The sequence below is a fragment of the Pedobacter cryoconitis genome (assembly GCF_014200595.1).
Taxonomy (GTDB): Bacteria; Bacteroidota; Bacteroidia; order Sphingobacteriales; family Sphingobacteriaceae; genus Pedobacter; species Pedobacter cryoconitis_C.
Genome location: NZ_JACHCG010000003.1, coordinates 230,686 through 346,028, shown reverse-complemented (window position 1 = coordinate 346,028; position 115,343 = coordinate 230,686). Strand labels below are relative to the sequence as shown.

Below are 115,343 nucleotides of genomic sequence, written 5' to 3'. Positions count from 1 at the left end.
GGTGGGGCACCAGTTACTGCACGCGGCATCACCTGGAATACAACTGGTGATCCAAAAGATGATGAAAGTGCAGCGTTCACGCTGGATGGCTCAGGTGTGGGAACCTTTCCAAGCCGCTTAATTGATCTTTTAAAAAACACGACTTATTATGTCAGGGCTTATGCGGTAAATATTATTGGTAAAGCTTATGGCAACCTGCTTCAGTTTACTACTCCCGCAGCTACTGCACCGGTATTGAGTTCCCCGAATATCAAAATAGCAGATATTACAGATGTTTCGGCAGTGAGTGAAGTCACCATCATTAACAATGGAGGTGAAGTCGTAACCGAACGCGGGATGAGCTGGAGCACCGATCGCGTGAACATTATTTACGGGCCATCAACCACTGTCAATACTACAGATGTGGGGACATTTATCTGTAACATCACCGACCTGAAACCCGGCACATTATATTATGTGCGTGCATATGCAAAGAACAGTGTTGGGACAAGTTTCAGCAGTGAATCCAGTTTTATCACCACTTCTTTGCCTACCTTAACCACGCTGGCTCCTTTTAACTATGATGCAGCGAGTTATCTGGATGGTGGCTTTGAAGGAATTAACGGTAGGGTAGCAACCAGTGGGGGAGACATTACCAGTAATGGTGTTGCACCGATCACCAAACGCGGTATTTGCTGGAGTACAGCCCCTGATCCTACTACGGCTTTAACCACTAAAGCAGAACAGAATATAATTGGTAATGCAAAAGGAACCTTCCGCAATTACCTGACTTCACTAATCCCGGGAACCACCTATTATGTAAAAGCCTATGCTGTCAATGCGATGGGTACTGCCTATGGCGAAGAATATATCTTTAAAACCCCTGAACTTCCACAGGTAAAAACAACTGCTGCGGCACTGATTAAAAATACGTCGGCGACCAGTGGTGGAGAGGTTACTGATGATGGCAGGATACCTGTAAATACCCGCGGTGTTTGCTGGAGTACCACAAATAACCCTGCTATAGACGATCCGCACACGAGTAACGGAGGCGGAAGCGGGACTTTCGTCAGTGAGCTCAAAGGATTAATGGGGAATACCAAATATTATATGAGGGCTTATGCGCTGAACAACGTAGGTATAAGTTATGGAAATCTGACTTCTTTTGTAACCGGGCCACCAGAAAAACCAAGCGTTGTGACTTCGCCAGTTCTGGCCACTTCAGGAGCTACTGCTACTGGCGGTGGCGATGTTACAGAAATCGGAGGCGCTGAAATTACTTCAAGAGGGGTAGTCTGGAGCACGACAGCAAATTTTACGCCTACGCTTTCCTTATCTACCAAGACTACTGAAACCGGAGGAGCAGGAAAATTCAATAGTACCATTACCGGGCTGGCACCTAACAAAACATACTATGTAAGGGCTTATGCGGTCAATAGCGTGGGTATAGTATTCGGAGAACAGGAGGTTTTTAAAACTTTCACTATTCCTTCCTTAATTACCACAGCAGCAAGCAGCGTGACCAGTATTGAGGCCGTAAGCGGCGGAGATATCTTTAGCGATGGAGGGGATAAAGTAACTAAAAGCGGGATCATCTGGAGTACAGCGCCGAACCCGACAACAGACTTGCCGACCAAAACTCAGAGTGGAACGGGTGTTGGAGCCTTTATTCATACCGCTATTAATTTAATGGGTAATACGACCTATTATATACGTGCCTATGCAATTAACAATGCGGGTACGGCCTACGGAAATGAAATCAATTTGACCACCGGTGCACCTGTAATCCCTGTGATCAAAACATTAGAAGCCACAGAGATTACCGGGACCGGTGCATTCAGCGGAGCAAAACTCATCAGTAACGGAGGCGCATTATTAACTGTTAACGGAATTGTCTGGAGTACGGTTTCAGGATTTCAGCCCGACACCGCTACCCGGCAAAAAACGATTCAAAAGAGTACAACCGACTTTGTCAGCGAACTCAAAGGCTTATCGCCCGGTACTACCTATTATGTAAATGCTTATGCCGTTAATCCGGTAGGGTTAGTTTTTGGGAACCAGGTTGTATTCAGAACTCCGAATGTACCTGCTTTAACTACACTGACCCCAATTCCAGCAACGATCACCAGTACCGATGCGACTAGTGGTGGCAGTATTCTAACGAATGGTGGCAACTATATCACCAGCAACGGTATTTGCTGGAGTACATCTAAAAATCCAACACTGGCCGATGAAAATGTAATTGCAGGTTCAGGTTCTGGAAATTTTACCGCAGCATTGAAAGATCTGATGGGGGCTACTACTTATTATGTGCGTGCTTTTGCCACTAACTTTGCAGGTACAGGTTATGGGAACCTGGATAGTCTGACTACTAAGCCGCCTGTTCCAATTACTATCATCACGACTAAAGGGACCGATATTACGGCAACAACTGCTACTTCTGGTGGTGAAATTACCAGTAACGGTGGGGCAATCGTGAGTACAAGAGGGATTATCTGGAGTACGCGTCCTGATTTTGATCCTGCTGCTGAATTAACAAACAGAACCGCAGAAACAGGTTATGATAAAGGAATATTTGCCAGTGCACTAAAGAATCTCGTTCCCGGTACCACCTACTATGTAAGCGCTTATGCAATTAGTGTCGCAGGGACTTCTTACGGAAATGTAATCAGTTTTACTACGCCGGATTATGCCGTTTTAACCACAAATTCACCAAGCCTGGTTGCCAATACTTCAGCGACCATTGGTGGAACGGTAACCAGTACCGGTGGATCTCCGGTTACTGCCAGAGGCATAGTGTGGAGTACTATCTCTAACTTCGTTCCCGATGCAACTTCTGGAAATGTGACCAGTAATGGAGCAGGATTGGGCAGTTTCGACAGTAAACTGAAAGACCTGAAAGCAGACACGAAATATTATGTGAGAGCCTATGCGATGACCATTGCAGGTATCACTTACGGGCAGCAGGTCAGTTTTACAACTTACCCGCCGGGACTGAGTTTATTAACAACGCTTACCCCTACACAAATTACAGGCAATGCGGCTTTAAGCGGTGGAAATATTACTGATGAAGGTGGCGCGACAGCAAATACCCGCGGTATAGTATGGAGTACCCAGCCAGGTTTTAATCCTGCTGCAATAACGGTGAACAAAACAGTTCAGACAGGTTCTGGTACCGGTCAGTTTACAAGTCAGGTCACTGGTTTATCTCCGGGCAATACTTATTATGTACGTGCTTATGCCTCCAACAGTGCAGGTACTGAATATGGAAATGAAATTAGCTTTACCACTCCCAAAGTGGCTATTGTAACTACAATCGAAGCTTCTTTAATTACCGGAACAAGCGCTTTAAGCGGTGGTACAATCACGGAAACTGGTGGCACACCAATTACCGCACAAGGTGTATGCTGGAGTACCAGTACAGGGCCAACTACCGGTCTGGCCACTAAAACAAATGATGGGGGTGCGGGTGTTTTTACCAGTTCCCTGAATACACTTAAGCCAGTTACCAAATACTATGTCAGAGCTTATGCAACCAACCAGATTGGTACAGCTTACGGAAATGAAATCAGTTTTACCACCGGCCCCCTTTTAGCCAGTATTATCACCAGCGATCCTGTGATCACCTCAGAAAATTCCATCAGCAGTGGTGGAACAATCACGAATGACGGAGGAAATCCTGTGACTGCCCGCGGGCTGCTGTGGAGCAGGCGGGCTAATTTTAAACCAGACACCGTCGTCAACAATAAAACAAGCAATGGAAACGGTATTGGGAATTTCATCAGTGATATAGAGCAAATGGAAAGAAGCGTGACGTATTATATCCGTGCCTATGCCACTAATAGTGCTGGAACTGCCTATGGAAATCAACTCACTGTGTCTATTTTTCCTACTTCGCCAATCCTGAATACAATTGTCGTAACCGCGATTACCGGTTCAACAGCAACCAGTGGTGGCGAAATGATCAAAGATGGCGGAGCACTGGTTACCAGAAGAGGTATAGTCTGGGGTACAACTCAAAATCCGACCATTTCTTTAACTACCAAAACCAGTGACGTTGATTACGGAGATGGAAATTTCACCAGTTACCTGACCGGTTTACAGCAAAATACCACTTACTACGTACGTGCTTATGCAGTGAATGGAATAGGTGTTGCCTATGGTCTGGAAAAATCATTTACAACCCTTACTGTTCCAACTTTAACGGCAACTACCCCGGCTACAAATATTCTGGCAACCACAGCGGTGAGTGGGGGTAAAATTACGGATGACGGCCGTACACCGATAACCAACCGCGGAATTGTATGGAGTACCTATGATAATCCAACAGTTGACCTGCCGACTAAAACCATTGACATGGTTACGCAGGGAATTGGAAGTTTTACAGCAAACCTGGCGGGTTTAAAGCCAAAGACGACTTATTACGTAAGAGCCTATGCAACCAATAGTGTTGGGATTACTTATGGAAGCCCGATTGTAATCACAACGAACGCTTTTGCCCTGCCAGCTTTAACGACCGCGCCTGTTACTGCGATCGAAGGATTCTCGGCTGCGGGTGGTGGAAATGTGACAGATGACGGAGGAATGCCAGTCGTAACCAGGGGAATTGTATGGAGCTTAACGAGTTCACCAACCATCGCCCTGCCAACCAAAATTATCAATGGAACTGCTGGTACAGGAACATTTAACAATGTATTTGCCGGTTTAATTCCGGGTACAACTTATTATATCCGTGCTTTTGCAACCAATAGTGTTGGAACAGCTTACGGGAATGAACTGACTTTTACAACCCCGGCAGTTGTGCCTGCTTTAAGTACCGTTGTTTTAACAAATACAAAAGTGAGCAGTGCAGACGGTAGCGCTAACCTGGTTTCTGATGGTGGTGCTGCAATTACTGACCTTGGGTTGATCTGGAATACTGAAGATGTGATCCCTTCAGATTTCGTCAATAGTCTGTCTGTTGGGACTACGGGAACTTCCATCACCGGAACATTAACAAACTTACTGCCTGCCACTAAATATTTTGTATGGGCTTATGGTAAAAATAGTATAGGAACAGGGTACAGTGCAAAATCAGTAGCTTTCACTACACCAGCTCTGGCTACCCTGATCACGACCAAACCCACTGCGATTACTCAGAATTCTGCGAATTCAGGAGGTACCATCAGCAGCGATGGCGGAGTACCGGTAACTGCAAAAGGGATCTGCTGGAGTATAACAGAGAATCCAACCGTGGATGGGTTGTTGAAAACTGTGAATGGGGCAGGCGCTGCGGCTTTTACCAGCAGTATGACCGGTTTAACTAAAGGAACGAAATACTATGTGAGAGCTTACGCAACCAATAGTGTTGGTACAAGCTACGGTAACCAGGAGAGCTTTACCACCTTTGATGTGCCAACGTTGAAAACCACTCCTGCTACAGCTATCCTGACAACTTCGGCAGTGAGCGGAGGAGAGGTTATAGCCGATAATGGTGCTGCGGTAACTGCAAGAGGTGTGATCTGGGATACTAAAACAGATCCATTGGTTAGTTTAACGACCAGGACCTTAAACGGTACTGGAACCGGAATCTTCGTTAGTAACCTGACTCCTTTAGCCATAGGGACTAAATATTATATCAGAGCTTATGCAACCAATAGTATTGGTACAGGCTATGGTAATCTGTTCAGCTTTAATACCCCTCAGGTCCCTCCTGTAGTTGGTGTAGTTACGCTTTCAGAGATGACACAGACCACAGTCAAAGCAGCCGCTGAGATTACTTTTGACGGAGGGGCTGAAGTTACTGCCCGCGGACTGGTCTGGAATACAACTGGCAATCCGGCTTTGGAATCTGGAAATGTCATTGCTATCGGTGCTGGAACCGGCAGCTTCAATGAAGTCTTGAAAAACCTGGCTGAAGGGCCAACTTATTATATCACTGCTTATGCAACAAGCAGTGCCGGTACAGGATATAGCCCGAAGGTCATCAGTTTTAAAATCTGCCCGGCAGAATTTATCGTGACCCATACCGCAGGATTAAGCGGTGCACCAGTTACAAAAACGGTAACCTATCATTCGGTAAGTACAGAGATTTCTGGTGCAGCGAGATGCTGGATCACTCAAAATCTGGGTGCAGACACACAACCATCGGCATTAGCAGATGGCTCAGAGTCTTCATCAGGCTGGTATTGGCAGTTTAACCGTTTACAAGGTTACAAAATGGACGCTCAGGGTGCCCGTACACCTGCAATTGCCTGGCCGGCAGCGACCAGCGAAACGGTTGACTGGAGTTCAGACAATGATCCATGTACTCAATTGCTGTCAACTGGTTGGAGAATCCCAACCGAGACGGAATGGAACAATGCCTATAAAGGCTGGAAGAGCCCGGCTGATGTTTATAATTCGGTGCTGAAAGTGCATGCCGCAGGCTTAATTAATTACGCTTCTGGTGGTCTGGTCAATCGGGGCAGCCAGGGTAATTATTATTCAAGTACTTCCAGGGATGCAGGTAATGTGAACTTCTATTATTTTACAACCGGAGGGGGGCCGTCTGCACAACCTATTCAGAAAACCTATGGGTTTCCGCTGCGTTGTGTTCGTGACGGACTGGTCTACAGTGCGCCTTCGGTAGGTAAAGTAGTGGTGCCGGGTGCAACAATGACTACCACCTCGGCTGTAGCGCAGGCAAGTGTTGCGAATAGCGGAGGCCGGGAAGTTACAGACAGAGGTTTTGTCTGGAATACCACCGGAAATCCTACCTTCGCGGATCAGGTGATCCATACAGGCGCTGGAATAGGTGCAATGACGGCTCAACTAACGGGATTAACAGAGAATCCATCTTACTATATCAGGGCTTTTGCGACCAACAGTATCGGAACCAGTTATAGTAAAGAAACGCTGAACTTTAAAATTTGTCCGCCGTCTTTTGTCGTAACGCATACTGCGGGTGTCAACGGTTCGCCGGAAACTAAAACAGTTACTTATCATGCGGTAAGCTCTACGCTTTCCGGGGCAGCCAGATGCTGGATTACACAAGATCTGGGCGCAACTAATGAAGCTGCTTCGGCTACCGATCTTTCTGATAATGCAAATGGCTGGTACTGGCAATTTAATAAAGCACAAGGCTTTAAATCTATCAATGGTGTCCGGACTCCGAATACGGCATGGATCGGATCTATTTCGGAGAATTCGGATTGGAAACCGGCTAATGATCCTTGTGTATTGATGCTGGGCGGCGGCTGGAGAATTCCAACAGCCACAGAATATACCAACCTGGTTTCGCCAGTTAACGGACTGGCTACATTGGAAAGCGGATACAGCACTGAATTAAAACTCCATGCAGCAGGGCACCTGCTTAATAATACGTCAGCGAAAAGTGCTTTTGGCAGTCAGATCAATTACTGGACAAGTGCACAGGATGGAGATAATGCGCGCTACCCTTATATCAACGGCTCAACGGCTAACCTGTATTCTTCGGCAAAGGCTTATGCGATGCCGATCCGTTGTATTCGTGACCAGGTTGTGGTTTCACCATCACCCGCAGCTTTAATCTTAAATAAGAATAACTAATTAAATAATAAATATAGAAATGATCAAGAACCAATTTAAAAACGCAGTGCGGCCTTTATCCATTGCATTTTTATGCCTGCTTGGCGTCCATGCAAACGGACAGGATGTAAGTCTGAAAATACATTTATCAGGGGTGTCCAAAAGTAAAATCACTTTACAAGCTATCTCAGGGGCTGCGCTGAAAACTATAGCTGAAAAACCGGTCGTTAAAAACGGTGAAATAGCAGTGTTGCAAATTCCTAAAGCACAATTGCCTGCTGAATTTGTTTTGCGTTTTGACTACCAGGAAAAAGAAACCAGTAATCCTTATCCGGCAGAAAGACATATTTTCGTCAACCAGCAGAACCTGGAATTATGGGCGCGTCCTAAAGCACTGAATCATCCGGACAGCACTTATTTTCAAAATGGAGAAATAGAGAATACTTTGTTTCTCGCCTTTTCAAAAGACAATGAAAAGAAAAGAGCGCAATTAGGCTTACTGCAAAATTTCCTGATGAATTATGATCAGCCGGATTCTAAGTTTTTCACGCTGGGTACTCAGGAATATGAACAAAGAAGACTAACCTATAATGGCTGGGTAAAATCACAGATTGAACAACACAAAACTGCTTTTATCAGCAATAGTTTTGCCTTCCAGTATGTTTCTCCGATTTTATGGAAAGGAACAGAAACTGACCGTATGAACAGCGTCATTGAACACTACTTTGACGGGATGGATTTCAAGAATCCGATGGTACTGAAAACTGCGGACCTTAAAGACTGGATGGATAAATATGTAAACATTTATGGGGCGATGTCTACGACTGTTCAGCTTCGTGATTCTTTATTTACACTGGCAGGAAAAAGAGCGATTGAAAAAGTACGTACTGGTGATCCTTTGGTTTACGGCTGGATGGTTGACTATTTCTACACCGGTTTTGAAAGTTTCAATATGACCGCCGGGATTAAAATGCTGGAGCCTTACCTGAATGATCCTTTATGTTTAACAGCCAAAAGAAAAGCGATTGAACAGCGATTGAAAGGAATGGAAACATTGGTTAACGGCTCTGTTGCCCCCGATTTTAGCTGGACACTGAGTTCTGGTAAATCGGTGCAGTTTCATGCTTATAAAACTGAAGCTAAGTACAAATTAGTGTTGTTCTGGTCGGCAGAATGCCAGCACTGTAAAGACCTGCTGGATAAATTACATCCCTGGTATCAGCAAGCGGCAAACAGAGAGCTGATGGATGTATTTGCTATTAGCCTGGATGAAACAGAAACGGAGGTCCCGGCCTGGGAAAAAGCAAAAGTTAACCTGCCGGCTTTTAAACATAAAAGAGCAGCACAGGGAATCAGAAGCCCTGAAGCCATTGCTTATTTTGTGTTGTCCACGCCAACACTGGTTTTGGTAGATGCAAAAACCAATAAAATTGTTGCCCAGCCTGAAACTGTAGAACAGTTGCAGGCAGCTATGAAATAACTAATCAAAAGATCAGATGAAGAAAATAATTGTATCAATTGCCATGGGGCTGCTATTATTTGGCAACCAAACCCTGAAAGCACAGTTAAGCGTAGGTGCTGACGGTCTGTTTATCCAGAATGGGACAGTATTTAGTACGGATGGATTAACCTTAGTACCAACCAATGACTGGGGGCTGAATAACCTGAGAGTCATCCAGAGTCCTGCTGTGGTGATCTGGCCAAGATATAATAGTATTCAGCGGATGTACAGGTTTAGTAAGCCCGTCACCTTTGAAGGGGAAGTTGCGCTGAGTTTTCTGGATATAGAACTCAATGGGAACGAAGCCAAAGACCTGGTACTGGCGCACTCTAAAGTAACCAGCACTAACTATAAAGATTATACGCTGGTTAAAGAGAGTGTTTCTTCTGAGAAGGAACGGTATGTTGGACAGCTATTTACTAAACCTATTGTTTTCTCAGATCTGAACGCGGTGAGTATGATTTCTACCAGTGCTGTTTTGTATAAAGATATAGAAGCCAATAATATGATCACGCCAAACGGAGACGGTGTCAATGACGTGTGGATTGTGAAAAATATATTGCAGTATCCAAATAATGAGCTGAAGATTTTTGATCGGGAAGGGCGGGTTGTCTTTTCTAAAATCGGGTATGACAATACCTGGGATGGACAGTATAATGGTAATCCATTACCAGAAGATACGTATTACTATATCCTTTACATCGATTCAGGAAAAGCACAAAAAACCGGGTTTATTACACTAGTGAAAGAATAATATTTAATATAAAATAAGAATGATAAAATTTCTACATCAGCAATTTGTTTGTGCAGCCTTATTGACGACCGGCTTGTTGACTGGTTTGCAAAATGCTTCGGCACAAATAAGACCTCTGGGGACTCAATATTACGAAAATCAATATATCAGTAACCCAGCCTTTGCCGGGATGGACGAGGGCATGAATATCAACATCAGCTACCGGAATCAGTGGAGATCGATACCAGGTTCGCCAGTCACGATGGCTGTAAGTGGTGATTACCGGGTAGTCGATAAAGTTGGGGTAGGCTTCAATGTATACAATGATAAAGCCGGGCTGATCGGACGTACCCGCGTCATGGGGACCTATGCTTATCATTTACCGTTGAACATCGAGAACAATGCACTGCATTTTGGGATCTCTCTGGGTGCAATGAAAGAACGGCTGGATGAAAACAGCATTATTGCTACACCCGATGATCTGGCCGCGGCCAGGTATAATCAGCGCAAGAGTTATGTAGATGGTGATTTTGGCGTAGCCTATACCACCGAAAGGCTGACTTTACAGGGAGCTTTGCCAAATCTTAAAAAGTTCTTTAAAAAGGATGATGCAAATACGGTGCTCGGATCAACTTACCTGGTCGCGATGTCCTATAAAATAGGGACTACATTAGATGTGGTTTCTATAGAACCTAAAATCAGTTTCAGAGGGGCGAAGGATATTGATAACATCTGGGATATCGGTACCAACCTGAAATTGCAGAATAACCTGATTTCTTTTCTGGGGATGTATCATAGTGACAAGAGTTCAACCTTTGGCGTCGGGCTGAATTATGAGAACTTTTTTATACAAGGTTTTTACACCAGTCAGCTGGCTGGAGAGCGTCAGCGTACAGGCGGGGATTTTGAGATCAATCTAAAAATTAACCTGCTTAAAGACCAGCGGAGATAGTTATATGGCTTTAGTGGGAATGACAATAGTAAAGGTTGTTCCCACACCAGCTTCACTTTTTACGGTAATACTTCCTCCCATTTCAATCGTTTGCTTTTTGACCAGGTATAAGCCGATCCCATGGCTGTCCTGTTCGGTATGAAAAGTTTTGAACAGGCCAAAAATCTCACTTCCGTATTTGTTCAAGTCGATTCCCTTTCCGTTATCTGTAATCACCAGATGTACGGCGTTTTCCTTTTGGTGGGTCTTCAGGTAAACCTGGTTCTGACGCATCGGGTCCCGGTATTTAATCGCATTGGTAACCAGGTTTTGCAGGATACTTTGCATATATATTTTGGCAAAGGCCACTTCCCCGGCCTCACTGAAATCGGCCTCGATCACCGTTCCTGAATTTGCGATCTGCATTTTGTGATTTGTTTTGACCTCTTCCAGCAATTCCGCAAATACAATCGTTTCTCTAAGGAGTAAACCATCTTTCTGCTGTTTCAGTAAAATAATAAGGTCATCCAGTTTGTGAAATAAGCCGGTTGAAACATTCTTTAACATTTTGAATGCAGGGTCATTTGCTTTATCCTGATCCTGTTCTTCCAGAATTATGGTCAGTGCCTGGATATTATTTAGCGGCCCTCTGAGATCATGTGAAATAATATGCGTGAAATGTTCCAGTTCAGAATTTCTCGCTGAAAAGGTTTCACTTAAATTCCGCAGTTCCTGCTGATGGAGCAGGAGTCTTGAATTTTGTTGTTCCAGCGCATCGAATAAATCGGTTATTTTTGTCTGGCGTTTCTTTAATTTAAAGCTCATGATCCCAATAACCAAGATTACGATCGTGCTGAAAAATAACAGGCTGATTTTGGTCCGGGTTAGTGTTTCGGATACCTTCTGGTCTTCAGTCTGTATATTTTCATAGAAATCTCTTAACATGTTATTACAGATTTCCCTGATTTTGTTCATTTGGTTTTCACCCAGATCAGAGTTAATCTCTTCGAGCACCTCCTGGTCTTTGTGTTCGTTTTTCAACTGGATCGTTCTTTCGAGTTCTGTGCGTTTCTCTGCAATAGCTTTATTGAGCAGGATCACATCTTTGCCATTCTCCGCGTTAAAATACCTGGTGATATGATGAGTTAATCTTTTTTGATTGTCAAAAACTACTTCAATTGCCCGTGTATAGGGCATAATATACTTCTTTCTGCCGGTCAGGATATAACCCCGCTCACCGATCTCAGCATCTTTCATATTGCCCAGGATCCGGCGCGTGAGCAGCATGGCCTTCTCATTTTGCTCTCTCTTTCTCAGGCTATCCTTATTCTGACGGATCAGATGAAAAAAGAATATACCGTTAATGAGTACCGCTGTAAAAATAATCAGTATCAATAGTTGTACTGTTCGTCTGCTGTAAATGTGCTGAAGTTGATGCCGTGTATTAAGCTTCATAGGTATTTCGACTTTAGTGGTAATCAACAGAGAGCTGGTTATTTGCCGGATAATTGCTGAACTACTCCTTCCAGCTTTTCTTTTAACAATTGAGAGGAGAAAGGCTTGGTGAGGTAATCATCGAGGTAGGTATAGCTAAAGGATTGCTGTATATCTACGTCACTTGAAGCGGTTAGTGCAATGATCTTAATCTTGGACATACTCACATCCGGTAACTCTCTGATGTGTCTGGAGGCTTCGAATCCATCCATAACAGGCATGTGAATATCCATTAATACCACATCAAAGCCTCCGGTCTTGACCATATCAAGGGCTTCTTTTCCATCTTTGGAAAGTGAATAATTACAATTCCACTGATCGAGAATCTTTTTAAGCAGCATGATATTGATGATGTTATCTTCTGCAATCAGGATGTTCAGGTTGCTGATCGTAGAAATAGCCGGGGTAACCAGTTGTTCTGCTTCCGGCGAAACTACAGGTGCTGCCAGTTCATATTTAATCTCAAAAGAGAAGGCTGAACCAACATGTTCTTCGCTTTCCAGGACCAGTTTGCTTAGATGCAGCTCAATCAGCCTTTTAACAATAGCAAGTCCCAGTCCCGTGCCTCCATAACGTTTGGTAATGTTATTGTTCGCTTGTAAAAAGGGTTCAAAGATGATTTCCTGTTTGTTTTTAGGAATGCCAATGCCAGAATCTTTAATAGCAAAATGTAAAAGGATGTGCTTTGCTGTCCGGTTTTTTGTGGCCACCAGGATTTCTATCTGCCCGCCGTTATCGGTGAATTTTAACGCGTTGGAGATCAGGTTATTTAAGATCTGGGCCAGCCTGGTCTGGTCGCCAATAATATGCAGCGGAACATTTTCGAAATCTAAATTCAACCTGATGTCAATCTTCTTCTGTTCTGCTTTTGGCCGGAAGGAGGCCAGTATGTTTTGTAACAGCATACTCAGGTTAAAAGGAGATTTATTCAGGGTGATCTGATCTTCATTCATTTTACTGAAGTCCAGGGTATCATTAATCAGTGCCAGCAGGTTCTCTGCCGAAAAACGCAACACGGCGAGGTTTTCTTCCTGATCTTTTCTTGGGTTTTCTACGCTTAAAATATTAATCAGTCCGATCACTGCATGCAAAGGGGTACGCAATTCATGAGACATCGAAGAGAGAAAGTCGGCTCTTAATTTAGTGGCTTCCTGTGCTTCTTTAAGCGCCGATTGCAATTGGGTATTCAGTTCTCTTTCTTTAGAATTGCTTTTGAAAAAGGATTTAAAGAATTCATAATGCATAGTAATCAGAATGCCGAAATTGACAATCAGCGCCAGCATAAATGAACTGTTATTCAGTTGCAGCGGAGTTACGGTCATTTTCCCATTCTGACCACTTGTTAACAGCAGATGCGTGACAATAGGGATTACGCCTGCGAGTGAATAAACAATTCCCCAGTTTTTTCCGAGGATATAAAAGCTGGCAGAAATAATAATTAAAGTGATTTGTAAGCTAACCAGGTTAATCCCAAAGGTGTACATCAGTATATTAGTCCAGATCACACTGCAAAGCGATAAGAGAAAAAGGTGGCCCGCCAGCTGCCAGTTGTTTTTTTCAAACATCAGGTAAAGCCCGGAAGACATCGCACTGATTGAAATTACTAATCTTGCCGCGGTTTTATAATCTGCTCTGATCAGGGACTTGATGGTAATAATAGATAATAAAGCAATCATCAGGATTAATCCAAAGGTTAAAATTCTGATTCTGGATTGCATTAGAGGAATTTGCTTATCTCTTAATAAGGCCGCATACTTTTCTCTGAGCCTGATAATAATATTCATACACCTGATCTTAGAGTCAATATTACAAAAAAAAGAGTTCGGTTTTTAAGAACGAAGATTTTTAATAATGTTTAACTTTGCAGCAAATGTTAAACCGTCTGATCGCAATAGTTGTATTAGTCACACTGATAGGTGCCAACCTGTCAAGGTTTATTGTTTACGCTGGTTTTGAAGCTAATCAGCAATTTATTGCAGCAAATCTTTGTGAAAATAAATCGCGGCCATGGATGCATTGCAATGGACATTGTTATCTGATGAATAAATTAAGACAGACTGAGGAAAAGGAAAAAAAGCAGGAACGTGCAGAACAAAAGAACCGGTATCACGAGGTTTTGCCAGGTGAAACGTTGAAAATAGCGTTCAAATTTCCTGTTTTTAAGCTGATTTATCCTGAATGTCCTCTTCAAAACACCGTACAGCGTTCATTCGACATTTTCCACCCACCGCGAAACGTTTAATTTTATCTTATAATGCAAGTGCTGCTGTCCGGACAAGACAGTAAGCCGGGTTATGCCCTGTCCATTAGGTTTTTAACTGTGTATTTAGTTAACCCCTGGCAACTGTAAAAATGGTTGCTAAGGAAGAAGTATGCTTTTAATTTTTAAAGGGCTTAACTGACAGCTCTTTTATTCAAAACAAAAATTTACAACAACCAATCTGATTTTTTATGAAACTAATATATAAATACATTATAGTGATTTTCTCCTTACTGACTGTGCTTACCGCTTGTTCTAAAAAGGATGATGTGCAACCAGTTTCGGCTAATAAAGCGACATTAAGTTTGCAGTTTGATAATATCGTGGGTGACCGCAATCTGCAACTCAACACCGGTACTTATAAAAATGCTTCCGGAGAGCAGTTCTCTGTACAATTGCTGCAATATTTCATCAGCAATATTAAAGTGAAGACCAAAAACGGACAGGAGTTTATTGTCCCTCAGGAGGAAAGTTATTTCCTGGTGAAGGAAAGTGACGGGGCTTCACAGTTCTGTAAAGTCAAAGTTCCTGAAGGTGATTATCAGACGCTGACTTTTACGCTGGGGGTAGATAGTTTAAGAAATACAATGGATATTTCCAAGCGGACTGGTGTACTGGACCCAACCGGGGGAATGGACGACGGGATGTACTGGGGATGGAACAGTGGCTATATTTTCTTTAAAATGGAAGGCACTTCTGAACAGGCCCCGATTGACCCGACTGGTGTGCGAAAATTCAGGTTCCATATTGGCGGTTTCGGTGGTTACTCAGCACCTACTTTCAATAATATTAAAACGGTTACGGTTGATCTTTCTGCTGCCGGAATAGCCCGTGTGAGGGAGGGTAGAGAGAGTAATGTCCATTTTCTGGTGGATGTAATGAAAATGTTCAACGGTAAAACCAATATCAGCATTGCTGCTAACCCACAGGTCATGTTTAGTAATTACAGTGTGAATGTGGCCAATAATTTCAGCAGCATGTTTTACCATGACCATACAGAAAACTAAGAAAATGAAAACATTATATCTTATTCTGCTGGTTTTTAGCCTGTTTATTTATGCATGTAAAAAGGAAACAAATATCCAGGAGGCAGTCACTACCTTTCTGGGTTTTCAAAAGCCGTCCAAATTTCCTGAGCCTGTTTATAAGCTGGAAAACAATAAATTGACCGAAGCTGGTTTTTTACTGGGCAGAGCTTTGTTTTATGAGCCCCGTTTATCAAGGGATAACACAATTTCCTGTGGTTCCTGTCATATTCAGACTTCTGGGTTTACGCAGCACGGGCATGATGTAAGCCATGGAATTGATGACCGCTTAGGCAGCCGCAACTCTCCGCCGATCATGAACCTGGCCTGGAGTAAAACTTTCATGTGGGATGGCGGTATTTTCGATCTGGATTTGCAGCCCATCAGCCCGATTACCAATCCGGTAGAGATGGATGAAAAGATCGAAAATGTACTGTTGAAATTAAAGCAGATGCCAAAATATGTGACGTTGTTTAACCGGGCTTTTGGGACAGATGAAATTACCAATGCGCGGATGATGAAAGCGTTGTCTCAGTTTATGGTGATGTGTGTCAGCGCAAATTCGAAATACGATAAGGTGATGCGTAAAGAGGAGGGACAGACTTTTACGCCTGATGAACAGGCAGGGTATGTCATTTTTAAGGATAAATGCAGCAGTTGTCACAGTGAGCCTTTGTTCACCGACGGATCTTTCCGTAACAATGGTTTGGCAGCCGGCCCTAATAATGATCAGGGACGCGCTATGGCTACACTTAATCCTGAAGATGAGTATAAGTTTAAAGTACCAAGCTTGAGAAATCTGGGTTATACGGCTCCTTACATGCATGATGGCAGGTTTCTGACACTAAGCGGTGTGCTTACACATTATGCAGAGGAGGTACAGGCAACGCCGAATCTTGATCCTTTGCTGCAACAGAACGGCAAGCTGGGGCTCTCTTTAACTACAGACGATAAACTCAAATTACTTACTTTTTTAAAAACGCTGGATGATAAGGATTTCGTAACCCGGAAAGATCTGGCAGAACAATAACGATGAAAAAATATATCTTAATACTTTTTATAAGCCTTTGTGGCTTCAGTGCTTTTGCCTGTGATATTTGTGGTTGTGGTGTAGGAAGTTATTATCTGGGGCTTTTACCTGAATTCAACAAACGTTTTATTGGCTTGCGGTATCAACATAAAATTTTGAGGACCCATCTGGGGCCCGGAGGTAAAACCAGTTACCTGACTACGAATGAAACTTATCAGTCGGCAGAGCTTTGGGGAGGCTGGAACCTGGGTAGCAAATTCCGTATCCTTTATTTTGTTCCTTATAATTTCAATGAACGCAGCAGCGTGGAAACCAAAGGGCAGAAGAGTGGCCTGGGTGATATCGCCCTGATGGGTTATTACAATGTTTTCAATAACAGAAACACGGTAAATGATCAATTGCTCGTGCAGTCGTTATGGGTTGGCGCCGGGGTAAAGGTGCCCAGTGGCAAATATGAGCCCCGTGACAGAGATGTGCTGACGGAGTCCCCTAATAATTTCCAGTTAGGGACAGCCAGTACAGATTTTACGTTGAATGCAACTTACGATGTCCGGCTAATGGATTTCGGGGTAAATGTAAATACCAATTACAAAATCAATACCGCCAGCAAATATGAGTACCGTTATGGAAATAAGCTCACTACCAATGTACTGGCTTATTATAAAATCAGGGTCGCGAAAATGTTGACTGTTGCGCCCAATGCTGGTGTGCTTTATGAAACTTCAGCGAAGGATATAGAAAATAAGAGGTTTGCGGTAGATGTGTCTGGTGGTTATTCTCTGGCTATTTTAACGGGTTTGGAAGCTAACCTCAAAAGATTTTCTTTTGGTGTGAACTATCAGGCTGTTGCTTCGCAGCAGCTGGCAGCAGGAAGCGTGCGTGCAGGGAACCGGCTGATGGTGCATACTTCGGTTGCTTTTTAAGAAAGACGGTGTATTTATTGATTCATTACAGTACAGCCCCATTTTTTGGGGTTGTGCTGTTTAAAGGGGCTGGTTTTAATTCGCTTTTTTGTTGATTTTTATTAACTAATGGTGTGATTTCTTAATACAGACATATTCTGGTGCTAATATAAGGGCATTTAAATTTGCCGAAAAAATAAGTTCAAATCACATGATGAAAAATTTACTCTGCACAGTGCTCTTGCTGTTATTTTGTTGTTTTTATAAAAACGAATTAGCAGCACAAACTACTCAGGCATCTATTTCCGGAATTATAACCGATGACCTTAAAAAAACTATTCCTGGTGCATCCGTGCAAGTAAGGAATGAGTCTACAGGTTTTACCACCAGAACAACAACCAACGCTAAAGGCGAATATACTTTTAAAGAACTTCCTCTTGGCACACCTTATACGGTTACCGCTACTTATATCGGATTTGGTGAACAAAAGAAAACTGGCTACTCTCTGAATCAGGGAGATGCTTTAAGAATTGATATTTTAATGCAGGATGCTGTAAATAATCTTTCTGTAGTAGAGATCGTTGGTTCGGGAATGAAAAACAAGACTGAAACCTTAGGTGCAGCAACGACGATTTCGGCCAGGGATATTACGAGGCTTCCGGTAAACGGGCGTAATTTTGCCTCCCTGACTGATCTTTCTCCATTAAGTAAAGGCACAAACATTTCCGGTCAGCTGGGTTCATCTACAGGTTTTACCATTGATGGGATGACGGCTAAAAATCCAACTTCAGCAGGTTCAACAACCAGCAGAAGCGGTGCGCCTTATTCGATTTCGATTGAAGCAGTACGTGAATTTAAGGTCGTAACCAACCAGTATGATGTAACTCAGGGAAGAAGTGGTGGTGGAGCAATCAGCGCAGTAACCAAATCAGGAACGAATACATTAAGCGGTAGTGCATTTACTTATGGACGTGCAGACTGGTTATCCAGCCCTTATGATATCAATGGAAACAAACGTAAATCAGATTTCTCTACTTATCAATATGGTTTCTCTCTGAGCGGTCCGATTATTAAAGATAAGTTACACTTCTTTATGGTTTGGGATCATGAAAAAGATTCGCGCCCCTTACAAATTGCCAATATCCTGTCTCCGGCAGATGAAACAAGATTGAAAATCAATCAGCCTACACTGGATCGTTTTGTTGATATCTCACGCAGGTTATACGGCGTGGCAAATACGCCTCAGTTCGGTTCTTTCAATAAAAAACGCGGATCTGATGCTGCATTTGCACGTATCGACTGGCAGATCAATGAGAAAAACCTGTTAACGGTCCGTGATAATTATACGAACAGCAGAAATCCACAGGGATTAGAGGATAATACTGCTATCAATTTATACGAATCTTATGGTAATGATAAGAATGTTGATAATAGTTTCCTGGCTTCCCTGCGTACTTCGATCAGTCCAAGATTGACCAACGAATTAAAAGCACAGCATTTATATACTTACCAGTTAAGTGGTCCGGGCAATCAGCTGCCTGCTGCAAATATTCCCCGTGCAGTTGTGGAAGGCGTTGCTTCTTCAATCGGTTCAGGTACCCTGTCAACTGATATCCAGTTGGGTGGCCACCGTTTTGCCCAGGAAGGTTTTACGAATAATGTATACCAATTAGTTGATAACCTTTATTACAATACTGATAAGATCAAATATACTTTTGGAGTTGACTTCATGTACACCAACGCGCATTCAACTTATGGAAGTGAATTGAACGGACGTTTCTATTTTAGAGAAGACGCTAAGACAGGGACTTCTGCATTGGACAATTTTGAATCCAGAACTCCTTACCGTTATACCAGGGAAGTACCTTTATTAGCTGATCCGAGTGTAAAACAAGGAATTTATAATTCTGCAATTTATGGTCAGATGCAAACGAAGCTTGCTTTAGGACTGGATATGGTTGCAGGTTTACGTCTGGATTACAGCAGCTACCCTAAAGGAGAATTTAATCAGCTGGTATTTGATGAACTGGGTTTAAGAACTGATAATTCACTTTCTACGCTTCAGATTCAGCCACGTGTGCAGTTTAACTGGGATGTGAATGATAAGCATCAGGATTTTATTCGTTTTGGTGCGGGTATTTTCGCTTCAGATATTAACAATTATGCAACGATCAATAATATGGTGTTTGATGGAAATCACCTGGCTTCGATCGATGTAAGAGGGGCAAGTGTACCGAGACCGGATTTCCCTGGTTACCGCGCAAACCCTGGCAGTGCGCCTGGACAGGATCTTTTTGGCCTGCCTGGTGTGAATAAATTAATGACGATCAACGCGAATGCAAATGATGCGCAGGTCCCGGTAGTTTATAAGGCCAATGTATCTTATAGCCGCTTTATTACTGACCGTTTAAAAGTGGGTATTACTGGTTATATGACTTTAGGAAGGCACAATTATATGTATGTAGACCGCAATATGGTTGCTGATCCTTATTTCCGTTTATCAAATGAAGGTAACCGCGGTGTTTATGTACCAGCAGGAACCATTCAGAATAGTTCTCCTGACTGGCAGCAAGGCCGTATCAGTGATAAGTTAGGCCGTGTGCTGGAATTAAACAGTAAGGGTAAGGTCAATCAGTTTGCCGTAGTACTTGATGGTAGCTACCAGTACTTTAAGGATGGGGCAATTTCATTCAGTTATACCTGGAATGATGCCAGAGATAATACTTCTTACAATGGTAACGTAGCCAATAGTGCAACTTTATCTTTGCCGGTCAAAGATGATCCGCGTGATTTAAGCAAAATGACTGCTTCTGATAATCAGTTCCGCCATAAAATTGTAGTGTATGGAACTTTACCAACTTTTCATGGGATTGGTGTTGGACTTCGTTATTCTGGTATTGGTGGTACACGTTATACATTATTGTCGGGTGGTAACACAAATGGTGACTTTGTTGGAAGTAATGACCTGGCTTTCATCTTCGACAGGAACAATCCGGCAGTTGCTCAGAATGTCCGCGCTGGTTTGCAGGCCGTTTTAGATAATCCAAATGCAAGTCAGAGTGTGAAAGATTATATCCTGAAATACTCCGGACAAATGGCGGAAAGAAATGGCGGGATCAACAGTTTTTATGGCATCTTTGATTTAAGGATAACCAAGAAGTTTAAATTGTATAAAACACATACTTTAGAGTTATCTGGTGATATTTTCAACGTAGCCAACTTGTTGAACAAGAAATGGGGTGTGAACGAATCGTTGGGTACACAGGCTTTGTACTCGCTTGGTATTCCTAAAAATGGGACTACACCTGCTGTTGATGGTTTTGATAAAACAACTAATAATTTTGTTTACAGAGTGAATGGTGCTGGTGTGGTTAAGCCTTCAGGTAATCCTTATCAATGTCAGATTGGACTTCGTTACAGTTTTTAATTATCGTTATATGAAATATTTGTTTTTAATCGCTGGTTGCTTTGGTTTATCGACCGCAATTGCCCAACAAAAAATTGAAGTACAAGGCCATCGTGGCGGAAGAGGGATCATGCCTGAAAACTCTATTGCGGCCATGCTGCATGCGGTAGATCTTGGGGTAAGGACACTGGAACTGGATTGTGTGATCTCTGAGGATAACCAGGTGGTTGTTTCTCACGATCTGTACATGTCTGCCGATTTTATGCTGAAGCCTGACGGTACAGCAATTACCAAAGCAGAAGAGAAATCATTATTGTTATATAAAATGCCTTATACGCTTATTCAGCGCTATGATGGCGGAACAAAGGTCAATGTTGCTTTTCCGAAACAGCAGAAGTTGAAAACGGTGAAGCCTTTGTTGGCGATATTGATCGATAGTGTGGAGACTTATATTAAGGCTAAACATTTGAAACCGGTTGCTTATAATATTGAGATTAAAAGTTCGGCTGAAGGTGATGTTACGGAACACCCTGCGCCTGAAGTTTTTGTCAAATTGGTAATGGATGTGCTTAAAGCCAAAGGCATAACTAAAAAGGTTACTATACAATCATTTGATACCAGGCCTCTGGTCGTATTACACCAGCAATATCCAAAACAAAAGCTTTCTTATCTGATAGCGAACAAAGACAGCTTTAAAGTTAACCTGAGCAAGCTTGGCTTTACGCCTGGTACAATAAGTCCATATTACCTGATGGTAGATTCCGGATTTGTGAAAGATGCTCACACGTTAGGTATGAAGGTATTACCCTGGACTGTAAATGATGAGTTGTCTTTGAAGAAAATGGCGGAACTGAATGTGGATGGAATTATCTCAGATTATCCGGATTTAGCTGTTTCTCTGTTTGGAAGTTACCAGAAATAAATTATCCGGTAAAATAGTATCCTGAAAACGGCCATGTTGTTTCCTTGCTTAATCTCCTGAACGGGGAGTTAAGTGCTGGAAAACAACATGGCTTTTTTTGTGGTCAGGGTTTTCTAATGACGTGGAACTGGTCAGCTTCTGGGTGACTTCTATATGAATCCATCTCAATTACAGCGTGTATCCATAGTGAGTCCACGTATTTACAGGAAAAGGTGGACTCAACGTGGACTCATGGTGTACTCATACTTTAGTTAACACGAGCTGAAATAGGCCGCAAAAAGAAATTCTTTGTTCGTTTTAGTATTGAATTTCCGAAAAAAAAGGCAGCGTTAACCGCTGCTGAAATAGAGCCGGCAGGAATAAACTGGCTGTGATTTTCAGTAGATTGGAGTGTTAGCTAAAAGGCAAATAGCTAAGCTTCTCTTCTTGATTCAGAAGGGAAGCTTTTTTTATTTACCGCTTTACTTTAAGCGACACAAAGTGGGGATTTATTTTGGGTATGGGGAAAATAATTCCCTTATTGAGCATTTCTTTCCCCTTACACGCTGTATGGAGAGTTGGCTAGAAACTAGTTTATCGTGTTGCTTTAAAGTGATGCAGATTTTTGGGTCCTGATGATCTCATACAATTGGATGATTTTTTTCTGCTGATCGTTATAGCGCTCACTCAGTTCATCCAGTTGTTTTTTTACATCAGGATACTGCTCGTCTTGAGAATCTTTTTCTCCTATACGAAGCATGTCAATTATCGAAACTCCGTATATATCAGCTATTTGCTGAACTTTATAGAAGGAAACATCAGTTATTCCAGTCTCTATTTTAGAGTAGGCTGTAACAGATATGCCCAACTGATCGGCTACGATTTTCTGGCTAATGCAATGCGTATTGCGGATTGCTCTAAGCTTTTTTCCAATATTCTGAATCATATGTTATAGATTTTAACGGGGATAAGAAAATGATATTTATCAAAAAATAATTTTTGTTACATGAAATGTTGCAAAATAAAGGCCAACGGAAATACCTTATCCTACTTACGTAGTTAAGAATTATACGGATTTAGTTAAATGTGTGGTCAGAGGCTGTATTGGACGAATTAATGACTTATTTGTATCGTTTTTGTGACTAAGTGCCCGGAAAAACTAATAACTGACTAAAGAGGTAAAAGGGTTAGTGATTTTAGCCGCATTAACTTTGTTTTAATCCTTAAGATAATATAGTGAGGCTGGGGCGTAAATCTCAACGTTTTTTATATCCGGACATTTGGGCTATCTTTGAATTAATGAATCCTTTTAAATGGTTAAACAAAATGTCGCCTAAACAACTTGCCCTGCAAATGCGGATTGCACTGGCTATGTTTTGCCGTTTTCTTTTTATCCAATATCGTTTGGGTGATTCATTTCTTAAAAGCAGCAAGGACTTTATTTAGCAGGCCCCAGCCTTTTTCAAGGTATGGGGTTCAGGAACTAAACCTGATTTAAATTCAATTTTATCATTTTTTTATTCTATCAGAAATACATAACAGCGATAGCTTGTTCTGGTATAACTGCTATTGGAATAAAAGGTAACCTGAAACATGATGAATCATTCCTTGAAAATGAGTTATAAAGACTTTGAGTGGCATGCCTCAGCTGAGTATAGCAGGCTGAGGCTAATTGTCTTTTTATTTTTTATAACCTCATTATTATCCTATATGAATACTACCTCAATAAAAATAGATACCAGGCCGATCGTTTTGTCCAGGGGCATTTTTGATTTGCTGAAAAGTCACCTCAGAAGAAGAAAACTGAGTAAATACAATGAAGATAAGCTGGAACTGGAACTCCGGTATGCCAGACAGGTATTACACAGGGAGTTGCCGGAAGATGTGGTGACTGTAAATACTTGTGTAAGAGTGAAGGAGCTGGTTTCCGGAAATGAATTTACTTATCATCTTGTCGCGCCTGATCAGGCGAAAAGAAAAAACAACACTTTATCAATTTTATCACCGATTGGTGTGGCCATGTTAGGTTATCCGCAAGGTGCAGAATTACAGTGGGAAATGCCTGAAGGTGTAAAGGTTTTCAGGATAGAGGAGGTGTCAAGGAAATAATCGTATTATAAAGAATAAGCCCAAAATTCCCGGGCTTATTCTTTAAAGGAAATTAATAATTGTTTCATCTGGCTGCATACTGCTACTGCCGATATGATTGATTTGATTTTGTACTATTAATGCTGAAGATCTGTATATTCGCGCCACGATTTGAAGGATCGTTTTAGAAATATAAAAATAACATTAATTGATATAATGCTTTTCAACTCAGTACACTTCGCAATATTTCTACCGATTGTCCTTATTTTATATTGGTTCGTAACCAATAAGAATTTAAAATTTCAAAATATACTATTACTGGGGTCAAGCTACTTCTTTTACGCTTGTTGGGATTGGCGGTTTTTATTTTTACTTATTTTTTCTACATTATTAGATTATTACACTGGTATAAAGATGTCAGATGCTAAAAATCAAAAGATTAAGAAGTTTTGGTTTTGGTTAAGTGTGTCGATTAATCTTGGTTTTTTGGGCATTTTTAAATATTATAATTTTTTCGTCAGTTCTTTTGCTGAATCTATTTCTTATTTAGGATTGCATATAAACCCCTGGACACTAAAAGTAATTTTGCCAGTTGGTATCTCTTTCTATACTTTCCATGGATTGTCTTATGTGATTGATATCTACAAAGGCAGAATAAAAGCAGAAAAGAATTTTGTTGATTATTCAGTCTTCGTGAGCTTCTTTCCTTTATTAGTTGCAGGCCCAATTGAGCGTGCAACCCATTTACTGCCACAAATACAGAAAAAAAGAGACTTTGATTATACAAAAGCAGTTGATGGTTTAAGGCAAATATTGTGGGGATTATTTAAAAAAGTCGTAATCGCTGATCAGTGTGCTGAATATGCAAATATGATTTTTAACAATGCTGGACATTATTCTGGCAGCACACTTGTTTTAGGAGCTGTATTCTTTGCTTTCCAGATCTATGGAGACTTCTCTGGTTATTCTGATATTGCTTTGGGAACAGCAAGACTTTTTGGTATAGAGCTATTAAGAAATTTTGCATTCCCTTATTTTTCAAGAGATATTGCTGAGTTTTGGAGACGATGGCATATTTCGCTTTCCACATGGTTCAGAGATTATTTGTATATTCCTTTGGGTGGGAGTAAAGGAGGAATATGGATGAAAGTCAGGAATACATTTATTATTTTTCTTGTGAGTGGTTTCTGGCATGGAGCAAGCTGGAATTTTATTATTTGGGGATTTCTCAATGCGCTATATATCATGCCGTCGATAATTTTTAACACTAATAGAACGAATCTTGACATTGTAGCATCTGGAAAATACTTCCCGACATTTAAAGAAATATTTTCAATGGGGTTAACATTTGGTTTGACAGTGTTCGCCTGGATTTTCTTTCGGACAGAGAGTTTGGGGAGTGCATTTGGTTATATTTCAGGAATATTTTCGCCCTCCTTGTTTACAATACCAACGCTTATACCTAAGACTTTACTTTTGCTGCTTTCTATATTCATAATTATAGAATGGTTTGGACGTGAGCAGCAATTTGCAATTGCAAAATTTGGAATCAAATTACCTGTAATTGTTAGATGGGCCTTTTATTACGCGCTTGTAATCGCAATATTCTTATTTGCAGGTTCGGAACAACAATTCATTTATTTCCAATTCTAGGTATGAAAAGATTCATTAAACGGGTTATATTCTTTATTTTTCCTATTGTCTTATTAGGCTTTTCTTCTGATATATTGCTAAAAAGTATCCCTAATGATTATGCGTATAAAAAACGTTATTTAGATAAGAATGCAAAAAACATAGAGGTCTTGCTTTTAGGCAATTCGCATGTGTATTATGGTATAGATCCTACGTATATTAAAAAGCCTGCTTTCAATGCCGCACACATTTCCCAATCTTTAAATTATGATTTGGAAATCCTTAAAAAATACAATTCCAGCTTAATTAACTTGAAAAAAATAGTTATTCCTATTGACTATTTCTCTTTATATACAACTCTTGAAACGGGCGTAGAAAAATGGCGGACAAAGAATTATAGCTTATATTATGATATAAATCCAAGTAACGACTGGCTAAATAACTCTGAGATACTCAATATGAAATTAGGAGTCAATGTTTCCAGAATGAAAAATTATTTGTTAACAACGCATACTGAAGTTACTTGTAATCAAGTAGGATGGGGAACGAACTATAATTCTAAAAATGGTTCTAATTTAGAAGAAACGGGAAAATTAGCCGTTGCCAGACATACAGTGAGTCTAAAAGACAATCGCTGTTTTAATTCAAATATTGAGACCATAAATTCTATAATAGCATTAGCTAAAGCCAGACGCGTTGAAATAGTTTTTGTCACATGCCCTGCTTATAAAAGTTATACGGAATTATTAAATAAAGAACAATTAAATAATACTATTAATTCAATTACTAAGATAGTAGCAAAGCATCCAGGTACAAAATATTTTAATCTTTTAAACGATACCACGTTTAAAGAAGCAGACTTTTTTGACGCCGACCATTTGAATGAGCATGGAGCAAAAAAGCTTAGTTTGAAAATAGATTCCCTGATGAATTAACATAAATTTTGATTTTTACTCGTTGTTAAACTAATAATTGATTGAGTTGAATCAGGTAATTATTTATTCGATATAATCAGTGTTTATAATCGATAGTTAATTAAAAATGATAATGATTAAATCGTGTAATTTGGTCAAATTATTGTACTAAGGCGATCTTAATATTGGGCTGTATTTTTTTCAGTACTTTTAATTGAAATTCAAATATGATAAAAACATACTTGGTCATTTTATTTTTAATGGTCTCTACTTTCGCATTCTCACAAACAAATACGGATTATCTTTACAGTGTTGGCTTCAGAGGATATAGTTATGCACAAATGCCTAAAATAATGGATCAGACTAATGGAAATACTTATCTGAACACATATTTTAATAGCTTGATTTTGAAATTCAATGATAAAGAGTTTAGTTACAGATTGAATGGGAGCTATATGAGCAGAAATGAGAGTTTTTTTAATAACTGTGCCGGTTGTGAACTTGTGAATGGCAAGATGAAGGACTATTCTTTTAAAGTTGGTTTTGAGAAAAATTTTAGCTATTCTACATTTCAGCCTTACTTTGCTCTTGATTTAGGTTACCGGTCAAATAAATTCGATGGAGTTTCAAATAATATAAATCCAATACTAAATTCGGATGCGGTAAATATGCCGATACCTCCAAATCAGGTTATAGCAACAAAAGAAGGATTCACTATTACGCCGGTTCTTGGTTTAAAAATTAGTCCCATGAAACAAATTTCTATCTTTGTAGAAAGTAATCTGGAATTTTTCTATTCTTATGAACGTCAGGAGTCTGTTCCTCAGGATATTTCAAATGTGAGATCTTTGAGCAGATTTCATAAAACGGAATATTTATTTAATCCGGTATCTGTTGGTATTCAATTTCATCTTGGAAGTAAAAATTAATGAAGAGAAATATTATAGTGATAGGTGGGAATGGGCAGCTTGGGCAATGTTTGAATGAGGTTGTTTCTGAAAATGAGAGATCTTTCAATTATTTATTTCTTTCCAAAACTGATCTTAACTTTATAGATGCAGAATCTGTTAAAGAAATATTTAAACGATTTAATCCTTTGTATTGTATTAATTGTGCGGCTTATACAGCTGTTGATCTGGCAGAAGATGAACCAAACAGTGCTTTTGAATCTAATGAATTTGCAGTGAAAAGGCTTGCCGAAAACTGTCTTGCTGGTAATACAACCCTAATACACCTCTCTACAGATTTTGTTTTTGATGGAAATTCAGGTGTCCCTTTAACTGAAGTTATGCATGCTATTCCTGTAAATGTTTATGGTTTGTCCAAGTTAAAAGGAGAACAAGAGATTCAAAGGATTATGGATCAGTATTATATTATCAGGACCAGCTGGCTGTATTCCGAGAAGGCTGGTAATTTTGTTAAGACTATGCTCAAGTTGTCTCAAAGCCGTGATCAGCTCAATGTTATTTATGATCAGGTAGGCACACCTACTTATGCGATGGATTTAGCCAGAGTCATTATTCACATTATTGAAAATGAAATAAAAGCTTATGGACTTTATCATTATAGTAATGAGGGTGTTGCTTCTTGGTATGATTTTGCTAAAGCTGTTTTTGAATTTGCAGAGATAGATATGGAGGTATTGCCAGTCACTTCTTCTTCATTTATAACTAAGGCAAAACGTCCACATTATTCTGTGATGGATAAAACGAAGATTAAAGCTAAAATGGGGATTGAAATACCATACTGGCGGGATAGCTTAAATTTCTGCATACAAAATATATAGGTTATTTCAAATGTGATATATTTCTCAGTAATCAAATAATTCATTTATCTTTGACCTCTACATATAAAAAATATTAACCAAATGAAAGTTGCGCTAATAACAGGTGTTACAGGCCAGGATGGAGCCTATCTTGCAGAATTTCTCTTGAATAAGGGCTATTTTGTTCATGGTTTAAAAAGGCGGTCATCTTTGTTCAATACTGAACGGATAGACCACTTGTATAAAGACCAGCACGAACATGGGGTTAACTTTAAATTGCATTTTGGTGATCTGACTGATTCTACAAATTTAATCCGTATCATTCAGGAAATACAACCAGACGAAATATACAATCTTGCTGCAATGAGTCACGTTCAGGTGAGTTTTGAAATGCCTGAATATACTGCAAATGCTGATGGTATAGGAACTTTAAGATTATTGGAAGCTATACGTATTTTAGGTCTGGAGAAAAAGACCAGAGTTTATCAGGCTTCTACTTCTGAACTATATGGATTAGTACAGGCTGTTCCTCAAAGTGAAAACACCCCTTTCTATCCAAGGTCTCCTTATGCGGTTGCTAAAATATATGGTTATTGGATAACTGTAAATTATAGAGAAGCTTATGGAATGTTTGCTTGTAATGGCATTTTATTTAATCATGAAAGCCCGTTAAGAGGAGAGACATTTGTTACACGTAAAATTACCAGAGCAGCAAGCAAAATCGCTTTAGGATTGCAAAAATGTTTATATCTGGGTAACCTTTCTGCACAAAGAGATTGGGGGCATGCGAAAGACTATGTAGAAGCCATGTGGTTAATTCTTCAGCAAGAAAAAGCGGAAGATTTTGTTATTGCAACGGGGATAACGACAACAGTTCGCGATTTTGTGAAAATGAGTTTTGCGGAATTGGGAATTGAAATAGAATTTAGTGGGAAAGATGAAAATGAAAAAGGTGTCATTATAGATATCGATCAGGACCTTGTTTTATCTTTAGGTTTAAATGATGTTTACTTAAAACCAGGGACTACTGTTGTAAGTGTAGACCCAAAATATTTCAGACCGACTGAAGTAGATTTGTTATTGGGAGATCCTACAAAGTCTAAAACTCAGTTAGGATGGCAACCAAAGTATAATCTGTCGATGTTAGTTAAAGAGATGGTACATGCTGATTTACATTTAATGAAAAAAGACGAGTATTTGAAACAAGGTGGTTTTAAGACACTGAATCATTTCGAATAGTTATTAAAATAATACTACACAGGTTAACCTTTATGAACGTTAAAAAAATATTAACTGCACTACTTTTTTTCTCTTGTATAATAGTTTGTCAATATAGCTATGCACAAACAAGTTATTCTAATATAAAAGTGGATGAATTAACTGACATCCAGGTTCGTCAATTAATGCAACGTTCAGAAGCTGCTGGTAATAGTGATCAGCAATTGGAACAAACAGCAGCTTCACAGGGCATGAGGCCTGAAGAAGTAGCTAAGCTCAAGATTCGTATTGAGAAAATCAGAAAAGAAAAAGGTTCACCAGATGCTAAGGCTGTAAGTGGTGATGATGCTGGCAGAAGTTATGATGGTGCAGATTCCACCAGGAACGGAAGATCCGATTTTGCAGAAAAGTCAAAAGCTGAATTGAAAGATGCTCTTGAGGACTTGATTCCCAGGATCTTTGGTGCAGAGCTGTTTAAAAACAGCAACATTACATTTGAGCCTAATTTAAGAATGGCAACTCCCAAAAGCTATATTATAGGTCCGGATGATCAGCTATTGATCGATCTGACCGGAGATAATGAAGCTAATTATAAGCTCTTGGTGAGTCCGGAAGGAACAATCAGATTGCAATACGTGGGTTTGATTTCTGTTGGAGGTTTATCGGTAGAGCAAGCAATAGCTAAAATCCGTTCTGCAATGTCAGGTACTTATCCAAGTTTAAGAAACGGCAGGACGAATCTGGCAGTCAATCTTGGTAATATACGAAGTATTAAGGTCACTATTCTTGGAGAGGTAACTAAACCAGGTTCTTATACCTTGTCTTCTTTATCAACTGTATTTAACGCATTGAGTGCTTCTGGTGGACCTAACAAAAATGGTTCTTTCAGAAAAATACAGGTTATACGTAATAATAAAATTATTTCAACTATCGATGTATATGATTTTCTGTTGAAAGGATTACAAGTAGGAAACGTTCGTTTGCAAGATCAGGATGTAATTAATATTCCTGTCTATCAAACGCGTATAGAAATTGCTGGTGAGGTAAAAAGACCTGCCTTATATGAGATCTTAACACCAGAATCGCTGGAAGATGTAATCAATTTTGCTGGTGGTTTCTCAAATATGGCTTATACAGCAAAAATTAAAGTTCTGCAGAATACGAATAAGGAAAGAAGAATTATTGATGTAAGTGCGGACGATTACACTAAATATAATCCATTAAATGGTGATAAATATGTGGTAGAGCCTATTTTAGATCGGTTTGCGAATAGAGTAGAAATTGATGGTGCTGTATTTCGTCCGGGACAATATGAACTTGAAAAAGGATTAACATTAAAACAATTAATTCAAAAGGCTGATGGACTAAAAGAAGATGCTTTTCTTAACAGAGGGTACATTTCAAGATTAAATTCGGACAATAGTCTTGCACTTTTATCATTTGATGTGAGTAAAATTATTGACGGAACTGAGCCTGATATCTTCTTGAGAAGAGAAGATAGGGTAAAGATCTCTTCTATTTTTGAGTTGCGTGAAGAATACAAAGTCGATATCAAGGGAGAAGTAAGAACGCCAGGCGTTTTTGACTATGCTGATGGAATGACGCTGGAGGCTTTAATACAAATGGCCGGTGGTTTTAAGGAAGGAGCAACTCCAAGTCGTATTGAGATTGCAAGAAGGGTGAAAAATAGTGATGCACGTTCGATTTCAGCAAAAACGGCTGAAATATTAAATGTAAGCATTTCTCCGGATTTGAAATTGCAGGACTCAACTTTTGTATTACAGCCATTTGATATTGTGTCTATAAGAAGTTCTGAAGGTTATCAAGTTCAACAGCAGGTGAGGGTTGAAGGTGAAGTACTTTATCCTGGTATATATACAATCACCAGAAAAGATGAGCGTATTTCTGACCTGATCAAAAGGGCTGGTGGTTTAACAGTACTTTCTTTTGCTGAAGGTGCTTCTTTAAAAAGGCCTGGTGCAGAAAAAAAAGAAATTAAGGAAGGCTTGAGAGATGGGAACGGGAAGCTTGTGGAAGGAAAGACTTCTGGTACTTCTAATAAAAATGCAATCGATAAAGAAGATGAAGAAATGCAAAAAATGGCTAATCTGAAAAGGTTGCAGGGAACTGGGGTTAGTGATACTGCTCAACTGATTAGAGAGGTTAAGATTTTAGGAAGTGATTTAGTTGGGATTGATCTGATAAAAATAATGAAATCACCAGGTTCAAAATATGATCTGCTGATGGAGGATGGGGATGTGATTCGTGTACCTAAGCAATTGCAGACAGTTAAAGTTACTGGTGAAGTGCTTAGACCAACAAATATTGTTTATAGTCCTAATAAAAGCATGAAGCAATATATTAACGGTGCTGGAGGGTTTACTTATAATGCCAATAAGAAAAGTGCTTATATTCAATATGCGAATGGTTCTGTGGATGCTGGCAGTAAATTCTTATTTTTTAATAATTACCCTGTAGTAAAGCCAGGAGCTGAGATTTTTGTACCTAAGCGTGCACCAAGAGAGAAATTTGGCGTGGCAGGAGTTGCTGCTATTTCGGCGGCTTTATCTACTCTGATTACCGCATTGGTACTGATATTAAGATAGAATAATAGTTTATCCTCAAGCTTAGCTAAGGATTTATGAATTGAAGTGAAAATATGCTTGAAAAAGCGAGATATGGAAGAAAAGACAGTTGAAAAGAATTTAGAATCAGAGGAGGTTTCATTAAAGGGAATCTTTTTAAAGATTGTTGAATTATATCGCTATTTATTATCAAAGGCTATAATTATTCTGGTTTTTATTGTTATTGGAAGTGGACTAGGCTATTTTTATGCTTATAACAAAAAAATGATTTATACAGCTACCACGACCTTTGTTTTGGAAGATTCTGAAAAGGGTGGTGGGTTAGGTCAATATTCTGGCTTAGCCTCTATGGTAGGAGTTGATGTGGGTGGTTCTGGAGGTGGTATTTTTCAGGGTGACAATATTATGGAGCTCTATAAATCCCGGGCGATGATTGAAAAAACATTGTTAACAGAAGTTGAAATCGATAATAAGAAACAATTATTGATTAACAGGTACATTGATTTTAATAAACTTAGATTGCAATGGGCCGAAAGACCTGAGTTAAAAGCCATCTCTTTTAAGAAGAATGATAGCATTGAAGTACATGGGACTTCTGATTCCAGACGTTTACAAGATAGTATTTTAGGAACTATTGTGGCGGATATCGGTAAGAACTATTTATTCGTTACTAAACCTGATAAAAAGCTAAGTATTATTAAAGCTGATGTGATTGCTGGTGATGAATTTTTTGCAAAATCATTTGATGAGCAGATTGTGAAAAATGTAAATGATTTTTACATACAGACAAAGACTAGGAAAACGGTTTCCAGTATTGCCATCCTACAACATAAAACGGATTCTGTAAGGTCAGTAATGAATGGGGCTATTTATGCTGCTGCCGTTGTTACAGATGCTACTCCAAACTTAAATGTAACGCGCCAGGTTCAAAGGACAGCTCCTGTACAACGTTCCCAGTTTAATGCTGAAATGAATAAGATTGTACTGAGTGAGCTGATGAAAAATCTAGAAATTTCTAAAATGGGTTTGCTTAAAGAAACTCCGCTGATACAAGTAATTGATGGCCCGGTTTTACCTTTGGAAAAAAAGAAATTTGGAAAATTGAAAGGCATTGTACTTGGTGGTATGCTTTTTGGATTTCTGTCTGTTTGCTTTTTTATATTGAAAAAATTGATAGCAAATATTTTAGCTTAATTAAATGGGAATAGAACAAGTTAGAATAATTGAATTTCCTAAGCTTTTGGATGCAAGAGGAAATCTTTCTTTTTTAGAAGAGGAGACACATATCCCTTTTAAAATAAATAGAAGCTATTGGATATATGATGTTCCGGGAGGAGAAGTGAGAGGTGGCCATAGTTACTATACCAATGAAGAGGTCATTATTGCGCTAAGCGGAAGTTTCGACGTTATACTTGATGATGGTATAGATAAAAAGACATTTTCTCTAAATCGCTCTTATTATGGGCTATATGTACCAAAGAATATTTGGCGGCAAATGGAGAATTTTTCTACTAATTCTTTGGCTTTTGTAGTTGCCTCAACAGTTTATAATGAGGATGATTACGAGAGAAATTACGAACAATTTATAGCTGATAAATAATGAAAGCATCTGTATTTAATTGTAATGTATTGGAATTACCCAAGATTTTAAATAGATCAGGTAATATAACTGCCATCAATAATACTGACGAAATACCATTTAGTATTAAAAGAGTTTATTATCTGTATGATGTTCCTGGAGGAGAAACAAGAGGAGGGCATGCACACCGGAATTTATACCAGTTGATTGTCGCTGCCAGTGGTAGTTTTGATATTGTTATCAATGATGGAAAAAATAAGAAGACTATTACACTTAACAGACCAAATTACGGGTTATATGTAACTCCTGGAATCTGGAGAGAGTTGGAGAATTTTTCATCCGGAGCTGTTTTATTGGTACTCGCATCACTTCCGTATGATGAAAATGATTATATAAGAAGTTTTGATAGTTTTAAAGAATTTATTGATGAAGAATAGAATTCATCCTACTACAGATGTCCAGACAGAAGATATTGGTGCAAATACGAACGTATGGCAATTCTGTGTTGTTCTTAAAGGAGCGAGAATTGGAGAAAACTGTAATATATGTTCACATTGTCTGATTGAAAATGATGTGATAGTTGGAAATAATGTAACTGTGAAATCGGGCGTTCAGCTCTGGGATGGCGTTACTATTGAAGATAATGTCTTTATTGGACCTAATGTCACTTTTACAAATGATCTTGTACCAAGATCAAAATCCGAAGATTGGAAACTCACTAGAACTATAGTGAAAAAAGGGGCTACGATAGGTGCCAATGCGACTGTGATTGCAGGTATAGAGATTGGCGAGTATTCATTTATCGGAGCTGGAAGCCTAGTGTCAAAAAGTATACCTTCTTTTACAATATGGTACGGAAACCCAGCGGTGCATAAAGGTTATATCACTGATAAAGGTGTAATACTTGGTCTTGATCTGGTTGATAAAAAAAGCGGTGCACAATACAAATTGGAAAAATTTAAATTAACTAAAAAATGATAAAGTTTTTAGACTTACAAAAAATCAACAAGCAACATAAAGAAGATTTAAAACAAGCTTTCGAAAGAGTTTTAGATTCGGGTTGGTACATTCTGGGATCTGAATTGAAAAAATTTGAAACTGAGTTTGCTGCTTACTGTGGGACTAAATATGCAATTGGGGTAGCTAATGGGCTGGATGCACTGATCTTAATCATAAGAGCATATAAAGAATTGGGCTATTTTAAAGATGGCGATGAGATCATCGTTCCTGCAAATACTTATATCGCGAGTGTACTGGCTATATCTGCTAATAATTTGGTACCTGTATTAGTTGAGCCTGATTTGGAGACTTATAACCTGAATCCGGATTTAATCGAAAAATACATTACTCCAAGAACAGTTGCAATTTTACCTGTGCATTTATATGGCCAGTTATGTGATATGGAGCGTATTATGGAAATCGCTAAAAAGCATAAGCTAAAAGTTATTGAGGATTGTGCTCAGGCTCATGGCGCAACTATAAACGGAAAACGCGCAGGAAGTTTTGGAGATGCTTCTGGATTTAGCTTTTATCCAGGTAAGAATTTAGGTGCTTTGGGCGATGGTGGTGCAATTACAACGAATGATGAATTACTGGATGATACGCTCAGAGCGTTGTCGAACTACGGTTCTCATGTCAAATATGAAAATAAATTTAAAGGTGTGAATAGTCGTCTTGATGAATTGCAGGCGGCTTTGCTTGGGGTTAAATTACAAAAGCTGGATGAAGAAACAGCAGTAAAGCGACAAGTTGCTTCGCGCTATCTTAATGAAATTAATAATGCTAAGATTACCTTGCCTTTATTAACCTCAGATTCTGCACATGTCTGGCATTTATTCGTAATAAGAACTCATAACAGAGAAGAACTTCAAAATTATCTTTCTGAGAACGGAATTCAAACTCTTATTCATTATCCTACTCCTCCACATAAGCAGGCGGCTTACAAAGAATTAAATCACTTATCTTTTCCAATTTCTGAAAAAATACATGATGAAGTTTTATCATTGCCAATCAGCTCTGTTATGAGCAGTGAAGAAGTGGATACAATCATTACTGTGATTAATAAATATTAGAATTTTGAAGGTGGATGAACAAGAAGATAAGAAATCGTACAGAAGTATTATTAAAAGCACTGCAATATTTGGAAGTGTACAAGTATTTCAAACGCTTATAAGCATAGTAAGAGTAAAATTTATAGCCGTCTTATTAGGGCCAGCAGGTGTTGGTCTTTCTACATTGTTCCAATCTACTACCACGCTAATTAATCAGATAACAGGACTTGGAATAAATTATAGTAGTGTAAGAGATGTTTCTCAGGCGTACAATGATGGAGAGATAGAAAAAATCAGCCGGACTATAATCATAGTCAAACGCTGTTTGCTGGTTACAGGTTTGATTGGTGCTGTATTTACATTATTATTCGCGCCCTTACTTAGTAAATGGACGTTTGGAAACAGTGAATATACGTGGTCTTTTATTTGGTTGTCGGTTACTTTATTTCTCAATACGGTGAGTAGTGGATTAAATGCTATTCTTCAAGGAGCGAGAAGACTACAGGATCTTGCAAAATCTTCAGTAATAGGTTCTACAGCAGGTTTAATATCGGCAATTCCGTTGTTTTATTTTTGGGGAACCAGAGGAATTGTTCCTTCGATTATCATTACGGCAGTCACAACTTTCCTCTTTTCTTATTATTTTATTAAGAAGGTCGATGTAGTTCCTGTAACGGTAAGTATTAAGCAAACTGTGAGTGAGATTAAATCTATGATAAAAATTGGTGTTGCACTTGTTTTTACAGGATTAATTACCAGTCTTGTTGCTTATGTCATGAACTTATATATCTCCAGAAATGGAGGGACAGAAATGGTTGGGCTTTATCAGGCGGGATGGGGATTAACTACACAGTATGTCGGGTTAATATTTGCTGCTATGGGAACTGATTATTTTCCAAGATTATCAGCGGTAAATAAGGATAATTTCAAAGTTAAAGAGATTGTGAATCAACAGGCTGAAATTGCACTGTTAATCATGACCCCAATTTTACTTGTCCTGATTACATCAACCCCACTGGTAATACATATTTTACTTTCTTCCAAATTTGTTCCTGTAATGGGGCTTATACAGTATGTTGTATTAGGAATGCTGCTCAAGGCAACATCCTGGTCACTGGCATTTATTATTCTGGCCAAAGGAGATACAAAAATGTTCTTTTATACAGAACTCACTGCAAATGTAATGTTATTGGTATTTAATATTATAGGCTATCATTATCTGGGATTAAAGGGGATTGGGATTGCATTTATATTTGTATATATCTTTTATACGCTTTTAATATATACTATAGTTTATAAAAAGTATAATTTCCGATTTTCCGCTAACTTTCTCCGAAATTTCTTAGTTCAGGAAAGTATGTGTTTAATTGCTTTTGCTATAGTAACTTTTGTTGGCTATAATTTTTGGAGCTACCTGTTTAATGTTATTTTGATACTTTTAAGTATAGGGTATTCATACAAGGAATTAGATAAGAGAATGGGGATCCAGGAGCTTATAAAGAGTAAATTTAGCAAGACAAAAGATGAAGATTAAACATTCAGTTCTCGTAATTTCCTATAACCAGGAAGAGCTTATCAGAGAGTGTCTTGACTCAATTATCGGACAGTCATCTGCTCCTTATGAAATTATAATTGCAGATGATTGTTCTAAGGACAATACATTTGAGATTTTATTAGAATATGCTGCTATGTATCCGGACTTGGTTAAGCCTTATCAAAACGAAATCAATCTGGGTATATTTGGAAATATAAATGCTCTTTATAAGAAGCCATCTGGGGATATGATACATCTTGTTGCAGGCGATGATATGATTCATGTCGATATGCTTGCAAAGCAAACAGAATTTATCCTGGCAAATGGTCTTAATTGTGAAGATAGATTTATGATCATTACAAACTCTTTGAAATTAAAAGGGAGTATACTTACTGAGCATGACAATTATAGGTACAGAGATCAGAAATTTATTAAATCTGATATAAGAACACAGATACATTTTTGGGATAACGGGTATTCTAAGGGCTTACTCAATGCCATGCCAGAATTCAGATCTGATCTGGGTAATCATGCTGACACCTTACAACATGTTGGCCGAAATAGTTTATGTGATCAGGTATTTTTCATAAATGAGCCGGGATATATCTATCGGGAAAATGCTGGCGTAACTGTAAAAAGTGACATGGCTAAGCAGGTAACCTCTTATAAAAAGATACTTGAGATTGTCTTGGAGGATTATGGTTCTTTTTTTGATAATGAAGATATAAACTATATCAGAATGCTTATTAAATATCAGGGTTATTTTTTAAATCCTTCGATTTCTAATTATTTTAAATTTATCAGATCACGCTTTAAAGTTTCACATTTACCCCATCAGAGTCCTTATAGGGGAATAAAAGTTTTAGTACCGATTTCAATAAAAAGAAATATCAAAAGACTCTTTAAAACATGAACATAATTTTTCTTTTGAAGACTTATCCCGCTTTTGGAGGGGTTGAAAAAATTACAACGATACTGGCAGAGTATTTTATTGGTAGGGGGCATGGTGTACATACACTTTCTGCTTCTGACAACCAGCAAGTGGTAGCTAACGTAAAAACTAACCATCTAAAATGTCATGTTTTTCCAAACGGTGATATTGATTCTGCTGATAATGTTGATTTTCTACTTCAAGTTATTCAAAAGGAAAAAATTGATATCATAATTAATCAAGGGATTTATTGGGATGTTTTTGAACTATTAATGAAAGCAAAGCACAGGTTGCTTATTCCTGTGATTACTGTGTTCCATAATGCTCCTGACTGTTTCGACAGAAGTTTAAAATCTTCATTAAATCATGGGACATTCTATAAAAGATTAATTAAATGGGTTATATGGCCTGTTTTTTCCAGATATCAACAGTATAAAATAAAAAAGAAGGCATTTGATCTTTATCAGTTAAGTAGCTCATTTGTTTTATTATCTGACTCTTTTAAGGAGGATTTCAGAACACTCGCTGGTATTGATGGTGAAAAATTAGTTACCATTCCAAATTGCTTTGAAAGAACTGATATTGACTTAAATACTGTACTTAATCATAAGAAAAAACAGATCCTTTATGTTGGTCGCTTATTGAATTCACAAAAAAGAGTGGATCGGTTAATTGATATTTGGGCTGGTCTTGAATCAAAATATCCTGACTGGAACCTGGTTCTTGTTGGAGATGGTGAAGATAAAGGGACGTTACAGGCACAGTGTGAGGCATTAGGGCTTAGAAATGTCAAATTTGAGGGTTATCATAGTCAAGTGGGTAGCTTCTACGAAAGTTCGGATATTGTTTGCTTAACCTCGGATTTTGAAGGATTTGGTATGGTTCTTATAGAAGGGATGCAATGGGGGTGTGTTCCTTTTGCTTATAACAGCTATAAATCGTTAAATGATATTATTGATGACAAGGTCAATGGCTTTGTCATTGCTGCTTTTGATCAGACTGATTACATAAGAAAACTATCTTTGCTGATGGATGATCAGCAACTCCGCAGCAGTATAGCTGCTGAAGCCCAGCAAAAGTCATATCAATATGATATTGATGCTATATATCCTGAATGGGATAAATTATTAATAAGTACGTTACGAAAATATAAATAAAAATTACATGATTAAGGTACTAATTGTTTTTGGAACCAGGCCGGAAGCCATAAAAATGGCTCCTATCGTTAAAGAGTTTCAGAAGTTTCCAGATTTATTTAATTTGAAGATCTGTGTAACTGCGCAGCATCGTGAAATGCTGGATCAGGTACTAACATTCTTTGAAATCCAACCTGATTACGATTTGAATCTAATGAAGCCCGGGCAGAATTTATTTCAGCTGACTGGAGATATTATCATGGGCATGAAACCTATCTTAGAAAATTTTGTTCCTGATTATGTATTGGTACACGGAGATACAACAACGTCTATGGCCGCAGCTATGGCTGCATTTTATAGTCAAGCGAAAGTTTGCCATATTGAAGCTGGTTTAAGAACTTTTAATAAGCAATCGCCGTTTCCTGAAGAAATGAATCGGCAGTTAACAGGGCGTATAGCTGATCTTCATTTTGCACCGACAGAAACTTCAAGACAGAATCTGGTACGTGAAAATATTGATGTTCAAAATATTTATGTTACTGGTAATACAGTTATAGATGCATTATTCATTGCTCAGGAGAAGTTAAAAGGATATGATGATCAAGAGATTATTCATTTAAAATCAATATTGACTCCAGGTAAGAGAGTAATTCTGGTTACTGGTCACAGAAGAGAGAATTTTGGTGACGGTTTTATTAATATTTGTAATGCACTGAAATTGATCGCTGAGGATAAAAACGTAGAAGTAATCTATCCGGTGCACCTTAATCCTAATGTTCAGAAACCAGTAAATGAAATTCTGGGTGGAATAACAAATGTTCATCTAATTGATCCGCTTGGTTATCCTGCTTTCTCATGGTTAATGGCTAAATCTTATTTTATTATTACAGATAGTGGAGGGGTACAGGAAGAAGCACCTAGCTTGGGTAAGCCAGTTCTGGTCATGAGAAATAATACGGAAAGACCTGAAGCAGTTGAGGCAGGAACTGTAAAGCTGGTAGGTACGAACTTCGACGTTATCGTAGAAGAGGCAAATAAGTTACTTAGAGAAGAAGATACTTACAATGAAATGAGCAAAGCACATAACCCTTATGGAGACGGAACTGCTGCACAGAAAATTATAAATGCATTAAAAGATGGCAAAAGAGGATAGCAATATAGTTTTTGTAGCAAATTATCCTGATGAGAATACAATAAAAGAGGGGATGTCTCAGCGGGTAATGGCTATTGATAAACATTTTTCGGCAGACAGAAGAACTTATTTATCCGTTTCTCATCGGTTTTATAAAAAAAAAGAAATACATATCATTTCCGAAAATGCTGTTCAATATAGATGTAATTTATTCCTGCATTTTTTCTTTATAGTCAGGTTATTGGCAAAGAGTAAGTTTGTTTATTTTCACTCTATGTACAATGTATTTCCAGTTTTTCCCTGTCTGCTTTTTATAAAGTCCGACAAAAGATTAATTCTTGATGTACATGGTGTAGTTCCTGAGGAGAATAAGTTCATCGGCCGGAATTTTAGGGCGATGCTTTTTGGATTCGTCGAAAAATATCTTTTTGGAAGATTATATCTGGCTATATCAGTAACGGATGTGATGTCGGCTTTTTATAAAGAAAAGTACCCAGCCTGTAAAATGGATCAGATAACATATCCTATCTTACCCTCAAATGTTATTAATGATAAATATGCTGTTCAGGATATAGTTTCAGAAGAGGTTATCAATGTAATATATAGTGGTAACTTGCAGGCCTGGCAAAATATAGATTTGATGGTTGATATGATCTCAAGTAATTTATCACCTTTCGTGAAATATGATATATTGACAGGTGATCCAGAGAGAATGATTCAGGTACTTACTGATAAAGGTTTAGTAATCAATGAAAATCTAAGTGTTAATTCTGTAACGCCTGAGGCTCTGGCCGAATATTATGCTAAGGCACATTATGGATTTATCCTTAGAGATGATATTATTGTAAATAGGGTAGCTTGCCCTACAAAAGTAATTGAGTATATGCATTATGGCATGATCCCTATTGTAAAGAGTGAAAATATAGGTGATTTCTATAATCTTGGCTATGAGCATATAGCTATGAATGACTTTAAATTATCCGCTATTAAAGTTCAGAAAAGCAAAAAGAATAATCTGATTATTGCAGATTTGAAGAATAAATCTAAAAACATAGCAATAAGAGCTCGTTTACTTGATAATTGTTAATTATATAGCCAATGCTCATTTATTATCTTGTATTTCTTTTTTCCTTCTTACTTTGCGGTTTTGACTATCTTAAAGATCAAAGCGTTAAACTGATCGTTTATGTTGCTTTTAGTGCTTTTTTGATAGCCTTGCCAGCCTTCAGGACTATAGGGACTGATAATGATAGTGGTAGTTATGAAGAAATTTTCCTTTCGGGGAATAAATATAGCTTGGCAGAAGTTTTAGAAGGGAAGTACGAGGGAAATACTGAAAGAGGATATATGCTTTTAAACAAGGTCATTTTAATGATGGGTGGAGACATCAATACCTTGCTTTTTGTTGTTGCTGTGCTTACTGGGGTGCTTAATTATACTTTGATATATAAAGTGAGTAAATTTCCATTTACCGCATTATTAATTTACCTGAGTTTTTTTTATTTATATAGAGACTTTACACAAATCAGATATGCACTAAGTTGTGCATTCGCCTATTGGACTGTATTCTTCTTTATAAGGGGCAGATACTTCTCTTTTTTCTTTAGTTTTATGGTTGCAATGCTTTTTCATAATACTGCGTTTGCCTTGATCGTAATATTACCGCTATGCTACTTTTTCAAGAATAGGTATATCTATATGATTATTCCTTTTTTCTGTCTGATAGGAATATTTGTTAATCCATTTCCAATATTACTTTCATTAGGTGGAGTACCTGAGCATATGCAGATGTATTTAGATGAAGACGGTGCAGGTGGATTAGCTGTCTCTGCTATAGGATTATCTATCATGCTTATTTACTTCATCTATTATAATAAATTTGAAAAAAAGGATTCCGGTCTTGCCATTTACTACAGATTATTAGCAGTAGGAGTTTCGCTTAGTTTATTATTTATACAAGCGTCTATTCTGCAAAGATTTTCATACTTGTTTTTTCAATTCTGCGTTCTTCTGCTTCCGAACATGCTCAGCGGATTGCAAAGGTTAAAAGACAGATACTATTTTGTTCTGCTGCATTTCTTGTTTAACTGTTTCTTTCTGTACTATGGAGTAAAATTAATTGCCCCAACATTAATTAGACCATACTTCTAATAACCTTAAATATGAAATCAATAGATATATTACTTGCAACGTATAATGGCTCTGACTATTTAGAGAATCAGATATTGTCAGTAATTGGCCAAACATATAAGAACTGGAAACTTATTATTCATGATGACGGATCAAAAGACAGTACACTGGAAGTAATCAAAAAATATCAAGACATCGATAATAGGATTTTTCTTGTAAAAGATGACCTCGTATTTAACGACGCTGCTGCTAATTTTATGCATCTTTTGAAATTATCCACTTCAGAACTGATTATTTTCTGTGATCAGGATGATATATGGTTTGAGAATAAACTTATATTATTGGTTAATGGTTTTGATAACAAATTTGAAGAACCAATGGCAGTTTTTTGTAATGGTTTTGCTTACAGGGGGGATGAAGGAATTATAAATGATAAAATCACCAATGTTTTTCCTAAAGAGCTTAAAGAACAATTGTTTTTAAATGGTGGGATTCAGGGTTGTTCATTGATGTTTAATTTGGCTTTAAAACAAAAACTGAATGTTGTACCTCAATTTATAGCTATGCATGATCACTTCATCACTTTAGGTGCAATATGCTTTGGACAACTTAAATATATTGATAAATCTTTAATGTTATACCGTCAGTTCCATGCTAATAAAGTAACAGCAAATATAGAATTCAGCCTTATAAAAAGATTCAAATCTGAAATTCCGGTTATTGATCGTACACATTATAAAGCAACAGAAAGCTTCTATCAAACTTATAAAAGTCAACTAACTCCAGGTCAGATCCAGTTGTTTGAAGCATATTTGTTATATCCTGAAAGTACATTGTGGAAAAGGATATCTGTTGTAATAAAGAATAGATTCAAGATATATAATAGTACGCTGGCATTGTTATTAAAAACAATCACCCGAAAACCTATCAATTAAAACATGCAAATTACTGTATTTACCCCAACTTATAATAGAGCTGACCTTTTAGGCCGCTTATTCACCAGTTTGCAAAAACAAAAATTCAATGATTTTGAGTGGATTATTGTTGATGATGGTAGCACTGATAGTACAGAAGAGATGATCGGACGTTTTCTTAATACGGAACGAAAATTTAAAATAAAGTATATCAAACAAAACAACAAAGGTAAACACATCGCAATTAATACTGGTGCTAAAGAAGCGAAAGGAGAGCTCTTTTTTATTGTTGATAGTGATGATTACCTTTCGGATCATGCTTTAGCTGAAATAAATCGGGAATGGCATCATATTAGAGATAATGAGAAATATGCAGGGGTCGCACCCAATAAATGTTTTATAGGCGGAAATTCTATAGGAAATCCAAAATATGATAAAATTGATTGCAGCCCTATAGATTTTAGATATAGATTTCATGAAAAAGGGGATAAGGCGGAGGTAATTCGTACATCAATTTTTAAAAAATATCCTTTTCCTGAAACTCCTGGGGAATTATTTTGTCCGGAAGCTTTGTTTTTTAATAGACTGAGTGCATATAAACTCAGGTACTTTAATCTGGATGTGTACTTTTGCGAATATTTGCCAGGAGGGTTGACGGACAGAATAGTTAAGCTTCGTAAAGACAGTCCTGTTAATACTTGTATGTGTTATCGTGAACTTTGCAGAAGTAATATCCCATTTAAAGATAAAATAAGAGCTGCTATAAATTTTTACAGGTTTAAAAGATATACTGATTCCAAGTTAGAATCCCCGTCTGAATCCCCGCTAATTAATATAACTGCGAAGCTTTTGTCTGATCTTATTTATTTAATATTGGATAAGAAACAACAATAGTTTATTTCATCGCAGCGAAAATAAGATTGCAAGTCAAATTTGCTATATGCAGGACTAATTGTCTGCTAATAAAATAAAAATGAGCATAAAAATCCTTCATATAATAAATAACCTTGGGACTGGCGGAGCTGAGAAGTTGCTGGTAGAAACACTTCCTTTATATTCGACCCTTGAAAAAGAACTTGTTACTGATTTATTATTGTTGAATGGAGAACAAACTCCTTTTAGACGAAGATTAAATGAAATTTTCTCCGGCAGGGTAATTTCATTCGGCAATGGATCGGTATATAATCCATTACATATTTTCAGGCTATTGAAATATATGAATGAATATGACATTATTCATGTACACTTATTCCCCGCACTTTATTTTGTGAGTATTGCTAAATTTATTACACGAAGTAAGGTCAAATTGGTATTTACTGAACATAGTACAAACAATAAACGAGCAGAATCTTCTTTTTTTAGAATGATCGACAGGATAATATATAAAAACTATGCTGTAATTACAGCTATTACACCAGAAGTTAAAGCTATGCTGATACATAAGCTTGGACTTCGAAATGACGTAGTTGTGGTATATAATGGTATTGATGCTAAAAGACTAATGAATGCGGGGCCGCTTCTGAGAACTGATTTTTTTGAACAGGAAGATGCCCGGATTTTAATCCAGGTTTCAAGGTTTAGTGTGCAAAAAGATCAGAAAACATTAATTAAGGCATTATCACTGTTACCTTTGTCTGTAAAGCTTTTACTGGTAGGTGACGGAGAGTTGAAAAGTGAGTGTGTGCATTTAGTTTCTGAATTAAATTTAATGGACAGAGTTAGATTTTTAGGGGTCAGAATGGATATTCCTGAATTGCTGAAGACAAGTGATATTGTTATACAGTCTTCGGTATGGGAAGGTTTTGGATTAGCTGCGGTAGAAGGTATGGCAGCTGGCAAACCCGTCATTGCATCTGATGTTCCCGGTTTAAAAGAAGTCGTAGATGGTGCCGGACTACTTTTTCTAAGTGCAAACGAAAAAGATCTTGCGACGCAGATCAATAGCCTTTTGGATAATAATTTGTTTTATGAGCAGATTGCAGGCCGTTGTTTAAAAAGGTCACAAAAGTTTGATGTGAAAAATATGGTTGAACATATTATTAATATTTATAAAAAATGTCTTATTCAAAACTAAAGTTGATTGTTGCGTTTGTTTTAATAAACGTAAGCTGTTCATTTTCTCAACAGCCACCTGTTAAAATCTACAATGTTAAAGATTTTGGAGCGAAAGGAAATGGCATTGCTGATGATTATTCAGCAATACAAAAATGTATTAATGAAGCATTAAAGGACCAAAACTCCAGGGTAGTATTTCCGGCAGGAAAATATAAAATTTCTAAAGGTCTTATTGCACATTATCTGAACAATAATTTTGAAATGACAGGGGAAATTAAGAACAACGAATATCCTGTCATATCATGTACAGCACTGATGTCTGTGTTAAGTATCAGAGGATATTTGGAAACCCAGGCAACTGGTACTGTATCTATCAGTAATTTGAATTTGCAAGGTGGTTTTGGAGCTTATCATTATAGTGCATCCAACCAATTTATTAATACTAATAATTGGTTCTGCGGTTTATCGGTAACGGACAAGAAAAGTGCTAAAATTAAAAATGTTAAAGTCTCTGATATTTATGGACAGGGAATATACATCAGTGCAACTAAACAAGTTGGAATTCCTCTAACCTCAAGATTCAATGATGTTAGCATTCTGAATTGTAAAGTAATCAATTGCTGGGGCTATAATCCTAAGGCTGATGATTATGGAGACGGTATCTATATCGCAGATGTCTCCTCAGCTGTGATCAAAAACAACCTGGTAAAAAATGATTTTAGTATCACCAAACAGTTAGGACGTTGCGGAATCGTTCTCGAATTTATGGCTGAAAAGTGTACAATATCAAATAATAATATTTTCGGCTATGACAGGGGAATACACCTTGAAGCTGATTATGGCGGTCACTTAATTAGTCAGAATACGATCTGGGGAACGGATATGGGAATTGTTTTATTTAACAATAACGAAATCCGCAATTATCCTGTGAAAATTATCGATAATATTGTTTCTAACAATGGTTTGCCCAAATCAACAACTTTAAAAAGAACACGTGATATTAATGCGATAAGTGACAGATCCTTAATGAATTTTGTTGCGGGTGATAATTCACGGGCTGGTAGTCTAATAGAAGGTAATACCTTTACTGTCTCTGGCGATTTTGACTACTTTTCAAACAGTATCGTTAATATAAAAGCTGATAATCTGATTATTAGAAAAAATAAATATGTAGTTAAGCAACCGCAAAAACTAAAGTATCCTATTCTTTTTAATAATTATTCAAATTCAATTCCTGTCAATGATAGTTTTCAAGGTATAGGGCATCTGCAACTTAAAAAAAGCTATTCTGGTAACAAAGGGAAAATTATAAATACAAACAAAATGAATTCAACCCCTGTTGAGTTCAATTTATAACTGATACATTTTTAATGATAGACAAGAAGATTCTGCACGTAGTAAATATATCTTTTGTATTACCATACTTCATTGGTGATCAGTTTGATTATTTTATGGAAAAAGGCGTTAAATTTTATGTGGCCTGTCAATCATCAGTTCATCTTACGGATTATTCAAAACAAAAAGGATTTACACCAATAGGTTTAAATAGTTTAAGAGAAGTAAATATAATCGAAGATATAAAAGCTATTTATATGCTGATTCGGCTTATTAAGCGGGAACAGATTGATATTGTCATTGCACATACTCCAAAAGGTGGGCTATTAGGAATGATAGCTGCCTATTTAGCCGGAGTAAAAATCAGGGTTTATTTTCGTCATGGACTGATGTTTGAGACTTCAAAAGGCTTAAAGCGTTTAATACTAAAGACAGTTGAGCGTTTTACAGGCTCTTTAGCCACAAAGGTAGTGTGTGTAAGTCCTTCGGTTTTAAAGATTTCAAATGGTGATAAACTGAGCGCAGTCAAAAAAAATATTCTTTTAAATAAAGGCACTTGTAATGGAATTGATGCAATAGATAGGTTTAAAAAAGAGAGTATAACACCTGAACAAATAGAGAAACTTAGAGCACAATACGGTATAACAGCTGAAAATCGCATTATTGGTTATGTTGGCAGGTTAGTGAATGACAAGGGGATTAGTGAACTTCTAACTGCCTGGAAAGAATTAATAAAAGTGGAATCAAATATTAAACTTTTTTTAGTTGGTCCTTTAGAAGAAAGAGACACCTTGTCCGAAGATCTTCAATTCTATTTAAAAAACACTCCAAGTATCATTTATACAGGACTGGTTGGAGATATTGCTCCTTACTATCGTTTAATAGATATTTTTATTTTACCGTCCTATCGTGAGGGTTTCCCAACGGTAGTATTAGAAGCTTCGGCTTTTGAATTACCGGTACTCACGACCAGGGCAACAGGATGTATAGATTCAATTCTGGAAAATAAAACCGGAATGTTCATTGATTTGGATCCAGCTGATATAGTTAATAAAGTCAGAAAGTATTTAAATAACCCTGCATTGATAAAGGAACATGGGAAAAATGGACGTGCCTTTATTCTGGAGAATTTTGGACAGCATGAAATCTGGAAAGAGATTGAGCGTAAAGTCCTCTTATCTAATTAATAATAATCATGAAATTAACACTGACAGGTGCTACCGGGTTTGTAGGAGTAAATTTGAAGCGTTACCTGAATAAGATATTAACTATACAAAGTTTATCAAGGACAGAACTTAATGAGTCAAATCCGGAAATGCTAAATGGTTCGAAGGCTATTGTCCATCTTGCTGGAAAGGCGCATGATTTGAAAAAAGTGTCTTCACCTGACGCTTATTATGAGGTAAACCATGAGTTAACAAAAAAACTTTACGACTCTTTTTTAAAATCCGATGCCAGTATATTCATATTTATCAGTTCTGTCAAAGCAGCCGCTGATAAGGTTGAAGGCATACTAACTGAAAATGAAGTACCAGTTCCTGAAACTCACTATGGGAAGTCTAAGTTTATGGCAGAACAATATATTACTAACCAGCCGCTACCACCGGGAAAGTCATATTTTATTCTTAGACCTTGTATGATACATGGAGAAGGAAATAAAGGGAATCTCAATCTGCTATATCAGATAATAAGAAAGGGAATACCTTATCCACTGGGTGCTTTTGATAATAAACGTTCTTTTTTAAGTGTAGAGAACCTTTGTTTCGTCATTCAGGAACTCATTTTACAGAGAGACATTCCTTCTGGCATTTATAATGTTGCTGATGATGAACCACTTTCGACGAATGAAGTTGTTACTATACTTTCTGCTTCCTTAAATAAAAAACCTAGATTATGGCATATACCTGCTAATTTAATCAGATTTATTGCAAATGTGGGAGATAAGCTACTTCTACCTTTGAATACTGAGCGTTTGGATAAACTTACAGAGAGTTACGTAGTTAGCAATGACAAACTCAGGAAAGCGCTCAATAAACAATTACCACTTTCATCCAAAGAAGGATTGAAGATCACTGCTCTTTCTTTTCTAAAATCTTAGCCTATACTTCATGAATTTAATGTTAATACTTACAGGATTTATTGTACTATTTTTAGCTGAACTGCTCTATTTTAAAATAGCTGGTAGATTTAATATTATTGATCAGCCTAATCATAGAAGTTCACACAGTAATGTTACCTTAAGAGGTGGAGGGATCATTTTTTCTATTGCACTCTTGTTATATCCTCTTTATTTTGGATTTGAATATGGTTATTTCCTTTTAGGTTTAGGTATCATCTCATTTATAAGCTTCGTAGATGATATAAAGCCCGTTAGCAATAAAATAAGGATAGCATTCCATTTGATTGCTGTAGCGCTATTATTTTATCAGCTGGACCTTTTCAATCTTTCTATATTCTGGATAATTCTTGCATTAATACTTGTAATCGGAAGTATTAATGCAATTAATTTTATGGATGGAATTAACGGAATTACAGGCTCCTATGCGTTAATAACACTTTGTACATTACTTTATGTCAATATTTATATTGTAGAATTTGTTACAACTGATCTTTTAATCACATCAATTATCTCAGTTCTTGTATTTAATTATTTCAACTTCAGGAAAAAAGCTAAGTGTTTTGCTGGTGATGTCGGAAGTGTTGGCATAGCCTTCATTATTCTTTTCTTTTTGCTTCTGGTAGTTATTAAAACAGAAGATTTTAGTTATCTACTATTTCTTCTTTTATATGGATTAGATACGATTACTACTATATTTTTTAGGCTGATACGGAAAGAAAATATTTTTGAGGCACATAGAAGCCATTTTTATCAATATTGGGCTAATGAAAAAAAAATACCTCACTTAGCGATCTCTGCGATTTACGCCAGTGCTCAGTTAGCTATAAATGCTTTAATTATATTTTGGATGCCACATACTATTTTTATATTTTTCTTATTTTTAATATTTACTACAATAATTTTCCTGGTATGTAGGTTTGCTGTTGAGGGTTCTACAAGACTAATTGGAGATTAAGTTCTTTTAATCCACATAACACAATAAATTATCCTGAATAATATAACTTTGCTTTTATGAACTGTACGAAACTTAGATTGGTCTGCTGCATTTTCTTTGCGTTAATAATTAATAAGGCTAGTGGTCAGTCTGAATTATTACCGATTGATCATGATCTTAATAATAAATTGGGGAAAGATATATATTTTAATAATTCTAAACGGATTCATACATCCCTGCTCCCTTATATTGCAAGTGATATAGACAGTCTTGGTAAAGACAGTATATTAAAAAGTGTAATGCCGCTTGAGAAAGATTGGCAGAATAAAAATTGGTTGTTTAGGAAGATTTTTCAACAGCACCTTGTAGAAGTCAATGATAAAGATTATTCATTTTACCTTGATTTTCTTCCTGATATGCAAATTGGCAGGCAAGGAAGTAATACAATCTGGCTCAATACACGTGGTATTGAATTAGGAGGTAAAATAGGGAAACAATTCTCTTTTACAAGCCATTTTTATGAAAATCAGGGGAAGTTTGCCCGTTATATTACTGATTATATTACTACTAACAGAGTTGTTCCCGGGCAGGGATATGCAAAAACTTACGGTACAGGAGGATTTGATTATGCTTATTCAGGAGGAACATTATCGTATACGCCATCGAAATATGTGAATTTCCAATTAGGATATGATAAAAACTTTATCGGAGACGGTTACAGATCTTTATTATTATCAGATAATTCATTTAATTATCCATTCTTCAAGGTAACAGCAACCTTAGGTAGTGTTCGTTATATGGCTATGTGGGCTCAATTTATCGATTTTAACGAAACGCCATTTGATGATGAAACCCCTTTTCCGAAGAAATATGGTCTGTTCCATTATTTAAGCTGGAATGCTACTAAAAGATTAAGCCTGGGCTTGTTTGAAAATATTATGTGGAAGCCAAGAGGTTTTGATTTTAGTTATGTAAATCCCGTAATGTTTATGAGACCAACTGAATATGCAAACGGATCTCCTGATAAAGCGCTGATTGGATTTAATGCCAGTTATAAAATAGCGGATCGTTATGTGGCTTACGGACAATTAATGATCAATGAATTTACTTTTAAAGAAGTCTTTGCGAATACAGGATATTGGGCTAATAAACAAGGCGGACAACTTGGAATTAAGGGGTTTGATATTTTTAAAGTCAAAAATCTAAGTGCTCAGATTGAAATGAATAGAGTAAGGCCTTATTCTTATTCAGCATTAGATCATTACAAAAATTATGGGCATTATAATCAACCTTTAGCTCATCCGTTTGGGGCAAATTTTGCAGAGTATCTTGGTATTGTTAGTTATAGGTACAAAAGATTTGATGTCAGATTACAGTTAACTTCAGCAACTTACGGTTTAGATATAAATGGTCTCAATTATGGGAAAGATATTTATAAGCCTTATACTACCCGTGTTGATGATTACGGAGTGAATATAGGTCATGGTTTAAAAACTAAACTCCTTTTTGCTGATGCAAAATTTGGATATTTACTAAATCCTAAAAATAACTTAAGATTAGAATTTGATGCGACTTATAGAAAAGAAAGCAATAGTGAATACATTGACAAACAACGGTTTTTTACTATAGGTCTTCGTTCTTCATTTAGAAATATTTATAAAGATTTTTAGTTTTAGCAGACAGTGGACTAATAAAATGTTCATTATTTAGGTCATAGATTTGAAATTTCATGGATATGCTTTTAAAACCGAAATTATATTTTTAAGATTTTTTTATTTAAATAGAAAATTTAAATAGGTTTTTGTGTTATGTTTTTAACCTATTTTGATGTTATTTGATCAAATAGTAATATATCTATTTTGATGTTTTAATAAATGAAAATAGGTATTTTCAACTTGGTATGATTTTTTGATTAAATTTGTGGATTATTAAAATATAAAATCTTGTTCAGTCAGATAAACATAGTACCCAGATGGATAATATTTACGCTTGATTTAACGATATGTTTTATATCGCTAACATTGGCATACCTAATCAAAAGAAATTTTGATCTTTCTACATTAGATTATGTAGAATTTAGCAGGAATGTATTGGTGACTACTGTAATCAGTACGTTGGTTTTTTTAAAGGTTAAGACTTTTTCTGGAATCATCAGATATACAAGTGCGCAAGATACTTTTCGGATTCTATATGCAGTAATTGTTATTAACAGTACTTTTTTTCTGGTTAATATGGCTTTTGTTGCTACCGGTAATAATGCTATTATTCCTAATAGTATATTAATCATCAACGGTCTGTCAAGCTTTCTTTTATTAATTACTTACCGTGTTCTGATTAAATATTTCTTTATTTATATCAAAAACTTAAAGCTCGACAAGATCAGGGTTATGATTTATGGGGCTGGTGAAGCAGGCGTCGCTACTAAAAGAACCTTTGACCATGATCCTCATGTCAATAAAAATATCATTGCCTTTGTAGATGACGATCAGCGGAAGATGGGTAAAACGATTGACGGGATAAAAATTCTTGATGCTAAAGATCTCGTGAACCTGATTGTTGAGCATCAGCTTGATGAAATTATTTTTGCATCGTACACTATTCCTAAAGAGAGAAAGAATCAAATTATCGATGTTTGCCTGGAAAACGGGATTAAAGTATTAAACATTCCGCCTCCTAATGTATGGACGGACGGGAAGTTACAGCCTACTCAAATCAAAAAACTTAATATCGAAGATCTGTTGGACAGGAAATCTATTCATATCGATATTGAGGGAATCGGGCATCAGCTTAAGAATAAACGTATTCTGATTACTGGCGCTGCCGGATCAATCGGAAGTGAAATCGTTCGTCAGCTGACGAAATTTGAAGTAGGGTTGATTATTTTATGTGATCAGTCTGAAACGGCACTTCACGAGTTGTACCTGGAACTAACTGAAACAGCAAAAAACCAGAATTTCCATGCTTTTATTGGTGACGTACGTGATGAAAAACGGATGGAACATCTATTCAGTACTTTTAAGCCTCACTACGTCTATCACGCCGGTGCATACAAACATGTACCACTAATGGAAGATAATCCTTGTGAAGCGATTAAAACCAACGTACTGGGCACAAAAACTATTGCTGACAAGGCAGTAAAGTACGGCGTTCAGAAATTCGTAATGATTTCTACAGATAAAGCAGTGAACCCTACAAACGTAATGGGAGCATCTAAAAGGATTGCCGAAATCTATGTACAATCGCTGAATAATTCCCTGCACCATAAAGATCATATTTTCAGTAACGGGTTAAGTTATATCAATGAACTTGATATTAAACCGATCACTAAATTTATTACTACCCGTTTTGGAAATGTTTTAGGCTCGAATGGGTCAGTGATCCCAAGGTTTAAACAGCAAATTGAAAAAGGAGGGCCTGTTACGGTTACCCATCCGGAGATTACCCGTTATTTTATGACGATTCCTGAAGCGTGCCGTTTGGTACTGGAGGCTGGTTGTATGGGAGATGGCGGGGAGATCTTTATCTTTGATATGGGGAAATCTGTAAAGATTGTTGACCTGGCTAAAAAGATGATTCAACTGGCAGGGCTTGTACCTAATCAGGATATTCAGATTGAATACTCTGGATTGAGACCGGGAGAGAAACTATTTGAAGAGTTATTGAATGATAATGAGAATACGATGCCTACGCATCATGAAAAGATCATGATTGGTAAAGTAAGAGAATATGCATTCGATGAAATTCAGCTTCAGATCTATGCTTTGATAGAACACGCTAAAAGATGTGATGACCTGCAAGTAGTTACCCTGATGAAAGACCTGGTTAAAGAATATAAGAGCAAAAACTCAATCTTCGAGGATCTGGACGTAAAATCTTAACTTATCATTTCATAACGCAACTTATCTTTTAATCCAAAGCTTTAGAGCTTCCCCGGTAATATGCTGAACTCTTTTATAAGAAGAAGGCACATATTCATTGCTGCAATGAAAGGTTGCTACTCTTGTACCTGAAGGTTTTTCTTCCAGTAAGTTGTAAAACTGACTAAGGTATTCATTATAAATAGCTTCGGAACAATCAACCAGGTTATCAATAGGCTTATAATGGAATAAGTTTTCGCTGAAAGAATTATAAAAATAGATATGATCATAATCATCCATGCTAAGTTCATTAAAATTAGCGTGGATAAAATTTACATTGGTTATCCTTGTTGCATTTTGGGCAATAATTGCCTCGTCTACTAACGCTTTCCTCTGCTCCACACCATGAAAAATATGGTCTGGAAAAAATTGAGCAGCTACAAGACAAAATTTACCCACCCCACTTCCTATATCCAGAATATTCTTTCCTTCTCCTCCAGTAAGGTGTATAGCGGCCTTTTTAGCAACGTCTATAGGAGTCCAGTGGATAGAAGATAGCTGTTGCGCTCTCAGGGAGTATAAACTATCGAATGCTGCATCGCTTGAAAAATTGTCAATCATAGTTATTTTTCGCTCCATACAAAGGTACATTGTAATTTTATTAATGCCGGTGAAGCACTGAATAAAAAGATGGAGTAACTTTTGCTAATTTATATTGAACTATTTAAAATTCTATGGATACAACAAAACCTTCTCTTGTTATTCTTGCTGCTGGTATGGCTAGCAGATATGGCGGTAATAAGCAAACTGAATCTTTTGGCCCTTCGGGAGAAACTATAATGGAATATTCCATTTATGATGCTATAAAAGCTGGATTTGGAAAGGTCATCTTTATTATAAGAGAGGAATTCTCAGCTGCATTTAAAGAAGTTATTGAGCCTAAATTGAGTGATAAGATTGCTACAGATTATGTATATCAATCACTGGAAAGCTTTAGTGGTGGTAGAAATATCCCTGTAGACAGGACAAAACCTTTTGGAACTTCACATGCGTTATTGTGCTGTAAAGAGGTATTGGATGGCCCGTTTGCAGTAATTAATGCGGATGATTTTTATGGTTTTGATGCTTTTAAGCAAGCTTATAACTTTTTGACTACAGCTATAGCAGTCAATAAATATGCTTGTATAGGATATGAATTAAAAAATACTTTAAGTGATAACGGTTCGGTAACACGCGGAGAGATTAATGTAAATGCAGCGCAGGAGATTGTAAGTATTACTGAACGTAAAGAAATCTATAAAGAAGACGGTAAAGCATTTACCAAAACAGGTGATTCAGTTCAGGAACTTCCACTGGATACTAAAGTAAGTATGAATTTCTTTTGTTTCACACCAGACTTTGTAAACTGGTCTGAACAGGAATATTATAAATTTCTGGACAACAATACCACTGATTTAAAGGCAGAATTCCTTATTCCTGAGGTTGCCGATCTGTTGATTAAATCTGGTGAGGGTGTCGTGAAGATGATTCCTACACAAGCTAAATGGTTTGGGGTGACTTTTAAAGAAGATGCGCCGGTGGTTAAAGCTGCCTTACAAAAGCTTGCGGACGAAGGTGTTTATCCTGCTAATCTTTGGGGATAAAGTTTATGTTTTCAATCAAAGAACATTGGTGGAGGATGCAGCGGCTGATTGAACAGGCGGTGCTCAGAAATTCAGACCCCTCAGAAGAGGAGCATGTCTTTTGGCGGAAACGACTTTTCAGAAATGTGATCAGCTATGGTTTTGTCATCAGCATAGTTGCATTTGTCTCTTCAGTCACCTTTGGTTTTTTTGCCGGCAATACTATCGTGCAATGGTTCAACGTTGTTTTTGTATTTGCCCTATTATCTATTATTTTCAATAAGAAAATCATGATTCATACCAGGAAAATATTGGCACTATTTCTTCTATATGTGCTGGCGATCATTTATATAGCAGTTTTAGGCTCAGAGGGGCCCGGAGTACTTTATTTGATTATTATTACGATTTTTTCTGCTATGATTTTCCCCCGTCCCGCGGCCTACTGGCTCGTAGGATTAAATGTGCTGATTTGCGCTGGCTTTGGGGCTGTCATCCAGTATAAACTCTTTGAAAGTCCGTTATTGCAAAGCTATGATCTGCCACTTTGGGCATCTTACTCGGGTAATCTTATTTTTGTAAGTTTAATTAGTGTGATGCTGATCAGTAAAGTCCTGAATGGCCTGGAGCAGACTATTAAAAAAGAAGCAAGCCTGATTTCCAGACTGGATGCCTCAGAACGCTATTTCAGAAATACCTTCGAAGCCAATCCCGTTCCAATGTATGTCTTTGACATGGAGAATGGCAAATTCCTGCATGCAAATGATGCAGCCTGTAATAAATATGGTTATACCAAAGAAGAATTCCTCCAAATGAATATTGTGGATATTCGTCCGCAATCAGAAAGCAGTAAACTGATGGATCTGACCAGTATGATTAAGAACAGGGATTATTCCGGGATATTAATTCATATTAATAAAAATAAAGAGGTTTTTCCGGTAGAGATTGAGACCAATACCATCCGGTTCGAAGAGCGAGAAGCACGTCTGGTTTTGGCAACAGATGTTTCTGAACGGATTAATTACATTCAGAAAATCGAACGTCAGAACAAAGACCTGAAAGAAATCGCCTGGATACAAAGTCACATGGTCAGGGCTCCGCTGGCAAATATTATGAGTTTAACTGAGTTCCTGATCAAATATCCCGGAGAAGATACCCAACAGACTTTGAACTTCCTGAATGACTCTTCTCAGAAATTAAATATGGCAATAGAATCTATTGTAGGACAGGCTGGTGGTTCTGGTTTAACAAGTTAACAGGTTCGCCCTTAAAAGTAATGGTAAAAGTCGTTCCTTCATTTACTGCACTTTGAACCTCGATATTTCCGCCCATAGAGGTAATCTGTGACTTCGTAATAAACAAGCCCACTCCATTCCCGGTAATATGGTTATGAAAGCGTTGATGAAGACCAAAGAGCTTGTCTTTGTTGACATTCATGTCAATACCCATTCCATTATCCGAAAAACGCAGTGTACAGTTATTGTGCTCATCCATGGTTAGGTTTAAATTGATTTCAAGCTGTCTGTTCTGCAAGCGGTATTTAATCGCATTTGACAACAAATTCATCAATATACTTTCCAGATAACTTTTGTTGAAATGTATATATGTGCAATCAAAATTACTGGTCAGGATCACACCAAGCTGTTTAATTTGTTCATTAAACGAGTGACATACTTTTTCAAATGTTTTCTGCACATTAACTTTCGTGATTTTTACACCCTGATTGTCTTTCAGGGTCAAAATATGGGTAAGGTCAAATACCGTCTCACTTAACCTGTCTGTAGAACATTTAAACAAGTCCACAATACCTTTGTTGTAGTCGTCCAGGAGATCGGTTTCCAGAATATTAATCAAGCCTATCAAATTGGCAAGAGGTGTTCTCAGGTTATGGGATATAATATAAACAAACTGATTGAGATCCTGATTTCTTTTGGTAAAATCCTGAAGCAGCAAGGCCTGTTCATTTTCATCATTTACCCGGTCTGTAATATCATTAAATCTGAACATTAGCGCCTGCATACTCTCCTCTAATAAGTTGGTAACTACACCTTCTATCCAGCGGTACTCGTTTTGTTTGGTTCTGCTTCTGAATTTCAAATTAACATTCGCACCCGGAGAAGAAAGTACAAGCTGAAGCCTTTCCCTGGTATGATTCAGCTCTTCCGGATGTACAGTATCCGTCAGGTTGAATCCGGCGTACTCCTGATTGCTAAAACCGAATAGTTGTTCAGCAGCGGTGGTAACATGAATAAAGTCGCCGTTTTTTTTAGTAAAAAATATTAGTTCGTTGCATTTTTCAATGATCGTGAGAAAGTTTTTATTCTTTTCAGCGTACCCCATCATATCCTCAGTGTTGTGTCTTTCCTGCCACCTAAAGTTTTGTCTCATAACCATTTAAAACACTAAAATATTCAAACATCCTGACAATTTCTCAATTTATTTAAAGATAATGAACAAAATGGGCGGTCTTTATTCACATAATTATTGAAATGGTGAATAAAAAGAACGACTGTTTACTTTAGAGCAGGATTGAATGTGGAGAAAAAATTCTATCTTGGATAAATGATCACAAGGCTTTTTCTTTTTAATAAAAGAATCAATCTAATAACTAGCTTTGTATCGTCAAAATTGTTGACTGAAACCTGCATATGATTAATATCCCATCACTTAGGAATGAAGCTGACAGAATTGCTGCGCTTTATGTGTTGGAAATTTTGGATACTGGTGAAGAACAGGAGTTTGACAATATCGTCAAACTTGCTGCTATTATTACACAGGCACCGGTTTCGGCTATCACTTTTGTTGATAATAACCGGATATGGTATAAAGCAAAACTGGGTATTGACCTGACTGAAACTCCCAGAGACAATTCGATCAACGACATATTCCCGTTTCTGATCGCTATACCTGTAGTTGTGAATAAGAATCTGGTTATTGGACATTTAAGTGTGGCCGGCCCGAAACAAATTACACTAAATCAGGACCAGCATAAGGGGCTTGCCCTGCTTGCACAGCAGGTAGCCAGTTTGTTACAACTCAAACTTCCTGTCATTAATAATAGTATTAAAGAATTTTATGAGAGTATTCTCAATAATATTCCGCAGGATATTGTTGTATTTGACGCTGATCATAAGTATCTTTTTGCCAATCCAATGGCGATTAAAAATGAAGAATACAGAAAGTTCATTATAGGAAAGGATGACTTTGAATATGGTGCTTTCAGGAACCGTGATCCGGAGATAGCGAAAGCGCGCAGAGCACAGTTCCTTGAAGTAAAGAATACCGGAAAGGCGATAGGCTGGGAAGAAAGCCAGAAAGACCCTGATGGAAATAATATCACCTTTTTAAGAAGGATGTTCCCTATGCATGATGAAAAGGGGAATTTCATTATGGTGATTGGTTTTGGAATAGATATTACGGAACGAAAACTACTGGAAGAAAAGCAAACGCTGATTATGGAGCAGCTGGCTATTCAGAATACACAACTGATAGATTTCTGTAATGTAGTTTCCCATAATTTACGCGGGCCGTTAATTAATATGGCGATGCTGGCAGAGTTTATACAGGAAGCCGAAGATGCTGAAGAGCAGAAAATGCTGGTTTCCAAACTCGAACCTGTCATAGAAAATCTGAAAAGTACATTTAATGAGCTGGTAGAATCTATACAGATCAGATTAGACAGAGATATTAAACTGGACAGGCTGAACTTTAGTACTTGTCTTCAGGAAGCACTTGACGGACTCTATGTCGAGATCCAGAAAGCAAAAGCAAAAATCAGGGTGGACTTTGAAGATGCACCAGCAGTATTATATCCGCATAAATATCTGGCAAGTATTTTTTATAACCTGATCAGTAATGCAATTAAATACCAGTCGCCAGAAAGACAACTGTCACTGAACCTCGCCTCTAAAATGAAGGAGGGAAATATTGTGCTGACTGTTCAGGATAATGGATTGGGTATAGACCTTGTTAAACATAAAGACAATATCTTTAAAATTGGAAAGGTATTTCACCGCCATCCTGATGCAAAAGGCCTTGGATTATTTATGACTAAAACCCAGGTGGAAGCCATGGGAGGTAAAATTTGGGTGGAAAGTCTTCCGGACCAGGGTTCTATTTTTTCTATAGAATTTATAAATCAAAATATGAATTGGTAATGAAAAAAGTGTACCTCATCGATGATGATGATATTTTTGTATTTCTTACAAAAAAAACAATGCTGAAAGTCTCTGAAAATGTGGAGGTAGAAGTCTTTTCAGATGGACTGCAAGCGATTACACATCTGAAAGAAATCCAGGATAAAAAGGAACTTCTGCCGGATGTTATCTTTCTGGACCTGAATATGCCAGTTATGGATGGATGGGAGTTTTTGGCTGAATACCAGGAATTATACCCTTCTTTTGTGAAGAGAAACGAACTCTATATTGTCTCTTCCTCTATCTCCCCGCATGAAATGGAGAGATCAAAAAATATAGACGAAGTTTGTGAATTTATAATCAAGCCCTTAGTGAAAGAAAAGTTTCTGGAAATTCTAGAAAATTTATAGTTTTAGAGGATGTTTCAATCCCAATCTGTCAACCTTGATATTCTAAAGAAAAGAGCGTTTAACCTAAGATGGGCTACTGTGCCTGAGGGAGTTATTCCGCTGACTGCTGCTGATCCGGACTTTCCGAGTGCGCCCGAAATTGCAGAATCAATTATCCGGTTTACAAAGGATAGATATCTTTCTTATGGCCCTGCCTCAGGATTGCCTGAGTTTAACGAAAGTTTAGCTAATTACTATGTTGTTAAACGGAACATTCCGGCGAATCCCGGATTTATATTTCCAGTTGACAGTGCCGCTTTCGGGATTTATTTAACCTGTAAAGCATTTCTTTCAGCAGGGGAGGAAGCTATTATCTTTGACCCCGTAGATTTTCTTTTCAGATACTCAACCGAAGCTGTTGGCGGCGTTGCTGTCCCATTTGCTATCCCTCCGGGATCTGATACGGTTGATTTTGGTAAACTCGAACAGCTGATTACGCCTAAAACCCGTATGATCTGTCTTTGCAACCCATTAAACCCGACGGGAAAGGTCTTTAAAAAAGATGAATTGCTCCAGCTGGGGGAGATAGCGTGTAAACACGGGCTGATTATTTTATCAGACGAAATATGGAGTGATATTGTTTATACCCCAAACTTATATACAAGTATAGCTTCCCTCAATGAAGAGATCAGGAATCAGACTATAACGGTCACAGGTTTTAGTAAATCCTACGGGCTTGCAGGCCTGCGGATCGGAGCAGTTATGGCATCCAACCAGGCACATTATGATCGTTTGTTTGAAGTTTCACTTCACGGGTCTACTATCCATGGCGCAAACATACTTTCGCAGGTGGCAGCGACCACAGCATTGAACGACTGCGGATACTGGTTAGATGATTTCCTGGTACACCTTCAGAAAATGAGAGATCTGACCGTTAGAGAACTCAATGCTACACAAGGATTTAAATGTATTTCTCCAGAAGGATGTTATGTCGCATTCACCAATATTACAGGGACTGGAAAAAGCAGTAAAGAAATCCATCAGCTTTTACTCGACCGGGCAAAAGTTGCTGTAGTTCCCGGTGCTAAAGAATGGTTTGGAGAAGGTGCAGAAGGATTTATCAGAATGAGTTTTGCGACTTCAGAAGATATTCTCAATGAAGCATTACACAACATAAAAACCACCGTTAATAATTTATGAAAGTAGTTATTTTAGGCGGTGGGATTGCTGGGTTATGCATGGGTATTTATTTGCATCAGCATGATATTGAAGTGATTGTAAACGAAAGGCAGATCTTTTCTGCTGTAGGCGGGCATGCCTTTTTGATGCATCATGACGGCATTACAGTGCTGAATGAGCTTGCCATTGAAAGTAAAACCCCGCTTCCGGGTAAACCTGTCCATACTTTTATACTCAGGGATGCTGAAGGACTGATCCAGAATGAAAAAACGCTGGAAGACTGGCAATGCTTTAAACGTACAGACTTGCTGGCCTGTTTAAATCAATTTCTGCCTGTATCCAGGTTAAAGAACAATCGTGTATTTTCTCATTTCGTCTATGAAGCAGATCAAATTGTAGCTGCTGCATTTTCCAATGGAGAAGTGGAATACGGAGATGTCTTTATTGGGGCAGATGGAGCGAATTCGATCGTGCGGCAGCAATTATTCGGCGAAGTGAAATTTGAACCGGGGAAAGTAAAAGAGGTCGTTGGAATTATACAGCACGCCGGACTTGCTGAATCATTACAAGGAAGATTTACTAAATTTCAGCAAAAAGATCAGGGATTATCCTTTGGCCTTATCCCGACTTCGGCAACAGAGCTGGTGTGGTTTATGCAATATGACCCATTGTTAGCTGATATCCCCGAAGCAATTAATATACGTAATTCAGAACAATATCATGAACAATTGCGTCAACTCTGTTTCAACCTGTTGAAAGACTTTCCTGCCGAAGTACAGGAGGTTTTGGGAGCCAATGACTTTCGGACCAGCTATATCTGGAATACCAGGGATTTTGACCTGTTACCAGGTTTTCATTATCAGAATGTAGTCCTGATTGGTGACGCAGCTCATGTGGCACTTCCATTTACCAGTGCTGGTACTACAAATGCAATGCTGGATGCGAAAACATTGTCTCATTGTTTACTAAATTATCCTGACTTACCTGGTTCATTTTCAGCTTATTATCAATTAAGAGCTGAGAGTATCAAAGCGCATGTAAACCTCGGCAGAGCCCTGAGAGATTCCTTCCTGGATCCGACTTCAATAGGTGTTATTCCACTCATTAGCAACGTATTAAAGTAGTATATATTTCATTCAGATCCCCTCCCTGGTGAATGAACAGAATGAATACTTAAGCGCTTAAAGTATTTATTAACTTTATTTCATATCGTTTCAAGTTATTTACTGAATGAGGCTAAGGAGGGGAAATTATGATCAAAGTCGGAATTATTGATATCAATCAACAGAGCAGAAATATGATGCGCGTGATGCTAAATCATCAGCATCAGCATAATTTAAAGGTAACCCTCGACATAGGATCCATGGGGGAATGTAAAAAAGTACAACCCTCTCAGGAGCCAAATGTGACCCTGCTTGACATCGAAGTCAACGGAATTGATGTCATTCCTGATATCTACCGGAAATTTCCAAATACAAACGTAGTTGTTTACAGTAATATTCAAGACCATAACACGGTGCTGGCTTGCGTAAAGGCCGGGGCCATGGGGTATCTGACTAAAGACACCTGTGTAGACGATGTGATTTCTACTATTGTAACTACTTATCGCGGAGGCTCTGTTTTCAGCCCTTCTATCTCGCGGAATGTAATTCAGCAAGTACAGTATACCATAGACTATCAATCCAAATTAAGCTATAGAGAACGCCAGATCGTAGAAGGCCTTCAAAATGGACTGAGTTATAAATTGATAGGTTATAAATATGGAATCTCCTTAGATACTGTACGTCAGTATATCAAAAGAACCTATAAAAAACTGAATATTAACAGTAAAGGTGAGCTGCTTGCTCAATTCAAATAAAAAATCAATTGGCTATTCCTTGTCCTGCAAGGGAGCTATGCTTTTTATCATGAACTATGATGCATAAAACCGGCTATTTGAAGATATTTTATTTGATTCTTTGCTGTGTGGCCGGATTTAATGTATCAGCTCAGGTAAAATATGGCTTCACACGGGATACCCTGGAAATAAAAGGGGGTGAAACCTTCTCTAACCTGTTAAAGATCACAAATTTTGAAAAAGAAACTGTAACCCTGCTGCAAGACCGGAAAGAAAAACCGCTGACCAGAGGCTTAATCTCATTACCAGACAGCCTGGTGCTGAAAGCAGGGGAGAGCAAAGTTTTTCCGTTAAAATATATCGCTGACCGGCAAACTATTAATAACAACAGTCAGATCTTTACGGTTCACCTGACTGCCTCAAATCCACGTATTCAGGTACAAAAATCGGCGGCATTCCAGACTCAGCTCACTGACGTCGGTGGCCTGACTATCGGTACAGAAGAAGATGAAGTTTATTTAGGCCAGCTCAGTAACCAGGCACAGGTTGTCGTGCGCTGCGCAAATAACGGCTTTGTACCCATTACCTTCAGACTGCTCCTTTCAGGTATTCCTGACGGACTGGAATTTATCGGACAAACCATGAACCTGACGCTGCAACCCGGAACCCAGCAATTACTTCCTTTTTTGGCCAGGAACAAAATAAATAACCGTATACCCGCAGATTTTACTGTGACTATTCAGGCGGTAGATGCCGGTAATCATCCACTGGCAGTTAAAATGATCCGGATTGTAAACGTGACCAATGCGAGAAGAATGAGTATGGGCAGCGATCAATATGCAGGTAGTCTGTCTAATACTATTGCACTGCGTTATGCCAGTTTGAGCAGCAATTCATCTTTTTATCAATTACAAGCGAATGGGAAAGTGAAAACCGGAGATAATGCATCACTCGAGTACCGGTTAAATGCTGACCAGTATCATCAGCAAGATGTAAACGGAATTAATATTTATAATACTTATGTAGATTACCAGGCTAAAAGCTGGGGGGTTAAAGTGGGTAATATTTATGAGAACATAGATTTTTCTTTGGGTGGCAGGGGGATAAAAGGGAGTCTGAAAATGAAAGATAACGGCGTATTGTCTGTCTATGGCATCCAGAATAATTTCCTGTTGTATGATCAGATCAATACGACAATCTCCGGCGCAAAAATTCTGGCCGTTGATTATAACCTGGCTACTCCCGATACCAGAGGAGACCGGCGGCTCACTTATATACATAGCCGCGATTCTTTTACTGGTATTGATGCCAATCAGTTGAGTATGAAAGCTGGCGTGAATATCGGCAAAGGGCAGCTTTTAGACTTTGAAGCAGGCTATTCATTAGAAGGGCAAAACAAGATGAACTCTTCAGCCAGGCAAGGCGCTTCTGCGGGGATGAATTATGCCTTGAACACTACTACTTATCAATTTGCCGGAAGCGGCTATTACAGCACGCCGTATTTTACAGGATTGAGACGTGGCCTGTTACTGACAGACCTCCGTCTGACCCGAAAATTTGAAAACGACAATAGTTTTGCCGCTCATTTTAGTATGCAGGTAAATAGTCCAAAGTATCAATATGAGCTGAATAATATCTTTAATACCGGGATTAATAAAAATGCGATATACATTTATGAATTGGGATTTAATACCAGGGCAGGAAATGTTTTTATCGGCTTCGGGCCTTATTTTATGGATCAGCACTTGATTACCTCTGCGGTGACAGATCAGTTTGGTGCTAACGCAGACTGGAGATCCTCATCGATGCGTTTTAGCGCGAATTTAGCTTACAGTGGGCGCATACATAGTTTCTCCATGACCGCTGACTACGGTTACACCTATGTGAATACCTCAGAAAGACCAACGGCCCCCTTTCATTCTGTTAAAATCAATACCAGTTATAACCTGCCAATTCTTGGATTCAGCAGTTATATTCAATTAAATCCGTACTATATTTCAGATATTCTGTCTTCGAACGGTACTAATCAATACCGGCTATATTCTTTTGGCCCAAACATACACTTTGAAGCCTTACAAAATAACCTGAATTTCCGTTTGGGCGGAATGTATAACTATTATGGCTTCACGCACAGTAATAATTACTCCGTGAACAGCAATATAAGATACCTGCTGAAAGGAAACTGGGCACTCACCAGTGACCTTCAATATACGATAACCAGGCAAAAGCAGCCCATTCCAGTTTATAACCCGGTTCCGAATACCGTCAATAGCATTGATAATTTATATTTCGAAAACAGACAATTGAGATTCGGTGTAGAGAAACAATTTGGTGCAAAGGGCGGATCAGGTACAAAAAGACTACTGCTCACTTACTATGAAGATCACAACAGTAACGGGCAGCGTGACCCCGGAGAAGCACCGGTTGCTGGTGTATTAGTAAAAATCAATGGAGAAGCTGCCCTGACCAACAGTAAAGGTATCGTAGAATTTAAGGATATGAAAAAAGAAGCCTATACCGTTACGGTGACCAATACCAGGGGGTGGAGTTTGCAAGATCCTACAGTTGTATTTTTGGATAAAAGTAAGAAGCTGGAAATTCCTTTAGTAAAAACACAAGCCCTGAATGGCTGTCTGAAGCTGAAAGCAGAAAAATACGGTGATGGGGCACCAGTACTTGCAGGCATCAGGATTAATGCAGCAGATCCAAATGGCCGCATTCACCAGACCTTAACAGACGATCAGGGGAATTTCTGTTTCTATCTGCCAAGAAATAAATATACCGTTTATATTGAGACTGCGGGGATGCCATTTTCCATTGAAAATGAAAAAGAAGAAGTCTCCCTTCAGGGAATTCCGGTTGGTATGCTGACTTTCCTGTACCATGACCAGCGCCGGAAAGTTACCGTAAGCAGATTTTAATTAAGGTGCTACAATGGTATAAGTAATGGTTGTATTATAACTTCCTGCGGTTTTATTCAGCAGATTAGAGGTCTGAGCAGAAGGGATGCGATACTGTAAATTAAGCAGGCGGTCGATTGTAGGATTGGCAGAAGTAATGATTGTCTGCGGACTGGCAGAGAGTACAATTGGCGTGATCCCGGTCTGGCCCGTCATTCCTTCAAGAGTAATTACTCCAACAGGTATTTGTACGCCCCCGGAAGAGCTTAAAACACTGCTGCTTGCTTTTACAGTTACGTTATAAGGAACGGTACTGCTTACTTTAACATGGTTCGGCCTGGTAGTGGTTACTCCCTGCTGATAATTTGCAGTTGTATTGACTGTTAGCGTTACACTGGGATCCTGAACAATCAACTCCATCAGGTTACTGACATTCACCTGAACAGAACTGTTCATCGTTTGTGAAGCTAAGGTTGCAGGGAAGGAGGACGCTGTTTTAGCGAGCGTATAAACTACCGGTACCGTATAAGTTCCTGCCTGTACAAAATTACTTTTAAGATTGGCTCCGCTGATACTTAAGGTAGAAGACAGTACGCTTTTATTGGTTACAACGACAGGAATTCCGGTAGCCACGGTCAATAGCTGATCACTCGCAGAAAGGTTAATTGCTGAACCCGCATAGGTTCCTGACAGCGCTGCGCCCATTAAATTTACACTATTTGCTGCCGGCAATTGATTATAAGGCTGGGTAGTAGTGAAAGTGAAATTGGCGCTGCTTGCTCTTAGGCTGAATAAAGTTGGTACAGTCGTAAAATAATCATTTCCAGATACTGCGCTGACTCCTGCTACGCTTCTGAAAATGGCAAACGAATTGACGTTCAATGTCGTTGTAGCCGGAACCAATGTATTTAAAGTAATATAAGCAGGAACATTAAGTGTCAGAGTTGGTGTTGGCGGGGTAATACTGCCGGTAAAGGTTAATGTTGTTGCATAACTTCCAGCTGCCCAGGCTACATTCAAAGGAGAAACCGTATAATCGACAAGCATAGTGCCACTTAATAAACCAACTGCTACGAAATAAATATTTTGAGATACACTGGACAGTACAATCGGATTTGCACCTGAAAGAATATTTACACCTCCAATTGAAGTTACCTTCATGTTGATCAGGTTGGGGGCAAGCGGAATGGCAGGTAAAGTACTGGGTGTTGATGTTAAAGTTGTACCGGCTGCATTCACATTGATTGCAGTTAACAGACTTAAAAAAGGAGATGCGCCACTATTTAAATTGACTACATAGCTTGTTTGTCCTGAAATATTTGCTTCAGGCAGATTGATGACCAATTGCGCATTGACATTCCCGACTGTAAAACAGCAAAAAATAACACTAAGGGCGGTATATAATCTCTTTTTCAGCAACTTTCAAATCATAAGAAGAACCAGCATCCAGTAAAGCAACAGCCAGGAATTTTCCCTTTAAATCTGTTGGTAAATCAACCATGACCCATTGTGTGGCATCAGGCAGCATAGCCAGTACTTCAGGCTTAATTTTTATTTCTTCGCCCGTCTCTTTATTGGTTAATTCGAAACGGATAAATGCATCTTTATTCAGGTTTCCCTTGTTATGTATCTTTAAAGCGAGTCTGCGGCTTTTGGCCCTTCCATTGTCATAGACCCCACGGTCATCAAAAGACAGAAATTCAAGCTCTCCCGGATTTAGTCCGCGCGGCACATAATAAACCTGTATCCCGACCTCCATTAATACGTTAATACCAACCTTGGCCACACTTTTTTGCTGTGCCCCCTGTTCTTTCACCTGCGTAAAAAAAAGCATGCTCGTAGTAAGCTTATCTGCATTCGCAGGAATAGTCATTGATACATTGACCTGTTTATTTTCTCCAGGCTGTACAGCAACATTATTTGACGAAAGCGTCAGCCAGCTGGCATTAGATAAGGGCAGCGTATTGCTATCATAATAGACTTTAGTGCCCAGTGAATCTCTGTTCCAATCCTGTATTCTGGTTACAAAAGATAACACACCTGCCGAAGTATTCCCAAAGGTGACTGTCTGGCTAACCGTCTCTCCTGGATTTCCTGTCAGGAAGATCCTGGCAGGTGAAATTGAAAAGCCCTGCCCTTTCGCCGGGTCTGGCAGCGTCATGGCAAGGCATAGGATGAATAAACCAGTAAGTATCCTCATCAAGCCGATTAAGGTTGTGTAACTGTGTAAACAACATTAGTAGCATATGTCCCTGCTACCTTGCCAATTAAGCCAGCAGCAGTAGGGATTGTATAATTTACGTTATAGGCAGCTGCAAGCGTTGGTGATGCTGTGGTAACCAACGGTTGATTGGTCGTTGTTAAAGCCGGCGTAGCATAAGTAGCTCCTGTAGTTGGTGTACTTGGATCGATACTCACTTGTACCACACTTAAAGATACCGGGGTTGCATTACCAGCGATTACATTAAATTCTGTCGCAGCTTTTACTGCAACACTGTAAGGCTTGTTACTGATCACAGTAAAATGGTTTGTTTTCGCAACCGTTTTACTGCCTGCATAATCCGCTGCTGTTGCATAAGTAAAAACTACATCGGGAGTTGGGCCCAGTGTAATAGAGAAGGCATCCGAGAGAACAATGCTTAGCGGTACGTTGCCGCTTACAGCCTGAGCGTTGGCTTTCAGGTTGAAAATGGTACCAAGCGCTGATAATACGACGATAACGAGTAAGCTCTTTTTCATGGTATACGTTTTAAGGTTGTGTAACTGTGTAAACAACATTAGTTGCATAGGTTCCTGCGACCTTACCCAGCAGGCCGGCAGCAGTAGGAATCGAATAATTTACATTATAAGCAGTTGCAAGTGTTGCTGAGGCTGCGGTAACCAGTGCCTGGTTAGTCGTTGTTAAAGCAGGTGTAGCATAAGTAGCTCCTGTAGTTGGTGTACTCGGATCTATGCTCACTTGTACCACACTTAAAGATACCGGCGTTGCATTACCCGCAATTACATTAAATTCTGTTGCAGCTTTTACTGCGACGCTGTATGGCTTGTTACTCACCACAGTAAAATGGTTTGTTTTTAAGACTGTTTTACTACCTGCATAATCCGCAGCTGTTGCATAAGTAAAAACTACATTGGGAGTCGGGCCGAGCGTAATAGAGAATGCATCTGAGAGTACAATGCTTAGGGGCACGTTACCACTTACAGCCTGCGCATTGGCTTTAAGGTTAAAAATGGTGCTGACGGCTAATAATATAGCGGCAATAAGTAAGGTCTTTTTCATGTTCTGTGGGATACGTTAACTACAAAACTAGAAGTAAAGTCCTACTAAAACGCTAAAATAAAGACACATATTGATGTCACATAATTCTATATTATTTGAACGTTACAGTGAATGTACAGCCCTGATCAAGCTCACTTTCTACCGTAATTTTACCTCCCATAGAGGTAATCTGGGTTTTGGTAATAAACAGGCCGACGCCACTTCCGTTCACATGGCTGTGAAAACGTTGATTCAGACCAAAAACCTTGTCTTTATGTTGGAGAAGATCGATTCCGATGCCATTATCAGAGAAGATCATGATAATATTCCCCTCTTCATTAAGCTTGGTTGTGATGTCAATTCTGAGCGGCCTGCTTGCAGAATAATACTTCATTGAATTTGACATTAAATTCATCAGAACGCTTTCCAGGTAACTTTTGGGGAAAGGGACCATTTCACATTGGAAATCAGTGTGTATATAAATTCCCAGTTTGTGGATTTGTTTATTAAAATAATTGCATACTTTTTTAAAAACGGCAGAGATATTTACACTTTCTATATTCAGCCTTTTATCACTTTTGATACTCAGCATCTGTGTCAGATCATAGATAGTTTCATTCAGCTTAAAAGCAGAATCCCTGAACATATCTACAATTGTTTTATTATATTCATCCAGTACATCATAATCCAGGATGTCAATTAAACCAATTAAATTCGATAAAGGCGCGCGTAGATTATGAGAAGTGATATAAGCGAATTGATTCAGGTCCTGATTACGTGAAGTTAAATCCTCTATCAGCTGATCCCTTTCCTCCTCGATCTTATTTCTGGTGATGTATTCACGAAAATTAGTCGCCAACGCACTAATGTCAGAGTTTTTAATCATATTATCTTTTAGTTGATTTGACATGAGTATAAATTCATCGGAGATTACTGACATCAGGCAAACACCTTGCCATATTGTAAGGAAAAAACTTATCCGGATGCCCATTATTATTCTCTATGGGAATAATAAATTCTGATTGTTATGATAAAATGATTTTTCGCTGTTTATTTCGTATTGTGCTGGAAATTAATATTATGTCTATATGTGTAATGCCTTTTTTTGCCTGCCAAACTCAAAAATAATGGAGTAATACCAGCTAAATTGTATTATTTAAAAGCTGCTGTGCAAGTACCGCATCCAGTGCCGATCCGGCCGCCAGACTTAAGATATATTCATCTCTTGAACCGTCTCCTAAATACTGCGTGTTAGTGTTGCCCTGAAGATCAGTAACGCTATTTAAAGGATTATATGGAGTAATTTTAATATCGCTTTCTGCAAAGCCACTTTTGATCAATAATTTAAAAGCATTTTCTGCTTCACTTTCTTCCTGGTATACCCTGGTAATTACTTGAAAGGGGATGTGTTCGGCATAACTGCCATGTGCTTCTTTTGCAGCTGTGCTGGCCTGGTCAGTATCTTTATGACCATATATTTCAGAATCTGCTGATATGATCACATTTCCCTGAATATAATCCGGTAAAACTGAAATTTGCTGTGCGGTAATATTCGGGAGCATAACTTCCTGGGCATGGTTATGCAATTCTGCTGCACCGATAGGAATCAGCACTTCCCGCTCTTCTATATGCCATATGTTTCCGGAGAGGTTAAGAATCAGGTAACGTACTTTGTGCTGTTCATCAATAAGCAGATCCCTGATAGTTCCTATGAATTGTCTGGCAGAATTTACAACTGTCCAGGTAGTCAGATCAGGCTGCCCCGCTCTGATTGAAAAAGTGCTGTGGTTTAATTCTGTTAAATTTTTAAGCTGGTGCTCATTTTCTTTTCGTTCCATAGCCAGGTGTTTACAACTGTCAATAACTTAGTTTGGCGTTAAGATATACTTTTTAATATTTATGTACTACATATATATCTGTAATACAGTGATATCGTTGCTGCTGTGTTGTTGTTTATAACAATTGAAAGCAGCAGGATTTCGGATAGATATTCACATTTTTTGGAGTTATTCACACGCAAATGTGGATAACTCCAATTGATTAAGCATAAAAAAACCTACCCTTTTTAAAGGCAGGTCTCTGTTTTTCATGATGTGTGTTAATTATTTAACCACGCCATCTTTGCCAATTTTCAGAGAAGCAGTTTCTTCCCCTTTTTTAGCATCAACCTGGTAGTATTCGGCTTTGCTTGCATCAGTTATCTTGAACGCTGCAATCGGAGCCCAGTCTTTATATTTGTCTGATGCCAGTGTTGCTTTTACAGCATCAGGTAATTCTTCAATTTTAACCGGAGTTTTAGTTGTGCTGTCTTGTTGAGCTACAATACTAACTGGTGTTTTGATATCGTTTGCTTTAACGGTTGAGACACTTGCAAATGCCAAGATGGCTGCACCTAAGATTAAATTTTTCATATGTTATATTTTTAAATATGTTTTTTTTATACGACGATTCGTATTCAGGTAGGTTACATAATAATGCCAATTCTGTTTTTGAAACTTAATTATCTGTTAGTGAGCATATTAAAAATTATTGTGTCAGTTGTTTAGTGTAGAGAAACTCCACAAATTGCCGACAGGATAATCAATCGTTATAGACTTATTTTAATAAAACGAATTAATATAACCCTGATCCTGCATTAAGTCCGGGGAAATCAGAAAGCATTAAAGGCGGACTTTTGTCCCAAAAGAATGGCAGTATATTTTATTTTACTATAAATAAATCATTAATTGACTAGATTTACACCTTTATACTAGAATAATATGTGTGGAATAGTAGGATATATAGGTTATAGAGAAGCTTGGCCAATTGTGCTGAAAGGCTTGAAAAGATTAGAATACCGTGGATATGACAGTGCAGGTATTGCATTGATTAATCAAAGCGGATTAAAATTATACAAAAAAGCGGGAAAAGTTCAGGAGCTTGAAAATTTCAGTGAGGGAAAAGACAAATCGGGAACGATTGGAATGGGGCATACACGTTGGGCAACCCACGGTGAACCATCAGACAGAAATTCACACCCACATACTTCAAATGATGGTAAATTAACTATTATCCACAATGGGATTATTGAGAATTATGCGACCCTGAAAGAAGAGTTATTATCAAGAGGTCACGTTTTCAACAGTGATACAGATACAGAGGTATTGATCCATTTAGTAGAGGAGATCTATAAAAAGGAAAATACAGATCTATTGGAAGCAGTACGTTTAGCTTTACACCAGGTTAGCGGTGCTTATGCGATCGTAATCATGGACAATGATCACCCTGATCAGTTGATTGCAGCCAGAAAAGGTAGCCCAATGGTTATTGGTGTAGGCACAGGAGAGTACTTTATTGCTTCGGATGCAACACCAATTATTGAGTACACTAAAAATGTTATTTATCTGAATGATAATGAAATTGCGTTTTTAAAACGCGATGAGTTATTAATCAAAAGATTAGATAACGTTGTACAAACTCCATATATCCAGGAACTGGAGCTTAAACTGGAAATGCTTGAAAAAGGTGGTTATGAGCATTTCATGTTAAAGGAGATCTTTGAGCAATCAAGATCAATCAGAGACTGTATGAGAGGCCGTATTTATCCGAATGAAGGCCGTGTACAATTAGGCGGGATTAAAGAATATGCGGACAAGCTGAAAAACATTGACCGTATTATTATTGTCGCTTGCGGAACTTCATGGCATGCCGGATTAGTAGGTGAATATTTAATTGAAGAATATGCACGGATACCTGTAGAAGTAGAATATGCTTCGGAATTCCGTTACAGAAATCCAATTATTACAGAAAAAGATGTGGTGATTGCGATCTCTCAATCCGGAGAAACAGCAGATACCATGGCGGCTATTGAGATGGCCAAAGAAAAAGGAGCAACTATTTTCGGCGTTTGTAATGTAGTAGGTTCATCTATTCCACGTTTAACCCATGCAGGTGTTTATACTCATGCAGGCCCTGAAATTGGTGTGGCTTCAACTAAAGCATTTACAGCACAAGTAACTGTGTTAACACTGATGGCTTTTTATATGGCACAGCAGAAAGGTACTTTAACGCAAGCCAAATTGGTGGAGCTGTTAACTGAACTGGACTGTATCCCTGAAAAGATCACTAAAGCTTTAGAATCTAACGACCTGATTAAAGAGATTGCCCATAAATTTAAAGATTCCAGAAACTGTCTGTTCCTGGGCAGAGGAAGTGGTTTCCCTGTAGCTTTAGAAGGTGCACTGAAATTGAAAGAGATCTCTTACATTCACGCAGAAGGTTATCCAGCGGCAGAAATGAAGCATGGTCCTATCGCGCTGATTGATGAAGAAATGCCAGTAGTGGTTATCGCTACTAAAAACTCTTCTTATGAAAAGGTAATCAGCAATATTCAGGAAGTAAAAGCAAGAAAAGGAATTGTATTGGCTATCGTTACCGAAGGTGATACTGAAGTTCGCAAAATGGCTGATTACTGTATAGAAATCCCTGATGCAAGTGAAGCATTCCTGCCATTACTGGCTACTATACCATTGCAGTTACTTTCTTATCATATCGCTTTGTTAAGAGGTTGTAATGTAGATCAGCCAAGAAATCTGGCGAAATCTGTGACTGTAGAGTAACTCGCAGTATTAACATATAAAAAAAACTACTCCGTTTAATAATGGAGTAGCTTTTTTTTATGACATTATCTGACTGGGTTAAGAAGCGATAGTCGCAGTAGTTCTGCCCACTGCAATCTTTTTCACGGTGGCTATAATACCAGCTTTATCATAACCGCAGATCGCCCATAATTCATGCTGTTCTCCGTGGTCAACAACCTCATCAGGAATACCTAAGCGGATTACATTGGCCTGGTAACTATGATCGGCCATGAATTCAAGCACTGCTGATCCCATTCCGCCTTGCAGACAGCCATCCTCTACAGTAATTATCTTTTTATAACGTTTAAAAACATCATGCAGTAAAGCCTCATCTATAGGCTTAACAAAACGCATATCATAATGTGCAGGATGAATACCTTCTGTGTTTAATTCTTTACAAGCCTCAACAGCGAAGTTACCAACGTTTCCAATGGTCAGGATAGCCACTTCTTCCCCGTCACAAATTTTTCTGCCTTTTCCAACCTCAATAGCTTTAAAAGGACGTTTCCAATCTGTCATCACTCCGTTTCCTCTTGGATAACGAATAGAAAAAGGCCCCATGTTTTCCAGTTGTGCAGTATACATCAGGTTTCTGAGTTCTTCTTCGTTCATCGGCGCAGCAACAGTCATGTTAGGAATACAACGCATGTAAGCCAGATCATAAGCACCGTGATGCGTTGCACCGTCACTACCGGCAAAACCTGCGCGATCCAGACAGAAAACAACATTTAAGTTCTGTATAGCTACATCGTGGATCACCTGATCGTAAGCGCGCTGCATAAAACTTGAATAAATATTACAGAAAGGCAGCATGCCCTGCGTGGCTAGTCCGGCAGAGAAAGTAACGGCATGCTGTTCAGCAATACCTACGTCAAATGCGCGTTCAGGCATCGCTTTCATCATGATATTCATCGATGATCCTGAAGGCATAGCAGGGGTTATCCCCACAATATTTTTATTGGCCTCAGCCAGTTCAACCAGTGTATGTCCGAAAACATCCTGATATTTTGGTGGCTGTGGTTTATCAGTTACAGATTTTTTAATTTCACCGGTAATCTTATCAAAAAGTCCCGGAGCGTGCCATTTGGTCTGATCCTTCTCTGCTAATGCAAAGCCTTTTCCTTTAACTGTTACACAGTGTAATAGCTTAGGGCCGGGAATATCTTTAAGATCTTTCAGTACAGCCGCTAATTTTTTTACGTCATGACCATCAACCGGGCCAAAATACCTGAAATTTAAAGACTCGAAAAGGTTGCTTTGGTTCAGTAACGTGCCTTTGATACTTTTTTCTATCTTTTTGACGAATTTATGTGCATTAGGGCCAAGCTCAGAAAGCTTAATCAGTACACTTGAAATATCATCTCTGAACCGGTTATAAGATTTAGAAGTAGTAATATTTGTTAAATATTCTTTCAGTGCACCAACATTCGGATCAATAGACATACAGTTATCATTCAGAATAACCAGCAGGTTTGAATTTTCAATTCCGGCGTGGTTAAGTCCTTCAAAAGCAAGTCCGGCAGTCATCGCACCATCACCAATTACAGCAACATGCTGACGATCTTTCTCGCCTTTTAACTGGGAAGCAACAGCCATACCCAATGCCGCAGAAATTGAGGTAGAAGAGTGACCTACACCCATGGTATCATACTCACTTTCACTGATATTCGGGAAACCACTGATGCCATTCAGCAAACGGTTGGTATGAAAAACAGATTTTCTTCCGGTCAGGATTTTATGACCGTATGCCTGGTGGCCTACATCCCACACTAATTTATCGTAAGGAGTGTTCAGCACGTAATGTAAAGCTACAGTAAGCTCTACAACACCAAGGCTGGAAGAAAAATGACCGCCATTTACACTGACAGTATCAATAATATACTGACGTAATTCCTGGCTGATTTGTTCCAGGTCATCTTCTGTATACTGCTTTAAATCAGCAGGATAATTTATGTTAGGTAGTAATGGAGTGTTGAAGTTTTCCATGCAGGGTTTAATAGACAACAATATACAAAGTACGGGATTTTAGTTAAGATAACCGCAAAATAATAGTCATTTCAAAAACAAAACAAATACGTGTTCAGGCTTACAACAGTTGAAAAAACAAATATGTTCTGGTAAGGTGCTTAAAATCGTTTGCATGAAGTTGTATGCGTATGCTTTAGCAAGGTTAAAAAACAATTGGATTCTGACGAAAATGATTATTTTTACGGAAATATACTTTGATAAATGGAACGAGATACTTTAATTTTTGATTTGATTGACAGGGAATTAGACCGTCAGGAAAACGGCCTTGAGCTGATTGCTTCAGAGAATTTTGTAAGCAAACAGGTAATGGAAGCTGCGGGTTCAGTATTAACTAACAAATATGCTGAAGGCTTACCGGGCAAACGTTATTATGGCGGATGTCAGGTAGTTGATGAGGTAGAGAATATTGCCATTGAACGTGCGAAAAAACTATTTGGTGCGGAATGGGTAAATGTTCAGCCACATTCTGGCGCGCAGGCTAATGCAGCTGTGATGCTGGCTGTAATACAGCCAGGAGACAAAATCCTTGGATTTGATCTGTCTCATGGAGGACACTTAACTCATGGTTCTCCGGTAAATTTTTCGGGTAAATTGTACAAGCCTTTTTTCTACGGTGTTAAAAAAGAAGATGGACTGATTGATTATGCAAAACTGGAAGAAGTAGCTTTAGCTGAACGTCCAAAATTGATTATCTGTGGTGCATCTGCCTATTCAAGAGAATGGGATTATGCTTTTATCCGTAGCGTAGCTGATAAAATCGGTGCGTTGGTACTTGCTGATATTTCACACCCTGCGGGTCTGATTGCAAGAGGATTATTGGCAAACCCACTTCCTCATTGCCATATCGTGACTACCACTACACACAAAACATTACGCGGGCCACGTGGCGGACTGATTATGATGGGCAAAGATTTTGAAAACCCGTTTGGTATCAAAACACCTAAAGGAGAAACCAGAATGATGTCGTCTGTATTAGATATGGCAGTTTTTCCGGGTACTCAGGGCGGCCCGTTAGAACATATTATTGCAGCAAAAGCGATTGCATTTGGTGAAGCATTAAGTGATGAATACCTGGTTTATATCAAACAAGTACAAGCAAATGCACAGGCAATGGCTAAAGCTTTTATGAGCAGAGGTTATGGTATTATTTCAGGCGGTACAGACAATCACTTAATGCTGATTGACTTACGCAATAAAAATATAACTGGAAAAGTTGCAGAAAATGCGCTTGAAAAAGCAGATATTACCGTGAACAAGAATATGGTGCCGTTTGACGATAAATCTCCTTTTGTGACTTCAGGTATCCGTGTCGGAACTGCTGCAATTACAAGCAGAGGATTCAAAGAACAGGACATGGAGAAAATTGTTGATTTAATAGATCAGGTTTTAGCTAATCCAGAGGATGATGCCCATTTGAGTGAAGTGAGAAAACAAGTGACTGCTTTAGTTGCTGGTTTTCCATTATACAAGTAAAAAATACGGGTTAATCAATTATGCCAATAAATACAGGAGTATGGTCACCTAGTGAAAAAGAAAGATTATGTGCGTTATATGCATATCATATCCTTGATACCCCTGTTGAAGAAAGCTTTGATAACCTTGCGAAGCTCGCGACGCAAATCTTTAATATACCCATTGCCCTGATTTCTCTTTTAGATAAAGAAAGGCAATGGGTTAAATCTTCCGTTGGCGTTGAGCTAAAGGAATTTCCGCGCAAATACTCTTTTTGTGAATATACCATCCAGGGAAATACAGTATTCGAAATCTGCGATACTCTGAAAGACAGTCGGTTTACCGATTATCCGGTAGTTACTTCCGAGCCCTATATCAGATATTATGCCGGCGCCCCATTAATTGATGATCAGGGTTTTGTATTGGGTACACTTTGTATATTTGATTTGATACCCCGTCAGTTGACGGACAGTCAGAAAGATATTCTGAAAGGAATTGCGCAGGAAGTCGTTGTGCATCTTGTGCTAAGGAAAAAAGATGAACAGATTCGTTCCAGTGTAACCCGCTGCCAGGAACTTTTGGATATTACAGGAGTTTCTCCCGAAATCCATTGCATTCTTGATTTTAGAGGCAAGGTTTTATTCGTTAATGAAGCAGTGACCCGTTTATTGGGTTATACGGTGCCCGAAGCTATGGAACTCGGCCTTTTAGATGTCTGTTATCCGGAAGATATTCCCCGGGTGATGAAAAGCATCGCAGAAGGACTGGGGAATCATTATAAAGAACTTCATATTGACTTCAGGGTTGTTGGCCGGGACCGTATTATCCGCTGGATCAGCTGGTCGCTGGTTTCCAAAAACAGGCGGTGGTATACTTATGGACGAGATATTACGGATAATAAAAAGGTAGAGAGTGACCTGATGAAGCTGTCATTTGTGGCCAGTAAAGTAAATAATGCGGTCGTCATTAATGATGCAGATAACCATGTAACCTGGGTAAATGCTGCCTTTGAGAAGATCACAGGGTTTAGCCTGGAAGATGTTAAAGGAAAACGGCTCGGAGATCTGATCGTTGGCCCGAATACAGATCTGGAGCTGATTGATGAGGTTAGAAAACTAACTAAACAAAGGCAGTCTTTTACAATTGATATGCTGGCTTATCGAAAAGATAAGAAAGAAATCTGGCTTTCTGTTTACAATACAGTGGTGTTGGATGACAGAGGGAATGTAGAAATCGAAGTAGAGATTATCATTGATATTACGGATAAGAAAAGAGCAGAAGAAGAGTTACAAGTGCTGTCTATGGTGGCCAGTAAAACAAATACAGGGGTGAATATCCAGGATAATGAAGGCATTACCACCTGGGTCAATCAATCTCTTGAAAAGTTGACCGGATATAAGAAAGAAGAACTCTATGGACATCATTTAGGGAATATTCTTTCACCTAATTTCTATGATCAGGAACTCATATCCAGCTCCCGCGATAAAAGCAAGAACAACCAGTCTTATACGATAGAAGTGCTGGCAGAGAAGAAAAACGGATCTACGGTCTGGCTGTCTGTCTCCAACACACCTATTATTAATAGTAAAGGAAAAGTAGAACGGCAGATTGATCTGATCTCTGACATTACACAGCGTAAGCAGATTGAGAAAGAAATGATCGAAGCAAAAGAACAGGCTTTAAAGCTTAGTGAAGCGAAAGAAATGTTTCTTTCGGTGATGAGCCATGAAATCCGCACGCCTTTGAATGCTGTGATCGGCATGACGCATTTGTTATTAGACAATGACCCTAAAATCTCGCAGATTGATGATTTAAATATTCTGAAGTTCTCAGGTGAAAACTTACTGCATATTATTAATGATATCCTGGATTTCACTAAAATGGAAACGGGTAAGATGGAACTGGAAGTTTTTCCATTCAATCTTAAAACGCTGGCAAATGATATTATCAATTCGCTGCAAGTTAATGTAAGAAAGAAGGGGAATCAGTTAAATCTTGTTTTTGATCCTTTAATTCCATCCTTGATTTCGGGGGATAAGAACAGGCTGTACCAGATTCTGATGAACTTTTTAGGGAATGCGATTAAGTTTACGGAGAATGGACAGGTGCAGTTGATTCTGACCCTCGCCGGACAGAACGAAAAAGAGTCGATTATCAGGTTTGAGATTACAGATAATGGGATAGGCATACCTAAGGACAAGCAAAGCTATATTTTCGAAACTTTTACGCAGGCCAAAACGGATATTTCCAGAAAATACGGAGGTACAGGATTGGGACTGGCAATTACGAAAAAGTTGTTGCAGATGTTCAATTCTGATATTATTGTGGATAGTACTGAAGGGGAGGGAACGACCTTTTCTTTTGAAATTGCATTTAGTAAAACGGCAGAAATATCTGTTTCGCCTGGTAATAGTACCGAAATGAGTGTTTTTATAGGCAAAAGGGTATTGGTCGTAGACGATAATGAAATTAATATCCTGATTGCTAAACGGATCTTGAGCAAATGGGGATTAGAGATTGAAGCTGCTGTGAATGGGTATGAGGCGATAGAAAAGGTGATGACGGAGAGTTTTGACCTGATCTTTATGGATATTAAAATGCCCGGGATAGATGGTTTCGAAACTACAGGGATTATCAGGGATATCAGCGGGGACTATTACAAGAAAGTGCCTATCATCGCGCTGACTGCTTCTACGCTTAAGAATGACCATTACAAATTTAATGAATGCGGTATGAATGGCCATGTGCTAAAACCGTTTAATCCTGAAGAGATTAAAAACCTGCTTTTCGGTTTCCTTTCACGCGAAAAGGAATAGAGGGCTTCTTTTTATTTCCCGGCTCAAAAAAAGAGCCGGAACTCCATTTCTGAAATTCCGACTCCTAAATTAACGCTCTCGTATATATAAACGGTTAAGTGCGGTTATTGTTTTTACTAAATTGTTTTTTTTATAAAAATAATTTGAAAAGATAAAGGGCCGATATTTCTATGAAGAAAATATCGACCCTTACCATCTAAATTAACGCTCTCAAATATATAAACGAGGATAAAATATAAATGTTATACTGGGCATGTATTTTTTTTATTCTGCATAGGCGAGGGTGGCTATGGATAGTTTATTTAACCCGTTATCCAGCAGAAGTTTGCCGCAGGCTTCAAATGTGGCTCCGGTAGTCAGGATGTCATCAACGAGCAGAATATGCAGATTTTTTAAATCTGGAAGCCGATTGATTTCAAATGCATCTTTTATGTTTTCGAAACGGTTATACCTGCTCTTTTTTGTTTGTGTGGCTGTGTTGATTTTACGGGTAAGGAGTTTAGTGTGGATGGGGCTTTTTAATATATGTGCTATTCCTGCTGCAATAAATTGACTTTGATTGTAGCCTCTGCTGTGTTGTTTTTTCTGGTGAAGTGGTATGGGGACGATTAAATCGGGTCTCTGGTCTGATAACAGCATGCGTTCACCGATCATTTTACCTAACAGGAAGCCGATATCTGTTTGTCCTTTGTATTTGAGCTGATGAATGAGTTGCTGGACTCTGGTACCTTTTTTAAAGTGTAAAAGGGCAATGACCTGGTGAATTGGAATGCGGCCCCAGAATATTCTGGCTGCGGGATTTTCAGGGTACAAATGAAAGTCTGTGAAGGGGAGGTCATGCAGACATTTAGTGCAGATCGTTCTTTCTCCGTAAAATAATGGGGTACCACAGGCGTTACAGTTCCTGGGAAAGAGGAGGTGAAAAAGGTCAGCAAAGGTTTGTTGAATCAGGGACATTTTACAATGTACCCCTGATTTGCCGGAATTAGTTAACTGATATAGCTGGTTCTTCTGGTTGATTTTTTACAGCGAGTTGTCCACAGGCTGCATCAATGTCTTTTCCACGGCTGCGTCTGATATTTGTATTCACGCCCTGACTTTTCAGATAATTAGAGAAGGCATCAATTTTATCTCCTTCTGCGTTGATGAAGTCTGCAAACTGAATTGGGTTGTATTCAATCAGGTTCACTTTACAGGGTACGTGTTTACAGAATTTAGCTAAGTCTATAGCATCCTGAAGTTCATCGTTAAAGTTGTTGAAAACGATGTATTCGTAGGTAACAGGGTTCTTTGTTTTAGCGAAGTAGTATTTTAATGCCTCGGCGAGTACTTTTAAAGTATTCTGCTCATTGATTGGCATGATTTCATTTCTCTTCTTGTCATCTGCGGCATGCAGGGAAAGTGCGAGGTTAAATTTGGCGCCGTCATCTGCCAGTTTCCTGATCATTTTGGCGATACCTGCTGTAGAGACAGTAATTCTTTTATAAGACATGTTCAATCCATCAGGAGCTGTAATACGCTCTATTGATTTCATAACATTGGCATAATTTAACAGGGGTTCTCCCATTCCCATATACACGATATTGGTCAATGGCGCATTGTAGTTCTTTTTTGCCTGCTGGTCTATCAGCACTACCTGATCATAAATTTCATCGGCATTCAGGTTACGTTTTCTATCCATGTAACCTGTTGCGCAGAATTTACAGGATAGGCTACAACCTACCTGGGAACTTACGCAGGCGGTCATACGTTCTTCCATTGGAATCAGTACGCCTTCAACGATGTTTCCATCGAATAAGCGGAAGGTATTTTTAATGGTTTGGTCGTTACTAAATTGTGTATTGTTGACCTCAACTGCATTGATGGTATAGTTCTCGTCTAGTTTCTTTCTCAGGTCTTTAGACAGGTTACTCATTTCTTCAAAAGAACGCGCAGATTTTTCCCATAGCCATTGGTAAACCTGTTTGGCACGGTAAGCGGGTTCTTTCATCTCAGTAAAGTGCTGCTGAAGCTGGATAAGACTCAGGGAACGGATATCAGTTTTAGTTGTTACTAGCATTTGATGCAAAGTTACCTAAAAATAATAAGCCACCCAATTTTTCGTTGGAACTTACTTATTTTTAGTAAGTTATGAAATTTGTATGACCTTATTCGATTAAAATAGGAACTGGGTCATACAAATTGGAGGTATTTTATGATGTGCTAAGTTATTGATGTTTAGCGTTTTGGACTTCTTGTCTTTGCTGGTGCTGATCCTGATCTTCCTTTTGTTGGTTTTACTGATCTCCTGCTTGGGCCATTGCTTTTATTCCAGTCATTGGTGGCAGCCGGTGCTTTGAATGCGGATGATCCTGATGCTGGTTTTGCCCTTGAACCTCTTGGTGGTTTTTCGTCTCTTTCGCTTCTTTCTCCGCGCTCACCTCTTGGTGTGGTTGGTCTTGGTTTTCCTTTTGACGGGCCTGCTGGTCTTGCTCTGAATGCTTTTGCAGGAGTTACATTAATTTCTTCTGGTGCAGTAGCTGTTTTTGCTTTTTTAACTACTCTTTTTGCAGCGGCATGTTCGACAGAGCTTGATTTTGCAATCATGTTATGGATTTCTGTCAGTTCTTCCGGAGTGAATTCTCTCCATTCTCCTACTGGAAGGCCTTTCAGGTTGATATTCATAATACGAATACGTTCGAGTTTGGTAACTTCAAATCCGAAGTGTTCACACATGCGTCTGATTTGTCTGTTCAGACCTTGAATCAGCGTGATTTTAAAGATGAAGGGACTTTCTTTGGTGACTTTGCATTTTTTGGTCATTACCCCCAGTACGGGTACGCCTTTTGCCATGTTGGTAATAAACTGGTCTGTTAATGGTTTATTAACGGTTACCAGGTATTCTTTTTCATGGTTGTTACCGGCACGAAGTATTTTGTTAACTAAGTCTCCGTTATTGGTCATGAAGATCAATCCTTGTGAATCTTTGTCTAGCCTTCCTATTGGAAAGACTCTTTCGCTATGGTTCACGTAATCAACGATGTTGCTTTTTACGCCTGCTTCTGTTGTACTGGTTACGCCAACGGGTTTGTTAAATGCAAGGAGAATAGAGTTGTCTACTTCTTTAGGCTCAATGGTTTGTCCGTTTACCGTAATCAGGTCACCGAAGTAAACTTGATCACCAACTTTGGCTTTTCTGCCATTAATAAAGACATTTCCCTGTTCTATGTATCTGTCTGCTGCTCTGCGCGAACACATGCCGCTTTCACTAATGTATTTATTTAATCGGGTGGTAGAATCGGACATAATAGTATTTCTTTTTACAAAGTAATCAATTTATACCCATATATGCTATGAAAATAATGGGATTTCAAAAAAACAGTTGTTATTTCTTGCTGGATTTCATTCTGCGAATGAAACAGGCTGCGAAATTAACAACTGGTTTTTTTGAAATTTCACGGGTTTTTCCAGACATATAATTTGGTTAGCAAGGTTGGATAAATTGGTTGCTTTGAAAATTAGAACAGACTAGTTACAGTCGGTTTGGGAAAAAAGAGGGGAAACGCTGGGTAGAAGATAATTGAATGAAATATTGTTGTTGGGTGCTGATTGCTTGATGGAGAAACCTTGGGAAGAAAACAATTGAAGAAATGATAGTTGTCGGGTGCAGATTTGTTTGGTGGAGAAATGCTTGGAAGATGATAATTGAAGGAAGTATTGTTGTTGGGAGCAGACTTGTTTGGTGGAGAAGTGGGTGCAAAAAAGGGGGTAATTTTTTTACGTGGCCTTGGCGTATAAAACAGGTGTTCAAACTAGGTTAAATAGTGCCTTGGAATGATATTGGAATGAGGTTGCAATGACGTTGGAATGACCTCGCAATGACCTGGGTCATTCCAACCTCATTTCAATGTCGTTTTAAGATCTTTTCAATATAGGAGAGTAACTAGGGTTAATAGGTTGTTTACTAGTTGTTTATTTGGTTGGTTTGGCTTTTTGAGGTGATAAATTATTTGGTTTTTTTTAGCGTTTGGGCAGAATAACCGTAATTTGTAATTATGAGTTCTTATTTGTCGGCATCATGGGTTTATCCGGTCAGCGCTGAGCCTTTACAGAATGGAATAGTGGCTGTCAGTGATGATGGTACTATTACGGATGTATGGACTGCACAGCAGGGTGAAGCACTAAATATTAAAGGGATAAAGTTTTATGATGGGGTGTTAGTACCGGGATTGGTGAACACGCATTGTCATTTGGAGTTATCGCACCTTGCCGGCAAAATACCTGAGCATACGGGATTACCGGGGTTTGTGCAGCAGGTTATGCAGCAGAGACAGGCTTCGGAGGTGGAGATTGAGGAGGCAATGGAGCTTGCTGATCGGCAGATGTATGTGAATGGTATTGTCGCCACGGGCGATATTTCCAACCAGATTTATTCTAAAGGGGTAAAACTTAAGAGCGGGATTTACTATCATACTTTTGTGGAGGCAATGGGTTTTAATCCGGGCCGGGCTGGTGAGATTATTCAGAAGGCGATTGAGACCAGGGATGGTTTTTTACCTTTGAGAGCCACGATTGTTCCGCATGCGCCTTATTCGGTTTCTGCGGAGTTGTTCGGGGAAATTAAAAAGATCTCGGGAAGTAGTGAGGAATCAGTTTCTATTCATAATCAGGAAACGCTGGATGAGAATTTGTTTTTTGAGTCGAAAGAGGGGCATTTTCTAAAGTTATACGAGTTTTTGGGGTTGGATATTGGTTTTTTTGAGGCCAAAGGAAAGACTTCTTTACAGAGTTATTTGCCGTTTTTATCCGGGGAGGCCAGGACATTACTGGTTCACAATACTTTTACGAGTGAGCAGGATTTGAGGTTTGCGCAAGAGCAGCATCAGCGCCTTTATTGGTGTTTGTGCCCGGGTGCGAATTTATATATTGAGAATAGGTTACCGGATGTTGACTTGTTAAGGGATGCCGGAGTAACGATTACTTTAGGGACGGATAGTTTAGCGAGCAATCATCAGTTGAGTATTTTAGCTGAAATGAAGGTTTTGCAAGAGTTTAAGGAGGTTCCTTTTGAGGAGTTGTTGCAATGGGCTACGCTAAATGGGGCTGATTTTCTGGGGGTTGAAGCGCAATTCGGGAGTTTGGAAAAGGGAAAGAAACCGGGGATAAATTTAATGAAAAATCTACAGGGGGGGCTGATTACAGCCGAAACCTCTATTGAAAGAATTTTATAATATAATATATGTCAAATCGTATTACCTCTTTGTTTAATATTCAGTATCCGATTATTCAGGCGGGCATGGTCTGGTGCAGTGGCTGGAAGCTTGCTGCGGCAGTTTCAAATGCTGGTGGTCTGGGCATCATAGGAGCTGGTTCTATGTATCCTGAGGTTTTAAGGGAACATATCCGGAAAATTAAGCAGGCAACTGTTTTTCCTTTTGCAGTGAATGTGCCCATGATTTATCCAAATGTGGAAGAGATTATGCAAATTCTAGTTGAGGAGGGGGTAAAAATTGTTTTTACCTCGGCAGGCAATCCAGCAGTATGGACAGGTTTTTTGAAATCGGCACAAATGACGGTAGTGCATGTGGTTGCCAATACAAAGTTTGCTTTGAAGGCAGAAGCCTGTGGAGTGGATGCGGTGGTTGCGGAAGGGTTTGAAGCGGGTGGACACAATGGTAGGGAAGAAACGACAACGATGTGTTTGATTCCTATGATTGCTGATGCTGTGAGGATACCGGTTATTGCAGCAGGAGGGATTTCTTCGGGGCGCAGTATGTTAGCAGCTATGGCTTTAGGGGCAGATGGGGTGCAGGTAGGTTCTGCTTTTGCGGTTGCGCAGGAGTCTTCTGCGCATGTTTCTTTTAAGGAGCGGATCGTCGGAGCCGTGGAAGGGGATACCAAATTGAGGTTGCAGAAACTGGTTCCGGTCAGATTACTGAAGAATCCTTTTGAGTCAGTCATCGCATCGGCGGAAGCTGAGGGTGCGGATGCGGAAACATTAAAGGGCTTGTTAGGACGGGCAAGAGCAAAATTAGGTATGTTTGAGGGCAATTTAGAAGAAGGCGAATTAGAGATTGGCCAGGTTTCGGCATTATTGAAGGAGATCAGACCTGCTGCGGTTATTTTGGAGGAGATATGGCAGGGGTTTTTGAAAGAGAAAGACAGGGTTAGTCAGTTTTAAGCTGATGATAAGAAAAAGATAGGACAAAAAGATAAGACAGTACAATAGATAAATATAGATGAAGCAAATCATAATCAGGATAACAGGAACAGTGCAGGGGGTAGGGTTCAGATATACCACAAAAGTAGTCGCAGACCAGATGGGTGTGCGCGGAATTATCAAAAATGAAAAGGACGGAAGCCTGTATATTGAGGCGGAAGGGGATGATACTTTGCTGGATATTTTTGAGGAATGGTGCAATGAAGGGCCGGACCGTGCCAAGATAGAGAAGGTAGAGATCACACCGGGGGAACTGAAAAACTATCGTAATTTTGAGATCATTAAGAAATAAGTCCGCTTTATTACCCGTTAATCAGATCAGGTGTCAGTTTTAAAGAAGTTTTTAGGTCAGACTGCGGTCTATGGTGTGAGTACCATACTCTCCAGACTGCTCAATTTTATATTAACCCCAATTTATGTCAGGGCATATCTGCCCGGCACATTTGGTATTTTGACCAAACTTTTCAGCTATGCATCGCTGATCAATGCGGTACTCGCTTTCGGAATGGAAAGTACTTATTTCAGATACCTCAATAAGCATGAGGACAAAAAGGATGCGGTATACAATAATTCCTTTATTTGTATAGCCTTTATTGCAGGGATATTTCTGATTACAGGTTCTGTTTTTGCCGATTCAATCGCCTCCTGGATCAATAATGGAGAGCAGGCCCAGGTATTGGACTATCAAAGATATGTGAAGTATTTTGTCGGGATCTTGTTTGTAGATGCGATCTGCGTGATCCCTTTCGCCAAAATCCGTGCTGATAATAAAGCATTCAGATATAGTGTGATCAAATTCCTGAATATTGGAAGTTTTGTCGGACTCAACCTGTTCTTTATTTTTGTGATCCCTTTGATTATTAAGCATAACTGGCCACTGGCCTCGTGGTTTGAGAGCTGGTATCATTATCAATGGGTAGGGTATGTTTTTATTTCCAACCTGGCCGCCAGTATCCTTACATTCTTATTGCTGCTGCCTGAGTTTCTTCAGATCAGGTTTAAGTTTGATAAAGAGATGTTCCTGAAAATGATCTCTTATAGCTGGCCTATTTTAGTAGCCAACTTATCTTTCATTATCAATGAGAACCTGGATAAGATTGTACTGAGTAAGTTGTTACCGAAAGCAGTGGCTGATATTGATGTCGGGATTTATGGCGCGGTTTGTAAAATTGCAATTTTCTTAAGTATTTTTATTACGGCTTTCAGACTGGGAGCGGAACCGTTCTTTTTTAGTCATGCGAAACATGAAAATGCAAGGAAAACCTATGCGACGATTCTGCACTATTTTGTGATTGCACTTTCATTGTTGTTCGTCGCTTTAGTCGCAAATATTGAAATTCTTAAATATTTCATCAAAGGGGACGCGGCGCATACGGCGCAATATTGGTCTGGACTGCCGGCAGTGCCTTACTTGTTGTTTGGTTATGTTTGTCTGGGTATTTATATGAACCTTTCAATCTGGTACAGGTTGTCGGATCAGACGCGTTTTGGCTTGTACCTCTCTGTGGTAGGGGCAATTATTACGATTGTATTTAATTTTATACTGATCCCAAGATATAGTTACATGGGCTCTGCCTGGGTTTCGATGCTGGCTTATTTTGTGATGATGGTCATGTCTTATGTTTTGGGACAGAAATATTATCCGATTCCTTATAAATTAAAACGGATTTTGGCTTACCTGATCGCCTCGGTGGTTATTGTAGTACTGTCTTTCTGGGTATTTAACAGGAATATCTATATTGGGAATGGATTGTTACTGCTGTTTTTAGCAGGGATCGTTTATGTAGAGAAGGATGAGTTAAAGGTGCTTTTAAGCAAGCGGTAACTAAAGGGTAATTAAAATAACAGAAGCCTGTTTAAAAGGGCTTTACTACTAAATAAATAGAATAAGATGAAGATTAATATTATCAACAAATCAGGATTGGCATTGCCTCAATATGAAACAGCTCATGCAGCAGGAATGGACATGAGAGCTTTTGTAACGGAAGAGATCGTAATCAAGCCTATGCAGCGTATATTGGTGCCTACGGGTTTGCATATTGAATTGCCGGTGGGCTATGAAGCGCAGATCCGTCCACGCAGTGGTTTGGCTTATAAGCATGGGATCAGTATCGTAAATTCTCCGGGAACTATTGATGCCGATTATCGCGGAGAGATCAAAGTATTGCTGATCAATCTTTCTGATACTGATTTTGTAGTGAATAATGGAGATAGAATAGCACAGATGGTGATTTCCAAGCATGAAACTATCAGCTGGGAAAGTGCAGAAGAACTAAGTGATACTGCACGTGGTGAAGGTGGTTACGGACATACAGGTAAATAACCTTAAATAAATGAACAGAATCGTTGTTTTATGTGGTATGCTATTCCTGCCCCTGCCGTCAGTTGCCCAGCGCCTGCCTGTTTCGGCCAGGGATAGTATACGCATTAAACAACTTTTTTTTGCAGGTTTGAGCGATAAGCTCAAAGAGAATTATGTAAAGAGCAATGAGAACTTTACGAAAATTACGGCTATTGATGCCGGTAATGCTGCTGCGTGGTATGAGATCGCTTTGCTGAACTTCAGACAGAATAAAATGCCTGAGGCTGAAACAGCCATCGCAACAGCAGTAAATATTGACAAGAATAATCCATGGTACTGGAAGTTAATGGCCGAACTTTACAAGAGTACCGGGAGTATGGATCGCCTGATCCCGGTTTTTGATCAGCTGATCCGCCTTGCCCCAGATCAGCAGAGTTATCAGTTTGATCGTGCCAATGCGATTGCAATCTCCGGTAGAAAGGAAGAGGCTCTGGCCGCCTATGCATTGGTAGAAAAGAAATTTGGCCCCTCAGAGGCGCTCACAAGAGCGCGCCAGCGAATTACAGCAGGGCCACAGGAGATTGTTGCGCCTGTAAATGCAACCGAGGCGATGGCAGCAGCAACGCTGTTCCTCTCTCAAAAGAAATTTATGGCAGCTTCTAAAGTATTGGAAAATATTGCCAGTACGCATCAGGATGACCCATTGTTCCTTGCACTTTATGGAGACGTTTTATACGAAACCGGGAATCTCCCGGCTGCATTGGAGCACTATAAAAAAGCATTGAAATTAACGGATCAGTTGTATGGGGTTTGGGAGAAAGTCCTCAATATCTCTATTCTGATGGGACAATACAAACAGATGATCGGTTATGGAGAAGCTGCTTTAGCGGTTTATCCTAATCAGGCTATTTTATATTATTATATGGCCTTCGCACTGCATCGGGAAGAACAGAATAAAGAGGCATTGACACATATCAAATCTGCGATGATGCTGGATGGGGAAAATAAAGAGCTTCAGGCACTGATTTCCGCATTGCAGGCAGAGATCTTAATTGATCAGGGCAAAGTGGCTGCGGCAGATCAGGCTTTTGAGAAAGCTGTAGGACTGGATCCGCAAAATTTCCTGATTATGAACAATTATGCGTATTACCTGGCGTTAAGGAATGAGAACCTGGATAAGGCCGAGGCACTGATCACGGTTGCGGCCAAAGCGTTGCCCCGGGATGCTTCTGTAGCGGATACTTATGCGCTTATTTTGCTGAAGAAAGGGAAATATGAGCTGGCTAAGGTATGGATAGAGAAATCTTTGCAGAACAATGAAGCTGAAAACAGCGTTTATCTGGAGCATTACGGCGATATTTTATTCCATACGGGATCTCCGGATGAGGCCTTGGTGCAATGGAAAAAATCATGGGATGCAGGCAATGATTCGCCGCTTTTAAAACGAAAAATAAATGAGAAAAAGTACCTTACGAAATAGTCTGCTGGTTCTTTTGCTGTTCAGCACTGCAATAGCCTGCAAGACCAAAAAAGCAATTGTTAAAACTCCGGATGTAGCTGTTGTGCCTGTGGCTAACCACAAGAAAGCGGAAAACCTGGTACTGCTCAAAGCAAAGGATATTCCTTTCAATACACTTTCCATGAAAGGGAAAGTAAGTTTGGACATGAACGGGAATGTCAACAATGTGAATATCACTATCAGGATTCAGAAGGATCAGAAAATATGGGCGAGTGTAACCGCTATTGCGGGAATTGAAGTCGCCAGGGCATTGATTACACCGGATAGCGTTCTTTTACGGAACAATTTACAGTCACTGGCCGTTAAAAAGCCTTTTAGTTATTTGAACAGTTTTACCAATAAACAGGTTACTTTCAAGATGCTGCAAGCCATTCTGACGGGAAATACGATTGCTGAATTTACGAATGATCAGGCCGAGCTGAATTCGGATGCAGGTGTGTTTACAGCTAGTGGAACGCAAGGGGAACTGGCCTTCAGGGTCTTGTTTAATACGCTGCTGAAAACGGGTGAGCTGAATATGAACGAGGTGAGGGCAGCAAAAGCGCTAAAGGTTGTTTATTCGGATTATCAGCAGGTAACGGACGCTTTGTTTCCTTCGGTAATTAAAATCAATTCTCTGTCAGGGACTAAGAAAACCAATCTGGCATTTGACTTTTCAAAAATAGAACGCAATGTTCAACTGGATTATCCGTTCAGTCTTCCTAAAAGGTTTGAGATAATAAACTAATTTTTTTTATACTTTTGATGCAATGAAGCTACACAAATTACTTTTATTTCTTCTTTTTATCGCGTTTGCGCCGACGGCCTTTGCCCAGAGCAGCTCTCAGTTAAAGCGGAAGAAAGAAGCCATCCAGCGTGAGATTGAACTTTTACAGAAAAACCTGAATAAGGCAGCTCAGGGTAAGAAGCTTACTTTAAGTGAGATACGTGCGTTAAGTACGAAAATTAGCTTGATGCAGAGTAAAATCACGGTCATCAACTCAGAAATAAAAAATCTGGACAATGAGATCCATGAGAATAAAAACACCGTACATTCATTGCAGGGTCAGCTGGCACAGCTTAAAAAAGAATATGCCGGAATGATCAGGTTTGCACAGCGCAATAGAAATTCATACGATAAGATGATGTTTATTTTTGCTGCACGTGATTTTAACCAGGCTTATAAAAGAATAAAATATTTACAGCAATTTGGTCAGTACCGTAAAAAACAGGCTGACTATATTCAGGGAACCGAAAAGAACCTGAACTATAAGATTGTAGTACTGGATAAAAGCTTAAAGGCGAAAAGCAGTTTATTAAAAGAGCAGGAAACTGAGCAGGGTAAACTGGCGAAGAATAAAAATGAACAGGCTACGGTATTGAACCAGTTCAGTAAACAGGAAAAACAATTTGGCCGGGATATAGCCAAAAGAAAGAAACAACAGGCTGCAATTGACCGCGAGATCAGAAATGCGATTAACAGGGAAATTGCTTTAGCCAGAAAAAGAGCGGAAGAAGAAGCAAGGATTGCAGCAGCGAGAGCAAAAGCGGAAAGTAAACCTGCTCCGGCAGAGAAACCAAAACCAAAAAGTGGTAACTACCTGACGGCAACGCCGGAAGCAGCAAGGTTATCTGCGGGATTTGAAACCAACAGAGGACGTTTACCATGGCCGGTGGCTTCGGGATCGATCACTGAAGGGTTTGGAAGACATACAGAAGGTCAGGCTGGATATACCAACGATGGGGTAAACATCATGACCAGTGAAGGCGCTACGGTTCGTGCGGTATTTGGTGGAGAAGTGTTATTTGTAACGGTAATACAGGGGATTTATGTAGTTGCAATACGCCATGGGGAGTATTTCACGATTTATCAGAATCTGAAATCACCAAGTGTATCTAAAGGAGAGAAAGTAGAAACCCGCCAGAGTATTGGTACGGTGGCCACAACTTCTGACGGAGCGGTACTGCATTTTGAAATTATGAGGGGACAGTCAAAACTGAATCCTGAAGCATGGATTGCTAAATAAATTAACGGGACATTTTGCAGCAGATCCCTAGTGTATCAGTTTAATGACATTAGAAAGCCATTAGAACTGTAAGAAAATACAAAAGGTGCGCACGAAAAATGTTTATATTTGTTAGTCTAATAATTTAATTGATATGTATACTGGAGTAGTATTAGAATTTTTAAATATGGGTGGAAGCGAAATCATGCTTATCCTGGCCGTAGTACTGTTGTTGTTCGGAGGTAAAAAATTACCTGAACTTGCAAGAGGATTAGGAAAAGGGATCAGAGATTTTAAAGATGCCTCAGAAGGAGTAAAACGCGAAATTCACCGCAATATCAATGCGATGGATATCGATGATGAGATCAAAGCAACAGATGCTGCTTACCCGGCAACTGGTACAGCTGCGTATGATGCAAATAATGCAGTTCATGTTGATCCGTCAGCACCAACAGCAACAGTTGCGGAAACACCTGTAGTAACAGCAGCAGAAACACACGTAACACCAGCTGCTGAAACACATGAAGCAGTACATGCAACAGCAACACCTGCTGCGGAAGCACCATCAGAAATAGAAAAAAACAAAATTTAACTCAATAACCATGTTAAACACAACAATATTAGCAGCACTGGGTACACCAGAGATCATTATTATTTTGGTAGTTGTTTTGCTGCTTTTTGGCGGTAAAAAAATTCCTGAACTGATGCGTGGACTTGGTAAAGGCGTTAAAGAATTCAAAGACGGTAAAGACGGAGCAGACGAACATGTTGATCCTAACAACACCCATAAACCACAATAGGTTTAGCAGAATTTTTAATCTTTATAGACCTTAGTATAATTGAAGAAGTATAACTCTCTATCAGAGATACAAGCACTTATTGCGCAAAAAAAGCTTGATCTCCCTGATTTACTCGACTATTATTTTACACAGATAGCAACACAGCAACACCTCAATGTATTCAATGAGGTGTTTGTCGATTCTGCGAAAAAACAAGCAGTCAGCGTTCAGCAAAAAATAGACAATGGTACTGCCGGGAAGCTGGCAGGCATGGTGATTGGTATCAAGGATAATATCCTGTATAAAGACCATATCACAACTGCTTCTTCAAAAATGCTCGAAGGATTTATTTCTCCTTATTCTTCTACGGTCGTTACCCGGTTGATTCAGGAAGATGCAATTATCATCGGCAGAACAAACTGTGATGAATTTGCCATGGGAGGTTCTAATGAAACATCTTATTACGGCACAGTACGGAATGCCGCAGATACGGAAAGAGTAGCCGGTGGTTCCTCGGGAGGGTCTGCTGTAGCTGTACAAGCTGATATGTGTCTGTCTGCGCTGGGTACTGATACGGGTGGTTCAGTCCGTCAGCCGGCTGCGTTTTGCGGTTGCTATGGATTAAAACCAACCTATGGACGTATTTCAAGATATGGGGTAATTGCCTATGCCTCTTCTTTTGATCAGGTAGGCCCGATTACTTCTTCAGTGAGCGATGCGGCCTTACTTTTAGAAGTACTGGCTGGCGCTGATGAAAATGACAGTACCGTATCCCGCTTACCTGTTCCTGATTACCTGGCTGCACTGGATAATGCTTCTCCAAAGAAGATTGCCGTGCTCAAAGAAACCCTGGAAAGTGAAGCGCTTGATCCGGATATCAAAGCCGCCATCCTGCAGGCAATTGAGCAGTTTAAAGCAGATGGACATACCGTTGAGTATGTGTCTTTCGATTTGCTGGACTATCTTGTTCCTGCTTATTATGTTTTAACAGCAGCAGAAGCTTCTTCTAATCTTTCCAGATATGATGGGGTACATTATGGACACCGTAATTTACAGGCAGAAAATCTGAATAGCTTATACAAAAAATCCAGGGCTGAAGGTTTTGGGGAAGAAGTGAAGCGAAGGATTTTACTCGGTACTTTTGTACTGAGTGCAGGTTATTACGATGCTTACTATCAGAAAGCACAGCAGGTAAGACGTTTGATCAGGGACAAAATCGAAGCATTATTGGTTGATTTTGATGTGATCCTGACACCCGTTGCACCTACACCACCCTTTAAAATAGGCGAAAATATACAAGATCCGCTGGTGATGTATATGGCCGATATTTTTACAGTACTGGCTTCATTGACAGGGGTTCCGGCAATAGCTATCCCTCTGGGCAATAATAAGCTGGGTTTACCGTTAAGTCTTCAGTTAATGGGTAAACACTTTGAAGAAGGGGCGTTACTTTCCCTATCCAAAAGTTTTACTTATTTTAGCTCCACCTGAATCATAAACCAAAGATTATAATTGCAGCATTGCAAGGACCGCCTATGAAAAGAAATGTACTTATCCTCTCATTTTGTGTATTAATCCTTGCAGCTTTCAACAGCAGCGCACAACAAAAAATCAATAAGCTGGATTCAATTTCCCCGATCAGCTTCCTTTCTACTACTTATACCGGTGATACAACCGCAGTACCCGAAGTTTTAGAAAACCCGCTATTTTACAATTATAATTTCACGTATAAAAAACGTCTGGATTCTATTCAAAAGCAGATTCCACTGCCATATAATGAATCCGTGCAACGTTATATCGACATCTACAGCTCCAGAAAAGATATGATGGGCAAAATGCTGGGGCTTTCTGAATATTACTTTCCGATTTTTGAAAATGCACTGAAAGCTTATGATGTTCCAATGGAACTTAAGTTTTTACCCATTATAGAATCTTCGATGAATTCACATGCGATTTCCAGAGTTGGGGCAACCGGCTTATGGCAGTTTATGTTTTCTACGGCCAAAGACTATGGGCTGGGCATGGACAACTTTGTGGATGAACGTAAGGACCCTATCCAGGCGAGTTATGCTGCGGCAGCTTATTTTAAAGATGCCTACAAGAACTTAGGAGACTGGTTGCTGGCCATTGCTGCTTACAACTGTGGAACAGGGAATGTAAACAGGGCGATTGCTAAAGCACATTCGAGAGATTTCTGGGCGATCAGACCTTTTTTACCGCAGGAAACACGCAATTATGTGCCCGCTTTTATTGCAGCGATTTATGTGATGAACTGCCCGGATAAACATCAGATTAAAGCGCAGAAATCATTGTTTGCGATTAAAACTGATACCATTCAGGTGAGCCGCTTTGTTTCTCTGACAGAGCTGGCAGAAGCATTGGCAATGGAAGAAGGTGATCTGTGTACTTTAAATCCTTCGTATAAAAAGAAAATCGTTAACGGATCAGAAGATCAGCCCAAAAGAATTATTATACCCAAAGTAAGCCTTGCGAACTTTGCGGAAATTTACGAAGTACTGAACAACCATACGGTAGAAACCAGTACGCGGGTTATCCTGGCCTCCAATGATGACAGGAGACTGCATAAAAAACATAAAGAAGCTGGTCAGAGCAGTGCTCAGGTCAGATACCATAAAGTTGGCGCCGGCCAGAACTTAATTGCAATTGCCAATCAGTATAATGTTGAAGTGCAGGATTTACGCGTATGGAATAACCTGAAGGGAAGTACTATTGTTCCCGGACAACGTTTAATCGTCGCTCAAAAATCAGGTCACGCCCGTGAAACTGAATCCAGATCAGGCAAGAAATACATCTCTTATAAAGCGAAGGGTAAATCCGGATCAAGAATAACAGACAGGTTGTAAAATCGGCCTTGTTCTTTTTGTTCATTTCTGTTTGAAATATCTTTTTACTAAAAGATTTCTCCATATTCGTTTTGTGCATTTTTTTTGAAAATCACTGTTAACCCTATTTAATTTTGCTTTTTATTGGTTTAAATGGCTCGTACGCGAGTTTTAAATCTGCGTTAAATTTATGTAGACCGATGTGTTTTTATTTTAGTGCGTATTAAAAGAATTGTAACTTTGAATCTTTTATCCAAATTAAACGTATGAGCAAAATTAACAGGAAACAAGATGCATTAGATTACCATTCCCAAGGCAGGCCGGGCAAGATCGAAGTTATTCCAACCAAACCGACCAATTCACAAAGAGACTTAGCATTGGCTTATTCACCTGGAGTAGCCGAACCTTGTTTAAAAATTGCTGACAACACAGAAGATGTTTATAAATATACTGCTAAGGGAAACCTGGTGGCCGTAATTAGTAATGGAACAGCTGTTCTTGGATTAGGCAATATCGGGCCAGAAGCCTCCAAACCAGTTATGGAAGGTAAAGGTTTGTTGTTTAAAATATTCGCTGATATTGATGTTTTTGATCTGGAACTCGACACCACTAATGTGGACGATTTTGTGAAGATCGTTAAAGCGCTGGAGCCAACTTTCGGGGGTGTTAACCTGGAAGATATTAAAGCACCAGAATGTTTTGAAATTGAACGCCGCCTCAAAGAGGTGATGAATATTCCGGTGATGCATGACGATCAGCATGGAACAGCAATTATTTCTGCTGCTGCATTGTTGAACGCCTGCGAACTGCAAAGGAAAAAAATAGAGAAGATTAAGATTGTTGTTAACGGTGCGGGTGCAGCTGCTATATCTTGCAGCCGGTTATATATTTCATTAGGGGCTAAAAAAGAAAACCTGGTGATGTGCGACCGGTCAGGCGTGATCCGTGATACACGGGAGAACCTTGACCCTACGAAAGCTGAATTCGCAACTTCAAGAAAGCTGTCTACATTGGCAGAAGCACTGAAAGATGCAGATGTATTTATTGGTTTATCGTCTGCTGACTGTGTAACGGTAGAAATGTTAAAGTCAATGGCACGCAACCCGATTGTCTTTGCTATGGCTAACCCTGATCCGGAAATTGCTTACGAACTGGCGATCAGCTCCCGCAAGGACTTAATTATGGCAACTGGCCGTTCTGATTACCCTAACCAGGTGAATAATGTATTAGGTTTCCCTTATATATTCAGAGGTGCATTAGACGTAAGGGCTACAGGAATCAACGAGCCGATGAAAATTGCGGCGGTACATGCGATTGCTGAACTGGCTAAGAAATCTGTTCCTGAAGCCGTTAATATGGCTTATAACGAAAGAAATATCAAATTTGGCAAGGAGTATATCATTCCAAAACCAATGGACTCCCGTTTAATTACCAATGTTTCTATGGCAGTCGCAAAAGCGGCGATAGACTCTGGCATTGCCCGTAAAATTATTACGGACTGGGATGCTTATGCAGATGAACTAAAACAAAGAATTGGCGGGGATGATGCGATTATGCGTGCCATCACCAATAAAGCTAAATCTGATCCTAAACGTGTCGTTTTTGCAGAGGCTGATAATTATAAGATTTTAAAGGCTGCTCAAATTGTGAAGGATGAAAACATCGCTATTCCTATTTTACTCGGAAATAAAGAGGTGATTCAGCAGATTATCGCAGAAACGGCACTGGATCTGGAAGGGGTATTGATTATCGATCCTCTTGAAGATGCTGAACGCATGGCGCGGTATTCAGAATCACTTTATCAGAAAAGACAGCGTAAAGGGGTGACGCTTTTTGAAGCGACTAAATTAATGCGGAACAGGAATTATTTTGGTTCTTCGATGGTAGAATTTGGAGAGGCTGATGCAATGATTTCCGGACTGACCAGAAACTACGCTTCTACTATCAAACCTGCCTTACAGATTATAGGAACGGCAGAAGGGGTGAACAGAGTTGCAGGGATGTATATGATGATGACCAAAAAAGGGCCTGTTTTCTTTGGCGACACTACTGTAAATGTAAATCCGACGGTACAGGAACTGGTCGATCTGACCTTATTATTGGAGCGTGCGGTAGCTAAATTTAATATACAACCAAGGATTGCTTTACTTTCTTATTCTAACTTTGGTTCGAATGACGGTGAAGTTCCTCAAAAAGTTAGACAGGCGGTAAAAATATTACACGATAAGCATCCTGAGATTCTAGTAGATGGAGAAATGCAGGCTAATTTTGCAATTAGCAATTCTTTGTTAAAAGATAACTTTCCTTTTAGTAGATTAGCGGAAAGCCCGGCAAATACGCTCATCTTCCCAAATTTAGAGTCGGGGAATATTGCTTATAAATTGTTGCAGGAATTAGGTGAAACAGAGGCTGTAGGCCCAATATTATTAGGATTAAAGAAGCCTGTACATATCGTACAGCTCGGAAGTTCGGTGCGCGAAATTGTGAATATGGTAACGATCGCGGTATTGGATGTACAAGGTAAACAAGCGGGCGAAAAGCCTAAAAGAACAGGATTATTAAAAAAAACGAGTAAAGTATAAAATATTATGTTTGATTATATTGATGGCAGATTGACGTTTAAATGTCCTGCTTATATTGTGGTAGAGGCGGGTGGTATTGGATATCACATCAATATATCATTGAATACCTATAGCAGTTTAGGAACTGCCGAGCGTTGTAAAATCTATGTATGGCTGCATGTGAAAGAGGACGCACATACCTTATACGGATTTATTGACGAAGGAGAACGCCGGTTATTTTTACACCTGATTTCAGTGTCTGGTATCGGGCCGAATACCGGGCGGATGATGCTCTCTTCGATTACGCCGGCCGAGATTCAAACTGCTATAGTCAACGCTGATTTACCTTTGATACAACGTATCAAAGGTATCGGTGCTAAAGGTGCACAGCGTATAGTTTTAGAGCTACAGGATAAATTAAAAAAAGAAGGTACCGGGTCGTTAATTGCCGCTCCTTTAAATCATACGGTCAGAGAAGAGGCATTATCAGCATTAACGATGCTTGGATTTGCAAAAGCGCCAGCGGAGAAAGCAATAGATAATGCAATCAAAAATGGCGGACTGGATTTAACTGTTGAACAGATGATTAAAATAGCTTTAAAGAACTTATAACAAAAAATACCTACAATAAATTTCGAGCCTTTGAGAAACACTTTTACTTTAATCATTTTATTGATTTTCTCCTTTTGGGGACAACAAGCTTTCTCGCAGATAAATCCGGAGGACCGTTATCAGGACACCACCAGAAACAACTTTGGGCTGAAAGAAAAACAACGTCTGGGTATCCGTCAGCCATTTAATTCATTTACACCGCAGCCAGATAATATCAAAAGAGAGGTAGAGTTTGATGCGGCCAATAAACGTTATATCATCAGGGAAAGAATAGGGGGCAGATTTTATGGCCCACCTCAATACCTGACTATAGAGGAATACCAGCGCCTGGTTAATTCTGAAATGAAAAGAGATAACTGGCGCACAATTTCCAATGCAGAAACAGAAGAAATCAGAAGAACAGGTGTTATTCCGAGTCTGACAGTTAATAATCCGGCATTTGAAAAGATATTTGGTGGTAATCAAATTAGTATACAACCACGGGGCGAAGCAGAGCTTACCTTTTTAGGGCGTGTAAACAAGAATGAAAATCCGCTGTTCAATGAGCAGCAGCGTGTTCAAAGTAATTTTGATTTCAACCAGCGGATCCAGATGGACCTGGTTGGTAATATCGGAACAAAGCTGAAGCTGAACATGAACTATAATACCGAAGCGCAATTTGATTTTGAGAATCAGATCAAGCTGGATTATACAGGTGGGGAAGATGATATCATCAAGAAAATAGAGGCGGGTAACGTAAGCTTACCTTTAAGCACCTCGCTGATTACGGGTACACAAGCCCTTTTCGGGATCAAGACCCAATTGCAATTCGGAAGACTGAATGTAACAACTGTATTTACCCAGCAGAAATCACAATCCAGAGAATTGCAAATCAGTAATGGGGCACAGCACAATGATTTCCGGATAACCGGTGATAGTTATGAAGCCAACAAACATTATTTCCTGGCCAAATTCTTCAGGGATAATTACAATAAAGCCATGTCCAATGCACCCAATCTGTTATCGGGTGTAAATATCACAAAGGTGGAGGTCTGGATTACCAATAAAACTGGTAATACACAAGATTCCAGGGACGTTTTAGGTTTAATAGATCTTGGAGAGAACCAGCCGTATTATGCGGGGTTCACAGGCGGGGCTGCTTTTTCACAGGCGCCATCGGGCTTTGCACTTCAGGGGGTAAGACAGTCCAACGATATGTTAACTAAATTACCTGCGGGTGCGAGGTTTACGAATTCAAATGACATAATTTCTTATTTTCAGGCTAATAAAGGGACGGATAACTATGCAAAGTTAACGTACGCCCGTAAGCTTGCAGACCGGGAATATACTTTCCATTCTCAACTGGGATATATCTCACTGAACAATGCCTTGAACTCGGATGAAGTACTGGCTGTAGTTTTCCGCTATACTTACAATGGAGTAGAATACCAGGTCGGTGAATTCTCGACAGATGTACCGTTTGATCCGAATACACCAAAGGTATTATTTGCCAAGTTACTGAAGAATGAAACGACTAAAACCAATCTTCCGACCTGGAAACTGATGATGAAAAACATCTATTCTATAGGTGGTTATCAGATCAGTCCTCAGAACTTTAAACTGGATATCTTCCGTTTGGATAATGATAGTGGTATTGAAAGACCGGTGATGTCTGAAGGGGTAAAAACAATGAACAAATTGTGGATTAACTTAACCGGTCTGGATAGGTTAAATCAGCAGAACGATGCGAAGCCTGATGGAGTGTTTGACTTCGAGGCGGAGGATAAACCCTTCACCAGCACTTCCAGCGGGGTACCACCAACCACAGTCAGCAGTATTGGTACAATCGGTACGAATGGCAATAACGGGATTGCGGCCTTTGCAACAAATATGAGTAAAGGATATATTACGATTGATCCTTTGAACGGACGTATTATATTCCCGGTAATCGAACCTTTTGGTAGAGATCTGGCCGCCCAGTTTAATCCGGGAGAGCAGAATCTGATTGATAAATATACTTATACTGCACTTTACGACTCTACGAAAGTAGTCGCGCAGCAGCTTTTCACTAAACAAAACAGGTATATCATTAAAGGGGGCTATCAGTCTCAGGTGGCTTCAGAATTCAGTCTGAACTCGATCAATGTTCCGGAAGGATCTGTCAAAGTATTTTCTGGTACTATTCCTTTGCAGGAAGGTGTCGATTTTACAGTGGACTACCAGGGTGGAAGGGTAAGTATCATCAATACTGGTGTATTACTTTCTGGCCAGGCGATCAGGATTACGACGGAGAACAATGAGTTGTTTGGTTTACAGCAGCGTTCACTGTTTGGGACCAGGCTGGATTATAAAGTTAATAATAAACTGAATTTGGGGGCGACTTACATGAACCTTTCGGAGAAGCCGCTCACGCCAAAAGTAAATATCGGAGAAGAACCAATTTCGAATACGATCTGGGGAATGGATTTGAATTATAGTACTTCGTCCCGGTTCTTAACGAAAATGGTGGATAAGCTGCCCTTCATTTCTACGAAAGCTCCTTCAAAGTTCTCTTTCTCGGGAGAGTTTGCCCAGCTGGTACCCGGACACCCGAGTGCAATCAATAGTTTAGGGGATAAAGGCGGAACGAGTTACATTGATGACTTTGAGGCTTCGCGTTCGGTTATTGATTTAAAGAGTGCTATTGCGTGGCAGATTTCTGGTACACCACAACTTTTTCAGGAGGCCGGATTAACCAATGATCTTGCTTATGGATACAACAGAGCCAGGCTTGCTTTCTATAATATTGACCCTACATTTTATAACAGGACAGCCTCTAATATTCCTGCAAGTTTAAGGAACAACAAAACGGAGTTGTCCAACCACTACGTCAGGGAAATTATTGAACAGGAGGTTTTCCCTTTCAAGGAAACCCCGACAGGACAGGCCGTTTCTTTGCCAACATTGAACGTGGCTTTTTATCCGAATAAACGCGGGCCTTACAATTATGCACCTACTGGTTTCAATAACAACGGTGATCTGATGAACCCTAAATCGCGCTGGGGCGGGATGTTCAGAAAGATCGAAACGAATGATTTCCAGGCTTTAAATATTGAATATATAGAGCTGTGGGTAATGGACCCGAATATTTACAAGACGAACGGTGCTGGTGGAGATTTATATTTTAACATTGGTAATATCTCTGAAGATATTCTGAAAGATGGCAGAAAGTCATTGGAGAATGGATTGCCGCCAGATGGAGATCCAACTAAGTTCGATGAAACGAATTGGGGAAGAGTACCAAAATTACAGCCGGTAGTTCAGGCGTTTGACAATGATCCGGCTGCACGTAAAGCACAGGATGTTGGTTTGGATGGATTAGGAGATAACGATGAGAAAACCAAGTTTGCCCCTGTATTGAGCCAGATCGTTCCGCAGTTAAGTCCGGCGGCAGCCAGTGAGCTTCAGGGTGACCCGAGTTCAGATAACTACGCTTACTTTAGAGGCCCGCAATTAGACCAGGAAAATGCAGGTATCCTGAAACGTTATGAAAAATACAATGGAACCGATGGGAACTCGAAAACGTCTCAGCAATCTCTGGACGAATTAGGAATCGATAATTCTGCGTCTACTTCTTTGCCGGATGGTGAGGATGTGAACAGGGATAACAATATGACCCAGTCTGATGAGTATTTCCAGTACAAAGTATCCATGCGTAAAGGGGACCTTGAAGTTGGAAAGAACTATGTAACAGATGCAGTGACTTCACAGGTGAAATTAGCCAACGGACAAACGCAACCGGTTACCTGGTATCAGATCCGTATCCCCCTGGCAGATTATCAGCAGAAAGTAGGAAATATCCAGGATTTTAAATCCATCAGGTTCTTCAGGATGTTCCTGACCAACTTTGCAGATACAACGATCTTAAGGTTTGCTAAAATTCAATTGGTAAGAGGGGACTGGAGAAAATATAATGACCAGAATATCGGTACACAGTTAATTACTGACCCGGGATTAAACAATACAGTAACACCGGATAATTCAACAATTGAAGTAGGTACAGTAAATATTGAGGAAAATGGAAAACGTACCCCTATTCCTTATGTAGTGCCGCCGGGAATTCAAAGAGAACTTGATTTCAATAACTATAGAACCAATACAAGATTAAACGAGCAATCTCTTTCTTTTATTGTGCGGAACCTGCGTGATGGTTATGGCCGTGCAACTTTCAAGACTGCATTGAACGATTTCAGGTCTTACAAAAGACTGGAAATGTTTGTCCATCTGGAAGCTATAGGAAATACAGTAGTTAACAATGGTGACCTGAGTGCCTTTATCAGAATCGGAACAGATAACCAGGATAACTATTATGAGTATTCGCAACCTTTGGTGGTTACCCAGCCAAATACAAGTGACCCTTATGCGATCTGGCCGGATGCCAATAAGATGGATATTCAGTTGTCGCTTTTCCAGGATATTAAACTGGCACGTAACCGGGCTACTATGCCTAACGGGGCAATGTGGGATATTACCAAACCTTTCTCTTATGTAGTAGATGGTAAAACAATAACGATTAAAGGACAGCCTGATATGAGCCAGGTCAAGGTTTATATGCTTGGGGTAAAAAATCCATTGAAGCTGGCTTCGGATCCGCGTGCAGATGACGGGTTGGAAAAAAGCGGACAAATCTGGTTCAATGAGCTCCGGTTAACTGAATTTGATGAACGTGGCGGATGGGCAGCGGCGGCGAGAATGAATGCGCAGCTGGCTGATTTTGCGGAAGTCAATGTTTCGGGAAGTAAGTCAACTATTGGTTTTGGTTCTATTGACAAAAGGGTGAGCGAAAGAAACAGGTCTGACAATACTTCTTTTGATATTTCGTCCAATATGGAATTAGGTAAATTTTTCCCTAAGAAATCGGGAATTAAGATTCCAACTTATATCAGTTATTCCAAGCAGGTGAGTACGCCTCAGTATGATCCGAAAATGCCGGATATTGAGTTGAAGACTTCCCTGAAAGGGGCGTCTGCTGAAGAGCGGAAAATTATCCTGGATTATTCACAGGATTATACCACGCGTAATAGTATTAACTTTACGAATGTTCACAAAGAACGGACGGATCTGACCAAAGCGCCTAAGCTTTGGGATGTAGAAAACTTTAGTGGGACCTATTCTTTTACTAAAATCCTGCACCACGATTTTATCAATCAGAGTTCAATACAGAAAACCTATTTCGGTTCCCTTGCTTACAATTATTCAGGACAGTCAAAGAACTACAGACCATTTGATAAGCTGATCAAGTCGAATTTACTGACGATATTAAAGGATATTAACATCAGTCCGATGCCAACATCGATCAATTTCAGGATTGATGTGAACCGTTATTATTCAGAGAACAGCTTGCGGAACAATGATCCGGGAAATTCAATACCGATCAATACGACTTTCAATAAAAATTTCCTGATTACCAGGGTATACGCAATTTCATGGAACCTGACCAAGTCGCTGACACTCGATTTTGATGCGACAAATTATTCCATCATTGATGAACCAGACGGCAGAATTAATGGGCTGAAGCGTGATACGGTGTGGCAAAACCTGCTTAGACTTGGCCGTACTACCGACTATAGCCATAACATGAATATTACCTATGCTGTGCCGATTAACAAGATCCCTGGTCTGGACTGGATTAATGTGGCGACAAGATATGGGACTAACTTTACCTGGAATACAGAACCGCTTTCTACGCTGAGAGATCCGCTGATTAACCTGGGGAATACGATTCAGAATGCAAGGACAATTCAGATCAATCCAACTTTTAACTTTACGAGTTTATACAATAAGATTGGTTTGTTAAAGCGTTCAAAGAGTGATGATGGAGGGCCTGGAATCCTGTTAGGTTTGTTAACGAGTATTAAGAATATTAATGCGGCTTATACGCAGACTAAAGGGATATTCCTGCCTGGTTATACGCCAACAACAGATTATTTTGGAATTGATAAATTCTCCGGTGCACCGGGCTGGGGTTTTGTATTCGGCAGCCAGCGTGACATCCGGGAAATGGCGATAAAAAATAACTGGATTACACACGATACTTTGCAGACCCAATTGTATATCAATACGATGCGGGAAGATTTAAGTATTACGAGTGTGATTGAGCCTTTCCGTGATTTCAGAATTACGCTGACGGCCAATAAAAACAGGACGATGAATTATTCGAGTAATTTCAGATATGATAATACGAGCCAGGCTTTCCGTAACCTGAGTCCATCTACTACTGGTGATTACAGCATTTCATTTATCAGCCTTGGAACTGCATTTTCTGAAAATCCAGGAAGTACTGTTTCCAAACTGTTCAATCAGTTTATGGCAAACAGGTCAACGATCTCGCAGCGTTTAGGTGCGGTAAATATTAATTCTCGTGGTGTATCCTCAGGCTTTGCTGATGGCTATGATAAGAATTCACAGGATGTATTGATTGCTGCATTTATGGCTGCTTATACTGGTCAGGATGCTTCGAAGGTAAGTTTGAATTCTTTCCCTAAAATACCTTTGCCAAACTGGCGCGTTAATTATGGCGGGTTAACGCGGTGGGACTTTTTGGGTGACTACTTCAAGTCGATTGATCTGAGACATTCTTACCGCTCAATTTACAGTGTGAATGGATTTAATACACTGGCGCGTTATCAGGAAACTGACGGGTATGTGAGCAGCAGGGATGACAACCAGAATTTCCTTCCTTTTTATCAGTTTTCACAGGTGACGATTGCAGAGCAGTTTGCGCCGCTGATTGGAATTGATACGCGTTTGAAAAACAACCTGACTGCTAATTTTGAGATCGGGAGAACGCGTTTGCTGGGGTTAAGTTTAGCGAATACGCAGCTGTCACAATTGTCAGAGAACAACATGGTGTTTGGTTTAGGTTACCGGACTACTAAATTCAGGTTCCCTTTTGGATTGTTCAAACAGATGAAGATGGATAACAACATGGATTTCAAACTGGATGTTTCTATCCGGGATAACAAAACTGTGATTTACAGGGCGGATGTGTCGACGGCAGAGATTTCTTCGGGTGCTAAAAACATTACTTACCGGCCGAGTATTGACTACATCCTGAATCAGCGTTTTAATATTAAGCTTTTCTATGATTCGAATATTACCAAGCCATATACTTCGCAATCGTTTAATACTTCATTCAGCAATTTTGGATTTAGTTTGAGGATCACACTTAATTAGCAGAACTAACGTTTTGTATAAAGTATATATTAATTACCTTTGAGCAATCAAATCGAATAAAAAATGAATTTTCCATCAGAACTAAAGTACACTAAAGACCACGAATGGGTTAGAGTTGAAGGTAATGAAGCCTTTATTGGTATAACTGATTTCGCGCAACGCGAATTAGGTGATATCGTTTATATCGATGTCAATACTGTAGGTGAGGAAGTAGGTAAGGATGATGTTTTCGGTAGTGTTGAAGCCGTTAAAACTGTATCTGACTTATTTATGCCGGTTACTGCTACTGTATTAGAAATTAATGCTGCATTGAACGATAGCCCGGAATTAGTGAATTCTGATCCTTATGGAGAAGGCTGGATGGTTAAAGTAACCTTAAGTGATGCTGCTCAGGTAGCTGATTTATTGGATGCTGCTGCATACCAGGCTTTAGTTGGTGCTTAATAAATGAATAAATTCAAAGTACTCTTACATCAACGCTTAGCCCTTTTATGGACGGTGTTTATCTTGATTCTTTGTACTATGAAAATGCCTGATTCCGTCGGTGAATCAGGCTTTTTCTTTACGGGGTTTGATAAGATGGTACACCTGGGTTTTTTCTTCGTCCTTACTATTTTGCTGTTTTACGGTGAAACTAAAAGTCAGCGCAGAGAAAATTTCGGAATCTTAACTATCTTTAAGATCTTGATGCTCACCTTTGCCTTAGGTGGTTTTATCGAGCTGATCCAGTTGAAGTTCTTCACTTACCGTTCTGCGGAGTGGTGGGATCTGGGAAGTGATATGATCGGTGTATTTATGGCGATATTTGCGTATGTGTTATTAAATAAATCTAACTATGAAAAGGAAAGCTAGTATTTTGTTTTTGTTGTCCATAGGACTGCTGAGCAGTTGCCGTATTTTTAAACCGGGTTGCCATTGCCCTAAAGTTAGCTATTCAGTTCCTGCGGTACAGAAAAACAAGCTGTATGCTTAGTTATTCTTCCTGTTGTTAAAACTTTTTATCGGCCCCTTAAGCTGAATAAACGGGTGTATTTAAAATGTTACCCATATTTTAACGGATAAAAACAAACCATTTGCCTTTATTGGAGTCAGAGAAGCATATAATTGAAAATATCAAGCTTCTTCCATGATGACTTTTACAAAAAATCTCCTGCTGATTGCATTCCTCTTTTTCAGCTTTTCTTCGTATGCACAGTTAAAAAACGGCTCCGTTAGTGGAAAGGTCGTTAATGCGAAAGACCGTTTACCAGTAGACTATGCTTCAGTAGCAGTTAAAAGTCTTAAAGATTCCAGTGTTGCTGGTGTGATCAATACAGAGACCGATGGCTCTTTTGTACTCAAAGGACTTGCTCCTGGGCCTTACAGGCTTACGGTAGCTTATCTCGGTTTAAATAATGTCAATAAAGAATTTACAGTATCTGCTGCAACGCCATCAGTCAATTTAGGTACACTGGCTATGGAAAATACGGGACTGAATTTAAATACGGTGGTGATTAAAGGGGTGGTTACTCCGGTAGTAGTTAAAACTGATACGGTAGAGTATAGTGCGGGTGCTTATAAGGTCAGGGAGAATGCTGTGGTAGAAGATGTACTTAAAAAGCTGCCTGGTGTTGATGTGGCTAAGGATGGTTCGATCAAAGCTCAGGGAGAGACTATCACGCGTGTGCGTGTGGATGGGAAAGATTTCTTTGGGAATGACCCTTTATTGGCGACCAAGAATTTACCGGCCGATATGATTGATAAGATCCAGGTGATTGATTTGCTTTCGGACCAGGCTCAGTTTACAGGTGTGGACGATGGGAACAGGGAGAAGATTATTAACATTACGACCAAGAAGGATAAAAAGAATGGTTATTTCGGAAATTCAAGTGTTGGTTATGGTACTGATGATCGTTATGATGTGAACCTGAATGTCAATAAGTTTAATAAAGAGCAGCAGTTTTCTGTAATCGGTCAGTTTAACAATGTCAACAAGCAGAATTTTGGTGGCGGCGGCGGTCTGGGTACTGGTACTGGCGGTGGTGGAGGTGGCGGCGGTGGTCGTTTTGCTGCGGCATCGGGTGCTCCACCGCAAGGGATTACCAATACCAATGCTTTCGGTATTAACTTTGCCGATGTTTATACAGATCAGACTAAAATTACGGCGAGTTATTTCTTTAATAAGACTTCTTTGTTCAATGAGCAGACGAGTTCAAGAGAGAACTTGTTGGGGGACAGCAGAACTCTTTTTAACCAGAATCTGACAAGCAATACGGATAGTAAAAATCATCGTTTTAACTTTTTAATAGATACTAAGATCGATTCGACAATGTCGATCCGTGTACAGCCAAGTGTTACTTATACAGAAACCGGGTTAGCTCAGAATACCAATTATGTGAATACTTATGATAAGTATCAGACGGTGGGTACGCAAGGGTACAATACGAATTCTACCTCGCCGGTAATTGGCAATAATATTCTCTTAAGGAAGAAGTTCGCTAAAAAGGGACGTACGTTATCTTTGAATATCAATACGAGTATCAATGATAATGATTCCAAAATCTATAATGATATTAACAATGTAACGACGCAGGGTGATTCAGTAAGCAATTCGGTTATTAATCAGCTGAACAATCAGAATTCTCATTCGATTACGAATACTTCAAGATTGGTTTATACGGAACCTATCTCTAAAACGCTGAATCTGGAGGTGAACTATCAGAATACTTATAGTTTTAACAATAGTGAGCGTTTCAATTATAACTTTAACCCTATAACTTCTCAGTATGATATACCTGATCTGACTTATACGAATACTTATGAGAATAAGACGCTGACGAATGCTGTTGGGGCAAGTTTGAATAAGAATACGGAGAAGTTAAATTGGAATATAGGGGTGGGTGTGCAGAATACGGATAGAAGAAATGAAAATCTGACTACTGGTAATCTGATCACTCAGAATTTTTATAATATCGTTCCTACGGCGCAATTGCGTTATAAATTCAGCAAGAGCAAAAGGTTAGTGATCAGGTACCGTGGAAGTACGCAGCAGCCTTCGATTAATCAAATTCAGCCTATTCCGGATAACACCAATGCACAGAGTATTCCGATTGGTAATCCTGGTTTAAAGCCTTCTTTCACAAATAACCTGACTGTGCTTTACAATAATTTTGACTTTGCGAAGTTTCGTTCGCTGTTTATCTTTGCGAACATCAGCCAGACTTTTAATGCTTTCGGAAATGATAGCAGATTGATTGATGCGCCGGCTGATCCTAACTTTGGTAAGCTTGCGGTTGTTCCTGTAAATGTGAACGGGGTTTATCAGGGGACTTTAGGTTCTTCACTGGGTTTACCTATTATCAAAGAGAATAAGTTGAATCTGAATATAGATTTAGGTGGTACTTATGCCAGAGGTGTCAACTTTACTAATTCTCTGCAAAATGTGACGAATGATCTTTCGATCACCAATAAATACAGGTTGGTTTCTTCTATGGATAAACTGGATTTGACGGCTAGTGTAGCGGGGTCTGTTAACCGTGCTACTTATTCGGCACAATCATCAGCGAATACTACTTATTATACGCTGAATCCGGCGATTGATGTGAGTTATATGTTTCCTGGAAATATTCGTCTTGCTGTAAATGCGGATTACTTCCAGAATACGGGAAGAGGGCCGGAGTATAATACGAACTTCACCATTGTGAATGGGTATATCAGTAAGCAGTTTTTCAAGAACAGGGGGACTTTTAAGGTTGCTGTGAATGATGCGCTGAACCAGAACCAGGGGATTTCCAGAACTTCAAGCAATAACACGATTACAGATTTAAGGTATAATGTGCTGAAAAGATATTATATGTTCTCGTTTACTTATTCGTTAAGCAGAATGGGCGGCAAAACTATGCAGAATGATGTGCCAATGCCGGGTATGGGTGGGGGCCGTAGTGGAGGTTTTGGTGGTGGTAGAAGAGGTGGGGGGGATATGTAATATAAAAAAAACAAACCTGCTATGTTCGGACGACATTAGAAATGTATGTCCTCACATTAGCAGATTTGTTTTTTTTAATTCCAATCCTTAAGGGGAAACCTGGTGGATTGCTTCAAAGATGTTAGTTGTTGGATGGATAAACATTGTTGATTGCTTACAGGGTTGCTATATGGATACTGAATAGATAAATAATGTTGCTTGCTTATAGGGTTGCTATATGGATACTGAATAGATAAATAATGTTGCTTGCTTACAGGGCTGCTACATGGATATTGGATGGATAAATAATGTTGCTTGCTTACAGGGTTGCTATATGGATACTGAATAGATAAATAATGTTGCTTGCTTACAGGATTGCTATATGGATATTGGATGGATAAACATTGTTGATTGCTTACAGGGTTGCTATATGGATACTGAATAGATAAATAATGTTGCTTGCTTATAGGGTTGCTATATGGATATTGGATAGATAAATAATGTTGCTTGTTTACAGGGCTGCTACATGGATATTGGATAGATAAATAATGTTGATTGCTTACAGGGTTGCTACATGGATATTGGATAGATAAATAATGTTGCTTGTTTACAGGATTGCTACGTGGATAATTGATCTGTTTTGTAATTCTGCTCGTAATTTCAATGCTTAATTATTTTGCTAAAACAATTTATTTAATGAATAGACAATATTCTGCGTAAAAAGCTATTATTTAGACTGATTTAAAATAATTTTGAATACCTAGTAAAATTAGATTTACTTTGCGCCAAAATTATATATAATCAATCTAAATAATTATGGTAAAACAATTACTTTCATTAATTTTCATCTTATTTTTAAGTACCAGTTTATACGCACAACATACGGGAAGTGTCAAAGGTAGAATCACTACTTCTGACGGAACTATTGCCGATGGGGTAACCGTAAAACTGAAGGGTACTACCTTTGGTGCAATTACTGAGGAGAATGGTTCTTATTCAATCAGAAAGGTGCCAACCGGAAACTATACTATTGTTGTTTCTGCTATTGGACTATATCCTAAAGAAAAACAAATTACAGTGACTAAAGAGACTGTAATCGCTGACTTCTCCTTGAATGAGAACAAGTCGCAGTTAAAGGACGTACAGATTTCTACCCATAAAAAATACAAAGTAGAAAAAGTCTCTTCTTCTTTACGTTTACAAACAAAATTATTGGAATTGCCTCAGAACATTAAAGTGGTTACGAGTCAACTGATGGCAGACCAAATGGCTTTTGATATTGTTGATGGCGTAACCAGAAACGTAAGTGGTGCCGTAAGAGTTGGCCACTGGGATGCGCAGTACGCAAACATTTACATGCGTGGTTTCTCTATTCCAGGCTTCCGTAATGGGATGAATTTAAAAACCCCATGGGGCCCGCTTGCAGATGATGCTGCTACAATTGACCGTATTGAATTCGTAAAAGGCCCTGCTGGCTTTATGATGGCAAATGGTGAGCCGGGTGGTCTTTACAATATCGTTACTAAAAAACCTACGGGCACGAATCAAAGTTCTGTTAGTCTGAGTGCTGGTGGATATAACCTTGCACGTGCTGCGGTAGATTTGGATACGAAGCTTTCTGCTGACGGTAAATTGTTATTTCGTTTAAACGTAGCTGCGCAGACTAAAGGCAGTTTCAATAAGTTCAATTACAATGATAAGTATGTAATTGCACCGGTAATCAGCTATCAGATTGACAGCAATACGAAAGTTACTGCTGAATATACACACCAGCACGTAGAAGCATTAGCATTGGGTAACTACGGATTCTCTCCGAAAGGATTTGGTGATACCGATCCCAGCTTCTTTGTTGGAGATCCTTCATTAGACCCAAATAAGCTGAATGACCATAACCTTACACTTTATTTCAATCATAAATTCAATAAAAACTGGATATTTAACGCACAAGCTGCCTATTTGAACTATTCCTTATTTGGTGGTACACCGTGGCCATCTACGATCGCTGCCAACGGTGATATGAGAAGAGGTCTAAACATTAGTGAAGAATTAGCTATCAATAAAAATATCCAGTTCAGCTTACAAGGCCAGTTCAAAACAGGTGAAATTGTACACAGAGTTTTAGGTGGTATGGATATGGGTAACTTAAAAACCTGGGGTGATTTTTCAAGTGTTTCACAACCAGATCTTCAGTTAGCTGGTAATGCCACTTTTAATATTTACAATCCTGTTTATGGTATACCGACTGCTAATATCCCAGTATTTGACAGGTCAAGAAGCATCCAGGTAAGATCAGGTGCAAATACTTATGCAACCAACTCAACTTATACAGGAGTATACTTACAAGACGAATTACGTTTCCTGAATGAGAAACTACGTTTAACACTGGCAGGTCGTTTTACCCATGCAGAAACTGTTGGTAAAACCAATGCAACACAAATGTCAGATAATGCAGTTACCCCAAGAGTAGGCTTAAGTTACTCCATTACCAAAGATTTCTCAGCTTACACCTTATACGACCAGAGTTTTATCCCACAATCACAAGCTTCGAGATCAGCAACCGGTGACGTTTTTAAACCCGTAACAGGTAATAACATTGAATTTGGATTGAAGAAAGACTGGTTTGGCGGAAAATGGAACTCAACATTCTCTATGTATAAAATTACAAAGAAAAATGTCCTGACCCCTGACCCGGCATACCCTCTTGGAGATCCAAATAACTTCATGGTACAGCTAGGTGAAGTTCAATCTAAAGGTATCGAATTTGACTTGGTAGGTGAAGTAGCAGAAGGCCTAAACTTAACCCTGAACTATGCTTACACAGATCCAAAAGTAACCAGAGATGAGAACAAAGATCCGGCAAAAAATGCAACCGGAACTTACCTGGCTAATACAGCTAAACACATCACTAACGGATGGTTATCATACCGTTACAGAAATGCAAACTCCATACTTAACGGAATTGGATTCTCCGGCGGTTACCAAATGCTATTAAACCGTTACGCAGGATCAGGAACTACTCAAACCCCATTTGCAGATTACATCCGTTTCGACGCAGGTATATCTTACGTAAGAGGTAAATTCTCCATCACAGGTTTAGTAAGTAACTTACTGGACAAAAAACTATTTACACAAGGATCTTATACTAAAGTTGCAAAAGAAACAGCGACATCAGTTTCTTATTACACTTACATCTATGAAGTACCTAGAAATGGAAGAATCAGTGTTAAATACAACTTCTAATACTTAAAAAATCAATACACTAAAAAATAATAAACCTTAAGTACTTTAGCAGGGACTTAAGGTTACTAACAAATTATAATCCTTAGGTGTCAGTAAACAGGCGCCTAAGGTTACTAACAATCCTTTAAGGCGTTGGCAAATAACAACCCTTAAGGCGTCATCGAATAACAATCCTTAAGGCGTCGTCAAATAGCAACCCTTATGGCGTCGTCAAATAGCAACCCTTATGGCGTCAACCAATAACAACCCTTAGGACGTCGTCAAATAACAATCCTTAGAGCATCGTCAAATAACAACCCTTAGGACGTCGTCAAATAACAACCCTTAAGGCGCCATCAAATAACAATCCTTAAAGCGTCGTCAAATAACAATTCTTAAGGTGCCATCGAATAACAATCCTTAGGGCGTCGTCAAATAACAATCTTTAAGGCGTCGTCAAATAACAATCCTTAGGGCGCCATCAAATAACGACCCTTAAGGCGTCGTCAAATAACAATTCTTAGGGCGTCAACAAATAACAATCTTAACGCGCCAACAAGTAAACACCTAAAGCGCCGACAAAGGCGTTAACCGCGCTCCATAATTAAATTCCATTTAAAAGCCCCTCGTATAATACACTTTTCAATTGTGGATTGGATAAAAACAAAGGATACTTAATGTGAGGGCATTCATTCCGAGCCCCTTCAGGCGACGGCAATGTCGCCCGAACATAAGTATCCTTTGTTTTTATGTATTAATGGTGTCACAACGAAGGTCTTTATTTGGATTTATTATTGATAAAGGGTACATTGCGGGCTAATTAAGCATATGAATCTTTCGCAGTTAAATCCAGGAGAACGTGGCACTATTGTAGCCTTTACAGATTTAGAAATGTCAGTAAAACTAATGGAAATGGGCTGTTTGCCTGGAGAAGTTGTGGAAGTTGAACGTTTTGCGCCACTAGGTGACCCGATGGCCATACGTGTTGCCGGATACCAATTATGTTTACGTAAAAACGAAGCTTCTGTTATTATAATTTCTTAGATCAATCTTGGCTACTACACTGAAAATTGCGTTAGTTGGTAATCCCAATACAGGAAAATCGACACTATTTAACTTACTCACCGGGTTAAACCAGAAGATAGGAAACTTCCCCGGAATTACCGTTGATAAGAAAACTGGTTTCTGCAAACTTTCCGCCACACAACAGGCCGAAATTGTCGATCTGCCCGGAACCTACAGCCTATACCCAAAAAGCAGGGACGAAAGCATCGTATTTCAAGTACTTGCCGATAAGAAAAACTCAAGCCATCCCGACCTCATTGTATTAGTTGCCGACGCAACTAACCTCCGCAGAAACCTGCTCCTCTACTCACAAGTAGCAGACCTGCGTATTCCAGTCGTACTCGCACTGAATATGACCGACATGGCCACCAAAGAAGGAATCAATATCAACATTGATGAACTCTCCAAACGCCTCGGCATACAAGTTGTTGCCATCTCTGCCAGAAGTAAAACAGGTCTTGAAGCACTAAAACAAGCCATTGCCAATACCACCACTATACCTACACAAGTAGACGGAACTGACGTTAATGTACTCGCTGCGGCAGCCATTGACGAAACTAAAGCCATTCTTGCAACCGATAACGACTATTTCGCCCTGCAAATTCTGCACCAGCACGAGCACCTTGAAATCTATACCGCTCAGCAACACGCAAATTTCGAGCAGATTAAAAAGTCACACCAATTCGAATCCTCCAAACTACAGGCAGCAGAAACTATTGCCCGTTACAGATATTTAAGTACCGTATTGTCCGGCGTTATTGAAGACACCGGGGCCTCCAAAAAATTTGCATTCAGTGATAAAATAGATTCGATTCTGACCAACCGCTTCTGGGGATTCTTTATCTTCCTGTTTATCCTGTTCTTTATCTTTAATGCCATTTTCTCGTGGTCTGCCTACCCGATGAGCCTGATTGAAGGCGCATTTGGCTGGATTGCGAAAACAGGACACGAATACCTTCCCGACGGTATATTAACCAATCTTCTCTTAGACGGTGTGGTTGCCGGATTAGGCGGGATTATTGTATTTATTCCGCAGATTGCCATTCTGTTTGCACTGATCTCTATCCTGGAAGATACCGGGTATATGGCCAGGGTGACCTTCATGATGGATAAGATCATGCGGAAATTTGGAATGAGCGGAAAATCAGTCGTACCGATGATCGGTAGTTTCGCCTGTGCCGTTCCTTCTATTATGAGTGCCCGGAACATTGAAAACTGGAAAGACAGAATCATTACCATTATGGTTTCCCCATTAGTCAGCTGCTCAGCAAGACTTCCGGTTTATACCTT

85 protein-coding genes (2 of these 85 only partly in view) are annotated in these 115,343 nt (G+C 39.2%); 69 read left to right on the top strand and 16 right to left on the bottom strand.

Going from position 1 to position 115,343, the window contains the following annotated elements; translation table 11 throughout:
* The 4 genes in view from HDE70_RS18695 to HDE70_RS18680 are tightly spaced (at most 19 nt apart) and all read left to right on the top strand, a layout consistent with a single transcriptional unit that may run on beyond the window.
* Nucleotides 1–7,527 carry the 3' portion of a hypothetical protein gene (locus HDE70_RS18695; protein WP_183891530.1) on the top strand. It extends 978 nt beyond the left edge of the window, so the window shows 7,527 of its 8,505 coding nt (coding positions 979–8,505); its start codon lies beyond the left edge, outside the window; the stop codon is at nt 7,525–7,527.
* A gap of 19 nt (nt 7,528–7,546) precedes the next feature.
* Nucleotides 7,547–8,986, top strand: coding sequence for a TlpA family protein disulfide reductase (locus HDE70_RS18690; RefSeq protein ID WP_183891529.1), 1,440 nt, complete (start codon nt 7,547–7,549; stop codon nt 8,984–8,986).
* A 16-nt stretch (nt 8,987–9,002) separates the two neighbouring features.
* On the top strand, nt 9,003–9,761 hold the full coding sequence (locus tag HDE70_RS18685) for a gliding motility-associated C-terminal domain-containing protein (protein ID WP_183868281.1): 759 nt from the start codon (nt 9,003–9,005) through the stop codon (nt 9,759–9,761).
* A gap of 19 nt (nt 9,762–9,780) precedes the next feature.
* Nucleotides 9,781–10,692: a PorP/SprF family type IX secretion system membrane protein gene (locus HDE70_RS18680; protein WP_183891528.1), complete on the top strand. Its 912-nt coding sequence runs from the start codon at nt 9,781–9,783 to the stop codon at nt 10,690–10,692.
* Here HDE70_RS18680 and HDE70_RS18675 read toward each other — a convergent pair whose 3' ends face one another.
* Nucleotides 10,693–12,126 (bottom strand): sensor histidine kinase, encoded by a 1,434-nt coding sequence (locus HDE70_RS18675; RefSeq protein ID WP_183891527.1) that lies wholly within the window; start codon nt 12,124–12,126, stop codon nt 10,693–10,695.
* 38 nt (nt 12,127–12,164) lie between these two features.
* Nucleotides 12,165–13,949 (bottom strand): ATP-binding protein, encoded by a 1,785-nt coding sequence (locus tag HDE70_RS18670; protein WP_183868278.1) that lies wholly within the window; start codon nt 13,947–13,949, stop codon nt 12,165–12,167.
* A gap of 86 nt (nt 13,950–14,035) precedes the next feature.
* Here HDE70_RS18670 and HDE70_RS18665 point away from each other — a divergent pair, with 86 nt between their 5' ends.
* The 6 genes from HDE70_RS18665 (at nt 14,036) to HDE70_RS18640 (ending at nt 21,710) form a co-directional block, all read left to right on the top strand.
* The gene (locus HDE70_RS18665; RefSeq protein ID WP_183891526.1) at nt 14,036–14,407 is read left to right on the top strand and encodes a hypothetical protein; all 372 of its coding nucleotides are present in this window, start codon (nt 14,036–14,038) and stop codon (nt 14,405–14,407) included.
* A 209-nt stretch (nt 14,408–14,616) separates the two neighbouring features.
* Complete coding sequence (locus HDE70_RS18660; RefSeq protein WP_183891525.1) at nt 14,617–15,432, top strand: MbnP family protein; 816 nt, start codon at nt 14,617–14,619, stop codon at nt 15,430–15,432.
* Nucleotides 15,433–15,436: 4 nt separating this feature from the next.
* Nucleotides 15,437–16,480, top strand: coding sequence for a cytochrome-c peroxidase (locus HDE70_RS18655; protein ID WP_183891524.1), 1,044 nt, complete (start codon nt 15,437–15,439; stop codon nt 16,478–16,480).
* Between the two features lie 2 nt (nt 16,481–16,482).
* A complete protein-coding gene (locus HDE70_RS18650; protein ID WP_183891523.1) occupies nt 16,483–17,403 on the top strand; it encodes a transporter in 921 nt (306 codons plus the stop codon).
* A gap of 190 nt (nt 17,404–17,593) precedes the next feature.
* Nucleotides 17,594–20,809 (top strand): TonB-dependent receptor, encoded by a 3,216-nt coding sequence (locus HDE70_RS18645; protein ID WP_183891522.1) that lies wholly within the window; start codon nt 17,594–17,596, stop codon nt 20,807–20,809.
* A gap of 10 nt (nt 20,810–20,819) precedes the next feature.
* The gene (locus HDE70_RS18640) at nt 20,820–21,710 is read left to right on the top strand and encodes a glycerophosphodiester phosphodiesterase family protein (protein ID WP_183891521.1); all 891 of its coding nucleotides are present in this window, start codon (nt 20,820–20,822) and stop codon (nt 21,708–21,710) included.
* Between the two features lie 586 nt (nt 21,711–22,296).
* Here HDE70_RS18640 and HDE70_RS18635 read toward each other — a convergent pair.
* Entirely contained in the window at nt 22,297–22,635 is a 339-nt protein-coding gene (locus HDE70_RS18635) for a helix-turn-helix domain-containing protein (RefSeq protein WP_111633099.1), read from the bottom strand.
* A gap of 764 nt (nt 22,636–23,399) precedes the next feature.
* Between HDE70_RS18635 and HDE70_RS18630 the strand changes: the two genes are divergently transcribed.
* The 27 genes from HDE70_RS18630 (at nt 23,400) to HDE70_RS18500 (ending at nt 53,619) form a co-directional block, all read left to right on the top strand.
* Nucleotides 23,400–23,798, top strand: a complete 399-nt coding sequence (locus HDE70_RS18630; protein ID WP_183868271.1) for a GreA/GreB family elongation factor — start codon at nt 23,400–23,402, stop codon at nt 23,796–23,798.
* A 393-nt stretch (nt 23,799–24,191) separates the two neighbouring features.
* Nucleotides 24,192–25,430 (top strand): MBOAT family O-acyltransferase, encoded by a 1,239-nt coding sequence (locus HDE70_RS18625; RefSeq protein WP_260161282.1) that lies wholly within the window; start codon nt 24,192–24,194, stop codon nt 25,428–25,430.
* Between the two features lie 2 nt (nt 25,431–25,432).
* Nucleotides 25,433–26,344: a hypothetical protein gene (locus HDE70_RS18620; RefSeq protein ID WP_183891520.1), complete on the top strand. Its 912-nt coding sequence runs from the start codon at nt 25,433–25,435 to the stop codon at nt 26,342–26,344.
* 206 nt (nt 26,345–26,550) lie between these two features.
* Entirely contained in the window at nt 26,551–27,252 is a 702-nt protein-coding gene (locus HDE70_RS18615; protein WP_183891519.1) for a hypothetical protein, read from the top strand.
* Nucleotides 27,252–28,109: a dTDP-4-dehydrorhamnose reductase gene (rfbD, locus tag HDE70_RS18610; RefSeq protein WP_183891518.1), complete on the top strand. Its 858-nt coding sequence runs from the start codon at nt 27,252–27,254 to the stop codon at nt 28,107–28,109. The genes HDE70_RS18615 and rfbD overlap by 1 nt, the downstream gene beginning before the upstream one ends.
* An 81-nt stretch (nt 28,110–28,190) precedes the next feature.
* Nucleotides 28,191–29,327 (top strand): GDP-mannose 4,6-dehydratase, encoded by a 1,137-nt coding sequence (gene gmd / locus HDE70_RS18605; protein WP_183891517.1) that lies wholly within the window; start codon nt 28,191–28,193, stop codon nt 29,325–29,327.
* A 32-nt stretch (nt 29,328–29,359) separates the two neighbouring features.
* Nucleotides 29,360–31,912: an SLBB domain-containing protein gene (locus HDE70_RS18600; RefSeq protein WP_183891516.1), complete on the top strand. Its 2,553-nt coding sequence runs from the start codon at nt 29,360–29,362 to the stop codon at nt 31,910–31,912.
* Nucleotides 31,913–31,984: 72 nt separating this feature from the next.
* Nucleotides 31,985–33,085 (top strand): lipopolysaccharide biosynthesis protein, encoded by a 1,101-nt coding sequence (locus HDE70_RS18595; RefSeq protein WP_183891515.1) that lies wholly within the window; start codon nt 31,985–31,987, stop codon nt 33,083–33,085.
* A 4-nt stretch (nt 33,086–33,089) separates the two neighbouring features.
* The gene (locus HDE70_RS18590) at nt 33,090–33,491 is read left to right on the top strand and encodes a sugar 3,4-ketoisomerase (protein WP_183891514.1); all 402 of its coding nucleotides are present in this window, start codon (nt 33,090–33,092) and stop codon (nt 33,489–33,491) included.
* Nucleotides 33,491–33,907: a sugar 3,4-ketoisomerase gene (locus tag HDE70_RS18585; RefSeq protein WP_183891513.1), complete on the top strand. Its 417-nt coding sequence runs from the start codon at nt 33,491–33,493 to the stop codon at nt 33,905–33,907. Before HDE70_RS18590 ends, HDE70_RS18585 begins: the two co-directional genes overlap by 1 nt.
* The gene (locus tag HDE70_RS18580) at nt 33,897–34,448 is read left to right on the top strand and encodes an acyltransferase (protein WP_183891512.1); all 552 of its coding nucleotides are present in this window, start codon (nt 33,897–33,899) and stop codon (nt 34,446–34,448) included. Before HDE70_RS18585 ends, HDE70_RS18580 begins: the two co-directional genes overlap by 11 nt.
* A complete protein-coding gene (locus HDE70_RS18575) occupies nt 34,445–35,542 on the top strand; it encodes a DegT/DnrJ/EryC1/StrS family aminotransferase (RefSeq protein WP_183891511.1) in 1,098 nt (365 codons plus the stop codon). Before HDE70_RS18580 ends, HDE70_RS18575 begins: the two co-directional genes overlap by 4 nt.
* Before the next feature lie 10 nt (nt 35,543–35,552).
* Complete coding sequence (locus HDE70_RS18570) at nt 35,553–37,055, top strand: O-antigen translocase (RefSeq protein WP_183891510.1); 1,503 nt, start codon at nt 35,553–35,555, stop codon at nt 37,053–37,055.
* Nucleotides 37,045–37,968, top strand: a complete 924-nt coding sequence (locus HDE70_RS18565; RefSeq protein ID WP_183891509.1) for a glycosyltransferase family 2 protein — start codon at nt 37,045–37,047, stop codon at nt 37,966–37,968. The genes HDE70_RS18570 and HDE70_RS18565 overlap by 11 nt, the downstream gene beginning before the upstream one ends.
* Entirely contained in the window at nt 37,965–39,143 is a 1,179-nt protein-coding gene (locus HDE70_RS18560) for a glycosyltransferase (RefSeq protein WP_183891508.1), read from the top strand. The genes HDE70_RS18565 and HDE70_RS18560 overlap by 4 nt, the downstream gene beginning before the upstream one ends.
* A 7-nt stretch (nt 39,144–39,150) precedes the next feature.
* The gene (wecB, locus tag HDE70_RS18555) at nt 39,151–40,275 is read left to right on the top strand and encodes a non-hydrolyzing UDP-N-acetylglucosamine 2-epimerase (protein ID WP_183891507.1); all 1,125 of its coding nucleotides are present in this window, start codon (nt 39,151–39,153) and stop codon (nt 40,273–40,275) included.
* The gene (locus HDE70_RS18550; RefSeq protein WP_183891506.1) at nt 40,259–41,341 is read left to right on the top strand and encodes a glycosyl transferase family 1; all 1,083 of its coding nucleotides are present in this window, start codon (nt 40,259–40,261) and stop codon (nt 41,339–41,341) included. Before wecB ends, HDE70_RS18550 begins: the two co-directional genes overlap by 17 nt.
* Before the next feature lie 11 nt (nt 41,342–41,352).
* Nucleotides 41,353–42,405 (top strand): EpsG family protein, encoded by a 1,053-nt coding sequence (locus HDE70_RS18545; RefSeq protein WP_183891505.1) that lies wholly within the window; start codon nt 41,353–41,355, stop codon nt 42,403–42,405.
* Nucleotides 42,406–42,416: 11 nt separating this feature from the next.
* Nucleotides 42,417–43,319, top strand: a complete 903-nt coding sequence (locus HDE70_RS18540) for a glycosyltransferase (protein WP_183891504.1) — start codon at nt 42,417–42,419, stop codon at nt 43,317–43,319.
* Between the two features lie 3 nt (nt 43,320–43,322).
* Nucleotides 43,323–44,192 carry a glycosyltransferase family 2 protein gene (locus HDE70_RS18535; RefSeq protein ID WP_183891503.1) on the top strand — a complete coding sequence of 290 codons (870 nt, stop codon included), beginning with the start codon at nt 43,323–43,325 and terminating at the stop codon, nt 44,190–44,192.
* Between the two features lie 79 nt (nt 44,193–44,271).
* A complete protein-coding gene (locus HDE70_RS18530) occupies nt 44,272–45,372 on the top strand; it encodes a glycosyltransferase (RefSeq protein ID WP_183891502.1) in 1,101 nt (366 codons plus the stop codon).
* Complete coding sequence (locus HDE70_RS18525; RefSeq protein ID WP_183891501.1) at nt 45,354–46,709, top strand: right-handed parallel beta-helix repeat-containing protein; 1,356 nt, start codon at nt 45,354–45,356, stop codon at nt 46,707–46,709. The genes HDE70_RS18530 and HDE70_RS18525 overlap by 19 nt, the downstream gene beginning before the upstream one ends.
* A 14-nt stretch (nt 46,710–46,723) precedes the next feature.
* Entirely contained in the window at nt 46,724–47,875 is a 1,152-nt protein-coding gene (locus HDE70_RS18520) for a glycosyltransferase family 4 protein (protein ID WP_183891500.1), read from the top strand.
* Between the two features lie 8 nt (nt 47,876–47,883).
* Nucleotides 47,884–48,786 carry an NAD-dependent epimerase/dehydratase family protein gene (locus tag HDE70_RS18515; protein ID WP_183891499.1) on the top strand — a complete coding sequence of 301 codons (903 nt, stop codon included), beginning with the start codon at nt 47,884–47,886 and terminating at the stop codon, nt 48,784–48,786.
* 10 nt (nt 48,787–48,796) lie between these two features.
* Nucleotides 48,797–49,762 (top strand): MraY family glycosyltransferase, encoded by a 966-nt coding sequence (locus tag HDE70_RS18510; protein WP_260161269.1) that lies wholly within the window; start codon nt 48,797–48,799, stop codon nt 49,760–49,762.
* Nucleotides 49,763–49,818: 56 nt separating this feature from the next.
* The gene (locus tag HDE70_RS18505) at nt 49,819–51,411 is read left to right on the top strand and encodes a hypothetical protein (RefSeq protein WP_183891498.1); all 1,593 of its coding nucleotides are present in this window, start codon (nt 49,819–49,821) and stop codon (nt 51,409–51,411) included.
* Nucleotides 51,412–51,684: 273 nt separating this feature from the next.
* On the top strand, nt 51,685–53,619 hold the full coding sequence (locus tag HDE70_RS18500) for a polysaccharide biosynthesis protein (protein WP_183891497.1): 1,935 nt from the start codon (nt 51,685–51,687) through the stop codon (nt 53,617–53,619).
* 21 nt (nt 53,620–53,640) lie between these two features.
* Here the strand turns inward: HDE70_RS18500 and HDE70_RS18495 are convergent, their stop codons facing one another.
* Nucleotides 53,641–54,237, bottom strand: coding sequence for a class I SAM-dependent methyltransferase (locus HDE70_RS18495; protein ID WP_183891496.1), 597 nt, complete (start codon nt 54,235–54,237; stop codon nt 53,641–53,643).
* Between the two features lie 95 nt (nt 54,238–54,332).
* On the opposite strand from HDE70_RS18495, the gene HDE70_RS18490 reads away from it, so the two are divergent.
* Both HDE70_RS18490 and HDE70_RS18485 read left to right on the top strand, forming a co-directional pair.
* Nucleotides 54,333–55,241 carry an NDP-sugar synthase gene (locus HDE70_RS18490; RefSeq protein ID WP_183891495.1) on the top strand — a complete coding sequence of 303 codons (909 nt, stop codon included), beginning with the start codon at nt 54,333–54,335 and terminating at the stop codon, nt 55,239–55,241.
* Nucleotides 55,242–55,246: 5 nt separating this feature from the next.
* Nucleotides 55,247–56,473: a PAS domain S-box protein gene (locus tag HDE70_RS18485; RefSeq protein ID WP_183868243.1), complete on the top strand. Its 1,227-nt coding sequence runs from the start codon at nt 55,247–55,249 to the stop codon at nt 56,471–56,473.
* Here the strand turns inward: HDE70_RS18485 and HDE70_RS18480 are convergent.
* Nucleotides 56,433–57,605 carry a PAS domain-containing sensor histidine kinase gene (locus HDE70_RS18480; RefSeq protein ID WP_183891494.1) on the bottom strand — a complete coding sequence of 391 codons (1,173 nt, stop codon included), beginning with the start codon at nt 57,603–57,605 and terminating at the stop codon, nt 56,433–56,435. The two genes, HDE70_RS18485 and HDE70_RS18480, sit on opposite strands and share 41 nt — an antisense overlap.
* A 260-nt stretch (nt 57,606–57,865) precedes the next feature.
* On the opposite strand from HDE70_RS18480, the gene HDE70_RS18475 reads away from it, so the two are divergent.
* The 6 genes from HDE70_RS18475 to HDE70_RS18450 all read left to right on the top strand — a co-directional run bounded on the left by HDE70_RS18475 (nt 57,866) and on the right by HDE70_RS18450 (nt 65,679).
* Nucleotides 57,866–59,374, top strand: coding sequence for a sensor histidine kinase (locus tag HDE70_RS18475; protein ID WP_183891493.1), 1,509 nt, complete (start codon nt 57,866–57,868; stop codon nt 59,372–59,374).
* Nucleotides 59,374–59,763 carry a response regulator gene (locus HDE70_RS18470; RefSeq protein WP_183868240.1) on the top strand — a complete coding sequence of 130 codons (390 nt, stop codon included), beginning with the start codon at nt 59,374–59,376 and terminating at the stop codon, nt 59,761–59,763. The genes HDE70_RS18475 and HDE70_RS18470 overlap by 1 nt, the downstream gene beginning before the upstream one ends.
* 9 nt (nt 59,764–59,772) lie before the next feature.
* Complete coding sequence (locus HDE70_RS18465; RefSeq protein ID WP_183891492.1) at nt 59,773–60,942, top strand: pyridoxal phosphate-dependent aminotransferase; 1,170 nt, start codon at nt 59,773–59,775, stop codon at nt 60,940–60,942.
* Nucleotides 60,939–62,045, top strand: coding sequence for an FAD-dependent monooxygenase (locus HDE70_RS18460; RefSeq protein WP_183891491.1), 1,107 nt, complete (start codon nt 60,939–60,941; stop codon nt 62,043–62,045). Before HDE70_RS18465 ends, HDE70_RS18460 begins: the two co-directional genes overlap by 4 nt.
* Before the next feature lie 128 nt (nt 62,046–62,173).
* A complete protein-coding gene (locus HDE70_RS18455; RefSeq protein ID WP_183868237.1) occupies nt 62,174–62,779 on the top strand; it encodes a LuxR C-terminal-related transcriptional regulator in 606 nt (201 codons plus the stop codon).
* Between the two features lie 56 nt (nt 62,780–62,835).
* The gene (locus HDE70_RS18450) at nt 62,836–65,679 is read left to right on the top strand and encodes a collagen binding domain-containing protein (RefSeq protein WP_183891490.1); all 2,844 of its coding nucleotides are present in this window, start codon (nt 62,836–62,838) and stop codon (nt 65,677–65,679) included.
* On the opposite strand, the gene HDE70_RS18445 is transcribed toward HDE70_RS18450, so the two are convergent.
* The 7 genes from HDE70_RS18445 to HDE70_RS18415 all read right to left on the bottom strand — a co-directional run bounded on the left by HDE70_RS18445 (nt 65,680) and on the right by HDE70_RS18415 (nt 71,328).
* The gene (locus HDE70_RS18445; RefSeq protein WP_183891489.1) at nt 65,680–67,077 is read right to left on the bottom strand and encodes a hypothetical protein; all 1,398 of its coding nucleotides are present in this window, start codon (nt 67,075–67,077) and stop codon (nt 65,680–65,682) included.
* Nucleotides 67,046–67,858, bottom strand: coding sequence for a hypothetical protein (locus HDE70_RS18440; RefSeq protein WP_183891488.1), 813 nt, complete (start codon nt 67,856–67,858; stop codon nt 67,046–67,048). Before HDE70_RS18440 ends, HDE70_RS18445 begins: the two co-directional genes overlap by 32 nt.
* An 8-nt stretch (nt 67,859–67,866) precedes the next feature.
* Nucleotides 67,867–68,397, bottom strand: a complete 531-nt coding sequence (locus HDE70_RS18435) for a hypothetical protein (RefSeq protein ID WP_183868233.1) — start codon at nt 68,395–68,397, stop codon at nt 67,867–67,869.
* A gap of 10 nt (nt 68,398–68,407) precedes the next feature.
* Nucleotides 68,408–68,938, bottom strand: a complete 531-nt coding sequence (locus tag HDE70_RS18430; RefSeq protein WP_183868232.1) for a hypothetical protein — start codon at nt 68,936–68,938, stop codon at nt 68,408–68,410.
* Nucleotides 68,939–69,029: 91 nt separating this feature from the next.
* A complete protein-coding gene (locus tag HDE70_RS18425; protein WP_183868231.1) occupies nt 69,030–69,827 on the bottom strand; it encodes a sensor histidine kinase in 798 nt (265 codons plus the stop codon).
* A 232-nt stretch (nt 69,828–70,059) separates the two neighbouring features.
* Nucleotides 70,060–70,755: a PRC-barrel domain-containing protein gene (locus HDE70_RS18420; RefSeq protein ID WP_183868230.1), complete on the bottom strand. Its 696-nt coding sequence runs from the start codon at nt 70,753–70,755 to the stop codon at nt 70,060–70,062.
* 264 nt (nt 70,756–71,019) lie between these two features.
* A complete protein-coding gene (locus tag HDE70_RS18415) occupies nt 71,020–71,328 on the bottom strand; it encodes a hypothetical protein (RefSeq protein WP_183868229.1) in 309 nt (102 codons plus the stop codon).
* A 348-nt stretch (nt 71,329–71,676) separates the two neighbouring features.
* Between HDE70_RS18415 and glmS the strand changes: the two genes are divergently transcribed.
* A complete protein-coding gene (gene glmS, locus HDE70_RS18410; protein WP_183891487.1) occupies nt 71,677–73,515 on the top strand; it encodes a glutamine--fructose-6-phosphate transaminase (isomerizing) in 1,839 nt (612 codons plus the stop codon).
* Between the two features lie 78 nt (nt 73,516–73,593).
* On the opposite strand, the gene dxs is transcribed toward glmS, so the two are convergent.
* Complete coding sequence (dxs, locus tag HDE70_RS18405; protein WP_183891486.1) at nt 73,594–75,522, bottom strand: 1-deoxy-D-xylulose-5-phosphate synthase; 1,929 nt, start codon at nt 75,520–75,522, stop codon at nt 73,594–73,596.
* 243 nt (nt 75,523–75,765) lie between these two features.
* Between dxs and glyA the strand changes: the two genes are divergently transcribed.
* A complete protein-coding gene (glyA, locus tag HDE70_RS18400; RefSeq protein WP_183868226.1) occupies nt 75,766–77,037 on the top strand; it encodes a serine hydroxymethyltransferase in 1,272 nt (423 codons plus the stop codon).
* A 20-nt stretch (nt 77,038–77,057) separates the two neighbouring features.
* Nucleotides 77,058–79,832 carry a PAS domain S-box protein gene (locus HDE70_RS18395; protein WP_183868225.1) on the top strand — a complete coding sequence of 925 codons (2,775 nt, stop codon included), beginning with the start codon at nt 77,058–77,060 and terminating at the stop codon, nt 79,830–79,832.
* 264 nt (nt 79,833–80,096) lie between these two features.
* Here HDE70_RS18395 and HDE70_RS18390 read toward each other — a convergent pair whose 3' ends face one another.
* The 3 genes from HDE70_RS18390 to rluF form a co-directional block, all read right to left on the bottom strand.
* Nucleotides 80,097–80,789 (bottom strand): ComF family protein, encoded by a 693-nt coding sequence (locus tag HDE70_RS18390; RefSeq protein WP_183891485.1) that lies wholly within the window; start codon nt 80,787–80,789, stop codon nt 80,097–80,099.
* A 28-nt stretch (nt 80,790–80,817) separates the two neighbouring features.
* On the bottom strand, nt 80,818–81,891 hold the full coding sequence (gene rlmN / locus HDE70_RS18385; RefSeq protein WP_183868223.1) for a 23S rRNA (adenine(2503)-C(2))-methyltransferase RlmN: 1,074 nt from the start codon (nt 81,889–81,891) through the stop codon (nt 80,818–80,820).
* Nucleotides 81,892–82,049: 158 nt separating this feature from the next.
* Nucleotides 82,050–83,117 (bottom strand): 23S rRNA pseudouridine(2604) synthase RluF, encoded by a 1,068-nt coding sequence (rluF, locus tag HDE70_RS18380; protein ID WP_221302102.1) that lies wholly within the window; start codon nt 83,115–83,117, stop codon nt 82,050–82,052.
* Nucleotides 83,118–83,866: 749 nt separating this feature from the next.
* On the opposite strand from rluF, the gene HDE70_RS18375 reads away from it, so the two are divergent.
* From HDE70_RS18375 to feoB, 21 genes are all read left to right on the top strand, one after another.
* Complete coding sequence (locus HDE70_RS18375) at nt 83,867–85,042, top strand: amidohydrolase family protein (RefSeq protein WP_183891484.1); 1,176 nt, start codon at nt 83,867–83,869, stop codon at nt 85,040–85,042.
* Nucleotides 85,043–85,050: 8 nt separating this feature from the next.
* Nucleotides 85,051–85,992, top strand: coding sequence for an NAD(P)H-dependent flavin oxidoreductase (locus HDE70_RS18370; RefSeq protein ID WP_183891483.1), 942 nt, complete (start codon nt 85,051–85,053; stop codon nt 85,990–85,992).
* Between the two features lie 58 nt (nt 85,993–86,050).
* The gene (locus HDE70_RS18365) at nt 86,051–86,323 is read left to right on the top strand and encodes an acylphosphatase (protein ID WP_068405547.1); all 273 of its coding nucleotides are present in this window, start codon (nt 86,051–86,053) and stop codon (nt 86,321–86,323) included.
* 30 nt (nt 86,324–86,353) lie between these two features.
* Complete coding sequence (locus HDE70_RS18360) at nt 86,354–87,856, top strand: lipopolysaccharide biosynthesis protein (protein ID WP_183870242.1); 1,503 nt, start codon at nt 86,354–86,356, stop codon at nt 87,854–87,856.
* A 66-nt stretch (nt 87,857–87,922) separates the two neighbouring features.
* A complete protein-coding gene (gene dut / locus HDE70_RS18355; protein WP_183870241.1) occupies nt 87,923–88,354 on the top strand; it encodes a dUTP diphosphatase in 432 nt (143 codons plus the stop codon).
* A 10-nt stretch (nt 88,355–88,364) separates the two neighbouring features.
* Entirely contained in the window at nt 88,365–89,813 is a 1,449-nt protein-coding gene (locus HDE70_RS18350) for a tetratricopeptide repeat protein (RefSeq protein ID WP_183891482.1), read from the top strand.
* Nucleotides 89,788–90,579 (top strand): DUF4292 domain-containing protein, encoded by a 792-nt coding sequence (locus tag HDE70_RS18345; RefSeq protein WP_183891481.1) that lies wholly within the window; start codon nt 89,788–89,790, stop codon nt 90,577–90,579. The genes HDE70_RS18350 and HDE70_RS18345 overlap by 26 nt, the downstream gene beginning before the upstream one ends.
* A 22-nt stretch (nt 90,580–90,601) precedes the next feature.
* Nucleotides 90,602–91,858 carry a murein hydrolase activator EnvC family protein gene (locus tag HDE70_RS18340; protein ID WP_183870238.1) on the top strand — a complete coding sequence of 419 codons (1,257 nt, stop codon included), beginning with the start codon at nt 90,602–90,604 and terminating at the stop codon, nt 91,856–91,858.
* Nucleotides 91,859–91,991: 133 nt separating this feature from the next.
* Entirely contained in the window at nt 91,992–92,429 is a 438-nt protein-coding gene (locus HDE70_RS27345; RefSeq protein WP_260161251.1) for a twin-arginine translocase TatA/TatE family subunit, read from the top strand.
* A gap of 10 nt (nt 92,430–92,439) precedes the next feature.
* Entirely contained in the window at nt 92,440–92,637 is a 198-nt protein-coding gene (locus HDE70_RS18330; RefSeq protein ID WP_183870237.1) for a twin-arginine translocase TatA/TatE family subunit, read from the top strand.
* A gap of 39 nt (nt 92,638–92,676) precedes the next feature.
* Nucleotides 92,677–94,107, top strand: coding sequence for an Asp-tRNA(Asn)/Glu-tRNA(Gln) amidotransferase subunit GatA (gatA, locus tag HDE70_RS18325; RefSeq protein ID WP_183891480.1), 1,431 nt, complete (start codon nt 92,677–92,679; stop codon nt 94,105–94,107).
* Nucleotides 94,108–94,151: 44 nt separating this feature from the next.
* The gene (locus HDE70_RS18320; protein WP_183870235.1) at nt 94,152–95,480 is read left to right on the top strand and encodes a lytic transglycosylase domain-containing protein; all 1,329 of its coding nucleotides are present in this window, start codon (nt 94,152–94,154) and stop codon (nt 95,478–95,480) included.
* 245 nt (nt 95,481–95,725) lie between these two features.
* The gene (locus HDE70_RS18315) at nt 95,726–98,041 is read left to right on the top strand and encodes an NADP-dependent malic enzyme (protein WP_183870234.1); all 2,316 of its coding nucleotides are present in this window, start codon (nt 95,726–95,728) and stop codon (nt 98,039–98,041) included.
* 6 nt (nt 98,042–98,047) lie between these two features.
* The gene (ruvA, locus tag HDE70_RS18310) at nt 98,048–98,632 is read left to right on the top strand and encodes a Holliday junction branch migration protein RuvA (RefSeq protein WP_111633029.1); all 585 of its coding nucleotides are present in this window, start codon (nt 98,048–98,050) and stop codon (nt 98,630–98,632) included.
* Nucleotides 98,633–98,662: 30 nt separating this feature from the next.
* Nucleotides 98,663–105,826, top strand: a complete 7,164-nt coding sequence (gene sprA / locus HDE70_RS18305) for a cell surface protein SprA (protein WP_183891479.1) — start codon at nt 98,663–98,665, stop codon at nt 105,824–105,826.
* 63 nt (nt 105,827–105,889) lie between these two features.
* Nucleotides 105,890–106,270 (top strand): glycine cleavage system protein GcvH, encoded by a 381-nt coding sequence (gcvH, locus tag HDE70_RS18300; protein ID WP_183870232.1) that lies wholly within the window; start codon nt 105,890–105,892, stop codon nt 106,268–106,270.
* A gap of 3 nt (nt 106,271–106,273) precedes the next feature.
* Nucleotides 106,274–106,678 carry a VanZ family protein gene (locus tag HDE70_RS18295; RefSeq protein WP_183891478.1) on the top strand — a complete coding sequence of 135 codons (405 nt, stop codon included), beginning with the start codon at nt 106,274–106,276 and terminating at the stop codon, nt 106,676–106,678.
* Nucleotides 106,679–106,952: 274 nt separating this feature from the next.
* Nucleotides 106,953–109,790: an outer membrane beta-barrel family protein gene (locus HDE70_RS18290; protein ID WP_260161245.1), complete on the top strand. Its 2,838-nt coding sequence runs from the start codon at nt 106,953–106,955 to the stop codon at nt 109,788–109,790.
* Nucleotides 109,791–110,585: 795 nt separating this feature from the next.
* Complete coding sequence (locus HDE70_RS18285; RefSeq protein WP_183891477.1) at nt 110,586–113,009, top strand: TonB-dependent receptor; 2,424 nt, start codon at nt 110,586–110,588, stop codon at nt 113,007–113,009.
* An 807-nt stretch (nt 113,010–113,816) separates the two neighbouring features.
* Nucleotides 113,817–114,032 (top strand): ferrous iron transport protein A, encoded by a 216-nt coding sequence (locus HDE70_RS18280; RefSeq protein WP_041879861.1) that lies wholly within the window; start codon nt 113,817–113,819, stop codon nt 114,030–114,032.
* A 7-nt stretch (nt 114,033–114,039) separates the two neighbouring features.
* On the top strand, nt 114,040–115,343 hold the 5' portion of the coding sequence (feoB, locus tag HDE70_RS18275; protein ID WP_183891476.1) for a ferrous iron transport protein B. It continues 814 nt past the right edge of the window; the window shows 1,304 of its 2,118 coding nt (coding positions 1–1,304); the start codon lies at nt 114,040–114,042; the stop codon falls past the right edge of the window.

Coding starts and splice junctions, on each gene's coding strand:
- HDE70_RS18690 (WP_183891529.1), top strand. CDS start 7,547: ATGATCAAGAACCAATTTAAAAACGCAGTGCGGCCTTTATCCATTGCA.
- HDE70_RS18685 (WP_183868281.1), top strand. CDS start 9,003: ATGAAGAAAATAATTGTATCAATTGCCATGGGGCTGCTATTATTTGGC.
- HDE70_RS18680 (WP_183891528.1), top strand. CDS start 9,781: ATGATAAAATTTCTACATCAGCAATTTGTTTGTGCAGCCTTATTGACG.
- HDE70_RS18675 (WP_183891527.1), bottom strand. CDS start 12,126: ATGAAGCTTAATACACGGCATCAACTTCAGCACATTTACAGCAGACGA.
- HDE70_RS18670 (WP_183868278.1), bottom strand. CDS start 13,949: ATGAATATTATTATCAGGCTCAGAGAAAAGTATGCGGCCTTATTAAGA.
- HDE70_RS18665 (WP_183891526.1), top strand. CDS start 14,036: ATGTTAAACCGTCTGATCGCAATAGTTGTATTAGTCACACTGATAGGT.
- HDE70_RS18660 (WP_183891525.1), top strand. CDS start 14,617: ATGAAACTAATATATAAATACATTATAGTGATTTTCTCCTTACTGACT.
- HDE70_RS18655 (WP_183891524.1), top strand. CDS start 15,437: ATGAAAACATTATATCTTATTCTGCTGGTTTTTAGCCTGTTTATTTAT.
- HDE70_RS18650 (WP_183891523.1), top strand. CDS start 16,483: ATGAAAAAATATATCTTAATACTTTTTATAAGCCTTTGTGGCTTCAGT.
- HDE70_RS18645 (WP_183891522.1), top strand. CDS start 17,594: ATGATGAAAAATTTACTCTGCACAGTGCTCTTGCTGTTATTTTGTTGT.
- HDE70_RS18640 (WP_183891521.1), top strand. CDS start 20,820: ATGAAATATTTGTTTTTAATCGCTGGTTGCTTTGGTTTATCGACCGCA.
- HDE70_RS18635 (WP_111633099.1), bottom strand. CDS start 22,635: ATGATTCAGAATATTGGAAAAAAGCTTAGAGCAATCCGCAATACGCAT.
- HDE70_RS18630 (WP_183868271.1), top strand. CDS start 23,400: ATGAATACTACCTCAATAAAAATAGATACCAGGCCGATCGTTTTGTCC.
- HDE70_RS18625 (WP_260161282.1), top strand. CDS start 24,192: ATGTCAGATGCTAAAAATCAAAAGATTAAGAAGTTTTGGTTTTGGTTA.
- HDE70_RS18620 (WP_183891520.1), top strand. CDS start 25,433: ATGAAAAGATTCATTAAACGGGTTATATTCTTTATTTTTCCTATTGTC.
- HDE70_RS18615 (WP_183891519.1), top strand. CDS start 26,551: ATGATAAAAACATACTTGGTCATTTTATTTTTAATGGTCTCTACTTTC.
- rfbD (WP_183891518.1), top strand. CDS start 27,252: ATGAAGAGAAATATTATAGTGATAGGTGGGAATGGGCAGCTTGGGCAA.
- gmd (WP_183891517.1), top strand. CDS start 28,191: ATGAAAGTTGCGCTAATAACAGGTGTTACAGGCCAGGATGGAGCCTAT.
- HDE70_RS18600 (WP_183891516.1), top strand. CDS start 29,360: ATGAACGTTAAAAAAATATTAACTGCACTACTTTTTTTCTCTTGTATA.
- HDE70_RS18595 (WP_183891515.1), top strand. CDS start 31,985: ATGGAAGAAAAGACAGTTGAAAAGAATTTAGAATCAGAGGAGGTTTCA.
- HDE70_RS18590 (WP_183891514.1), top strand. CDS start 33,090: ATGGGAATAGAACAAGTTAGAATAATTGAATTTCCTAAGCTTTTGGAT.
- HDE70_RS18585 (WP_183891513.1), top strand. CDS start 33,491: ATGAAAGCATCTGTATTTAATTGTAATGTATTGGAATTACCCAAGATT.
- HDE70_RS18580 (WP_183891512.1), top strand. CDS start 33,897: ATGAAGAATAGAATTCATCCTACTACAGATGTCCAGACAGAAGATATT.
- HDE70_RS18575 (WP_183891511.1), top strand. CDS start 34,445: ATGATAAAGTTTTTAGACTTACAAAAAATCAACAAGCAACATAAAGAA.
- HDE70_RS18565 (WP_183891509.1), top strand. CDS start 37,045: ATGAAGATTAAACATTCAGTTCTCGTAATTTCCTATAACCAGGAAGAG.
- HDE70_RS18560 (WP_183891508.1), top strand. CDS start 37,965: ATGAACATAATTTTTCTTTTGAAGACTTATCCCGCTTTTGGAGGGGTT.
- wecB (WP_183891507.1), top strand. CDS start 39,151: ATGATTAAGGTACTAATTGTTTTTGGAACCAGGCCGGAAGCCATAAAA.
- HDE70_RS18550 (WP_183891506.1), top strand. CDS start 40,259: ATGGCAAAAGAGGATAGCAATATAGTTTTTGTAGCAAATTATCCTGAT.
- HDE70_RS18545 (WP_183891505.1), top strand. CDS start 41,353: ATGCTCATTTATTATCTTGTATTTCTTTTTTCCTTCTTACTTTGCGGT.
- HDE70_RS18540 (WP_183891504.1), top strand. CDS start 42,417: ATGAAATCAATAGATATATTACTTGCAACGTATAATGGCTCTGACTAT.
- HDE70_RS18535 (WP_183891503.1), top strand. CDS start 43,323: ATGCAAATTACTGTATTTACCCCAACTTATAATAGAGCTGACCTTTTA.
- HDE70_RS18530 (WP_183891502.1), top strand. CDS start 44,272: ATGAGCATAAAAATCCTTCATATAATAAATAACCTTGGGACTGGCGGA.
- HDE70_RS18525 (WP_183891501.1), top strand. CDS start 45,354: ATGTCTTATTCAAAACTAAAGTTGATTGTTGCGTTTGTTTTAATAAAC.
- HDE70_RS18520 (WP_183891500.1), top strand. CDS start 46,724: ATGATAGACAAGAAGATTCTGCACGTAGTAAATATATCTTTTGTATTA.
- HDE70_RS18515 (WP_183891499.1), top strand. CDS start 47,884: ATGAAATTAACACTGACAGGTGCTACCGGGTTTGTAGGAGTAAATTTG.
- HDE70_RS18510 (WP_260161269.1), top strand. CDS start 48,797: ATGAATTTAATGTTAATACTTACAGGATTTATTGTACTATTTTTAGCT.
- HDE70_RS18505 (WP_183891498.1), top strand. CDS start 49,819: ATGAACTGTACGAAACTTAGATTGGTCTGCTGCATTTTCTTTGCGTTA.
- HDE70_RS18495 (WP_183891496.1), bottom strand. CDS start 54,237: ATGGAGCGAAAAATAACTATGATTGACAATTTTTCAAGCGATGCAGCA.
- HDE70_RS18490 (WP_183891495.1), top strand. CDS start 54,333: ATGGATACAACAAAACCTTCTCTTGTTATTCTTGCTGCTGGTATGGCT.
- HDE70_RS18485 (WP_183868243.1), top strand. CDS start 55,247: ATGTTTTCAATCAAAGAACATTGGTGGAGGATGCAGCGGCTGATTGAA.
- HDE70_RS18480 (WP_183891494.1), bottom strand. CDS start 57,605: ATGAGACAAAACTTTAGGTGGCAGGAAAGACACAACACTGAGGATATG.
- HDE70_RS18475 (WP_183891493.1), top strand. CDS start 57,866: ATGATTAATATCCCATCACTTAGGAATGAAGCTGACAGAATTGCTGCG.
- HDE70_RS18470 (WP_183868240.1), top strand. CDS start 59,374: ATGAAAAAAGTGTACCTCATCGATGATGATGATATTTTTGTATTTCTT.
- HDE70_RS18465 (WP_183891492.1), top strand. CDS start 59,773: ATGTTTCAATCCCAATCTGTCAACCTTGATATTCTAAAGAAAAGAGCG.
- HDE70_RS18460 (WP_183891491.1), top strand. CDS start 60,939: ATGAAAGTAGTTATTTTAGGCGGTGGGATTGCTGGGTTATGCATGGGT.
- HDE70_RS18455 (WP_183868237.1), top strand. CDS start 62,174: ATGATCAAAGTCGGAATTATTGATATCAATCAACAGAGCAGAAATATG.
- HDE70_RS18450 (WP_183891490.1), top strand. CDS start 62,836: ATGATGCATAAAACCGGCTATTTGAAGATATTTTATTTGATTCTTTGC.
- HDE70_RS18440 (WP_183891488.1), bottom strand. CDS start 67,858: ATGAGGATACTTACTGGTTTATTCATCCTATGCCTTGCCATGACGCTG.
- HDE70_RS18435 (WP_183868233.1), bottom strand. CDS start 68,397: ATGAAAAAGAGCTTACTCGTTATCGTCGTATTATCAGCGCTTGGTACC.
- HDE70_RS18430 (WP_183868232.1), bottom strand. CDS start 68,938: ATGAAAAAGACCTTACTTATTGCCGCTATATTATTAGCCGTCAGCACC.
- HDE70_RS18425 (WP_183868231.1), bottom strand. CDS start 69,827: ATGTCAAATCAACTAAAAGATAATATGATTAAAAACTCTGACATTAGT.
- HDE70_RS18420 (WP_183868230.1), bottom strand. CDS start 70,755: ATGGAACGAAAAGAAAATGAGCACCAGCTTAAAAATTTAACAGAATTA.
- HDE70_RS18415 (WP_183868229.1), bottom strand. CDS start 71,328: ATGAAAAATTTAATCTTAGGTGCAGCCATCTTGGCATTTGCAAGTGTC.
- glmS (WP_183891487.1), top strand. CDS start 71,677: ATGTGTGGAATAGTAGGATATATAGGTTATAGAGAAGCTTGGCCAATT.
- dxs (WP_183891486.1), bottom strand. CDS start 75,522: ATGGAAAACTTCAACACTCCATTACTACCTAACATAAATTATCCTGCT.
- glyA (WP_183868226.1), top strand. CDS start 75,766: ATGGAACGAGATACTTTAATTTTTGATTTGATTGACAGGGAATTAGAC.
- HDE70_RS18395 (WP_183868225.1), top strand. CDS start 77,058: ATGCCAATAAATACAGGAGTATGGTCACCTAGTGAAAAAGAAAGATTA.
- HDE70_RS18390 (WP_183891485.1), bottom strand. CDS start 80,789: ATGTCCCTGATTCAACAAACCTTTGCTGACCTTTTTCACCTCCTCTTT.
- rlmN (WP_183868223.1), bottom strand. CDS start 81,891: ATGCTAGTAACAACTAAAACTGATATCCGTTCCCTGAGTCTTATCCAG.
- rluF (WP_221302102.1), bottom strand. CDS start 83,117: ATGTCCGATTCTACCACCCGATTAAATAAATACATTAGTGAAAGCGGC.
- HDE70_RS18375 (WP_183891484.1), top strand. CDS start 83,867: ATGAGTTCTTATTTGTCGGCATCATGGGTTTATCCGGTCAGCGCTGAG.
- HDE70_RS18370 (WP_183891483.1), top strand. CDS start 85,051: ATGTCAAATCGTATTACCTCTTTGTTTAATATTCAGTATCCGATTATT.
- HDE70_RS18365 (WP_068405547.1), top strand. CDS start 86,051: ATGAAGCAAATCATAATCAGGATAACAGGAACAGTGCAGGGGGTAGGG.
- dut (WP_183870241.1), top strand. CDS start 87,923: ATGAAGATTAATATTATCAACAAATCAGGATTGGCATTGCCTCAATAT.
- HDE70_RS18350 (WP_183891482.1), top strand. CDS start 88,365: ATGAACAGAATCGTTGTTTTATGTGGTATGCTATTCCTGCCCCTGCCG.
- HDE70_RS18345 (WP_183891481.1), top strand. CDS start 89,788: ATGAGAAAAAGTACCTTACGAAATAGTCTGCTGGTTCTTTTGCTGTTC.
- HDE70_RS18340 (WP_183870238.1), top strand. CDS start 90,602: ATGAAGCTACACAAATTACTTTTATTTCTTCTTTTTATCGCGTTTGCG.
- HDE70_RS27345 (WP_260161251.1), top strand. CDS start 91,992: ATGTATACTGGAGTAGTATTAGAATTTTTAAATATGGGTGGAAGCGAA.
- HDE70_RS18330 (WP_183870237.1), top strand. CDS start 92,440: ATGTTAAACACAACAATATTAGCAGCACTGGGTACACCAGAGATCATT.
- HDE70_RS18320 (WP_183870235.1), top strand. CDS start 94,152: ATGAAAAGAAATGTACTTATCCTCTCATTTTGTGTATTAATCCTTGCA.
- HDE70_RS18315 (WP_183870234.1), top strand. CDS start 95,726: ATGAGCAAAATTAACAGGAAACAAGATGCATTAGATTACCATTCCCAA.
- ruvA (WP_111633029.1), top strand. CDS start 98,048: ATGTTTGATTATATTGATGGCAGATTGACGTTTAAATGTCCTGCTTAT.
- gcvH (WP_183870232.1), top strand. CDS start 105,890: ATGAATTTTCCATCAGAACTAAAGTACACTAAAGACCACGAATGGGTT.
- HDE70_RS18295 (WP_183891478.1), top strand. CDS start 106,274: ATGAATAAATTCAAAGTACTCTTACATCAACGCTTAGCCCTTTTATGG.
- HDE70_RS18290 (WP_260161245.1), top strand. CDS start 106,953: ATGATGACTTTTACAAAAAATCTCCTGCTGATTGCATTCCTCTTTTTC.
- HDE70_RS18285 (WP_183891477.1), top strand. CDS start 110,586: ATGGTAAAACAATTACTTTCATTAATTTTCATCTTATTTTTAAGTACC.
- HDE70_RS18280 (WP_041879861.1), top strand. CDS start 113,817: ATGAATCTTTCGCAGTTAAATCCAGGAGAACGTGGCACTATTGTAGCC.